At 45.0% G+C, this 104495-nt stretch carries 82 protein-coding genes, 3 pseudogenes and 1 riboswitch; of the genes and pseudogenes, 21 read left to right on the forward strand and 64 right to left on the reverse strand.

Annotated elements, in window-relative coordinates; genetic code table 11:
- From ACQ76X_RS22675 to ACQ76X_RS22710, 8 genes are all read right to left on the reverse strand, one after another.
- A partial coding sequence (locus tag ACQ76X_RS22675) for an AAA family ATPase (protein ID WP_438496026.1) occupies nt 1-750 on the reverse strand: 750 nt, incomplete at its 3' end.
- A gap of 139 nt (nt 751-889) precedes the next feature.
- Nucleotides 890-3547, reverse strand: a complete 2658-nt coding sequence (locus ACQ76X_RS22680; RefSeq protein WP_438496027.1) for an ABC transporter permease — start codon at nt 3545-3547, stop codon at nt 890-892.
- Complete coding sequence (locus ACQ76X_RS22685) at nt 3544-4230, reverse strand: ABC transporter ATP-binding protein (RefSeq protein WP_438496028.1); 687 nt, start codon at nt 4228-4230, stop codon at nt 3544-3546. Before ACQ76X_RS22685 ends, ACQ76X_RS22680 begins: the two co-directional genes overlap by 4 nt.
- Before the next feature lie 86 nt (nt 4231-4316).
- Nucleotides 4317-5576 carry an ATP-binding protein gene (locus tag ACQ76X_RS22690; protein WP_438496029.1) on the reverse strand — a complete coding sequence of 420 codons (1260 nt, stop codon included), beginning with the start codon at nt 5574-5576 and terminating at the stop codon, nt 4317-4319.
- Nucleotides 5577-5579: 3 nt separating this feature from the next.
- Nucleotides 5580-6275, reverse strand: a complete 696-nt coding sequence (locus ACQ76X_RS22695; protein ID WP_438496030.1) for a response regulator transcription factor — start codon at nt 6273-6275, stop codon at nt 5580-5582.
- A 277-nt stretch (nt 6276-6552) separates the two neighbouring features.
- Complete coding sequence (locus ACQ76X_RS22700; protein WP_438496031.1) at nt 6553-6741, reverse strand: hypothetical protein; 189 nt, start codon at nt 6739-6741, stop codon at nt 6553-6555.
- 162 nt (nt 6742-6903) lie between these two features.
- Nucleotides 6904-8325, reverse strand: a complete 1422-nt coding sequence (locus ACQ76X_RS22705) for a flotillin family protein (protein ID WP_438496032.1) — start codon at nt 8323-8325, stop codon at nt 6904-6906.
- Nucleotides 8326-8347: 22 nt separating this feature from the next.
- Entirely contained in the window at nt 8348-8848 is a 501-nt protein-coding gene (locus tag ACQ76X_RS22710) for a hypothetical protein (protein ID WP_438496033.1), read from the reverse strand.
- Between the two features lie 203 nt (nt 8849-9051).
- Nucleotides 9052-9239, reverse strand: a riboswitch (cyclic di-AMP (ydaO/yuaA leader).
- Nucleotides 9240-9556: 317 nt separating this feature from the next.
- Between ACQ76X_RS22710 and ACQ76X_RS22715 the strand changes: the two genes are divergently transcribed.
- The 3 genes from ACQ76X_RS22715 to ACQ76X_RS22725 are packed head-to-tail and all read left to right on the forward strand — an operon-like array spanning nt 9557 to nt 13248.
- A complete protein-coding gene (locus ACQ76X_RS22715; protein WP_438496034.1) occupies nt 9557-10981 on the forward strand; it encodes a spore germination protein in 1425 nt (474 codons plus the stop codon).
- Between the two features lie 36 nt (nt 10982-11017).
- Nucleotides 11018-12112, forward strand: a complete 1095-nt coding sequence (locus tag ACQ76X_RS22720) for a GerAB/ArcD/ProY family transporter (protein ID WP_438496035.1) — start codon at nt 11018-11020, stop codon at nt 12110-12112.
- Nucleotides 12113-12120: 8 nt separating this feature from the next.
- Nucleotides 12121-13248 carry a Ger(x)C family spore germination protein gene (locus ACQ76X_RS22725; protein WP_438496036.1) on the forward strand — a complete coding sequence of 376 codons (1128 nt, stop codon included), beginning with the start codon at nt 12121-12123 and terminating at the stop codon, nt 13246-13248.
- A gap of 38 nt (nt 13249-13286) precedes the next feature.
- Here ACQ76X_RS22725 and ACQ76X_RS22730 read toward each other — a convergent pair whose 3' ends face one another.
- The 14 genes and pseudogenes from ACQ76X_RS22730 to ACQ76X_RS22795 all read right to left on the reverse strand — a co-directional run bounded on the left by ACQ76X_RS22730 (nt 13287) and on the right by ACQ76X_RS22795 (nt 28874).
- Nucleotides 13287-13559 (reverse strand): hypothetical protein, encoded by a 273-nt coding sequence (locus ACQ76X_RS22730; RefSeq protein WP_438496037.1) that lies wholly within the window; start codon nt 13557-13559, stop codon nt 13287-13289.
- Between the two features lie 11 nt (nt 13560-13570).
- Nucleotides 13571-14362 carry an SPL family radical SAM protein gene (locus tag ACQ76X_RS22735; protein ID WP_438496038.1) on the reverse strand — a complete coding sequence of 264 codons (792 nt, stop codon included), beginning with the start codon at nt 14360-14362 and terminating at the stop codon, nt 13571-13573.
- Nucleotides 14363-15003: 641 nt separating this feature from the next.
- Nucleotides 15004-15810 carry a Nif3-like dinuclear metal center hexameric protein gene (locus ACQ76X_RS22740; protein WP_438496039.1) on the reverse strand — a complete coding sequence of 269 codons (807 nt, stop codon included), beginning with the start codon at nt 15808-15810 and terminating at the stop codon, nt 15004-15006.
- Between the two features lie 31 nt (nt 15811-15841).
- Nucleotides 15842-16735, reverse strand: a complete 894-nt coding sequence (locus ACQ76X_RS22745) for a carbohydrate ABC transporter permease (RefSeq protein WP_438496040.1) — start codon at nt 16733-16735, stop codon at nt 15842-15844.
- A gap of 12 nt (nt 16736-16747) precedes the next feature.
- A complete protein-coding gene (locus tag ACQ76X_RS22750) occupies nt 16748-17671 on the reverse strand; it encodes an ABC transporter permease (protein ID WP_438496041.1) in 924 nt (307 codons plus the stop codon).
- 70 nt (nt 17672-17741) lie between these two features.
- Nucleotides 17742-19280 (reverse strand): ABC transporter substrate-binding protein, encoded by a 1539-nt coding sequence (locus ACQ76X_RS22755; RefSeq protein WP_438496042.1) that lies wholly within the window; start codon nt 19278-19280, stop codon nt 17742-17744.
- 156 nt (nt 19281-19436) lie between these two features.
- Nucleotides 19437-21026: a response regulator transcription factor gene (locus ACQ76X_RS22760; protein ID WP_438496043.1), complete on the reverse strand. Its 1590-nt coding sequence runs from the start codon at nt 21024-21026 to the stop codon at nt 19437-19439.
- Between the two features lie 39 nt (nt 21027-21065).
- The gene (locus ACQ76X_RS22765; RefSeq protein WP_438496044.1) at nt 21066-22748 is read right to left on the reverse strand and encodes a sensor histidine kinase; all 1683 of its coding nucleotides are present in this window, start codon (nt 22746-22748) and stop codon (nt 21066-21068) included.
- 163 nt (nt 22749-22911) lie between these two features.
- Nucleotides 22912-23721 (reverse strand): alpha/beta hydrolase, encoded by an 810-nt coding sequence (locus tag ACQ76X_RS22770; RefSeq protein ID WP_438496045.1) that lies wholly within the window; start codon nt 23719-23721, stop codon nt 22912-22914.
- A gap of 18 nt (nt 23722-23739) precedes the next feature.
- A complete protein-coding gene (gene gtfA / locus ACQ76X_RS22775) occupies nt 23740-25209 on the reverse strand; it encodes a sucrose phosphorylase (RefSeq protein ID WP_438496046.1) in 1470 nt (489 codons plus the stop codon).
- A gap of 13 nt (nt 25210-25222) precedes the next feature.
- On the reverse strand, nt 25223-26179 hold the full coding sequence (locus ACQ76X_RS22780) for a carbohydrate kinase family protein (RefSeq protein ID WP_438496047.1): 957 nt from the start codon (nt 26177-26179) through the stop codon (nt 25223-25225).
- A 188-nt stretch (nt 26180-26367) separates the two neighbouring features.
- Nucleotides 26368-26514, reverse strand: a pseudogene (locus ACQ76X_RS22785) (ABC transporter permease); the annotation flags it as partial.
- Between the two features lie 84 nt (nt 26515-26598).
- Nucleotides 26599-27648 carry an NAD(P)-dependent alcohol dehydrogenase gene (locus ACQ76X_RS22790; RefSeq protein WP_438496048.1) on the reverse strand — a complete coding sequence of 350 codons (1050 nt, stop codon included), beginning with the start codon at nt 27646-27648 and terminating at the stop codon, nt 26599-26601.
- Nucleotides 27649-27686: 38 nt separating this feature from the next.
- On the reverse strand, nt 27687-28874 hold the full coding sequence (locus tag ACQ76X_RS22795) for an MFS transporter (protein ID WP_438496049.1): 1188 nt from the start codon (nt 28872-28874) through the stop codon (nt 27687-27689).
- Nucleotides 28875-29104: 230 nt separating this feature from the next.
- Here ACQ76X_RS22795 and ACQ76X_RS22800 point away from each other — a divergent pair, with 230 nt between their 5' ends.
- From ACQ76X_RS22800 to ACQ76X_RS22810, 3 genes and pseudogenes are all read left to right on the forward strand, one after another.
- Complete coding sequence (locus tag ACQ76X_RS22800) at nt 29105-29656, forward strand: TetR/AcrR family transcriptional regulator (protein WP_438496050.1); 552 nt, start codon at nt 29105-29107, stop codon at nt 29654-29656.
- A 111-nt stretch (nt 29657-29767) separates the two neighbouring features.
- On the forward strand, nt 29768-30529 hold the full coding sequence (locus ACQ76X_RS22805) for an aldo/keto reductase (protein ID WP_438496051.1): 762 nt from the start codon (nt 29768-29770) through the stop codon (nt 30527-30529).
- 170 nt (nt 30530-30699) lie between these two features.
- Nucleotides 30700-31534, forward strand: a pseudogene (locus tag ACQ76X_RS22810) (AraC family transcriptional regulator N-terminal domain-containing protein).
- 13 nt (nt 31535-31547) lie between these two features.
- On the opposite strand, the gene ACQ76X_RS22815 reads toward ACQ76X_RS22810, so the two are convergent.
- The 3 genes from ACQ76X_RS22815 to ACQ76X_RS22825 form a co-directional block, all read right to left on the reverse strand.
- Nucleotides 31548-32618 carry a GDSL-type esterase/lipase family protein gene (locus ACQ76X_RS22815; RefSeq protein ID WP_438496052.1) on the reverse strand — a complete coding sequence of 357 codons (1071 nt, stop codon included), beginning with the start codon at nt 32616-32618 and terminating at the stop codon, nt 31548-31550.
- Between the two features lie 159 nt (nt 32619-32777).
- On the reverse strand, nt 32778-33596 hold the full coding sequence (locus ACQ76X_RS22820) for an alpha/beta fold hydrolase (RefSeq protein ID WP_438496053.1): 819 nt from the start codon (nt 33594-33596) through the stop codon (nt 32778-32780).
- Nucleotides 33597-33737: 141 nt separating this feature from the next.
- On the reverse strand, nt 33738-34493 hold the full coding sequence (locus ACQ76X_RS22825) for an AIR synthase related protein (protein WP_438496054.1): 756 nt from the start codon (nt 34491-34493) through the stop codon (nt 33738-33740).
- Nucleotides 34494-34747: 254 nt separating this feature from the next.
- On the opposite strand from ACQ76X_RS22825, the gene ACQ76X_RS22830 reads away from it, so the two are divergent.
- Nucleotides 34748-35494 (forward strand): EcsC family protein, encoded by a 747-nt coding sequence (locus tag ACQ76X_RS22830; RefSeq protein WP_438496055.1) that lies wholly within the window; start codon nt 34748-34750, stop codon nt 35492-35494.
- Nucleotides 35495-35526: 32 nt separating this feature from the next.
- Here the strand turns inward: ACQ76X_RS22830 and ppsA are convergent, their stop codons facing one another.
- The 5 genes from ppsA to ACQ76X_RS22855 form a co-directional block, all read right to left on the reverse strand.
- Nucleotides 35527-38142 (reverse strand): phosphoenolpyruvate synthase, encoded by a 2616-nt coding sequence (ppsA, locus tag ACQ76X_RS22835; RefSeq protein WP_438496056.1) that lies wholly within the window; start codon nt 38140-38142, stop codon nt 35527-35529.
- Between the two features lie 310 nt (nt 38143-38452).
- Entirely contained in the window at nt 38453-44848 is a 6396-nt protein-coding gene (locus ACQ76X_RS22840; protein WP_438496057.1) for a GDSL-type esterase/lipase family protein, read from the reverse strand.
- A gap of 579 nt (nt 44849-45427) precedes the next feature.
- Complete coding sequence (locus tag ACQ76X_RS22845; RefSeq protein WP_438496058.1) at nt 45428-46270, reverse strand: phosphotransferase; 843 nt, start codon at nt 46268-46270, stop codon at nt 45428-45430.
- Between the two features lie 268 nt (nt 46271-46538).
- A complete protein-coding gene (locus ACQ76X_RS22850) occupies nt 46539-47003 on the reverse strand; it encodes a phage tail protein (RefSeq protein ID WP_438496059.1) in 465 nt (154 codons plus the stop codon).
- 23 nt (nt 47004-47026) lie between these two features.
- Nucleotides 47027-47506 carry a GyrI-like domain-containing protein gene (locus ACQ76X_RS22855; RefSeq protein WP_438496101.1) on the reverse strand — a complete coding sequence of 160 codons (480 nt, stop codon included), beginning with the start codon at nt 47504-47506 and terminating at the stop codon, nt 47027-47029.
- Nucleotides 47507-47615: 109 nt separating this feature from the next.
- On the opposite strand from ACQ76X_RS22855, the gene ACQ76X_RS22860 reads away from it, so the two are divergent.
- On the forward strand, nt 47616-48578 hold the full coding sequence (locus ACQ76X_RS22860) for a helix-turn-helix transcriptional regulator (RefSeq protein ID WP_438496060.1): 963 nt from the start codon (nt 47616-47618) through the stop codon (nt 48576-48578).
- A gap of 63 nt (nt 48579-48641) precedes the next feature.
- On the opposite strand, the gene arsC is transcribed toward ACQ76X_RS22860, so the two are convergent.
- A complete protein-coding gene (gene arsC, locus ACQ76X_RS22865; RefSeq protein ID WP_438496061.1) occupies nt 48642-49061 on the reverse strand; it encodes an arsenate reductase (thioredoxin) in 420 nt (139 codons plus the stop codon).
- 21 nt (nt 49062-49082) lie between these two features.
- Nucleotides 49083-50372, reverse strand: coding sequence for an arsenic transporter (locus tag ACQ76X_RS22870; protein WP_438496062.1), 1290 nt, complete (start codon nt 50370-50372; stop codon nt 49083-49085).
- Nucleotides 50373-50634: 262 nt separating this feature from the next.
- Here ACQ76X_RS22870 and ACQ76X_RS22875 point away from each other — a divergent pair, with 262 nt between their 5' ends.
- The 3 genes from ACQ76X_RS22875 to ACQ76X_RS22885 all read left to right on the forward strand — a co-directional run bounded on the left by ACQ76X_RS22875 (nt 50635) and on the right by ACQ76X_RS22885 (nt 52497).
- Complete coding sequence (locus tag ACQ76X_RS22875) at nt 50635-51084, forward strand: MarR family winged helix-turn-helix transcriptional regulator (RefSeq protein ID WP_438496063.1); 450 nt, start codon at nt 50635-50637, stop codon at nt 51082-51084.
- Between the two features lie 86 nt (nt 51085-51170).
- Nucleotides 51171-51977, forward strand: coding sequence for an arsenite methyltransferase (locus tag ACQ76X_RS22880; protein WP_438496064.1), 807 nt, complete (start codon nt 51171-51173; stop codon nt 51975-51977).
- Nucleotides 51978-51999: 22 nt separating this feature from the next.
- Nucleotides 52000-52497, forward strand: coding sequence for an arsinothricin resistance N-acetyltransferase ArsN1 family A (locus ACQ76X_RS22885; RefSeq protein WP_438496065.1), 498 nt, complete (start codon nt 52000-52002; stop codon nt 52495-52497).
- Nucleotides 52498-52619: 122 nt separating this feature from the next.
- Here the strand turns inward: ACQ76X_RS22885 and ACQ76X_RS22890 are convergent, their stop codons facing one another.
- The 3 genes from ACQ76X_RS22890 to ACQ76X_RS22900 all read right to left on the reverse strand — a co-directional run bounded on the left by ACQ76X_RS22890 (nt 52620) and on the right by ACQ76X_RS22900 (nt 54360).
- On the reverse strand, nt 52620-53051 hold the full coding sequence (locus tag ACQ76X_RS22890; protein ID WP_438496066.1) for an N-acetyltransferase: 432 nt from the start codon (nt 53049-53051) through the stop codon (nt 52620-52622).
- A 99-nt stretch (nt 53052-53150) separates the two neighbouring features.
- Nucleotides 53151-53738 carry a sugar O-acetyltransferase gene (locus tag ACQ76X_RS22895; RefSeq protein ID WP_438496067.1) on the reverse strand — a complete coding sequence of 196 codons (588 nt, stop codon included), beginning with the start codon at nt 53736-53738 and terminating at the stop codon, nt 53151-53153.
- A gap of 79 nt (nt 53739-53817) precedes the next feature.
- Entirely contained in the window at nt 53818-54360 is a 543-nt protein-coding gene (locus ACQ76X_RS22900; protein ID WP_438496068.1) for a TetR/AcrR family transcriptional regulator, read from the reverse strand.
- A gap of 159 nt (nt 54361-54519) precedes the next feature.
- Between ACQ76X_RS22900 and ACQ76X_RS22905 the strand changes: the two genes are divergently transcribed.
- On the forward strand, nt 54520-55626 hold the full coding sequence (locus ACQ76X_RS22905; RefSeq protein ID WP_438496069.1) for a hypothetical protein: 1107 nt from the start codon (nt 54520-54522) through the stop codon (nt 55624-55626).
- Between the two features lie 164 nt (nt 55627-55790).
- Here ACQ76X_RS22905 and ACQ76X_RS22910 read toward each other — a convergent pair whose 3' ends face one another.
- The 3 genes from ACQ76X_RS22910 to ACQ76X_RS22920 form a co-directional block, all read right to left on the reverse strand.
- Entirely contained in the window at nt 55791-56141 is a 351-nt protein-coding gene (locus ACQ76X_RS22910) for a VOC family protein (protein ID WP_044876958.1), read from the reverse strand.
- Nucleotides 56142-56214: 73 nt separating this feature from the next.
- Entirely contained in the window at nt 56215-56736 is a 522-nt protein-coding gene (locus tag ACQ76X_RS22915; protein ID WP_438496070.1) for an SMI1/KNR4 family protein, read from the reverse strand.
- 15 nt (nt 56737-56751) lie between these two features.
- Nucleotides 56752-57288: a DUF2262 domain-containing protein gene (locus tag ACQ76X_RS22920; RefSeq protein WP_438496071.1), complete on the reverse strand. Its 537-nt coding sequence runs from the start codon at nt 57286-57288 to the stop codon at nt 56752-56754.
- A 321-nt stretch (nt 57289-57609) separates the two neighbouring features.
- Between ACQ76X_RS22920 and ACQ76X_RS22925 the strand changes: the two genes are divergently transcribed.
- Nucleotides 57610-58785, forward strand: a complete 1176-nt coding sequence (locus ACQ76X_RS22925) for a serine hydrolase domain-containing protein (protein ID WP_438496072.1) — start codon at nt 57610-57612, stop codon at nt 58783-58785.
- Nucleotides 58786-58838: 53 nt separating this feature from the next.
- Here ACQ76X_RS22925 and ACQ76X_RS22930 read toward each other — a convergent pair whose 3' ends face one another.
- From ACQ76X_RS22930 to zwf, 6 genes are all read right to left on the reverse strand, one after another.
- Complete coding sequence (locus ACQ76X_RS22930) at nt 58839-59360, reverse strand: GNAT family N-acetyltransferase (protein ID WP_438496073.1); 522 nt, start codon at nt 59358-59360, stop codon at nt 58839-58841.
- 24 nt (nt 59361-59384) lie between these two features.
- The gene (locus tag ACQ76X_RS22935) at nt 59385-59837 is read right to left on the reverse strand and encodes a MarR family winged helix-turn-helix transcriptional regulator (RefSeq protein WP_438496074.1); all 453 of its coding nucleotides are present in this window, start codon (nt 59835-59837) and stop codon (nt 59385-59387) included.
- A gap of 161 nt (nt 59838-59998) precedes the next feature.
- Nucleotides 59999-61594: a peptide ABC transporter substrate-binding protein gene (locus ACQ76X_RS22940; protein WP_438496075.1), complete on the reverse strand. Its 1596-nt coding sequence runs from the start codon at nt 61592-61594 to the stop codon at nt 59999-60001.
- Nucleotides 61595-61787: 193 nt separating this feature from the next.
- Nucleotides 61788-63206, reverse strand: a complete 1419-nt coding sequence (gene gndA, locus ACQ76X_RS22945; protein ID WP_438496076.1) for an NADP-dependent phosphogluconate dehydrogenase — start codon at nt 63204-63206, stop codon at nt 61788-61790.
- A 35-nt stretch (nt 63207-63241) separates the two neighbouring features.
- Nucleotides 63242-63910, reverse strand: coding sequence for a fructose-6-phosphate aldolase (gene fsa, locus ACQ76X_RS22950; RefSeq protein WP_020428805.1), 669 nt, complete (start codon nt 63908-63910; stop codon nt 63242-63244).
- A 39-nt stretch (nt 63911-63949) separates the two neighbouring features.
- A complete protein-coding gene (gene zwf / locus ACQ76X_RS22955; RefSeq protein ID WP_438496077.1) occupies nt 63950-65461 on the reverse strand; it encodes a glucose-6-phosphate dehydrogenase in 1512 nt (503 codons plus the stop codon).
- A gap of 99 nt (nt 65462-65560) precedes the next feature.
- Between zwf and ACQ76X_RS22960 the strand changes: the two genes are divergently transcribed.
- Nucleotides 65561-66448 carry a LysR family transcriptional regulator gene (locus tag ACQ76X_RS22960; protein WP_076113926.1) on the forward strand — a complete coding sequence of 296 codons (888 nt, stop codon included), beginning with the start codon at nt 65561-65563 and terminating at the stop codon, nt 66446-66448.
- 18 nt (nt 66449-66466) lie between these two features.
- Here ACQ76X_RS22960 and ACQ76X_RS22965 read toward each other — a convergent pair whose 3' ends face one another.
- The gene (locus tag ACQ76X_RS22965; RefSeq protein ID WP_438496078.1) at nt 66467-67639 is read right to left on the reverse strand and encodes an MFS transporter; all 1173 of its coding nucleotides are present in this window, start codon (nt 67637-67639) and stop codon (nt 66467-66469) included.
- A gap of 436 nt (nt 67640-68075) precedes the next feature.
- Here ACQ76X_RS22965 and nrdI point away from each other — a divergent pair, with 436 nt between their 5' ends.
- The 3 genes from nrdI to nrdF are packed head-to-tail and all read left to right on the forward strand — an operon-like array spanning nt 68076 to nt 71506.
- Entirely contained in the window at nt 68076-68435 is a 360-nt protein-coding gene (gene nrdI, locus ACQ76X_RS22970; RefSeq protein WP_438496079.1) for a class Ib ribonucleoside-diphosphate reductase assembly flavoprotein NrdI, read from the forward strand.
- The gene (gene nrdE, locus ACQ76X_RS22975) at nt 68422-70506 is read left to right on the forward strand and encodes a class 1b ribonucleoside-diphosphate reductase subunit alpha (RefSeq protein WP_438496080.1); all 2085 of its coding nucleotides are present in this window, start codon (nt 68422-68424) and stop codon (nt 70504-70506) included. Before nrdI ends, nrdE begins: the two co-directional genes overlap by 14 nt.
- 40 nt (nt 70507-70546) lie before the next feature.
- Nucleotides 70547-71506 (forward strand): class 1b ribonucleoside-diphosphate reductase subunit beta, encoded by a 960-nt coding sequence (nrdF, locus tag ACQ76X_RS22980; protein ID WP_076113935.1) that lies wholly within the window; start codon nt 70547-70549, stop codon nt 71504-71506.
- Nucleotides 71507-71598: 92 nt separating this feature from the next.
- On the opposite strand, the gene ACQ76X_RS22985 is transcribed toward nrdF, so the two are convergent.
- The 6 genes from ACQ76X_RS22985 to ACQ76X_RS23010 all read right to left on the reverse strand — a co-directional run bounded on the left by ACQ76X_RS22985 (nt 71599) and on the right by ACQ76X_RS23010 (nt 79445).
- Entirely contained in the window at nt 71599-73854 is a 2256-nt protein-coding gene (locus ACQ76X_RS22985; RefSeq protein ID WP_438496081.1) for an ATP-binding cassette domain-containing protein, read from the reverse strand.
- Nucleotides 73855-74321: 467 nt separating this feature from the next.
- The gene (locus ACQ76X_RS22990) at nt 74322-75362 is read right to left on the reverse strand and encodes an NADH:flavin oxidoreductase (RefSeq protein WP_438496082.1); all 1041 of its coding nucleotides are present in this window, start codon (nt 75360-75362) and stop codon (nt 74322-74324) included.
- Nucleotides 75363-75419: 57 nt separating this feature from the next.
- Nucleotides 75420-76442 (reverse strand): NADH:flavin oxidoreductase/NADH oxidase, encoded by a 1023-nt coding sequence (locus ACQ76X_RS22995; RefSeq protein WP_438496083.1) that lies wholly within the window; start codon nt 76440-76442, stop codon nt 75420-75422.
- A gap of 124 nt (nt 76443-76566) precedes the next feature.
- Nucleotides 76567-77211, reverse strand: a complete 645-nt coding sequence (locus ACQ76X_RS23000; protein ID WP_438496084.1) for an SDR family oxidoreductase — start codon at nt 77209-77211, stop codon at nt 76567-76569.
- Nucleotides 77212-77360: 149 nt separating this feature from the next.
- Nucleotides 77361-77789 (reverse strand): MarR family winged helix-turn-helix transcriptional regulator, encoded by a 429-nt coding sequence (locus ACQ76X_RS23005; RefSeq protein WP_438496085.1) that lies wholly within the window; start codon nt 77787-77789, stop codon nt 77361-77363.
- A gap of 159 nt (nt 77790-77948) precedes the next feature.
- Nucleotides 77949-79445, reverse strand: a complete 1497-nt coding sequence (locus tag ACQ76X_RS23010) for a glycoside hydrolase family 43 protein (RefSeq protein WP_438496086.1) — start codon at nt 79443-79445, stop codon at nt 77949-77951.
- Nucleotides 79446-79793: 348 nt separating this feature from the next.
- On the opposite strand from ACQ76X_RS23010, the gene ACQ76X_RS23015 reads away from it, so the two are divergent.
- Nucleotides 79794-80567 carry a helix-turn-helix transcriptional regulator gene (locus tag ACQ76X_RS23015; protein ID WP_438496087.1) on the forward strand — a complete coding sequence of 258 codons (774 nt, stop codon included), beginning with the start codon at nt 79794-79796 and terminating at the stop codon, nt 80565-80567.
- Between the two features lie 56 nt (nt 80568-80623).
- Here the strand turns inward: ACQ76X_RS23015 and ACQ76X_RS23020 are convergent, their stop codons facing one another.
- The 11 genes and pseudogenes from ACQ76X_RS23020 to ACQ76X_RS23070 form a co-directional block, all read right to left on the reverse strand.
- Nucleotides 80624-81769, reverse strand: a complete 1146-nt coding sequence (locus ACQ76X_RS23020; RefSeq protein ID WP_438496088.1) for a hypothetical protein — start codon at nt 81767-81769, stop codon at nt 80624-80626.
- An 18-nt stretch (nt 81770-81787) separates the two neighbouring features.
- A complete protein-coding gene (locus ACQ76X_RS23025) occupies nt 81788-82996 on the reverse strand; it encodes a hypothetical protein (RefSeq protein WP_438496089.1) in 1209 nt (402 codons plus the stop codon).
- Nucleotides 82989-83852: an ABC transporter ATP-binding protein gene (locus tag ACQ76X_RS23030; RefSeq protein WP_438496090.1), complete on the reverse strand. Its 864-nt coding sequence runs from the start codon at nt 83850-83852 to the stop codon at nt 82989-82991. The genes ACQ76X_RS23025 and ACQ76X_RS23030 overlap by 8 nt, the downstream gene beginning before the upstream one ends.
- A complete protein-coding gene (locus ACQ76X_RS23035) occupies nt 83842-84510 on the reverse strand; it encodes a hypothetical protein (RefSeq protein WP_438496091.1) in 669 nt (222 codons plus the stop codon). The genes ACQ76X_RS23030 and ACQ76X_RS23035 overlap by 11 nt, the downstream gene beginning before the upstream one ends.
- 480 nt (nt 84511-84990) lie before the next feature.
- Nucleotides 84991-87357 (reverse strand): ABC transporter permease, encoded by a 2367-nt coding sequence (locus ACQ76X_RS23040; protein ID WP_438496092.1) that lies wholly within the window; start codon nt 87355-87357, stop codon nt 84991-84993.
- A gap of 2 nt (nt 87358-87359) precedes the next feature.
- Nucleotides 87360-88118: an ABC transporter ATP-binding protein gene (locus tag ACQ76X_RS23045; protein WP_038592197.1), complete on the reverse strand. Its 759-nt coding sequence runs from the start codon at nt 88116-88118 to the stop codon at nt 87360-87362.
- 133 nt (nt 88119-88251) lie between these two features.
- Nucleotides 88252-89517 carry a HAMP domain-containing sensor histidine kinase gene (locus ACQ76X_RS23050; RefSeq protein WP_438496093.1) on the reverse strand — a complete coding sequence of 422 codons (1266 nt, stop codon included), beginning with the start codon at nt 89515-89517 and terminating at the stop codon, nt 88252-88254.
- A 9-nt stretch (nt 89518-89526) separates the two neighbouring features.
- Complete coding sequence (locus ACQ76X_RS23055; RefSeq protein WP_438496094.1) at nt 89527-90201, reverse strand: response regulator transcription factor; 675 nt, start codon at nt 90199-90201, stop codon at nt 89527-89529.
- 509 nt (nt 90202-90710) lie between these two features.
- Nucleotides 90711-91586, reverse strand: a pseudogene (locus ACQ76X_RS23060) (DMT family transporter).
- A gap of 249 nt (nt 91587-91835) precedes the next feature.
- Nucleotides 91836-92957, reverse strand: a complete 1122-nt coding sequence (locus ACQ76X_RS23065; RefSeq protein WP_438496095.1) for a sensor histidine kinase — start codon at nt 92955-92957, stop codon at nt 91836-91838.
- A 1-nt stretch (nt 92958) separates the two neighbouring features.
- Nucleotides 92959-93687 (reverse strand): response regulator transcription factor, encoded by a 729-nt coding sequence (locus tag ACQ76X_RS23070; protein ID WP_438496102.1) that lies wholly within the window; start codon nt 93685-93687, stop codon nt 92959-92961.
- A gap of 192 nt (nt 93688-93879) precedes the next feature.
- Here ACQ76X_RS23070 and ACQ76X_RS23075 point away from each other — a divergent pair, with 192 nt between their 5' ends.
- The 3 genes from ACQ76X_RS23075 to ACQ76X_RS23085 are packed head-to-tail and all read left to right on the forward strand — an operon-like array spanning nt 93880 to nt 96928.
- On the forward strand, nt 93880-94755 hold the full coding sequence (locus tag ACQ76X_RS23075; RefSeq protein WP_438496096.1) for an ABC transporter ATP-binding protein: 876 nt from the start codon (nt 93880-93882) through the stop codon (nt 94753-94755).
- The gene (locus ACQ76X_RS23080; RefSeq protein ID WP_438496097.1) at nt 94752-96320 is read left to right on the forward strand and encodes a hypothetical protein; all 1569 of its coding nucleotides are present in this window, start codon (nt 94752-94754) and stop codon (nt 96318-96320) included. The genes ACQ76X_RS23075 and ACQ76X_RS23080 overlap by 4 nt, the downstream gene beginning before the upstream one ends.
- Nucleotides 96317-96928 carry a DUF4097 family beta strand repeat-containing protein gene (locus tag ACQ76X_RS23085; RefSeq protein WP_438496098.1) on the forward strand — a complete coding sequence of 204 codons (612 nt, stop codon included), beginning with the start codon at nt 96317-96319 and terminating at the stop codon, nt 96926-96928. The genes ACQ76X_RS23080 and ACQ76X_RS23085 overlap by 4 nt, the downstream gene beginning before the upstream one ends.
- Before the next feature lie 85 nt (nt 96929-97013).
- On the opposite strand, the gene ACQ76X_RS23090 is transcribed toward ACQ76X_RS23085, so the two are convergent.
- Together ACQ76X_RS23090 and ACQ76X_RS23095 are read right to left on the reverse strand one after the other, a co-directional pair.
- Nucleotides 97014-102722 carry a HAMP domain-containing protein gene (locus ACQ76X_RS23090; protein ID WP_438496099.1) on the reverse strand — a complete coding sequence of 1903 codons (5709 nt, stop codon included), beginning with the start codon at nt 102720-102722 and terminating at the stop codon, nt 97014-97016.
- A gap of 4 nt (nt 102723-102726) precedes the next feature.
- Nucleotides 102727-104370, reverse strand: a complete 1644-nt coding sequence (locus ACQ76X_RS23095) for a response regulator (protein WP_438496100.1) — start codon at nt 104368-104370, stop codon at nt 102727-102729.
- Nucleotides 104371-104495 lie beyond the last annotated feature (125 nt).

The raw sequence follows: 104495 nt of genomic DNA on the forward strand, positions 1-104495 counted from the left end.
TTCAAACCATTCTGTTGTTTGAAGAGGCTTGGCATCCAGATTATAAATTTTTGCATGTAATGTGCCTAAAACAAAAGGAGAATGAGTGGCAATAATAAATTGACTATCAAAATATCGTGCCAGCTCATTTATTTGTTCAGCCATCCGTATTTGATTGGCAGGAGAAAGTGACGTTTCCGGCTCGTCCAATAAATACAATTGCCCAGGTAGCAGATATTCCTCAAAAAACTGCATGGACGTTTCTCCATTAGAGTATTTTTCTTGTGAGAATTGAATGTCCTCCAGCTTCTTTTTAAACGCATACGTAGCTTCATATTGTGCCGCCTGAGCCTTGCTCATTCCATTGTTAATCTGCTCATTTATTATTCCCTCACGCAGCACGGAAGATTGCTGTATCTTCTTGATCTCATATAAAATATCCTCTGATTTCAGATATCGGCTTCCTTTTGGAAGTTGCCTGATTTCATGCTCGTGCTCATCATGCCCAAGCTGATAGCTACTCAAATCAAGGAATCGCTGAGCATAAATACTATGCCCATAGCTTGTCATTCTTTCGGCCCCCGAGATTCCCAGCTTGTTAGAAATAACATTGAGTAAAGTGGATTTTCCGCTCCCGTTATTGCCATACAACACAGTAATTCGATCAAACAAAAGCACCTCTCCAGCCAAGTGCTTAAATACATAATCAGGGTATATGTTGGGATTTCGATCCGTATAATCAGAAAGCTTAAAGCTTCTCAAATAAATCATTGCCGCACTCCTTCTACCTGGCTTATAGTTTGAATTCTATTTTACCAGAAAAAAGGCAATGTATTCTTGATCTATTCTGTTCCCCTACATATGAAGGCACCCCGCATGATTAAAGGGTGCCTGTTTTAAATTCATTATTTTAATTCTCACTCCGGAGAGCATCTACAATACTAATTTTATTCAACCTGTACATTGGCCCAATCGTTGCGACGATCGTCGTAATCATCGAACCTGCGAAAGCGATACCGATACTGTACCACGGGAACACCCAATCTGTATCCAAAGCACTCGCAAAGAGAAGTTGTATTCCATAATTCAGCGTCGTCCCTAGGATAATTCCGATCACGGCGGCAAATAGTCCATAAAATACGCCTTCTAAAATAATCATCTTCCTCACTTCCTTCTGGGTCATGCCGATGGCCTTGAGGGTTGCAAATTCTTTCGTACGAAGAATTAGATTCGTACTTACTGTATTTACAATGTTCAAGAAAGCAATTAGAACAATGACACCGATAAAACCGTAAAGCAAGATACTAAAAGTCTTTGCGTCGTTTTTAGCTTGAGCGACCTCCGCCACTCGATCATTGTAGTTAAAACCAGCGTCTTTCTCAGTTAATGATTTAAGATAGTCTGTTATAGGATGATTTGATATATTGGGATTAGCAAGGATAAAAATTCTAGAATAAATATTGCTACCCATAATATTGGTGTATACTTGTGGTGTCGTAATAAATGTAACAATATGGCTACTAGTATATTCCTTCGATAACAAATCTTGATTGACGATTCCGACCACTGTCACAGTTTGATATTCTTTATGACTTCCGTCAACTGTTCGAATTTTGATGTGATCTCCAACCTTAAATTGGGTTTGATCGAGAATTAGTTGTTTGCCTTCTTCTGTCATCATCTTTATTTTTTGTTGGACGATAACGCCATTCTCTTGGTTCATTTTCTCTTTGTCAATCTTCCCGGCCGTGAGTTTGGATTGCAGAGCATCCAAGCCATTGTCTCCGTAGGACACAAGGAAATTATTATCTGTCCGATACCCTTTTCCTTCGGCAACGACGTATCGATTCTTATGAAATCCATAATATTTGGGATTGATCTTATCCTTAGGGATGATTGCGTCTACTTGATTACTGTAAAACTTGTAGGCTTGTTGAACAGAATCAAGCTTAGAAACATCCCGATACACAGTATCGTCTATTCGTTTTGAAGGACCATCATAGGAAAGTGAATAAGAATACTGCGCACCTGAGAGCTGTGTTGTTCGCTGCATGAAATCAACCAAACCACTAAATACAATAAATAAAATAATACTAATAATCATGGAAAAGGCTGTAATCCGAAAACGTTTCTTGTTCCGTTGCAAATTTCTGCTGGCGAATTGCCCTACGATGCCAAACAGCTTTTTAATGAACAAAGACTTTTTGACCTTTGTGATATTTTCAACCTTCGAGCTTCCCTCATTTTTCAGCGCTTCAAGAGGATATACGCGAGCTGCTTGTTTTGCTGGTCCAATAGCGGAAAGGTATACGCTCAGCAAGCCTAATAAACCGGCAGAGATTAGAATCGGTAGGGAAATGACCATTCTCATATCATTTAAGAAACCTAACGTTAACAAGCTGATATTGTAAAACAATACCTTCATAAAAAGGGTTCCCGTGAGAATCCCGATGGGTATGCCGATCAAGCTTATCAGGGCCGCTTCTTGCATCACAATTTTTCGAATTTGGGCTGGTGTAGCTCCAATGCATCTTAACATACCGAATTGTGAAATCCGCTCCAGTACAGAAATATGAAAAATATTATAAATCATTGCAATCGTACAAATCATTATAATCGCAATGACAGCAGCGAAAGTTAAGATTAAGCTGTTATTCACACCTTCATAAATGCTTTTGCCATACAATTTAAGCAGCTCATTATTGTACTCAATTCTTACATTCTTAATAAAGTTATCCCTATCCAGTTGCATAGCGGAACCTTGTTCGACATTACTTAGCTGTAACGAGGACATCAAGGCTTCCGTCTTTTCTTTGATGTCATTCAAAGATTTCATTTTGACGTAAATAAAGTAATTTTTGTTGTTATCGATACTCTTGTTATCATCGAAAGTAATTGCAGGAAAGATGTATCCGGAAGACCAATTCACTTTGCTTGACGGCTTCATAAAGCCTACAACAGTATATTCTCTTTGGGATTGAGCTTGGAAGGCTTCGTCAAGATCCCAACCAAAATCGCCAAGTCCGTTAATCTTTTTGTCTTCACCAGTTGACGCCACCTTCCGGACTCCAAGGTTTAGCGTAATCGTTTCGCCAAGCTTTGGTTTTTTAGAAAAATAACTCAGACTCGATGGTGAAAGGATAATTTCATCCGATTTTTCCGGGTACCTGCCCGAGTCTAGCTGTGACTGAAGCATGTTCATTGCATTCGCATTATATCCCTTGACATTCAAGTACCGGTAGGGTGCGGCAAACGGATCTTCCTTCTTTTCCTTTTCTGTTGTCTCCCTAATGACAGCATATCCTTCTCTACTGATGACACCGGCACTTTTTACGGTTGCATTGTTTTTGACTTTCGGAACTGCTTCTCCTGAAATACCATTGAGAGAGACGTGGTAATCTCCGAAGTCCCGCATGGTTTGTCTGACTGACTTATCCCAATAGCTCATCCCGATTGTTCCAATGGAAGTAAACAGCGTAACCGATAAGATTATACCGAAGATTGTAAGCAGCGATCTTTTTTTCTGTCCCTTTAAATATTTTCCAGTAAGATCTGTGTAGCTTTTCAACTTTCACTCACCTCATTTGCCTGTAGAAGGACTCCGTCTTCGATTCTTACGACTCGATCTGCGATTTTAGCAATATTCAAATCGTGCGTGATCATGATTAACGTCTGATTATATTTTTTAACGGAAAACCTAAGTAAATCCATAATTTCCTTGCTGCTTTTACTATCCAGATTTCCGGTAGGTTCATCCGCCAAAATAATCGACGGTTTATTAATTAACGCACGGCCAATCGCCGTTCTTTGCTGTTGTCCGCCTGACAATTCGGATGGAAGATGATGTCTCCGCTCGGTCAGACCTAATATACCCATTAATTCCTGAACATAATTTTCATCTACCCTTTTGTTCTCCAATAACATCGGTAACTTGATATTTTCCTCTGTAGATAGGACCGGGATCAGATTGTAGGATTGAAAAATAAATCCTATTTTTCGTCTTCGGAATACAGCGAGCTCCTCTTCACTTCTGGAATAAAGATCCGCATCATCGATGATGACCTGTCCACTAGATGGGCGGTCCACTCCACCTAGAAGATGCATTAAGGTACTTTTTCCTGATCCACTGGCTCCTACGATGGCAACAAATTCTCCATGTTGAACAGAGAAATTGACACTTTTTAAAGCTTCAACCTTTGCCTCTGCACTTCCATAGGTTTTGCATAAATTAATAGTTTTTAGTATTTCCACCTGTTTACCTCCTGAGTAATGTTTCACTTTGTATGTTTGTTATTATAAAGATCGAAGCTTACAATAAAGTGAAGAGGAAGCTTACGTTATTGTAAGCTTCCTCCACTATCCCAGGTATTAAACGAAACTCTAAATTCTGTTCCTAGCCCTATCTGACTTACAACCGTGATCATACCGCCTTGCTCTTCAATAATGGACTTGGATAAGGACAAGCCAATGCCAAGACTTTGCGGCTTTGTCGTGCTTCTCCCTCTATAAAATCGTTCAAAAATGTGAGGCAAATCTTCTGGGGAAATGCCTTCTCCTTGATCTCGAATGATTACTGTCTGGAATAGTGAATTTTTTTCTAAAGTAACATCAATTCCGCCCTCTAGTGGCGTATGTTCCAGTGCATTTTTAATCAAGTTAATCAAGGCTTCTGTTAGCCATTCTTCATCCGCCCAAACATACATATCTTCTCCACCATGAATGTGAATCCTCTGCTTCCTTTGCTCGGATAACATTCGCAACGAATGTACAGCATGATCGATCATTTCTCTTACTCGAACACGTTCTATCCGGAACGTTATTGCTCCGGCTTCGACCCGTGCCAGCTTCAGTAAACTGATAATGAGCCATTCCATTCGCTCTAGTTGTTGACGGCTTCGATCCAGAAATTTCGTTCTCATTTCTCCCTTCATATGAGGATCATTCAGCAAATTCTCATTAAAAACGATGAGGGATGCTAGTGGCGTTTTGAGCTGATGCGAAATATCGGAAAGCAGGTTGCGTAGAAACATTTTCTCTTGTTGGAGTTGCCGAAGACTGTTGTGTAACCTTTCGGCCATCGCGTTAAAGTTTCGTCCTAATGCGCCAAAGTCTCCTTCATCCTTCTCCGGAAGCGGTTGATCAAACTGATGTTCAACAACTTGCTCCGCTGCAAAGGTTATGGTTCGAATCTTGTCAAATATTTTGCGGTATTCCCATCCCAATAACAGCAGAAATGGAATACTAAAAAGCAAAACTTGAGCCGCCGTTTTCATGGGTAAGGCGTTATCCGAGAGGACAGGTTGATCATTTACGGGCATATCTTCCTTATATGCATATTGAGCCAGGCTGCGTTTTCCCTCTACGATTTCATCTTCTTGTGCACCCTGAGTGATAAAGTGGATAATTTCATTTTCTAGTTGAGGAGCTTGCTTCAAAACATAACCAATCAATGCAGCATTTTGATTAACCACCGACTTATTGATCTGACTGACTTGATAACTCATATAAAAGAACATGATTCCCGCTAACATAACTTGTAATACGATCGCTTTAACAGTAATAGACTTCCACTCTGGATTACGAACGAATTCATTCATGGTTTATCTCCCTATAACATCTGCATTCCATTTATATCCGACTCCTCGAACGGTAATGATGTATCTCGGTACAGCAGGAACATCCTCGATCTTCTCTCTTAACCTTCTGATATGAACCGAAAGGGTGTTGTTATCAATGAATTCTCCTGACATATCCCACAGACTGTTAAGAATGATACTTCTGCTGCAAATTTGCTTGGGGTGAGTCATTAACATCAATAACAAACGATACTCCAGCCCCGTCAACAAAAGTTCCTGATTGTATTTAAGAACAATTCCTTCTAGAACTCGAACTTCAATATCGTCGGATATCCATCTGTTCGGTTCATCCGTGGGTTTATGATTGCGCCTTAATACGGCTTTCATTCTAGATAGAAGTTCTTTGGTACGGAGCGGTTTGGTCATATAATCATCTGCGCCCAAATCAAGTCCAGCAACAACATTTGTCTCCTCATCCAAAGCTGTCAAGAAAATGATGGGAACCTGGGATGATGCACGGATTTCCTTACACAGGTCATACCCTGAACCATCAGGTAAATTTATATCCAACAAAATTAAATCGACGTCGTCTGTCTTTAATGCCTTCCTGGCTTCTTCCAAGCTACCGGCAATAACAACGGTATATCCTTCACTCGTTAAAGTATATTCAATACCGAACACCAAATTATCATCATCTTCAACCAGTAAAATTCGATTCATTGAGCACCTCAGTTTAATTCAAGAAAGTTTTTAAAGTTAAGCTACACCATTTTTTCACTGTATCATGAAAGATATCTTTCACAAAGCTGTTTAGTGGAAAATTTATTTAAGGCAACTCTGGTTCACCCATTAAACAACGAAAAGAACTTTGGAAACGATACGATTCTTACAATATAAACGGATGGCTTTAGAAACAACACATTAGGAGTATAACGTAATAATCATTTTTTAAGCCGATCCAGAAAAGGATCGGCTTATTTTTATAGCTTACTTAAGATCAATCACGTTTGTTCTCAACAGATTTCATACGGTTTTGATCGTCAGGCACCCGGTCAGTACTGAATTCCTGCCCTGCTTCTAATTCACCATGGCCGCAAACACTTCGGGAGAAATTTGTGAACTGCCTTTTTTGCTCATCCAGCTCGTGTTTTCGCTTAAGCAGCTCCTGCGGATCCTGATTTGTCATAATGTTAACCTCCTAGGAAATCAAAATAAGTCTCCAAAAATGGAATCATGCTGTTTATTCGCACTACAGAAGTTTTCCATAATAGAGCGGTGCTTATGCAACGAATTCAAAATCCTAGCTTGTGTCAGATCACTTCTATACTAAGTTTACGAAGCTATAGAATTATTGCTCTTTCTCCCGGCCGAGCAGCCCGCTGAGAGCCTCTGTCACGTTCATACCGGTAAGCGACTGCGTCAATTCAGGAATCTGGGCCATGATTTTGGCGATATCGCCGGTAATTTTGTTCACGCCGGATGAAGCTCCATCCTGAGATATCACTGTAATCTTATCGACCTTGGCCAGCGGGGAAGCGATTTTGTCAGCCAGCTCTGGCAGAACCTTCAAGAATTCCACTATAAGTGCGGCTTGCGTGAACTGTTTGTACGCTTCGGCTTTCTTCTCCAGTGCCCCCGCTTCCGCCGCTCCGGCCAGTTGAACAATTTCCGCATTGGCTTTCCCCTTCGCCAGTTCTGCTTCCGCTGTTGCCAGCCCCCGTTTGGTCATAGTGGCCGCCTCTGCTTCCGCCTCAAGAATTTGCCGCTGCTTGGCTGCTTCCGCTCTCATGATCGTAGCCTGGTTCTCCGCCTCAGCAGGCTTGATCACCGTTGCCTCCAGCTCCTTCTGTCTCAGCTCAACTTCGATTTCCCGGACGGTCCGGTTGGCCTCCGCTTCCATCTGCGTGATCTTGACCTGTTCGGTAACCAGCGACTGCTTGATTTTGTTCTGCTGCAATTCGTACGCAAGATCCGCTTGTGCTTTTTTCACTTCTGTCTCCAGCTTAAAATCCGCCTGCTTAATGTTCAAATCCTTCTCGAACAGAGATTCCTTGGCGCGGGCGGCGGTTCCCGCTTCAATGGTGGCCTGATGCGCATTGGCTTTGGCAATGGAGGATTCTTTCTCCGCCTCGGCTTGCTTGATCTGAATGTCACGTTCCGCTTCCGCCTTGGCGATGCTGGCATCGCGGCGGATGCGCTCAATTTCCGGAACCCCCATATTGTCGATATACCCTTTGTCGTCAGTAATTTTCTTAATGGTGAAGCTGACCACCTCAAGCCCCATCTTGTCGAGGTCTTCCGAGCAGGTCTCCCGCATCTTGCTGTTGATTTCGTCAGGTGTCTTTAGAATGGATTCCACCGTTAATTGTCCGATCAAGCCGCGCAAATGGCCTTCCACCGAATGCAGGATAATCGTCTCGCGGTCTTCTTCCGGCCTGTCGATAAACTGCTCACTGGCAGTCAGAATAGCGGTAGGATCGCTTTTAATCTTAATCTGGGCTACCGCCTCCAGGTTGAGCTTGATGCCCTGCCGGGAGAACATCGCCTGCGCCGGGATGACATCGAAGCTCATCAGCATCATGGAGATGGTCTTATTGTTCTGGAAACCGGGGATGACGAAGGTCCCGCCGCCCTGAACCACTCTTTTTCCGCCGAGGCCGTACACAATCATCGCCTGATTGGGCGGAACCTTTTTATAAGCGTTCACTATACTGAACAAAGCCAGCAGGATAACAACAACAATTGCCGAGATTAAATAAAGAATAACCATTCGGTTCGACACTCCCCGTTATTTATAATTGTTCGATTTCCCTCTCGAAAAGGGTTACTACCGCCATTCCTTTATCCACCTTCAAAATAATCACCCTGTCGCCCTTGGCGAGCTGCTGGCCGGTTTCTGCCCGCACTCCAATGGAACGCATCGTTCCATGCAGCACATATTTCATTTCTCCAACAGCTCCATCCACTGCAGAAATGCTGATGTACCCGAGTTGTCCCGCCTGCTCATAATCCATTTTATTCATGCTACTGTCATACCGAGTCATCACCCGGGCCAGCACCGCATACATCAGACAGCCTAGGAGTAAGGCAATCAGCGTGCAGATCAGCACTACTGCAAGCATATTCATTCCGCTGAACCGGGTAAGCACATAACCACTGCCTCCCCAGACCGCGACAAACACCATCAGAGGGAGTATGGGCACAAAGCCCGGACCACCAGCATCGCCACCTCCCACATGCAGATGACCCGCAAGGCCATGCCCATGAAATCCGCCGCTGAGGAGAAGCAGCAATCCAACCCAGAAGCACACGATAAATACAGTAACGATAACAATCCCCCCTTTAAAGCATTTTAGATAGTGCCCAATGACTCTGATTTTCGTTGTTATAAGATTTCTAAACCCTCATACAGATCATCTTTCCTTTCTGCATGCGCAGCAAAAAGACCACAGAAGCGTCAGGGCTCTCCGTGGTCGGTTAATCGATCATGGCGCTCATCCTCTCTCTTTCGAGGCTTACGGGGTTAGCTGACGGATTCGGGCAGCGAGATTGCCCTACCTTGCCAAATCGGCTTTTCAGCACGCAGCAAGGATTCACCCCAAGTGAGCTGCAGCTATCTGAGCAAAAGCCGCATTCACCATTGGTTCCCCCGTTCCCATAATCGGAATTCAGCCATTCGAGAACAGTTATAATACATTCGGTTGTTGATTTGAATCTTACGACTGTGACCATTTAATGTAAAACGTTGCGGATGGTAAAAGAAGCTCAAAATGCCACCACTTCACGAATGAAGGCGCATTCTTTGGTGCTGCTCTTAAGCGGTCGATGATTTGCTCATTTTTGCTCCGCTTCATGTCCTAGTAAACAAAACAGAAACGTATGCTGCTCAACATCATCCGCCGTACTCATCTGCATCACACATTAAAGTTCCTGTCAGGAATATTCTGCAAATCATTCGGGAACGTTAACAGCAAAACTAATCGAAAGTTGAGCGCCTTATAATGACTAACCAAACTCAGACCTCATTTCCTTCTGTAGATCAAAATTCCGATTACATCGAAGCCGCACTGTTCCATACAAGTGACCTCAAAAAAAGAAGCTTATCCTTTCAGGGAAAGGAAGGGATGGTCTTTTATCTGGAGTCTCTCACTGACACGGAATTGATTGAACGAAACGTGATTGTTCCTTTTAGCCGTAATCAGGACAAAGACCTTCCTGAGCTTTTCACAACACTTAGTTTCAGTTTGGAAACAGAACTAAACCAAGGTATTCAGGGACTTCTTGAAGGAAGCTGTCTTTATTTTTTAGAAGGAATGTCTGAATTTTATGTCCTCTTCACTCCTGCCAAATACGAACGAAGCATTAGCGAGCCTGAGAATGAAGGGGTTATTCGGGGACCTCATAACGGTTTTATTGAACAGATGAAGGTTAACTTATACCTGATTCGGAAACAAATTGCCTCCCCAAACCTTATAGTCCGCTACTTCACACTTGGGAAATTCGCCCCCAAACAGGTAGGCTTAGTATATATGGAGAATATCGCCAACCCTGAATTGATAAAGATTGTAGAATCAAGAATAAAGAAAATTTCGCTCGATTGGATAATCTCCACTGGTTTTATTCAGGAATTAACGGAGGATAACTCCTTCTCCATATTTCCACAACTAATCAATACGGAGCGTCCGGACCATACCTCAGCTTATTTGCTGGACGGGTATGTCGCCATACTGCTGGATGGGGACCCTACAGCTCTGATTTTGCCGGCGAGCTTCTTCAGCTTTTATCAGACACCGGATGACTATAACAATCGATGGATGATCGCTTCTTTTGTCCGGTTCATCCGTCTGATCGGCTTTGTAACAGCATTTCAGTTGCCAGCGCTCTACATCGCCACCGTTTCTTTCCACTCCAATGTCCTTCCCTTGCAATTGTTCTTTTCGATTCAAGGTTTATTGACCCGGGTCCCTTTTCCTCCGCTGATTGAAGCGATGCTGCTTGAACTTATATTCGAACTGTTGCGGGAAGCAGGACTCCGTCTGCCCAGCCGTGTAGGTCAAACTATTGGGATTGTTGGGGGGTTAGTTATCGGGGATGCAATTGTTAAGGCAGGATTGGTTTCTTATTCGATGATCATTGTAGTAGCGTTGACTGCCATTGCATCTTTTCTTATCCCTTCCAACGAAATGAGTTCTGCTATCCGGTTTATGCGGTTTCCATTGATGATTGCTGCATCATTATTCGGATATATTGGGATATCATTTGGGTTAACACTCATTTTCATACATTTGTGCAAGCTAGAATCTTTTGGGCAACCCTACCTTAGACCATTAAGTCCGTTAAAATTTCAAGGCCTGAAAGATACCTTCGTTCGCTTTCCAATTTGGTCCATCCGAAAGAGTACAAGCAACCCAAAAACGGATAAATGATCATTATCCTACACAGTACTTACAGGAGTTGATACGGTGGCTCAAAAAGAAAAAATGATTACAAGGGGACAACTCTTCCTTTTTATTATTCAAGCCCAAATCGGTGTTGGAATTCTGTCTCTTCCTAACAAACTTAACGAAACTGCCAAAGGTGGAGGTGGACTTTCTGTTTTAATTGCAGGGGTTATTACCCAACTCGTCATCATTCTCCTGTGGGTCCTGCTTAAGAAATTCCCCGGACTTAACCTATTCGGGATTTGCATAAAACTTGCAGGCCCGATTATTGGCAGTCTATTGATTATTCTGTACATCGGATACTTTATACTGCTTGGCTCCAATATTATGCTTAGTGCCGTTGAGGTGCTCCGGAGATGGATGCTGCAAACTACGCCAAGATGGGCTGTACTAGCTCTTTTTTCTATCATGACTCTCTACCTCGCAAGAGAAAAACTGACAGTATTGGCTAGATTTTATACGCTGGCTTCCGTGCTTTTTATTCCACTATTTTTATTTATCATCTATGGATTAACTCAAGCCCATCTGGAAAATATGTTACCGCTATTGGAAAAAGGCTTCTGGAATATCGTAAAAGGAGCAAAGGAAACAACCATATCTATGTATGGTTTCGAATTAATGCTGATCATCTACCCGCTGTCTGAAGGTACTGATAAACAAAAATTGATAACGGTCAGTCTTTCTAACTTGTTTGTGACCCTGTTCTATTTCTTCGTGGTCTCTACCTGTCTGATGTTCTTTAACTCCGAGCAAATCAAAATGATTCCCGAACCGGTCATTTACTTAATGAAATCTCTAAGCTTTTTCATTATAGACCGTGCAGATATCTTGTTTTTGCCGATATGGGCCATAACCCTTGTATGTTCTATCGTAAGCTATTGCTATGCAGCGTCCATTGGGCTCAGTGTTTTATTGAGACGGAAAAGTCATCGGAATTTTACTCCGATTGTGAAAATCACTTCATTTATAATCGCGCTTGCGCCAGTAACTTCTGTCGGCATTCATCTACTGGATTCAGCTTCTACGTATGCTGCCTATCTCTTTATTGGTGGACTCCCGCTGGTAATGTTAATCATTTCTCTATTTATAAAGAGAAAAGGAAGTGGCCTTGTATGAGATGTCGCGTGAAAGTAGGAATGGTTGCACTGTCGGTGCTGATTATTCTTTTCCCCCTCAGCCTCACCGGATGCTGGGACCGGGAATATTTAAAGGACTTACATCTAGCCTACAGTGCGGGGTTTGATATAAGTGAAAATGGAATGATAAAGGAAACTGTGGAATTAATCATTCCACCTGATATTGAGCAAAAAGCCACTACGAGCGAAATTCATACAAGTTATGGGCATAACCTGCGTAGTGCCAGCAATGAGATGCGTAATCGAGTGAGGGGAAACATAAGATTTCTTAAAAATGGTTTTCAATTACTCGGAAAGTCAGTGGCAGAGCAAGGCCTTTACTCTAATTTGGATGTAAACTTCAGGGATCCAACCAACCCGACATCCAACGTTAGGGTAATTATTACGGAAGGAAATGCCTCCGACATTCTTGAACAAAAAATGGTTGGGGAATTAAAGATTGGCGATTTCATTACACAAAAGATTGAAAGTCTTGAGGAAATGAGTGTATTTCCAAAAGAAACGTTAGATACCGTGTTCCGATTCCTGAAGGATCCTGGGCAGGACTTTGCACTTCCCTATATAGCTATAGAAGGCAATGAGATTATAACGAAAGGATTGGCCCTTTTTAATGATCAGTATTACAGTGGGATGCTGAACCCGGATCAGTCAATATTACTAGTCCTACTGAAGGGGCAAAAGGGGAAAAATGCGCGATTCACAAAGAAAATTGTTCTGGACTATCCGGATAATATACAGGAGTACATTACCATTAATGTAGGTTTAAAAAAAGTGAAACGGAAATTCAAGGTATCGGTTTCTGCTGACGAAAGTGTTGTTGTCAATTTGGAGTTAAAACTTCAAGCCATCGTAGAAGAGTTTCCCGGAGAGCATTCGCTAAAAGAGAAAGATCTTCAAAAAATAAATCAAGCGCTTTCGGAAATTCTCACAAAGGAAGCTGAATCAGTTGTGGAAGAAGTCCAAAAGGCTAACTGTGATATCTTTGGTGTGGGGAGAAAGCTTATTGCTTATCATCACAATGTCTGGAAGGAGAAAAATTGGTCTGAGGATTATCGTAAAGTACAATTCCACCCTAAAGTGGAGGTGAAAATTGTAGATACCGGGATTCTTGAGTAGAGATGTTCCCAACAATCTAAGGTGAATATCCACTAAGCTCATGAGCTAATATTTGCCGGCGCCAGAATCCGCAGCAGTGTGCTTTTCCTTTGGCCTGAAGCACGACCTTCTGTTGTAACAGGTTCATCATCTTGAATTAGTACGCTCCATCCAGATGGTATTAATGTATTAATATCTTTCAATGGTTGTTCTTCTACCACATCGGATTTGGAAGAAGGATGGAAGTCACTGGAATTAACATTGCTACTATTACAAGCAGATAAAAGGAAAATATTAAAAAGTATTATTAGTACATAACCAATCGTTCTCATAAAGACTCCCCTTAGTCGGTTGAATTACTTGACTCGAATACAAACTTTACTCTCTCAGTTTTACCCCACTTTTCTTTGATATCTTCATAGTAAACATCCGTATTATTATAGATTATGTCTTTGTAAGTCTTAGCTAAATGAGGGTAATGATTGTCGATGAAACGTTCCAACCTTAGTGCTGGTCTAGTGTTTCGTTTTAATCTAACCTTATCTAAAAATACAGGAATGTCTTGATCTATTGCGTTAATCATTGAATCTATATCTGTAATCCCAGGTAAAATCGGAGTAATAAATACCCATACAGTAATTCCCAGTCGGTGTAACTGATTTGCTGTCTGTATATTACTCATAAGAGTATAATCATCGATTTCACTCAACTGTTGCAGGTTAGATAATCCTAAAAGTAAAGTAAATTTGTTCCCCATAGGTTTTATTACATCAATATCTCTAAAGATGAGTTTTGATCCGGCTTTAGTTGTAACCATACATTTCAAGTCTAACTTACTTAATTCAAGTAAACATTTTCTTGTTAATTGGTATTTCCGTTCTATCTCCATATAAGGATCACACTTACTACCCAAGTACACAGTATCTTCTTTATTCCATTGAATAAGTTCTTTTTGCAAAACATCTGGAATATTAACTTTAACATTCAAGTCAGTATTCCAAGTCTCATCTTCTAATTGGAAACAATAAGGACATCCAATTGTACATCCATCATACGGGTCAATAATCGGTATTGTCCCTCCATCCGGGGGATATTCATAAGTCATTGCACTATTAACAAATATTTCTTTTAGCATTTTTACCATCTCCATTCATCATCTTATAACTAGATGGTAAATTAATCCTCAAAAAAAATATAGACTTATAATTACTGATTTGCTATGATGTTGAATAAGGTCTTGAAAAAAATGACATACTTATCCATGGATCATATATGATCTATGGTTTTTTTATGTTTTCGGTTGATTTCAGCTATCGTACTTGCGACAAGGTCTCCTTCTCACTCGATAAAAACTGAAATAAAACCACACTCTTCGTCAAGAAATGCCTAATGCCCAAGCCTTCAAGGGAAGCGCGTTAATGCCTCTTTTAAAATCCTCATTCCCCGCTCAGTGTGAAGCAGCTCATATGGCTGAATGTTATCCAGTGCCGGCACCTTTCTAAAAATCCATTTCTCCGCATCGTTTTCACCCAAGTTATTAATACATAGCCTGCGCGCACAGATAGGCAGAATGCCCTGGAGTACGCATCCCGTCAAACCACCAGCCGTTTATACTCCGAAGTTCATATGAGGGTGATGCACGATTTATTTTAAAATCTCACGGAAATACTACATCTATTGATATGTTATAACGGAAGTTCCTCTGTAATAAACAGCAAAAATCGGGATGGAATTTCTCCGTCCCGATTTATATAATACAATATTAGATCACCGGAATCACAAGTATACAAAGGGTTCCCTGGTATCAACGAACGAAACCGGCAGGCCGCTCACCAGCGGCTTCAGCCATTCAGCCATATGCTTCATTCCCCACTCCTCGGACCTTTCGTGACCAATGACAATCATCGCTTTATTCATGCCAAGCATAGACGCGTCATTAACATAGGCGCATAATGTCCACTCCGTGATATCGCCGCATATCATGACATCCAGCGCTTTATCCCTCATAAGCTCCATGGGCATTTGCTCCCTGCCAAGCCCGAGACTTCCGCCTCCTACCAATATCCCTATGCGGGAGCAAACGGCATCCGGATTTCCGACAATCTGAATGACCTTCATACCAAGTCTCTGCTTCAGGAAACCGGCCAGTGCTCTAACCGTTGTCTCTTCAATCAGATACCCCCAGGAATCTTTGTCGTCAAGCTTCTTATTCTCCCATTCCAGTTCCTTGATAAGACCGTCATAAATCCGGTCCGTGTCCGCAAAATGCATATGGTCGTGAAATCTCCAGATCGCAATTCCATGCTCCTCAATTAGCCTCAGCTTGGCCAAATATACTGGATCCTCTTGAAGCCATTCCAGTTCGTCCTTTCCGGTAAAGTAGGTAGGTTCATGGGTAATAATCAGGTTCGCTCCGATGGCAATGGCCTCTTTAATGACATCCACTGTCGCCATAAATGTCGTAACAATTCCGGTTACTTCCATGCCGGCATGACCACTTGCCAATACATCACAGGTCTGCTCCAGCTTACGGCCACCGCAGCAATCCAGTAAAATCCAGTCAATAACCTCTTGAACATTCATATGTTGCAGCTCCTTTTCATTTTCTCTGCTCTTAGCCTTTTACAGCTCCGATTATAACCCCGCGGGTCAAGTATTTCTGCATAAAGGGAAGAACGAACAAGACCGGCACTATTCCCAGAACGGCCATAGCCATTCGCACTGCTGTGCTTGGCAGCTGTACAGCCTCTGCCCCAATCACGCTGCTGGCCTGGCCGGAATTCAGGAATTGAATGTTGTTCATTAATTGGATCAGCAGATTCTGAATGCCGTACAATTGCGGTTTTGACACAAAATAGAGCGCGTTGATCCAATCGTTCCAGTAGGATAGTCCCATGAACAACCCGACTGTTGCCATAACCGGCATGGACAAAGGAAGCATAATCCGAAAGAAGGTCCGCAGTTCCGAAGCACCATCTATTTGGGATGCCTCAATGATTTCCAGCGGGACGTTGTTTTTGAAATAATTTCGGACCAGCAGCACATTGAAGCCGTTGGACAGCAAATTCGGAACAATAAGCGACCAAATCGTGTTTTTGATATGGAAAAACTGAGTCCACATAATATAGGAAGGCACAATACCACCGCTGAACAGCATCGTAAAAAATACGATAAAGGCCAGTGTATTGTGATATTTGAAATCCGTACGGGACATGGGGTAAGCGAGCATACTTGTAATCAGCAGACCCATACCGGTTCCGAGTATCGTGACCAGGAAGGAAACTCCATAGGCTCTCACAAAGGTGTATGCCGAGGATTTAATATACAAGTACGCTTCAAAGCTGGTGTGTTCGGGAAAAAAACTGTATCCGTTACGGATCAAGGTCGTTTCATCAGTAAACGAAGCAATGATTATCAGAAGGAACGGCATAAAAGCAAATAGGGTCAGTAAGATCATCACAATCGCAGAGAAAATAACAAATGTTCGTTCCCCTCTGGTTTGTATCATAAGTATTTCCTCCTAGAACAGAGCGTTTTCTGAATTAACCTTCTTGACGATGGCATTTACCGTAAGCACAAGAACAAATCCGACCAGGGATTGATAGAGGCCTGCTGCTGCAGACATTCCGATATCATTTAGCTGCATCAAGGCGCGATAGACATACGTATCAATCGTTTGAGTAGTGCTGTACAGTGCGCCTGAGTTCATAGGAACCTGGTAAAAGAGACCAAAGTCCGAGTTGAAAATCCGCCCCATGGACATGAGCACCAGTACAATTACTGTCGGCTTCAAGAGCGGCAGTGTAATCATGCGGATCTGTTTCAGCTTTCCTGCACCATCAATTTTGGCTGCCTCATAAATGCTCTTGTCAATTCCTGCGATGGAAGCGAAATAGACAATAGAGCCATAGCCAGCCGTTTTCCAGATTTGGATTAGAACCAGCAGATAAGGCCAGTATTTCGCCTCTGAATACCAATTGATCTCAGGAAGACCCAGCGGGCGAAGAATGGAGTGGTTGACGAACCCGCTGTCTGCGTTAAGAAATGCAAAGACCAGTAAGGAAAGAACAACCATTGAGATCAGGTTCGGAAGAATCAGCCCTGTCATAAAAAACTTAGAGTACAGCTTGTTCAGCAGCTCCGACATCAGGATGGCAATGATAATAGAAACGACTGTCCCCAGCACTATAAAAGCCACATTGTACAGAAGGGTATTTCTTGTCATAATCCAGGCATCGCTGGTCTGAAACAAAAAGGTAAAGTTACTAAAGCCGATCCAATCGCTTTTAAATATCCCTTTAGCGTAATTGATATCCTTGAAGGCGATAAACACCCCGAACATGGGAATGTAGCTGTTGATCAGAAAGTAGAGCAAGCCCGGAGCGGCCAATAGCAATAGAGGAAGTGTTTTTTTCAGAGGCTTGGATTTACGTTTGGCAATCATCTCGGGATTCACCTCCATAACTGAAAGTAGAACCTGATTAAGATTCTACTCTCAGCAGTATTTTTGGGTTTTATTGTTTCTGCTCGGCAATCCACTTGTCCAGCTGCTCTTGCTTGCTGTTGATGATCGCTTCCGCTCCTGCGTCTTTCAGTGCGCTATTGAATTTCGGAATAATCGTATCCGGGTCAATCGATCCGCTAACCAGAGCCGGCAAGTATTGACTCACTACATTATTCACAGCGCTGACCTGGGTTTTTACTTTGCTTTGATCAAAGATAAAACCAAAATAAGGTGATCGTTCTGTATCCTTATTTTCCTTCAGCTTCAATTCCACATCCGACCAGTTAATCCCCTCAAATTGATACTGGAGAGACTCTGAACCCACTATTCCGGAGCTTAGCATCGCAGTATACGCTACCGTATTGGCATCCTTGCCTTCCGGGAATTTCACATGATGCTCATCGACCTTCAGATAATCCTCACCCTCGATTCCATACAGGATCGTATTGATCAAATCTGTATCTGAATAGAGCAAATTCAGGAACTTCACAGAGGCTTCGGGTTCCTTCGAGGTGCTGGATACCATCCAAGTCACGGAATTCACGGCACTTGTGTCGAAATAGAAAGGAGCAATCCGTTTGGTCTCCAGTGTCTTACCGGCTTGGGCACTCAATGTTTTGCCGACTTCCATGCCGCTGTAGCCCCCAATATAGGAGAAGCCGCGTCCGGAAGAAATCATCTCCATCGCTGTAATTGTCGTAGTTGCGGTATCCTTCTGCAAGTAACCTGTTTCGAACCAATCTCTCATCATCTGGATTCCGTTCTTGAAGATATCTGATTCATAGAAATTTACGACCTTGCCGTTATCTCCGATCACAACACCGACTCCGGTTGTATCCGTAAGGTAATCCACCTTGCTTGCACCCTTCATTAGATTCACAAGCCCTGTGTCCGTTGGATTTACATTGATCGGGCCGAACGGAACAACATCTGGGTACTTCTGCTTAACGGCCGCAAAGACAGCAGGCAAATCCTCTACGGTTTGGATATCAGCAGACGCAAGGCCCGCAGAGGCCAGCATATCGGCGTTGTAGATAATATTTGTTGGCAAAGCCATCCCTTTATTCACAGGAATTCCATAGATATGTCCATCCATCGTTGTAGCCTTGAGGATGTCTGAACCGAAATCTTTCTCCAGAATGGCTGTCATTTCTTTTCCGTGTTCCGGAAGAAGCTCTTCTAGCGGAGCTACCTGGCTTTTCGACACATAGTTTGAGAACTGTCCCAGCGTGGTAAAGACATCCATTTTCTCACCGCTCTGCAGAGCCAGGTTGACTTTCTGTGCATAATCAGCTGGGCCGTAAATACGAAAATCAACCTTTACACCAATCTTCTCTGTTGTGATTGCATTAATCGCTTGGTTCACCTTGCTAAGGTCATCCGGAATCCGGTTGAATGACGGCAAGGCAAACACAACTTCAGCAACTTTAGCATCTGCTGGATTCCCCGAATCTGTTGCTGTATTCGAATTGTTGCTGCAGGCCGAAAGCATGGAGCCGAATAATGCGGTTGACAACAGCAGTGTGCCTATCCCCTTTTTACTTTTCATGATGATGCCTCCTGTTCTATGTTTTCGCTTTCATTGTACTTCTTTAAAGGAATCCGGGGCTTTCAATAAGACGGTATGTTTTTTTGAAAAACCGTTCTGAAATGCAGTCTCCGCATACAAGAAACTCCGCTTTCCCAAGGAAAGCGGAGTTTCTTGTCATCGGGCAGATTTATGCCTTGAGCGATAGGCAATCGGTGTTTCTCCTGTTAGCTTTTTGAAGACCGTAGAGAAGTAAGAGATTGTATCAAATCCGGTTTCCATAGCAATATCGCCAATGTTGGCTGTACTCTCAATCAGCATCTGCTTAGCTGCATTGATCCGATGGTCGTTTAGATATTCCTTGACAGTCTGTCCCGTCTCATTTTTGAAGACCTTGGCCAGGTAATCCGCCGTCAGATACACGCTTGCAGCGACGTCTTCACGGCTGAGGTCTTGTCTGTAGTTTTCATGAATAAAGCGCTTAGCTCTATCGACCACACCTTCGGACTGCAGCACTTCTTTAATAGAATCCACTGTTTTGTCTGTAAGCGCCTGTGCCCACTTCATGAAGTCAAACACACTACTTTCGGCATGCTGGGCCAATTGCTGGATCACTTCATCTGCAAAGAGCCGATGCGCCTGAATATGCTGTCTTGAGAGAAGGGAATAGACCACTTGAAGGAAGTCCTCCCGGATGGAATGAAGTGTCGCTGAATCCAGCTTATTCAGGTTTGTCAGCATTTCCAGCTCTTTCTTCAGCCGATTCACAATCTGCACTTTCTCCTTTTGGACAAACAGCAGGGTGAACATCTCAATATCAAGGGTAAAGCGTTCCGTAGTCGTATCGTAATGGAAGGGCTCATTCTGAAAATGGACTTTCCCTCTGAAAATGAGGTTGGATTCATCCAGCAGCTCCAGCTCCGCTTTGATCTGTGAGAGTTCAGGGACAGCCTTTTTCTCACTAAAGTAACAGGTAGCCGTACACTTCAGATATTGCCTGCACATGAGAATGATATTCTCCGCACTGCTCTTCAGCCATTGCATATCAATGGTACTCTCGACAAGGATGGCATTGTAGAACACGTTATTGGTTTGATAGGCAATCATTCGGCCAGCACATACCTGACTGATAAGAATTTCGGAAATCAGGTTAGAGAGTGCGTAATGAAATATACTCTCGTTCCACTCCCTCTCGATCTGGGAGGGTGGAACACTAACGAGACACAGAATGTAGTCGGTATGGACGGACAAGGCTAATTCCCGTTTCTGCATTTCACTTTCGATCAGGTTGATTCTGGGAGAAATCGCAGCCGTCAATACATCACTCCAGAATCCTCTTTCCACCAGATCTTTATTCTTCAGCCAGGCGAGCCCCAGTTTGCTGTATTCACCCATCAACATCCTTTTCTTCAACAACTCGATGGACTTTCGAAGTGCAGCTTCCAGTTCCTGCTTATCGAGCGGCTTGACTAAATAGGAGTCGGCATTATACGAGATTGCCTTGGAAGCGAAATCGAAGCTCTCATGACAGGTTAAAAAGATAAACCCTCCTTCATACTGGCGCGCTCTGGCCCACTGGATCATATCAATCCCGGAGCCTCTTGGCATTTCGATGTCGCATATAATCAGATCGGGCTCACCGCTGTCAAACAATTGCTTTGCGTCCTGTATATTATAAGCACTCACCACTTCGGTAAGTCCCAATTCACGCCAGTTAACAATATCGAGAAGAGCCTTAACCGTTGGTATATCATCATCAATCAGCATACAACGCATATGTACCTCCTATAACAACTGCCGGTCTGCTTATTGTATTGGTATCCATAATTCCACTCTTGCCCCAGTCTCCCCTGCATTGGACAGCTTGAGCAAGTCATCGCGTTTGTAGAACAGTTGGAGTGTCTTTCGAATATTGGCAATCCCGACCTGACCCCCATCCTCCGTCATCCCTCCGATTTCCGACTTCTCCAGCCACTCGGAAGCGAATCCCCCTCCGTTATCCTCGATTACAATTTTGACGAATGGACTCCCGTCTCTATCCTCTGGCCCGACACGGATAAAAATCGAAAGCATCTCCTTGTAGAACATCGCGTGCTTGAACGCATTCTCAACGAAAGTCTGAATCATGAATTGAGGAATGGGCACCTCGCGGACTTCATCGTGGATTTCTGTCATGAAGAACACTTGATCTGGATAGCGGATTTCCTGCATCCGGATATAATTTTCGGCGTGCTTAATCTCTTCTTCCATTGAAACTTCCGCAAGTCCTCCCTTAAACATATAACGAAGATGCTCGGACAGACACTGAATCATCCGTCGGATTTCTTCGTTCTTATTCTGATAGGTCAGACTGGTGATCGTTGAGATCGCATTCAGAAAGAAGTGGGGCCGGATCTGCATTTGCAGAAATTTGATCTCCGCACGGCTGGTTTCGAGCTGTTCTTCATAGGACTGTATCTTTAGACTTCTAATTTCACTGACCATGGACTCAAACGCATGGAACAGCTTCATAAACTCTAGAGAATATGGATCACCCCGGGGAACCTGATACTCCATCTGCCCCTGCTCCACTACTTTGGCAGCCTTCACCAATTCGAGAATTGGCCTTAGCACATCCCTGGTTAAGAAACGCAGTACGAGCGGTACAATGATGACTGAAAGAATGCCTAACAAGGCGAAGCTCCACTGTATCAGCTTAAATCCCGAGAACAGGCTTCCCTTGACTACCATATTGGTGATCTGTCCAAATTCTGCAATCGGTTCGGAGATGATCAGAAAGTTACGCTGATGCGCGCTGGTTAAGCTATCCAAGTTAGTGTCGGATTCTTTTAGTACGAAATTGTTAGCGGATAAAATGATCCCCTCTGTGCTGCTCAATACATACCGATTCTGATCGTTGCCCCCTCGGTTAACCATCGATAACAGCGTGTCTGCTTTAACTAACGTTCCGAAGCTGACACCTGAGTACGTGATTGATTTGAACAAATAATACTCGCCATGGATCCGCAGGGTATGCCATCCATCCGCTTTACCTGAAGGCCCGGAACTGAACCCGTCATGATTGAGATAATCGACCAGGGCAAGTCTGTCACCCGAAGGAATCCGGCTGCTGAACTGCTCGAGCACAAGCCCACCGGGAAGAGTGACAAACATGCCATCGCTGGAATAATCGTTCGACATTTTAGCCATAAGGGAATTTTTGAGCTGTATGGCTTTGAAGTACCGGCTGGATTCATCCAAGTAGGCAAAATTCACTGCTGCATCAATATTATTATTGAACACCTCGGTTAAATCTTTGGTGAAATTGTTGAAGTTATTATGGATGTTAGCCTGATATATGGCAAGCGTATTCCGCGAACTTGTAAGGGCATTGCTTCTTACTACCTCCAGGGAGTACATATTGCTCAGAACAAGAATAGACAGCAGGATCGCAAGAATCACTGTAATCTGCACTGAAAACTTAAATACGATACTGTTTGTCCGAATCATACCCTAACTTCCTCCCTGGAATTCAGCATGCCCCTGAGCTGATCCTTTTGTGATCGGAGCCCAGGGGCATAGGTGTATTCGACTTTCAATTATATAGAATGAATTTGAATTTTTCTTAAATGCTCCGCCACTTTCCCCTTTTCTTTATATTATCAAGTTCAATCTATGCAGTTTCCTCAGCCGCCCACTTCAGTGCAGCTTCAATGTGCTTATCCCAGTAATCCCAGGTATGTGCTCCCGCACCTTCCACATAGAGATGCCCGGCCTGTTCCTGTTCAAGGAATTCATGGAACCGGCGGTTCACGTCCAGCAGGAAATCTTCAGTCCCGCAGGCCATATAAATTTCAGGCAGCTTGAGACCCTTCTTCTTCAATCCATGAACAAGGCTTTCCGGGTCTTTGTCACTGCCAAGCAATTGAGTCAGATCCCCAAAGGTGGAGATGTAGTATTTATAGCCGGCTATACCGTCATAGTAATCAGGGGCCATATTCGCAATTCTATAAGGAATCAGCGCCGAGGACAAGGCAATAATACGGCCGAATTGCTCCGCATACTTCAGACCGTTGCGGATCGCACCATAACCTCCCATGGACAAGCCACCGATGAAGGTATCCTCGCGTTTCGTTGACAACGGGAACAGCTTGCGCGTGAAATCGACCAGCTCCTCACCGATGTATTCTCCGAACCATTCGTCCCTGTTCTCATCATCCACATAAAAGTGATTCTCGCCGGCAGGCATAAAAACCGCAATCTGATATCTGTCCGACAGTTCCCTGATCCGTGAGAAATTCATCCAGTCGTTATGGCTTCCTGAAAAGCCGTGCAGAAGATAAATGGCCTTCAAAGGTTCCCCCGCCTTTACCGGTTGTCCCAGTCCTTCAGGCAGATCGACCGGCAATAGTGCATTGAAGGTCACTTCTCTGCTCAGACATTTCGAATGAAAGTTTATTTGCAGCGTAGCCAAACTAATCACTCCTTAACCAAATTCAGATTAAACCTGATACGTAGCAAACATTCCTTTTTCATCCAAATATTCGATAACAGTATGATACGTCTGCAGGTTGATGAATAACATGCAATGCTTGCCGTCCTTTTCCCACAGCAACCTGATCTCATCCGGTCCAGCATCCAGCACCTGAAACGCTCCATCGAAGGCACTGAAAGTATTACGGAAGCGGATCAGCTTCATAAGCCGTTGTACGACTTCTTGCTCCAGTCCTTGCTCTATTTCCTCCACAGAATAATTATGGCGGTTGATTTCGCGCCCTTCGCCTGTTTTTTCTACTTGCGCTACGTCATTTTTGCCGGCTAATAAGCCTACATAATACACCTGCGGAATGCCTGGTGTGAAGAATTGTATCGCCCTTGCTGCAAGATAAGCATCGTCGTCTTCGTTCAGCGCACTATAATACGTACAGCGAATCTGATGGACATCGAATCCGTCTGCAGCCTTATGCTCTTCAGATAGAATGCGGCTCAGATTTGCACCTCTCTGCACACAGAGATCTACTAGCTCCCGGCTTTCATCCGTATCGATCAGATCATCCAGATCCGGTTTGACAGGGATACCGTCGTGGCAGTCAAGCATAGTGAACTGCTTATGAGGCCGGGTCTTCAGATAGGCATATAGCTCAGTATTGGACTTGGCCGTTAGCGCCTCCAGTATCCGATAAGGCAGAATGAAATCGTATATCCAGCAGCCGTATTCCGATAACTTATATTGAATACTATAATGCGCATGAACCTCGGGTAGCAACTCAATATCCTGCGAATCCGCGATTTCTTTGATCCAGTCGAGAAAATCGTAAATTTCCGGCTCTACAAAAAAACAACTAGTGCCCAGCTTCTTGATGACATACCCAACGGCGTCGAGCCTAACAATTTTGACGTTTTGTTTCTTGAAATTCTCAAAAAATAACTGCAGTAGCTTCCGGGTAAGCGGCGAATGGATATCCAGATCTATTTGCTCAGAAGGTTCTGTTTTGCCAAAGGTCGTCCAGACCTTCTCTTCCTCATGGCTCCCGCTTATAGAAAAACTTGAATACGGCAAGGGCCTGCGCAGAAACATTTTGTCTACATCCGCTTGAACAGGCTCCCCGTCACTCCAGATTTTGTCCAGTGTTATAAATAAATCAGCAGATTCAGAAGCCCTGCCTTTCTCCAGAAAATCTTGAAAATAAGCCGATTGCCTGGAGATGTGATTGACCATCAGGTCTACCAGCACATCAAACTGTTCCCCTATGGACCGGATATCTTCCCATGTACCGAAAGCCGGCTCAATCTCAAGGTAGGTGAGCGGAGCAAATCCCCGGTCCCCGGAGGAAGGAAATGGAGGAAGGATATGAATGCCGCCGGGAAAAATATCCGTGAAATGCTTTTGAAGTATTTCTCCCAGCACCTTCAGATTTCCCCCCATGGAATCGGGATAAGTAATCAATTGGACTTTATTTTTAATAGGCATAGTATATTACCTCCTACAAATTGTAGTATTTCTGGATGACCTCAAGTTTGGGAAGATCCACTACAGCTCCCATGTGTTTCAGCTTAAAAGCACTTACGGCGAAACCCAAACTTAAGGCTTCCTGCAATGTATATCCTTTAATGGCAGCTGTATAAAAACCGGACCAGAACGAATCCCCGGCCCCCGTAGTATCGACGATATCCGTGGCTAAGGTCTCGAAAATTCTCGTCTCACTTCCATTTGAGACAATGGCCCCGTTCTCCCCTAACGTCAGAATGACCAGCTTGACGCCAAGCTTAAGAAATTTCTCCAGCTGCCGAAAAGGAGTATCTTTACCAAATAATCTCTCGGCATCATCCTCGGATGGCTTGATAATATCCACTCTAGAGATTAAGTTTTTCACATACTGTACGCCATCTTCACCCTTCTGCCAAATTCCAGAATGATAGTTGGGATCGAAGCCTATCAGCATTCTCTGTTCTCTCGCTTCTTCAATAATCCGTTCTATAGTTTGCCGGGAAGGAGTTTTGGATACGGGCCAGCAGGAAAAGTGAACTATTCTGGAAGTTTTCAAAGCTTCATCAAGAAAAGGAGTATATTCCAGATGATAGTCTGCACCGCGGTAAAAAATCGGAGTCGGAGTCGATTTACTCTTTGACACCACCACCATGCTCGTGGAATTGGGGTTCCGCTGAATGCCCTGCGTCTCCAGTCCTTCCCCGCGAAGCCGGTCCACAAGAAACCCGCCGAAGCCGTCCTCGCCAACTGCAGACACCATAATGGAGCTGATTCCAAGCTTCCTTACGTTAATCGCAATATTCGAAGGAGAACCTCCCGGGAATTTTGTATATCCAGCAGACTGAAAAGTGTCATCATACTCATTGGAGATCATGTCAACGAGCAGCTCCCCTACCGCCAGAAGGTCATTGGCTTTATTTTCAAAAATCAGCTTATCCTGAAAACCAATCATATAATTGCCCCCTTGCTTTATATAAAAGCATTTCACTATAAGTTTAGCCGGACACCCGGGACGATGGCTTCAAGAAATCAGTTCTTTTTTTACAAAAAAACGGCCTAAGCCACGTAAAAAAAGCGACTTATCTGCAGATAAGTCGCTTTCTAAACTAAACTATGATTGGACAAGCTTCCGTTGCGTCCGCTTCCCCACTGACGTCGTGCAGATAGTCCAGCAATTGCTGCGACCCAAGTTAGTGCCAGAGTAAACAATGTGAGTATGCCCGCAACCGCCAGCCATGAGAGCACTCCTGCCGATGTGCGAAAACCCATAATTAATGCAACAAGTATGTATGATAATTTACCCGTTAGGTCTTTCAAAAAAAGAAGCACACCAGTAGGCGTGCTTCTTATTGCTGCTTAGCTGTAATTATTTTATTCATTCCCCATTGTACTGATGTCGATCACAAATCGATACCGGACATCGGAGGCTAATACCCGTTCCCAGGCTTCATCAATCCGATTAGCAGAGATCACCTCAATTTCAGGGGCAATGCCGTGTTCAGCACAGAAATCAAGCATCTCCTGCGTTTCACGAATCCCGCCGATCATTGATCCGGCAAACGACCGGCGATGACCGATAAGTGACATTACATTTACCGGCAACGGTTCCGCTGGCGCCCCGACATTGACCAGCGTACCATTCAATGCCAGCAACGACAGGTAAGCATTGATATCAATTTTTGCACTCACAGTATTAATGATGAGGTCAAACGAACCGGCCAATTGCTTAAACGTTTCCTTATCACTGGTTGCATAATAGTAATCTGCACCAAGCTCCAAGCCGTCTTCTTTCTTCTTCAATGTCTGTGATAAAACAGTAACCTCTGCCCCCATAGCATGAGCAAGCTTCAGAGCCATGTGCCCAAGTCCGCCAAGTCCAACAACAGCTACCTTCTTGCCTGGTCCGGCACCCCAATGGCACAGCGGTGAATATGTCGTGATGCCGGCACAGAGTAGCGGAGCTGCAGCATCCAGCTCTATGCCATCCGGAATTCGAACCACAAACTCTTCGGTTACGACGATGTGGGTGGAATAACCGCCTTGCGTATATTGGCCATATTTGTCTAAAGCTCCATAAGTGCCCGTCATTCCATTGAGACAATACTGCTCTTCTCCCTTATGGCAATTCGTACACTCTCCGCAGGAGTCGACCATACAGCCTACCCCTACACGGTCGCCGACGGCAAACTTTGTGACTTCTGCACCAATCTGAGTGACGATTCCGGCAATCTCGTGTCCTGGAACAAGCGGATAGTTAACCGGTCCCCATTCGCCGCGGGCGGTATGAATGTCAGAGTGGCAAATCCCGGCGTACTTAATCTCAATGAGGACATCATGTGGTTGAAGTTCTCTCCGCTCTATGGTAGTCAGTTTGAACGGACCTTCCGGACTAAATGTAGCGCGTGCATTAACAGTTAACATTGTAGTACCTCCTGCAATAATAATTATTTTAATGGAATCTAAGCTGGATAATGTTCCTTATCTGAAAATTGTTTAGTAGGAGCAACCGCAAAATTTCTTAGTAAAATAGCTACCACACTCAGTAGCAATGAGAGAATTCCGACCCATACGACATATTTAGTACCCCAGCCTGATATAAATACTCCGCCTAAGGCAGCCCCAAAAGTTGTTCCTAAATTTGCGGAGGTTAAAAATAAACCATTGGCGAAATCAGGGGCCTCAGGTGCTGCAGACATTATCCAGTATTGATTGAAGTTGCCTCCGATCCCTGCTAATACCCCCCAAATTACAGTAATAATAGACATGGGTATACTGAACTGGCCAAATAGGAAAAATACAATGTAAAGAGTCCCTAGTAAGAAAGGAAAGGCTATAATTGATTTCTTCGCATATCTGGTTAGCAATTTCCCGGCGATTACATTCCCGATCATATTGGCCCCGCCGAATAGAATTAATAATAAACTGATGGAATTCGCAGACATATGCGTAACGGTATTCAGATATTCAGCTAAGTAACTATATACTCCAAATACGGCTGAGTTCAGTAAGATGACCGTTACAATGGATAGCCAGGTAACTGATTTTTTTAATACCCTTACTTGTAATCCATAAGAGAGCCTTTCTTTAACAGGCATTGAGGGTATGAATAATATTGTAGCCATAAGCACCACAGCATTAATAAAAGCAAAGAATGCCATCGCCATTTCGACAGAAACGGCAGAAGCTATAAAACTCACGATGGGTACCCCGACGACCATCCCTGCAGATACTCCAATAAAAACCTTTGAAACAGCTTTTGGAACGTCCTCCTTGCTAACCGAGGCTGCAGCCACCGAAAAAGCCATGGAACAGTAAATCGGATGAAAAAAAGCCGGGATTACGCGAGCGATTAATGCAATTGTAAAGTTTGTTGTAAATATGGATACGATGTTTCCTAGAAGAAAAACACCAAGCACAAGCAGCATGACCTTTTTCCGGTTCATTCCTGAAAACAATAAGGGCATGGTCGGGCCGGATACCGCAACAGCCAGTGCAAAACCACTTACGAGCAGACCTGCTTGAGATACACTGACATTATAGTGGTCCGCAAGGGCGGGCAAGATCCCGATCACTCCCATCTCGGTGTTGATGATTCCGAAAACTCCTGTGGTTAATATGAAGAGTAATAAAAGATTACGTTTGGCCAAGAAAACAACTCCTAACTTTAACCCATTCCTTCTTTAGCTTCCCCGTAATCGAGTGAAGTGGACAAAATGAATTTAGAATGAATAAACAACACAATTTGTTTAATCGACATTCATCTATTATTATAGAGGCGAGAAGCGTACATTCAATGGTCAAAAATTATCGATCTGTTGAGATATCAACAGATCATTTAAAATTGTTGATTATGTTAGAAATTTAGGGGGAAATAGTGATGGCAAAGCTGGACCGGAGAATTCAGAAAACACAGGAAGCTTTGAAGAATGCGGTTATTGAGCTGATGGGTGAAAAAGATTTCGATAATATCACCATTCAGGACATCGCAGACCGGGCTAATCTAAACCGGGGTACCATTTATCTGCATTATCAGGACAAATATGATTTGCTAGACAAGCTAATTGAGTCACAAATCAATGAAATAGCAGAGATGGATAAATGGGCATGTGATGAAGACTGGATGGATGCTTTTATTCCTTATTTTGAATATTTCAAGCAAAACCATTTGTTCTTCTACACCATGTTAACCAGTAAAGGGGCAGGTCCGTCCTATTTTAGAACCCGGCTTCTTGCTCACTGTATAAAAGGATTTCAAAGTGAGATTGATAAGGAGAGCGGTAAAAATAATAATTTAAAGGATGATGTAATTCTGCAGTATGCCGGAACCGCTTATGTAGGCGTAATTGAATGGTGGATCATGAATGGGATGCCCTATCCGCCGCAGGAAATGGCCAAACAAGTGGGGGCTTTATTAGAAAGAAGTCTATGACTCCTAACAACAAAAGCGAGCTATTTAATGAGATGAGTAAAAGGATTAGGCAATGATATGACATGAATGATATAACGATTCCTTTATCATCTGGAGCATAATAAGTATGTAATGGATAAGCGTTACCGATTGAGAAACTACAATTCTAAACTTACCGCTGCCTCCTATCTGAATGAAGAAGCCGTTGGCAGAGCGATCAAACGTAGCGGCATTGCAAGAGATGAGTTATTTATCACTACGAAGCTTTGGGTTCAGGATACTGGTTATGAGCGCACGAAGAAAGCGTTTGAGAATTCACTCAATAGATTGCAACTGGATTATTTGGATTTGTATTTGATTCATCAGCCGTTTGGTGATGTGTATAGCTCCTGGCGCGCGATGGAGGAATTATACCGTGAAGGAAAGGTCCGTGCAATTGGCGTAAGTAACTTTCATATGGACCGCCTAATTGATCTAATTATTCATAATGAAGTCGTTCCTGCCGTAAATCAGGTTGAAACGCATCCTTTCAATCAGCAAATCGAAAGTGAAGCATTCATGAAAGAGAACAAGGTACAAATCGAGTCATGGGCGCCTTTTGCTGAAGGAAAGAATAACCTTTTCCAGAATGAGCTATTGGTATCCATCGCTGAAAAGTATAATAAATCTGTTGCTCAGGTCGTCTTACGCTGGTTAACCCAAAGAGAGGTTGTAGTCATTCCGAAATCGGTTCGCAAAGAAAGAATGGTCGAAAATTTCAGTATCTTTGACTTCCAATTAAGCGAAGAAGATATGAATGCGATTATGGCGTTAGACACGAAAGAGAGCTTGTTCTTCTCCCACCGCGATCCTGAAATGGTCAAATGGATTGGTAACCGTAAATTAGATATCTGACAATCTTAAGATACTAAAACAAGAGCAGATTGCATAATTGCAGCTGCTCTTGTTTCGTTTGGTGGTTTTGTCTCAGTGATAGGATTGTTATCCCGCCTATTCCTGCACAACGTTATCTATAACGATTACTTTTGATCTATAATCGAGAAAAGAAAATTGGAGGAATCATCATGTCGGAGGAAATCCTTAATCAACAAAAAAAACTGGCAAAGCTCATCGAGCAATTTTCACCGAAAGATGGAGTGTTTGAGACAGCTATTCCCAATCTAGCTATAATCCGATACTCCGAAGTATCTGAACCTGCGTACAGGGTGTATAAACCTTCTTATTGCGTTATTGCTCAAGGGTTAAAAGAGGTGCTCTTGGCTCAAGAACGATTTGAATACGGATCAGCAGATTATTTGATTGCTTCCATGAATTTGCCTGTAGTCGGCCAGATCATTAGAGCTTCCTCTGAAACACCTTATCTGAGCATTAAATTAGAATTTACACATGACCAGATTTTAGAGGTTATCAACGAGGCTAACGTTCGCACGGTGCCGAATGACAATGCAAAGCGTGCCCTGTTTGTAGGTCAGATGGAGCATTCCTTAATGGATGCGACGCTAAGACTCATTGAATTGCTGAACCGGCCAGAGGACATCCCGTACCTAGCTCCACTATTTACAAAGGAAATTCTTTATACCCTTCTGAAGGGGCCTTACGGTGTTACACTAGGTCAAATAGCAATGGAAGGCAGCAATACCTATCGAATCAGAGAAGTAATTGATCACATTACTACAAATTTCAATCAATCTATGCGTGTTGAAGAGCTTGCCGAAGCGGCGAGTATTGCTCTCTGAATCTGCAGAAGCTGCTGAAGTTGCTTTCCGGGTCGGTTATGAGAGTTCTTCCCAATTCAGCCGTGAATATTCCCGTATGTTTGGTTCACCTCCAAGATCCGACGTAAAACAATTAAAGGAAATATACGACCCCGCTAAAAGTATCGTTTTCTTAGGGGACTAATGTTTTACATTTTTCACCACTTCATAAGCTCTTTGATTTGAGCAGTCAGTTTATTCGCCGCTTTACTATGAGTAGCTTGAGACGGGTGGAAGTCGGCGGCGTAGCCGTCAGCTGCCAGCTGCTCGTCAAACTTCATTGCGGTAATATTGCTGTCGGCTGTTTCCCGGCTATACCCGCTAACAGCTTGTTCGACATAAGGATACAGTCTATCCCCCATAATCCCCAGCGTACACAGAATTGAGGCATGAGGATTGTTGCATCTGACCATTTTTAGAAATTCAATATACTTCCGGGCATATTCTGCTTGCTTACTGGCTTCCTCTTTGGTATAGGAATCATCGTTCGTTCCGAGGTTAATGATAATCAGATCAGGCGCAAACTTATTGAAATCCCAGTGTACGTCTTGGGGCAGTAGTGTACCATCAAATTCCCCCTCAGACTTGCCCACTTTTTCATAGTAATCCGGGATAAGATGAGTGGTAAGCTTTTGATCGTTTTCCGTGTAGCCTGTGATGATGCCGTATCCGCTGTATGAAACCATGCTATAGTCAGCCTTAAGCTGCTGAGCTGTCAGGTAGGCATAGGTTTTTGTGACATCTTCCGTAGCCGTGGAAAAAGAATGCAGCTCGTATTCATCATCAACGCCATAGCCGCAGGTAATGGAATCGCCGATGAATTCAATTGTATGTAATTTTGGCGGGGTTGGCTTAATGCCATCCGCAGCATCGACAGCGATCTCTTGAATCCCAACTGTTGACATCGCAGCCTCTGATAGTTTAATAACCGTTACCGTTATATCCTGCACAGTATCGCTTTCAAATACAGTATACGTTTTAGTCGGTGTGTCCAGTTGATCGTCAATTACCCGTTTGCCGTTTACGCAGATGCCAATTCGAGCCAAGTTATTACCGGTTGAGGCGATAGCATCACCTTTTAATGTAATCTCCGCTTTTCTGCCATGGAATGAAAATTCCACACCGCCGCCTGAGAGAGCCAGCCACAGTACTTCGTTGTAGTAGTGGGTCCGCCCGATGATCTTCACATGTTGCTCTGTTGCTTTAAACACTTGAGTTGTTGATGACATAATGTACCTTCTTTCGCAGCTTGTATATCAGTAACAGTAACAAAGGCACTTTCTATTTTCAATAAGTTGCTCTAATTTAGATGGGGAGTAATCGCAGGGGAAAGGATATTTGTTTCTTCCATTGACAAGCTAATGTTAGTTCAACGGATTAATACACAACTAAAATCCAAACTCTGTTACTCTTTCAAGCCATTCACGCATAAGCGACTCAAATAATAGAGCCTGTTCAATCTGAAGATTATGGCCTGCTCGGTCTAGAACGGCAAAGGTTGCTCTAGGATAATTGTCTAAAATTCTAAAAGCATCTATGTAACCAACGACAGCATCTTGTCGCCCAAGAGTAAATACTGTTGGTTTATCGAAAACTAATTCATCGATATTGGTGGAAAATCCATAATTTCTTTGAATCTTGCTAAGAAAATCGTAGTCAGCGATTTTACAACCTGCCACTATCTCTTCAGAATACCTTTTCCAATTATATTCATTGAGAACGACTTGATTGGCGCTAAAATCACTTATTTGCTCTTCACTTAAGGTGTCCATAAACTCGCGATCACGATGAACAACAAAATGCTCGGGAAGTATTCTTCTTTTGTGTTCAGGAATTATTAATGGACAAATCAGTGCAGCACCACCAATACGATCTTTATGTCTATTAATTATTCCTCTTGTAATATATCCACCGTATGATTCGCCTGCTATGAGATAATCTTGGTTTGGGACAAGAGTTTCAATAAAATTTATAACTGCTTCCAGCATATCATCTGAATTACATATTTGATCGTAATCCTTTGTTTGTCCCATTCCAGGCAGGTCAAGATAGATACGACGCCAACCGGGGATGTCTTCAAATATCGGTTCCATACACCCACTCATTAACCGATGGTCTGGTGTAAAACCATGGATCATTATAATCGGTTTACCTGTACCAATTTCCTCATAATATATATTGGCATTCTTGACTTTACAATATGGCATACAGACTCCTCCAATTGAGCTATTTATAATGTGCTTGTACTAAAGAAAAATCTACATTGCTTTATCGAGCAAACCAGATATCCTCATCTATTATCTTAAATACCATTATGGGATTCCCTCACATCATTGTTACTTTCTCTATCACCTGAGGGGGAGCAAACGACCGATAATATCCATTTCGCCGCCAATTTCGGATTGGAGGCGTTCAAGCTTTTCCTCTGCCGCTGAAAAAATCACCGCCGTCGACGGGCCTCCTGAGGCATTCAGCTTTTCTGTGATCCCTGGAACTGCCTGAAAAATGCAGCCGTTCAGCTCTGCCAGAAGTCCTGCTTCATACCCGGCCCCCTTAGAGCCGACCGGATGAATCTCATGCACCTCAGGCGAGGCTACAAGTGACTGCAACTGCCGGATACTGCATACTCTTGCCTCTTGTTCCAATACTGCGCTTCCGATCAGCGGTTCCCCTAACATAACCACACAGTCTCCGGCAACCGACCGCATCAGCTTCAGCCGTTCCTCATCGGTTTCCCCGATTACGGTAATCCCTACGCCGGTCTGGCACGATTTGAAATTGTCTTCCGTGCTGCCGTTCAAATGAGCCTCCGTGAGTCCAGCTTCGTCCAGCAGCTTTTGTACCCCGCGGATAATTTCGCTCCCTGTCGGATACTTTTCCACAGCTAGGGTATCCACTACGGTAAGAATGTCCGCGCCCACGGACAGAACTTCCATAACCGCAACTCTGGCTGTATAATAGCCGACTATATCTGGCGGAGTCTGCACAGCATCCATTGGCTTGTTCCCGATACTTGCGCTGGAGTCACAGCCTATGACCAATAAGCGGCTCCCCGCTCTTCGCACTAAAGTTAAATCGCGAATTTTTTGTATTGATGGTTTCATTTATTGCAATCCCCCTGACAACTTTGTAAGCATTGAAGTTCGGATTTTTCAATCCTGTTATATTTGTGATTATGAAAATGTTCGATACTATGGCCAAAGAAACCTTTAATGGCCTTTGAGTTGAACAGTTCCTTCTTATCTATCCTGTATGTGATGCTGGACTTTAGTCGAGGTCCGCTACCTACCGCGGTCTGTTCCGAATCACGGAGATATTCGTTACAATATGGCTATGTCTTTTGGAGGAGCGATTGATCATGAATTACGAACATAAAGTACAAAGGGAAGTTGCCAACTGGGAACAAAAAATGTTCAAACCGCCGGGATGGCTGGAAAAAACATCGAAAACAATCGGCAATCGAATAAATCATTTAATTCCCCCGAAGGTGCATAACATCATTACGACCACCATACGATCAATCGTGCGTACGGCATTGTTCGGTGCGGAATATACGCCTCGCCGTCCGGTGCAGAGCACTCTAGGTCTGGAGTCTGCCGATAAGGAAGCGAAAGAGTTGTTTGCCTTATATCAAAAAATAGCGGTTGCCGAAGGCGCTGGAACGGGAGCTGGCGGCATTATGCTTAGTATGGTAGACTTTCCAGCCTTAATTGCGATCAAAATGAAATTTTTGTTCGAGCTAGCGCATGTTTACGGTTATGACACCAAGCACTTCTCCGAGCGGGTATTCATTCTCAAGGTATTTCAAATGACCTTTTCGGGGCCGGAAAACCGTGCCAGGTTGCTCTATTCCATCACGCATTGGCATATTGAAAAGGAACAGTGGGTCTCCGACGCCGAATACTCGCGGAATATGGACTGGGAGACATTTCAGATCGAGTATCGTGACGCCATTGACTTCCGGAAAATGCTGCAGATGGTGCCTGGAATCGGTGCTGTCGCAGGCGCATTGGCGAATTACACCATTCTTGAGGAGCTGCGTGAATTCGCCATGAACGCTTACCGCCTGCGCAGATTGCACGATGACTTCGAGGCTTTGGGTTGATCCTCTCTCTGTCGCCATATACATTCAAGCCATTACAATATTTCGATATACCCTTCTGTTCCATGCACGCGAATTTGTTGCCCATCTTTTATCAGTTTGGTAGCCTGCTCCACTCCGACAACTGCTGGTAAGCCATATTCACGTGCGATAACTGCACCATGGGTCATCAGTCCGCCTACTTCGGTGACTAGGCCTTTTATGGATACAAACAATGGTGTCCAGCTAGGGTCAGTAAATGAGGTGACTAATATATCTCCATCTTCTAGATCAGCATCTTCCATGGTTAAGATGACACGTGCCCGCCCCTCTATAACTCCGGAAGAAACAGCTAGACCTACAATAGCTTCGGCTGGCAGATTTTCTCGTTTGTACTCACCCGAAATGATTTCCCCGTCAGACGTGATCACACGTGGTGGAGTTAGTTTTTCATAAAATTTGTATTCGTCTTTTCGTTTGCTGATGATCTGGTAATCTAGTTTGTTTGTGCGTACGACTTCGTGAAGTTCTTCAAAAGTGAGGTGGAATATATCTTCCTTTTCATGAATGACGCCCGCTTGTACGAGTTGTCCCGCTTCTTTCAGTAGAGCCTGCTTATAAACAAAGTAGCGGTTAACCATGCCGTATTTGGGATATTCCCGGTAACCGATGAAATTTCGGATGAGGTCGATCATTCGTTTTGTTTCTTTGGCTTTTTGTTCACCATCCGGTAATTGCTTCAATCGATCTAATAATTCTTGTTCTTTTTTCAAAGCTTCCTGTCGCCCTTGCTCAAATTTCCGGTGGCTGGCATTAGGCTCAAAGTTTTTGATATTACCAAGAATTATGGGGACAAGTGTAATTGGTTTTTCACTCCAACGAGTTCTCGAAATATCGATTTCACCGGCACATCGCATTCCGTATTTGCCCAGATAAGCATAGATAGCGTCTTGAGTTTCCTGTCCACCATCAAACTTAACCAGTTCATCCAAAAAATGTTCATCTTTTACATGTTGTAAATAATCAATGACTTCCGGATAAGGACGAATCACATCTGCGACATCCAATAGCGCCAGACCCATTTCCGAAGTAATGTTGTTTGGTACAGATTGAGAAAGCGTATCTGCTGCGTTTTTTTCACCTAACCACTCGTACATTTTTTCATTGATCCATGCTGAAGCATCCATAGCAGTCATAAACACCGCCGTACTTTGTGGGTCAAATAAGATCTTCTTTAATTGGGCGATATCTTCCAGGATAAAATCAAACAAATTCGATCCTGATTTCGTTCGGATGTTTTGTTTCAACTCTTCTATCGATGTTTGACTACGCTTAATCAAATCTGAAACGATGGTCGGATCGTTTTCGATTGGTGCTTGAAACCCCGCAGACGAAATACCTTTATTGCTTTTACCAATACTCTGTTCTTTTTTATCATTTGGTAACGATTTTATAAAATCTCCTCGCTCAATTATGGTCATAACTGCGTCTTTTATGAGCGGATCGTGTTGTCCCATGGCATTTAATAAATTTTCTCTGCTATCAGGTGAAGCCAGATTAGGTGTGATATCAACAAACAACCTTCCACCAGCTTTTCGCATAGGTGCAGGAGTAATTAACAGATGAAAAGACAGTCCCAATGGTTTCATGGGATCAGTCATCATTTGTTGATGGCCGACAGATACGTAAACGTGATTCTCTTGATCATTTGCTTCAGGAATCGGGAATAAAGTAGTGATTGGCCGGCTCTGGACGATATAAAAGGTATCATGGTCCAGACACCATTCGATATCTTGTGGACAGCCAAAATAAGCTTCGATCTGTCTTCCGATCCGTGCCAGCTGTAAAATTTGTTGTTCAGTAAGTGTTTGAGCCTTTTGCTGATCGGGATCGAGCTGCCGGGTTTCAGTGCCGCCTTCTGGTAGTCCATAGATAGCCAATTGTTTGGTTGATATGATCTTATCGACGATTTCCTCTTCCTGTACTTTATAACAATCGGGAGAGACCAGACCAGAAACCAGTGCTTCTCCGAGTCCAAAACTGGCATCGATGGATAGCAGCTTCCTGTTATTGCTAATCGGATCAGCGGTGAACAATATCCCTGAAGCCTGCGGGAATACCATCCTTTGAACGATCACGGATAAATAAACTTGACTGTGATCAAATCCATTCTGCATACGGTAGATTACTGCTCGGTCCGTAAATAGCGAAGCCCAACATTTGCTGATATGCTGCAGGATGGCTTTTTTGCCGATGATATTTAAATAGGTGTCTTGTTGACCCGCAAAAGAGGCATGCGGCAAATCTTCGGCAGTCGCACTAGAACGTACTGCAAAGCCATGCTCTTCACCAAGCTGGGAGAGAAAGTGAGTTACTGCTTTCACAACATCGGAAGGAATTTCTGCTTCCATAATGAGTTGTCGAATCTTCCGGCTGATTTCACCAATTTGATCCCGATCTTCTACTTTTAGCATGGTTAACCGACTGAGCAAAGCAGAATACGTTTCGTTTTGTGCGATGGTTTTTTGATATCCCGCTGTTGTAACACAAAATCCTTCGGGTACTTTTATTCCTTCTATTTTTGATAATTCCCCTAAATGGAGCCCTTTTCCGCCAACGAGCAAAAGCTGCATATTGTCCACTTCCTGAAATCCGAGAACCATAGAACTCATTTAACATCTCTCCTAACCATTAAATTGAGAAAAAAACATTTGACAAGAGTTCACCGGCATGGTACATTTAAAATGTAAGATGAGATATTAATGTCTATACATATTATAAAAGACGCAGACTGATTATATCATCGTGTCTGTTTATATGCAATATAGAAGAACCTGATAAATTACTCAGGTTCTTTTTTGATTTCCCGCTTCCCTTAGTATCATCATTAAGTGATCACTTTTTCACTTATATCAACACAAAAAAACGGCTGCCGATCATTTAGCAGCCGTTTTTTGTGTGCATTTGTCGAGCCTGATCCAGTTACTTTTGGACCGTTACGATCATCTTCGCCGTTCTGGTCTCACCCGCCGGGTTGCGTAACACAGCCTCGTATTCATAGGTTCCCGGAGCCTTTCCGGAGATTGCTGTTACTGCTGATTGGGCGCCGGGGGTATGAACCTGCAGAGTTTGCGTGTCTACCAGAACTCCATTCTCATAGAGCTCATATTCGGTAGCATTTGTCCCCCACCACAGATTCATACTGACGCTAAAACTACCGTCTCCATCCCAGTTGTCGTTCGATAATACCGCTTGCCCCGGGGATGCATCGGTGACGGTCACAGTCAGCGGCGAACCTTTCGTCGTCCCCAGTGAATTGATTAGTTCACCGGTATAGACATACGTCCCGTTCCGCTTGCCGGTAACATCCATCTGCACGGACTGGGCGGATGGAGAGTGGTCAGCCAGAGGCACTTCTTTGATCAGCTTGCCATCCTCGTACAGCTTGAAAAGAGTCCCGTTGTTGCCCCACCAGAGATTCATCGTAATAGTGTAATCTCCGTCTCTCAGACCCGTATCGTGCCCGTTATTATCGGACAACACTGGAGTGCTTGGAGCGCTGCTCGCCAGCGGCGTCACCTGGCTGAGCCATGCGGCCCACTTACGCAGCGCGTCTGCCTGTTCAGCCGTAAATACCGTATCTCTGCTGGCATCAACCTCATTGGCGTATGCTGCGAGCAGCTGGCGCGCCATCGCACCATCACGCGCATTCGCCGATTGTTCAGCCTGCTGCAGCTTACCGGCAAGCTGTTCAGCAACCGCTCCTGCACCCGGGTCTTCCGATTCGGCTGCAAAGGTGCGTGTCAGCTCTGCCAGGCTTACGAAGGTAGCAGTAACTCCGAAGCTGAAGTCAACGCTGCTCTCCCGGCCCGCACGGTCATAGACCGCTGCAGTTACTGAATTCAAGCCTGGCTCCAGCGTATAAGCCGGGGCATTCAACATTACGCCATTCGGCTCGGCCACGCCGGAGGCCGTATCGGCAACCGTGTAAGTGATGTCTACGTGTTGATCAATAGTGTATTCCGTTTGACCCTGAATCGCGATGGCCGGAGGTGCGAGATCAATCGGCACCGAAAGCGACTGTTTGGTCTCCTTGTTGCCGTCCAGATCAACGCTCCAGTAGGTCACGGTGTGATTGCCCTCATCGCTCAGAATTAGATGCGTGCCACTCACAATTTCGCCGCCATCGACTTGGTAATAGGTCTCGTCAACTCCCGGGTCTTCATCCGTCGCGGTAAATGTTACTTTTACCGCTGAAGTATACCACCCGTTCTGCGACTCACCTTCTACTGCCGAGGTCGTATGCGGTGCTGTCGTATCCGATGGTTCCTCTTCCAGTATGACAAGGTCAGACAGCGGAATATCCAGCTCTTGCACAAGCCGTGCCACCATCTCGGATACCTTGACCGCACCGTTCATCTGAAGATGGGTATTATCCTCAGTTGTACCTACCCACATGAAAATAGATTTGGTACCCTCAGGACCAAGCTCCTGGAAATATTTCCAGCTGGCCTGATTCAGATCGATCAGTAATGCTCCGGTTTCTTGCGCCGTATCTTTCATTGCCTGCACATATTCCGGGAAGCTCTTGTTCAATACTTCTCCGGTAAAATCGCGACGGTTGACCGGCGTAACCAGAACCGGAATTCCGCCTCTCTGTACAGTGCCGTTAATGTAATCTTTCAAATACACCTTGAACTGCTCAGGTGTAAGGTAACGCTCAGGGCGGGATGGTGTGGAATCATTATGGGACCACTGCATGAACAGATAATCCCCTTCGTGAATGCCCAGCAGAATGTTGTTGAGATATCCGCCTACGAGGAAGGTTTTACTGCTTAGGCCGCTTACAGCCCGGTTATCGATACTGATCTGATCCAGATCGAAGTACCCTTTAAGCGTTTCGCCCCATCCGGCCTGAGGACGATAGCTTTCCGCATAGTTGGCTACCGTGGAATCACTTGCCAGATAAATAACCGGCTGATCGCCCGCACCGTTGCCCGGCAGACGCTCAATCTTCAGCGCGTTGATCTTTGGCGTGCTGCCTGAGAACTCAAAGTTAAAGACGCCGTCAATCAGGGCGATGTCATATGAAATTTCCTTAAATTCACCCTTCGGTACAGTTGTAACCGGCAATTTGGGCATTTGTTCTACAACAACCCCTGCGTTGGTCGATTCTTGCGAATCACCAATGGTCATTGTTACCCTGTAATTGGCCGGCTCCATTTCCACCAGGAAGGAGGTGCCGTTCACGCGGGTGAAATCCTCCTTCAGGTCATCCCCGGTTTCCCGGTTCTCATCCTGGACTAGAGCGGTATCGGCAAAGCCATAGCCATTTCCTTCCAGGTAAGCTCTTTTGGCGTCTACCTTCGTGTATCCTTCAGCAGCGTTTCCAGAGCCAAAATCAAACTTGTACTCGCTTATCTCGCCTACCAGTTGGCTTGTTAACGAATCCCTCGCGACCGTCAGCATGTTCATTGCATGGTCGACCTGGGCCTGCGTCGCTTCCGTACCGATGATCGCTTCCACAGCCGCCAAACCTTTATTCAGCACCGCTTTGGATGCTTCTGTATAAGCCGACAGATCCAATGCTTTCACCTTGTCATGAAGCGCAATCAATGCCTTCTGATCGCCGGCAACCGGCGGCAGCTTCGTCCCTTCAATCTTCACGTTATCGATCTGAGTGGTCCAGTTCAGTGTTCCTCCCCCGCCCTTTCTTGTTCCCAGGAAGCGGAGTGCCCTTGCGTTATTGGCGTAAACGCCGGGATTCATCGGAATATCCTCGATCGTCTGCGTGACAGTGGGGTCCGCCAGGCTAGTCAACGTCAAATCTATCGTCTTCTTAGCAAAATTAATATTGACATCCACATTGACCCACTGGTTTTTCAGGATGTTCGTGGCTGTGCCGCCTTCCGGAACAGCTGAGGTGCCGGTACCATAGTCTGCTGTATATGGGCCTGCAAAATAATGGATTTTCGTATCTGGACTTGTGGAGCCGGTCTTTGTTAACAGAGTAAAAATAATATTCTCGTTCGCATCCTGGAGCGACAGATGTCCTTCCGACGGGGATGCGCCCACATTGCCGGAATGCCAGTCAAAATTGACATTGACGATGTCGCCATTCACTGCATCGAACAGGCGGAACACTTTCGCCCGGTGTCCGGAACCGGAACCGCTAAGGGACAGCACCTTGTTCCCGTTCTGCTCTGCGACCGTTCCCGTCATCTGTCCGCCGATACCTGTGGCATTGACCAGCGCATATTCGGAGGCAGCAGGATCGCCCTCAAAGTTTTCCTCATAGACCTGGATCTCCGGTTCCGGCTCGGGTTCCAAAATGTCCGGGTCAATGACATACGGCGAAATGCTTAAATCCATGTCTTTCACCGCTCCCGCAACCAATGCGGCAATGACCTGCGCACCGTAGCTGCTGAAATGCGTATTATCGCCCACGCCGTTCGGGTACTTCGGAAATTCGCCCGGATTGGCGTACAGGAAGATTTTCTCCGTAGCACTCAGGCCGATCTTATCGTAATACGTAACGCTTAACTGGCTCAAATCAATCAGCGGCGCGCCCAGCTCTTCCGCTACTTCTTTGGCAGCCTTCACGTATTCCGGGAAGCTTACGTTGAATTCTTGAGTAATTGTATTAAAATCTCTGCGCCCTACCGGAGTAAGCAGCACCGGTGTTGCGCCGCGCTGTCTGGCGCCGTTCACATAACGGGCCAAATATGTTTTGTAATCCGCCGGAGATGCATACCGGTCCGGAATGCCTGCGCTGGCGTCGTTATGGCCGAAGGAAATAAAGAAGAAATCTCCCGGCTTGATCCGCTCTAGTATCGTGTCCAGACGGCCGTCAACCATAAACGATTTGCTGCTTCTGCCGCCGATCGCATCATTTTGGACCACAACGCCATTAGAAAAATAGCTTCCGAATTGCTGCCCCCAGCCTTCCTGCGGAGCCTGCATGCTACTATAAGATTGCATCGTCGAATCGCCGGCTAAATAGATCGTCGTCGCGGCTCCCGGTGATTTCTCCGGGTATTTCTCGATGATGATTTCCTGCACATCAATAGCCGTGCCGGAGAAGATAAACTCCAGCTGGCCGTCTACCAGTGCAACGTCATAAGAATAGACCCGGGGTTCTCCCGCGTTCACGCTGGTCACGGCCAGCTTCTGAACGAATTCGGATTTGACGCCTACGTTCGAGTCGCGTGCATCATCGCCCAGTTTGAACGTTACCTTGTAATTGGCATTGGGCAGGTCTACGGCGAATTTGGCGTTTTCCGGCAGAGAAACATGGTTTGCATCTACCGTAATTCCGCTTGTCTTCTCGAATCCGTAACCCGTAGCTTGTGCATAGAGTGTATCCTGCACGGCGGTTGTACCAGCCGCAGGGTCAGTACCGAAATCAAAGTGATAGACCTGCTCCGGCACTTCTTTTCCGCCGGTAAGAGCCAAATTCGCTTTAGGGAATTCCGTCGCTTCCGCCCCGAGATAAAATCCCGTGTGAGGCGGCTGGTTGTAACTTACATTCTGCCAGGCTACACCCAGCCGGTATACCGGATCTTGCATCAGCGCGGGAATCCGGTAGCTCGTCGGAATTGTCGTCGTATAGAGTCTGTATTCCGTGCTGTCTTCACTGCGCAGCAGAAGCTCCTCACGCCAATCGCCTAATATATCCGCCTGAAGCGCCGGATTTCCTTTGGTGTGGTTATTGGTCAAGCTCCCTGCTGCCCGGAAGATTTCCTTCAGCTGCTTATTCCCGTAATCCCACTTGTAAATGAGCGGAATACCTTTCGCTGTACTGTTGTTCCATTCGTGGTCGAACAGCTCCCGCTGGAGATCGCCATCCCACCAGATCGCAAAGTTTGCACTTCGCGGCACTTCATTCTGTTCATAAATGACTTCTCCGTTCGCCGCATATCCGCGTGATAAGGGATCCATTTGTCCGTTGACAATCGTGGATGCCCAGGATTCGTAACCAGGATAATTTGGATCAATATCCGCCGACATTCCGCGCCCGGTATCTTTCCCTGTATACTGGCCCCAGATAATTTCTCCTGTAGCGGCATCGCGCATCTCCAGCCCGTATTCGGCATTCGTGTGTTCATGCACGCTGACGATCTGGTAGCCGTCCCGGTTCGGATCGAGCTTGCCGGCATGCATCGCGTCGCCATGGCCGAGTCCGGTGCTGTACAGCAAGCTTCCGTCGTCGTCTATCGCGAGCGCACCATACATGATTTCATCTTTGCCGTCAGCGTCGGCATCCAGCACACTTAAATTGTGATTGCCTTGTCCCTGATATTGTGCCCCTGCCTCGTTGGTGTCAAAGGTCCAACGCTGCACCAATTTTCCGCCAATATAGTCATAAGCCGCCAGCACGGTGCGCGTATAGTAGCCGCGGGCCATGACTACGCTTGGCTTCACGCCGTCCAAGTAGGCAATACCGGCCAGGAACCGGTCTACACGGTTGCCGTATCCGTCGCCCCATGCGCTTACATCGCCTCTTGGAGGCTCATATTCTACGGTGGACACGGCTGCTCCGGTCTGTCCGTCGAACAGCGTAAGATATTCCGGGCCCGTCAGGATATACCCGCCGTCGTTACGGTAATCCTTCGTTCCGTCTCCGATCACGGTGCCTTGACCGTCTTTGGTGCCGTCCGCCGTTTTGACTACAACCTCGGCTTTGCCGTTGCCATCCAGATCATACACCATCAGTTGGGTATAATGAGCTCCGGCGCGGATATTGACACCCAGGTCGATCCGCCAGAGCTTGGTGCCATCAAGTTTAACGGCATCAATATAGACATTGCCGGTATAGCCGGCCTGGGAATTGTCCTTCGAGTTGCTCGGACTCCACAGGAAAACGATTTCAAATTCGCCGTCGCCATCCAAATCCGCCACGGAAGCATCACCGGCATAATAGGAATACGTGCCCCCGTCTTTGGTTCGGCCGTCGGCCGGTTTATCCAGCGGAATGGGTAAATAATCATTATGCCACACCGATACCGTCTCCGGCTGCATTTCTTCCTTGCCGGCAATGACGGCGGAAATCTGATATTGTGAGCTGTCTGCGCCTGTTGTGTCCACATAATTCGTGGCATCGCTGATGGGCGCCGTGTTGACTTTATATCCGTTTTTATACACATTGAAAGCGATTTCATTTGGATCCGTATTTAAATACCGCCAGCTCAAGAACACGCCGTTGTCGGCCAGAACCGCAACCAGACCGCGGTCAAGATACTCCGCCTGACGGGCGGTCTGGTTGCCCGCTGACTCTGCATATCCCGGAGATGGGGGAATCGCAAGCGAAATTACCATTAGAAATGACATAAAGAATGCAAGCACCGGTTTCTTGATGGAAATAGCTTTTATACTCATGTACTTAACTCCTCCTATTTATCTAAAATTCATTTTAGAAATCAGGGGAAAATCCGAACATGAAACCGCCATAACAGCGAAACTTCAATCTTCTTCATATCTTCAAAATGTTCTCTTTGCTCAGTCTTGTGATGATCCCCCCTTTCTTGACCGTATCTGATTTGTGCAACTTTGACTTCATTCTGACACTTCATCTCCGGTCATGTCTTTCATATTGAGCGGATCAAACCCCGCATCCAAATATGCACAAAGTGTATCAAATAATGGAATGATGTTCTTCGCAATAAAGCGCATTTTAGGCCTACATTCGACTTTTTTGCATTTATCTTGATTCTGAACTATAGGTATTTGGAAAAAGAACTTATAACATAAAAACAAAAAAAGCCGTCAATATGGCGGCTTCTGATGCACAAAAAGACTAAATATCTCGCTCCTCATACTGAAAAGGTTCTTCACACGAATAAATCTTATGGAAAAATCCGAAATACGGGATATCGTCTTCCATGCATTTTATACGATACGACAGTTCCTCATCACACTCCGGCTCTTCGCCGTTATTTCGCATTACCTCGAACGCATCTATAATATTCTCCAAGAAGTTTGCTTGAATAAACAAGGGCAATGTATCCAACATCGAATTTTGGATCTTGCTCTCAGATCTGTATCCTGCGAGGACTGTTTCAAAATAATCCTCCATAAACTTTTTACGTTTACCGGCGTCTGGTTCAGATTGTATCCAGCCCATTCCGTTTCCCCAGATACTGGCCAAGTCAAACATATACCAACAGTAACAAGAATTATCGAATCATAAACGGTTATTTGCCCGGTATCAAAATCTATCGAATAATTCCCATCGTTGTAATCAAAATGGTTCAACCCAAAAGTCTCTTTGTTCCTGTCTACCCCTTCTAAGGTATTAAGGAGCTCTACCAACTTCTCCTTAAGCGGAGATAAGGAATCCGGTATCAGTTTATCGATATATTCAGCATTGTATTTGTCAAAAAAACTATACCGGCGATGGATAGGAGTATACTCTTTCGATATTTGGTGCAGTTTCCCCAGGACTTTACCGCAATTATAATAATATTCGGTAATTGGAGCGCCTTCCCGGTACTGATAATTATTTTCTACAAGCATTTTCCCCTTGGCCTTTTTAAACAGGCTGATAAAAAAGATATGATGATTGTGGGTGATCTCTTCCAGCAGATTTCCCTTCCTGGAGCTGACTACATCCGAGACACTTCCTCCATGCTCGAATAAATACCTGATATACTCAAGTTCTCCCAGAAAGTCTTCCCGGCTCCTATCCGGTAAGAAAGCGATTCTGAGTATTTTTGCGTCGGCGCCCTCTTTCTCACAGGTGTATACGACATTCCGCCCTCCGTCATGTGCCTTAACCAGACCGGTTTCATAGCCTTCCAACCCGTATAACTCTGATATTAATGGTAGTAAATATGAATCAACGCTTTTAACAACCTCGTTATAAGTGATAATATCTCTCCTTTGGCTATAACGTATTTATAATAACTTTTGTCCAAACCCCTTCAATATATGTACAGTTTACCAGTTCCTACCGATAACAGGATGGTGAAAAACAATTATAATTGAAATATCCTTCTTCCGTAGTAGCCCGACAAAACAACTTTTTTTAAAATACAAAACCCGCGCGGGGCGCGGGTTCTTAATTACTTTAATATTCTCCTTTAATTACAAAAAACGAACCCCGAATTGTTCCAGCTAGTTTAGACTTCTGCCTGGCAAACTTAAACTTTGCTTCCAACTCCTTTGGGACCTCCATCCCCTCAGAAAGCTTAAAACCAACGGCCCGCTTCTTAGGGTCATCCACCGTATACATGACATTGATCGCAAGACCATCCTCATAAAAGACGTAGGTAAATTGGATATTTTCCACTTGAAAACGCGATGTTTCTAAAGGTTTGGCCGCAAACTCAATATCACGTTCTTCTTTCAAAATCCGGTTCACATAAGCAAGGGTTTCCTGGCTTTCGCTGGCTGGGACAACCGTAAATTCATGCTTGTACTTATTCATAAAGTAACGGGCTTCATTCGCACGTAAACCGGCAAGTGTTTCTACTACAGGTGAAGATTCTAAACCAATCGTAGACACATTTTTAAAATCAACGATATAGGACATGCCTATGCCTCCTTCTATATTCTTTATTTCCTTATAACAGGAATCCACATTTCACCAAAAACTAATCCGTTTCGCTGCCCCATCTCAACCGTTGTATTTGGCCCGCCAACATACGCAACATTTTTTGCTTCCGGCAAGGCTTGACCAAAGGCAAGGCCGGCAAGGTTATTATTCAGTTCATCAGCCGTCTTCGCTTCCCCTTTAACAACCAGGTATTCCCCCTTAGGAAATTGAATAACTCTGGCTTCTTCTGGTGCAGCTGCTTCGGTCATAACGCCAGCATAATGCATCATCTTGCTATTCACCGCTTCGTTCACGGTAAAAATGTAGTTATTTGCGGCTATGCCTTTTAAATAATCAAGCCTTCCATCTTGGCTGACGGCCTGCCAAAAATCAGACTTTTCCTTGTTTATGCCAGCATAGTCTGTGTAATCACTTGTAAGCTCCGTTCCTAAACCTATAACGGTAAAGCTGTCTTTTTCTTCTAAGGTATATTCTGCCATATTCAAAACCTGCCTTCTTGTTAAATTAATCAAATGATTTGTCTTCTTCACTTGATAAGTATATGATAGCCTTAAATCATGTCAAAAAATGATACTGTTTAGGAGTCCGATGAAAAAAGTTGAACGGATTAATATCATCATGCGGTATATCAACAACCGTGCCCACTTTACAATTTCAGAAATCATGCAGGAATTTAACATCTCCCGTTCGACAGCTATTAGAGACATCAGAGAAATTGAGGCCTTAGGGATGCCGCTTGTAGCTGAAGTTGGACGGGATGGGGGTTATTTTGTCATGCGAAACTCAGTACTTCCCGTCGTTCGCTTTACCAATAATGAGGTCAAAGCCCTTTTTATTGCCTTTATGGCCACTAGAAATCAACAACTTCCCTATCTAAAGAGTCGTCAGTCTTTATCTGAAAAATTACTGGGTCTCATCTCAGAAAACCAGCAAGAAGAGCTTTTTCTTCTAAATCAAAGCTTGCTTTTTGAAGGGACCAACCCCAACAATCCCGACCTGCTTGATCTTTCAGACCTCCCCCATCCCATGTTAGAAAAACTGATCCAAATCCTTCTTTCGGACAGCTATTTATTGATTACTATCAAAGAAGAGAAGGTAATAAAGTCTTATCCAATTTATCTCTTGCACCTTTATCGTGAAAAAAGCCTTTGGCTGATCGAAGGTTTTGACTTGAAAGAAGAAAAGAAGCGGATTTTTCCTGTCGACCATCTCACTAGTGTCATACCCTACCCGACAAAAAAAAGATTAAGTAAGAAAAAGATTTTAGAAAAGCTAAGTAAGCAGGAAGAAGTAATCAACCTGGTCTTTGAGCTTGGTCCAAAAGCGATTGCCCAGTTCAAAAAATACCATCCTTTAAAGGTTTCAATCTTCTATACGAATCCTTACCAGACCACAGCCGTTCTAAAGTCTTTTATCAATGTTAATAAGCCTGAAGAATTGACCGAAATAACAAATTGGCTACTTTTCCTCGGTGAGGATATAAAGGTTAGGGAATTGCCGGAAGAAGTCTTACAAGGTTTGCAAGAGAGATTATACTTATACTGCCCATAATTAGTATTTAGTTATCCCCTATTTCTGCACACCCGCGCCTGGCGCGGGTTTTTAATGGAATAATTATTCACCAGTTTCAGCAAATTGTTTGATGCGCTCGCCCACTTGGTCACGTACCCGCTGAAAGACAGCCCATTTTTCTTCATCTGTTCCTTGCGCTTTCGCTGGATCATCAAATCCCCAGTGCTCACGTTTCACTTTGGGAGGGGTAATTGGACATTTATCTGCGGCATCTCCACATAAAGTAATCACGAGATCGGAGTTGTTCAGCAGCTGTGGATCAATAATATCCGAGGTTTGACTTGAAATATTAATACCCACTTCGTTCATGGCTTGTACGGCCTTCGGATTTAAACCATGAGCTTCAATGCCAGCACTATATACATTCCACTCGTCACTCAGGTATTTTTTCGCCCAACCTTCGGCCATCTGGCTCCGGCAGGAATTTCCTGTACACAAAAAGTAAATGGTTTTCTTATCCATGATTTATAATCTCCTTTAGTTTTAAAATAGGATCAATGTTATATATAAGCCCAGCAGTGTGATGAAAAGCGTGGGAATCGTCAGAATTATACCTGTTTTGAAATACGTTCCCCAGGATATCTTCACACCTTTGGTCGAAAGCACATGAAGCCACAGCAAGGTAGCCAGTGAACCAATCGGTGTAATCTTCGGTCCTAAGTCAGAACCGATGACATTCGCATAAATCAGGGCTTCCTTTATTAGTCCCGAGGTATGCGTAGCCTCAATGGCCAGGGCATCAATCATAACGGTAGGCATGTTATTCATTACTGAGGAGATGATTGCGGCAATAAAGCCCATCCCCATCGTAGCTGCAAACAACCCTTGTTCCGATACAGCCTGAATGGTATTAGCCAATACATCCGTAAGGCCCGCATTTCGCAGCCCATACACGACGACATACATGCCGATGGAAAAGAACACAATCGCCCAAGGTGCGCCCTTCACCACTTCCATTGTCGGTACAGCTGGACTTCTTCTTGCCATGATCAGGAAAAATATGGCGACGATCCCGGCCACCACAGAAACAGGAATGTTCAGGAATTCACTGACAAAGTATCCCGCCAGCAGAACAGCAAGAACAACCCAGGACAGCTTGAACATCTGTTTGTCTTTAATGGCCTCTTCAGGGCTTTTCAGCTGTGAGCTGTCAAAGTTTCTTGGAATACTTTTACGGAAGAAGAGATAGAGCACGATAATGCTTGCTCCTAAGGAAAATAAGGTTGGCATTAACATCCGCCCGGCATACTCCATAAAGGTCAGTCCAAAAAAGTCAGCCGATACGATATTCACCAAATTGCTTACAACCAGCGGCAATGATGTAGTATCGGCAATGAACCCGCTGGCAATGATGAACGGAAATACTTTTTTCTCGTCAAAATGGAGTGCGCGGACCATCGCCAGCACAATCGGAGTTAAGATGAGCGCCGCACCATCATTGGCAAAAAACGCGGCTACTATTGCTCCAAGAATGGTGACATAGATGAACATCCGGGTTCCGTTCCCACGGGCAGCTCTTGCCATATGTAAGGCAGCCCATTCAAAAAAGCCAATTTTATCGAGAATCAACGAGATCAGAATGATCGCCACAAATGCCAAGGTAGCATTCCAGACAATCAGAGTAACATCAAGAACATCGTTAAAGCTGACTACCCCGACAAGCAAAGCGAGTATCGCCCCGCCGCAGGCAGACCATCCAATGGACAGATTTTTAGGCTGCCAAATGACAAAAATCAATGTGACTATAAAGATAAGGCTTGCAAGAGCTACCAAGTCTTTACCCTCCAGTAGTGTCTACACCGCACGCATCTCAGCTCTCCCTTCAAGCAAATTTGATCGGACCTCGAACATCATTATATAATTATGTGCTTATATAATCAATAACCTAAACGTTACTCGCAGCAAACAGCATTTGCACCTTGTTCATAGTAGAGAGGACTGTTTGGAATCAGGAGTAAATAGTATACCCATGAATTCACATACACTTGCATTTTACAAGTAATTGCGATATAACTAAAGTCAAGAGGTGAAAACAATGGAAACCCCACGAGAATTATTTCAAATCATGACCCGGCGTTTAGGATTACTGAATAAAGATTGCTGCAGCGTAGGCGGTTGTAATCTCTCCGCGGCCCAAAGCCATCTGCTGTATGAAATTGATCGGAGCCATAGTCCCTCCATGCAACAGATTGCTGAAACACTCGGGACCGATATTACAACCTTTAGCAGACAAGTCCAATCTTTGGTGAAAATGAAACTGGTTACAAAAACAGCTGACAAGGCAGATCGAAGAGTCTATACCCTGGCGCTTACTCCCGAAGGGAAAATGGTGGCAACAACGATTGATCATCAAATGAACGCATACCTGAATGAAGCATTTTCGAATATGAGTGAGTTTGAAGTAGAAACTTTACTGCGTTCGATTAAGCTGTTCAACGAAGCTATGGGGAAATCCAGCAATTGCTGTGCACCAGTAAAAGGGTGATTTCTCTCGACTTATACTTGTATTTTGCAAGTTAATTCAACATATAACGTGAAAACTAATCCAAACCTTTAAAGGAGTGTTCAATTATGACCCAAATGACAAACGACCAGATCCGCCAGAATGTACGGGGCCGCTACCAAAAAATCGCCGTAAAAAAGGTCGAAGCTGCCTCTTCCTGCTGCACCCCAGCCGAAAGCTGCTGTGACTCCCCTTCTGATTTTGATGCCATATCCGCTAAAATGGGCTACTCCAGTGAAGAACTGGCTGCAGCCCCCGAAGGTGCCAATTTAGGCCTTGGATGCGGCAATCCTCAAGCTATTGCTGAACTGCAGGCTGGTGAACATGTTCTGGACCTCGGGAGCGGTGGCGGATTCGATTGTTTCCTGGCCTCCCGGCAGGTAGGTGACCAAGGCCATGTAATTGGTGTGGATATGACACCTGAGATGATCAGCCGCGCAAGGGAGAACTCTATTAAAGGGAAATTTATGAACACTGAGTTTCGATTGGGTGAGATTGAGCATCTTCCCGTCTCCGACAATTCGGTAAATGTGATTATCTCCAATTGCGTTATTAATCTTTCGCCAGATAAACAACAGGTGTTCCGTGAAGCCTACCGGGTCCTTCAGCCGGGCGGTCGTCTGGCCATCTCGGACATCGTAACTACGGCGGAGCTTCCACCTGAAATTAAAAATAATCTTGATGAACACTACTCCGGTTGCATCTCCGGTGCTTCTTCCATTGCAGTTGTTGAAGCGATGCTTCAGGAAAGCGGCTTTACAGAGATCAGGATTGAGTCTAAAGACGAGTCCAGAACATTTATTAAAGACTGGGTTCCCGGTGCCAATGTTGATCAATACATTGTTTCAGCCATTATTAAAGCAGTAAAATTTTAAATTGATTTGGAGGTTATGGGATATGCGGAACATTACCGTTCGGAGGGCTACGTATGCAGATGTAGAGGATATTCTTCACATTTTCAATCAAGGCATCGAAGATCGAATTGCTACTCTTGAAGAAGAAACGAAAGATCTTCCCTTCATAAATAACTGGTTTGATGATCATCAAGGAAGATTTGCGATTATGGTCGCTGAAAATGAACAGGGCATCATTGGCTGGTCGTCTTTAAATCATTATTCTCTTCGCTGTGCATATCGTGGAGTGGCCGATTTGTCCATCTATATTCATAGGGAGTATCGAGGCCAAGGCATCGGTTCCATACTTTTGGAAGCTTTAGAAGAAGAAGCCCGAAAAAATGAGTTTTACAAAATCGTCTTATTTACCTTCCCTTTCAATGAAAATGGGCAAGGGTTGTATCGAAAAATGAAGTATCGTGAAGTCGGTGTATTTGAGAACCAAGGAATTTTAGATGGAAAGCCGACTGACGTGATGATTATGGAGAAGCTGCTTGTTTGACTTGATACGCCAAGAATGAGTCTGAATTTTGTCGATGGATGTAATCCATGGTACTAGGCATTGATCTATTCGCCAATGGGACCAAGTTCTTGTCCTGCGCAAAGGACAAGAACTTGTATCCTTTATGACACCTCCCATTCCATTAGGTATTCCTCCTGATTGGTGTTTTCATCTAAAAGAGTTTCTTTAATAGTAAAGCCGTTCTTCTTATAGAAGTGTGTTGCTGAAGTATTTTCTTTATATACTTTTAATGTAATTTTTGATTTTTGAATTTTTATGAAATTAATTAGTTCTTTTCCATAACCATTTTTTTGATAAGATGTATCAATAAAAAGTGCCGCTAAATAGTCCTCAACCATAGAAACGAACCCAACAATTTCTGCTTGATTGTAAATTACATAGGTGTCCGACATTGGAATGTATTTATCTCTCATCTCCGTTTTTTGAGAAAGCCAATATTCTTGATCGATAAAATCATGTGCTTGAATTGAGCCTCTATACCAAATATCTGTTAAAGTATCAATATCACTTTGCTTATGTAACTCTATTTTCATATTTGTTTCCCCTTTTCTTCGTTCTACAGAATAATTTGTTTATACTCAGTATACGCGAGCAAAGTCGCTAGATCGTCTGGAAAATCAATGGCTAATTACTTATCTTCTCCAAGGACGATCGGAAAATTTAATCGGTCTAATAACCTTGCACGGATTTCCTGCAGCAATGACATTAGGAGGAATATCTTTGGTCACTACGCTTCCAGCACCAACAATGCTGTTTTCGCCTATAGTCACACCCTGAGTAACTTTAACGTCTCCCCCCAGCCATACCCGATCCCCTATAGTAATTGGTTTCGAATATACTCCTTTATCCGCCCGTTCAAAGGGATCTTCCGCATGATTTGCTGCATATAACCCCACTCGTGGCCCAATAAAGACATCATTTCCGATTTTCACTTCGTTACAATCAAGAATAATCATGTCGTGATTAATATACACATCGTGGCCCATAGAGATATTGAATCCAAACTCACAACGAAAGTTAGATTCAATATATACATTCTCACCCACGTCTGAAAACAATTCTTTCAATATAGACATATCGTAGCCTCCATTTGTATTTACTTTTTGATTATATTCTCGGCACATGGTTAAAGCGCGTGACCTAACTGCTGCTACATCATCACCTGCGTCATCATACATCTCCCCAGAATTTGTAATCTGTTTGATTTTTTCGATGTCCATAACCTACTCCCTTTCGAGTTGTTTTTTGTGAATTCTGCATCCGGTATCCCAATCTCACTATTTTTATGCTTCCCAACTGTTAAATATCCATCTTCATTAATACCTCATAAAGACACTTAGATATCAACTGACGCGGCTTGTTCATACCTTCACTGATCCACACCTCCAATACACCTACTACCCCAGCGACAAGGAAAATAGCCTCCGTCTGTTTGTATTCATCAAACGGGCTCCTATCCTCCAGGATCAACTTTTTCACAAAAAACTGTTTAATCTTCTGAAATGTCGCTGCTTCTTGTTCCCTGCGTGCCAGCAGAATAAACAGCTCACGGTTAGACTCCATGTATTCCGTCAGCGTTTCCGTAAGCTTAATTAAATTCTCCATCGTATCGCAGGGAAGAGAAGCATCATATAGTTCTTCGAGTTCACGCAATAATTCATTTTCTAATTGATCCGATAAATCGCGGATATCCTTATAATGTAAGTAGAATGTGCCTCTCCCCAAATCAGCTTCCCTTGATATTTCTGCCACTGTAATCTGATTTAAGGGTTTATGTTCTAACAGCTGTAAAAAAGCTGAACGAATAGCCCGCTTCGTTTTGCTTGTCCTTCTATCCTTCATTCAATATCTCCTCAACAATTTTTTATAATCTGTTCATATTTGAACACTTCCTGCGATATTGAAGATTGAAATGTTACAACTCCATCTTTACAATAAACACATGTTCAAATAAATACAAGTGTTTATTATTATTTAGCGAAAATGAATGAGGTGCATCAAATGACAACAGATGTTCAGGAAAACACATTAAGTAAGCATATTTTCAAGAAAAGTAATATATCTATTCTTATCGTTGGTGGATACGGCACGGTTGGAACAGTGTTAAGCGAGTTGATTTCGATTCATTATCCCGAGGTACATGTCATTATTGGGGGACGACGCCTTCATAAAGCACAGTCAGCAGCACGTCTTATACCCAAAGCTGATGGAGTACGGATCGACATCCTTGATGCCGATCCGCTGGCAGATATGAAATATATGCCCGATGCTATTATCGTGTCAGTCAATGATCAGGAAGATCGATTGCTGCGAGCAGCCGTGAAGCGGGGGATTCCAATCATTGATATCACCCGCTGGATCGAACGAATTGATGATGCCCACGCTGTGGTATCCGAAGAAAAAGGCCATTCTCCCGTTGTACTTGCATCTGGCTGGATGGCAAGTGCCGCAACGATTGCCGCTTCATCCATACTGATGGGTAAGGAACCGGCGGAAAACATCGATATCGATATTCTTCTCTCCTTAAAAGACAAAAGCGGCCTAGATTCTTTCACTCATTTCGTTGACGCTCATTTACCTTTTGAAATATGGGAGCAAAGCAATGCACGCACCGTTCTCGGCTTCTCTGATCCCAAGACTGTCACCTTCAGCAGAGAACAAGTCTTCCAGTGCCGACGCATAAGCAGTCCTGAGAGTATGACCTTGGTCAGTAACGGACTTGCCAAAGGGGTGTCCATACGACTAGCCTTCGACAGCCGTTTCACAAACCGTGCATTTGCTGCATTGGTGAACTGTGGTATTTGGGCGCGCCTGTCCCTAAAGAGACGTACGTCCATACTGCATAGTAGCTTCAATACTTCAACCGCACCGCAGGAATTTATTCTGTCTATAAAAACCAATTCAAAGATACGTAGAATCCGTGTTACGGACCCGCTAGGTCAAGCACATCTTACGGCAGCCAGTACATTAACTCAACTTGAGCGAATTTTCGAATTAAATGGAAGAACCTCACCTAAACCGGGAGTCAGCTTCCCAGAAGAAGCAACTGACACCGCTTTAGATATTGCCACCATGACACTAATGGGTGTTCAATTTACAGAAATCTAAGTGTCCGCGAAATGCTCCAGCTCAAAAACCGGGTAGTACCCAAGGAAGAGCTATTCGCCAAGGTATGTGGCGACTCGTTCACTGGGGACTGAACCCAATAATAGAAATAGCGGCAGTCTTGGACGAGAAAGTAAAGTCTTAGACTGCCGCTACTTTAACGACTTTCAATCGAACGATTCAGCGATTTCATGCACGTTACCAAACGGATCAACGAAAGCAGCATATCGCCCTTGTGTAGGTTTATCATGCAAAAATTGAATTCCCTTTTCCTTCATTTCCTTATAAGTTTGCTCAACGGATACGACCTCAAACACCAAAACTGTTCTAGCCTCGTTTGAATAATCTCCAATTTCTTTGGTCTTTTCACACTTAAAGGCTATAAGCTGACAGCCGTCAAGGGCAAATACAAGCTTATTTTCTTGCTCTAACAGTGTTTGCAAACCCAGTAATTCAGAATAAAACCATCTCGCCTTTGTCATGTCATTGACGAAAATCATTATATGTCCTAGTTTCATAAGGCTATGCTGCCCCTTCCCTTTTTTGAGGATACCATTTTTTATGGTTCATGCAGAATATACCTCTATCTTTTCAAGCCTCTTCATTCATGCATTGTTCAATAAAGTCAAACAAGTCTGCCGCCTCAACAGACCGCTTTCCCCAGTCATGATAAAAATAGAGCAATTGCCCAAAGGTCCCTTCTTCTGAAGGGTCTGTGTCTACACAGAGATGATCGCCACCCCCGTTGCTGGCAATAGGGATCCACCGTGGATTCCACAGGAACGGCTTGATCTGCGAGGCAATCTCCGGTTCCATGTCATCCGGATCAAACTCTTCATTTAGAAATTCCCAATCCTCAATAATCTGTTCAAGCGGCGACAGCGTTAGATTTCGGACAAAACACTCCGAGCCTGCTTCCCAATCCTGACCATTATATATGCTGTAGAAGTCCCTCATCTCTTGGGGTAGTATAATCCCCAGCGTACTGGCAAGCCCATCAAGTTCTTCCCCGCTAGCGCCAGGCTGTAAATTCAAACTCGCTTCGTACCCCGGAGTATTCCGGCTGCCTTTTGCAATAATGCGCTGCCACAGTGTCTCTGCCTTCTCTGTCATATGCCCTCATCCTCCTTATAAACCTTGGTTTACAAAATTTTTGTGTTCATCTATGTCCATATGTATCCGATGTCCGGCAAAATAATCCGGTTTGTTCCCAAGCTCAATTGACATCTTAAACGAACCGGCACCATCTACCTGCTCAAAAACAACACTCCATAGAAACAAGCTGTTTAAAAAAGCTTCATCCGAAATAGGGACGCAAACAGTTTCCCCGTCCAGCTCCACATAGCCTTCATTGTCCGATAACTCAACAAAATCCGGGTCATCCCAAATCCATTCCTCGGCCCGCTCTTTAGCCCACTCCATCGCCTTACCGAGTTCTCCCTTGTTCATCTGAAGCCAGGCAAGCTCCTCCTCCAGCAAAGGAACGGCACTTATAGCTGCATCTTTTGCCATTTCCTTCGTTCCGATTGCCGTGGGCAGGAATATTTCAACCTCAACATCGTCTCCCCAAATCTGTACAGGCTGGAAACAGCAGCAGTATGTCTCCTTAGTCAATTCCGTTATTGACCACGATTCAACGGGTATCCGGACCACTACATCTGACATTTGTTTTTCTCCTCCATCACAATGCTGAATTCATGCTCGTCCAATGAGTATCCGCGAAATCATTGAGCTAGCCTGTCCGGTACTACATTTGGATTAATTTACTCCTTCCAATATACCCCAAATAATGCCGTGGAGACACCATATCTTATAAAACTATCCGGTGGCATAAGAGTTATATTGTATCCGTTTCGCAGGTTAACCGGATTGTGTTCCGCCGTGGCACTATACAATCTGTCCGAAAGCGCTTAATATTTTCTATAACGAATGGTTAACATCCGCTTTAGTTAAAGTGAAGTTATTCGAGAAGGAGACATAAGTGACATGCTGGAGTCAAACTTAACCAACCAATTGAAAAAAACGCTGAAAGCAAGTATCGGCAACAAGGAAATCGCAGGAGCAAACTTCATGCTGATCAAGAACGGCAATGAAGTTTTTTACCATGAAGACGGCTTGGCTGACCTCGAGTCGGGACGTCCTATTACAAGGGATTCGATTTTTCGTTTATATTCGATGACGAAGCCGATTACCGCCACTTCCGTCATGATGCTGCTCGAGCGTGGGGATATCGATTTATTCGATCCTGTTAGCCGCTATATTCCGGGCTTCCAAAACCAACAGGTCGAGAAAAACGGCGAACTGGTGCCTGTCAGCCGGGAAGTTAACATTCACGATTTGCTGAACATGTCATCGGGATTAGTATATGGCGGAACGGACAAAGCCGGACAGCAAACGGATGCATTGTTTCAAGAACTGGGCAGCCGTTTGTACAGTGAAAACGCAATGAGCACAATGGAATTTGCAAATTGCCTAGGTAAAGGCCCGCTTTCGTTCGAGCCGGGAACGTACTGGCAATACGGAACATCGGCAGACGTCCTTGGCGCGATTGTGGAAGCGGTTAGCGGCATGCGGTACGGGCAATTTTTGAAAAAGGAAATCTTCGAGCCGCTGGAAATGAAAGATACCGGTTTCTGGCTGCCTGAAGGAAAAAGAGAACGCCTTGTGAAAACCTATCAAGATGATGGTGAAGGCGGATTGAAGCTGTACGCGGAAAGCCACCTGGGCATTGGCCATCAGATGGACCTTGATCCGGCATTTGAGTCGGGCGGAGCGGGACTTGTGTCAACGATTGACGATTCCGCCAAATTCACAACAATGCTAATGAATCAAGGCAGCTTAAAGGGTGTTCGACTATTGAAGCCTAGAACAGTTAAATATTTAACCTCTGCAGCGTTAACCGATTGGCAGCAAAAAGGCTTCGATACGTGGCATACATTGCGCGGACATAGCTACGGCAATCAGATGCGCATCATGACCGACAGCGGAAAAGCCGGATTTATCGGCAGCCAGGGTGAATACGGCTGGGACGGCTGGCTGGGGGCGTACTTCACCAACAGTCCTCAAGAAGGTCTGACTATACTATTTATGATCCAGAAAAAAGATGCCGGCACGATGTCAATTACGCGCAAGCTGCGCAATATCGTGTTCAGCACCTTGTAAGGGGCAAACTGAAGGGAATCGCACCGTTAGGAGTAACTCCAGGAGCGGTTCCTTTAAGTAGCCAGTGTTTTGGTCATTATAAAATCAATTTGTTCTTCATCACCCATGTAAAAAGAGTGAGCTCCCGTTTGAACAAACCCGATTTTCTTATAAAAATCAATGGCCTTCTCATTCTTTTCCCAAACTCCTAGCCAGATCATCTTCTTGTTTTGAATCATGGCTACTTCCATTGCTCTGTCTATTAGATACTTTCCAAGCCCTTTTCTTTGGAATTTGTTTCTTATATAGATTCTCTCAATTTCGAGTGACTCATCCCCCGTTTTTTCGGATTGGGAATCATTGATATTTACCTTTAAATATCCGGCAAGTTCTTCATTTAGAAAGATGAAAAAGAATTCTGAACAAACATTGTTCAATTCCTTTTCCAACTGATTATAGTTAAATGCTTTTTCCAAATAGCTTTTCATATTTTCAGGTGAGTTCTGATGTTTAAACGTATCGTTGAATGTTTCAACGCTTATTTGCTGGAGTGTTTGTAAATCTTCATAGCTGCACTTGTTTATTATTATTGACATTCTAGGATGCTCCTTTATATAAGTTTAATATTTTCTCTTGTTGCCCTTTTTTACAAATTCCCAGTCTACTTCAATATTTTTTCTAACTCTTTGAAGAAGTTCAAAAATGGTTTCTGCTTCTCTTTCGGAAAATCCCGCTAATGCTACACTATTTGAATGGTCATTTTCTCTTTTTATAAAAGGCAGAACATTTTCCCCTTTTTCGGTTGGAAAGAGTCTATTTATCTTTTTGTTAATTTGATCGTCTCTCTTTTCAACAAAACCATGGATTTCAAGTTTTTTTATTGCCCGGGCTGCGGTTGTTCTGTCTACTTTAATCATTTCGGCTAATTTTTCTTGAATTATTCCGGGGTTTTCACAGATTCGGACAAGGTATAAGTACTGCCCTTTGGTAAGTTCAAATTCTTTAAATTCTATATTGCTTATAGAATCTAATGCCCTCGCAATCATTCCAATTTCACGTAGGATTTCTTTCATAATTACAGCTCCATCAATTTTTTTACTTGCCGATATGTTTAATAGTTTATAATATTATTATTGCATTTGCAACATAATGCTAAAATGAGAGTGTAGTTCTTCATAAAAACAGCCAGCAATCACCGACTCATTAAAAGTGGTGGATTAGCTGGCTGTTTACTTTATTTTATATATCCCCTCGTGAAGGCAATGTTTCCATCATAGTCTAGGTATACATTATGAATATTGGGTTTTTGCAGAACATCTGCAACATAATAATACAGCGGAATGATAGCCATCTGGTCGATAAGCAGCTTTTCGGCTTTGGCATAAAGCTTGATGCGTTCTTTCGGATCAAAAGTATGTTTTGCTTGAGTTACATAGCTGTCATACAACGGATCACTCCAGCCTGAATCGTTGTTCTCATTCGTGGAAGACAGTATCTCCATCATAGCCGCAGGATCATTATAGTCTGCTCCCCAGCCAGCTCTTACCACGGCAAAATTCCGGCTGACCTTGTTGCTGATTAGCTCTTCCCAGGACTGGACCTCGAGACTTGCTTTGATACCCAGATTGTTGTACCAGTCGTTAATGACGGATTCTGCGATAGTATAATGTCCAGGTCCTTCGTTAACGATGATCGAAAAGCTTGGAAACTCGTTAAGCCCTTCTTCGTTCAAGCCTTTCTGCAGCAATTCCCTGGCCAGCTTCACATTTTCTTTAAAATAAAACGTATCTGAAACTGAAGTACGAAAATTGAGATCAGTGCTACGGATAGCCGGAGGTATAAATCCGAATGCAGGTGATCCATACCGGAGAGCTTCCCGGTCGATTGCCATAGCTAAGGCTTTTCGTATATTCACGTTATTAAAGGGAGCTTGCTGCAGATTGAACTGATAATAATAAGTTGAGCCAAGAGGCATATCTACGGTACGGAAAGAAGATGCCTTAGCAAGAGTAGAATTATCCAACGTATTGAATTCCGCAACAACCCAGTCTACTTCATTATTTATGTAAGCAGCAGTAGTGTTAGCTGTTCCCGGCTTTGGCCGAAGAAATTGGACTTCTGAGAAATGAACATCAGCAGCTGCATGATATTTCGGGTTGCTAACGAGTGTCATTTTATTTTTTTCCCAGGACTGTAGTGTGAAGGGACCGTTCGTGATTATGGTATTTGCAGAGTAAGCCCATTTTTTGTTCGCCTTCACATTCCCCGCATTTACCGGCATATAAACATTCTCTGCCAACGACTGAATGAAATAGGCTGTTTTTTCGTTCAGCGTCACCTGTAGGGTATTGCTGTTCAGTGCTTTCACTCCCACTTTTGAAGAGTCCCTTAGCCTGCCTTGATTGTAATCCTTCGCATTGGAAATTGTATACATATTGAATGCTGAGTTGCTGCCGGTTTCAGGCGCTAACGCCCTTTTCCATGCGTACTCAAAATCCGCGGCCGTAATACGCTCCTTATTGCTCCACTTCGCGTCGGACCGTAGTGTAAACGTATAGGTTTTGCCGTCAGATGAGATTGTCCATGCTTTAGCGATGCCCGGTACAGCCTGACCTGTTTTATCCAGCCGAACCAATCCTTCGAACAATCCATTGACGATTGTCGATGTAATGACGTCTGAGGATATGGTAGGATCGAGTGATGCCGGTAATTTCTCGAGACCGATCCGGAGGACCTGCTTTGTTCCTGCTGGTGATGCGGCAGTCCACGAAGCCGTATTTAACCCTATAAGTAAGCTGAAAATCAATAATACACCTAATAATCTTTTCAACCATGCCCCTCCTCTTATTGTCCAAATATTTACATCGGTTATAGAATATCATAATCATTGAAATCGAGCTACTAAATGAAGAACTCAATGAAGGTTGAGCGGCCCTTTACTCCGCAATTCCTCAGATGCTAAAAAAGCCCGGGCGTATACACCCGGACTTCTTGCGAAGAAAGTTATATCTAATAATAGCTCGTTATTCGTTGTTGTTCATCCATTGAAAATGGAAGCTTCCCGGCTGATCCACCCGTTCAAAGGTATGCGCTCCAAAGTAATCTCTTTGTGCCTGCAGCAGGTTGGCCGGCAGACGTTCGGAACGGTAGCTGTCGTAGTAAGCCAGTCCGGAAGCGAAGGCCGGAATCGGAATTCCTCTTTTAACAGCAATCGCAACCACATCTCTCCACGCTTCCTGGTAGTTATGAACCACACTGCTGAAATGCTCATCCAGGAAGAGGTTTTTGAGCTCAGGGTCGCGGTCATACGCGTCCTTGATATTTTGCAGGAAGCCTGCGCGGATAATGCAGCCTCCGCGGAAGATCATCGCAATGCTGCCATAGTTCAGGTTCCAGTTATATTCATCCGAAGCCACTCTCATCTGGGCAAAGCCTTGGGCGTACGAGGCGATTTTGCTGGCATAGAGCGCTTTGCGGACCGCCGCGATGAATGCCTTGGCGTCTCCCTCATAGCTCTTGACCTCAGGTCCCTTCAGGCGCTTGCTTGCAGCCACGCGCTCTTCCTTCATGGCCGAGATGAAGCGTGCAAAGACGGATTCAGTAATGATGGACAACGGAACGCCCAGATCGAGCGCATTTTGACTCGTCCATTTGCCTGTCCCCTTTTGTCCGGCGGAATCCAGGATCACATCGACCATCGGCTTGCCTGTGTCCGGGTCTGCTTTGGCGAAGATGTCGGCTGTAATCTCAATGAGATAGCTGCTTAGCTCGCCGCGGTTCCATTCCGAGAAAATCTGATGCAGCTCATCGGTATCCAGTCCCAGAACATCCTTCAACAACTGATACGCTTCGCCAATAAGCTGCATATCGCCGTATTCGATGCCGTTATGGACCATTTTGACATAGTGACCGGCACCATCTTCTCCAATGTAAGTGGAGCAGGGATCGCCGTCTACTTTGGCTGAAATGGCGGTCAGGATTGGCTCCACCAGCTCGTAGGCATCCTTTTGTCCGCCCGGCATAATGGCGGGTCCCTTCAGCGCCCCTTCTTCACCGCCCGATACCCCTGCACCGATGAAGCGGAAGCCTTGAGCCTGAAGCTCTTTGTTCCGTCTTTGCGTATCCGGGAAAAATGCGTTCCCGCCGTCAATCAGGATATCCCCTGGCGACAAATGCGGTACCAGCTGCTGAATCGTATCATCGGTCGGCTTGCCGGCCTTGACCATAATCATGATTTTGCGCGGCAGCTCCAGTGACTGAACGAACTCTTCAATGCTGTAGGCACCTACGAAATTTTTGCCCGCTGCTTCTGCAAGCAGCTCATCGGTTTTTTCCCGGGAACGGTTGTACAAGGCCACCGAGAACCCTTTGCTCTCCATATTCAAGGCCAGATTCTTACCCATGACGGCTAAGCCGACCACACCAATCTGCTGTTTACCCATCGTCAATAAACCTCCCTATGATATGTGCTGGACAATTAGACCTGTGGCGCTTTCTTCCAGTCGGCAGCGAATTTCTCCAGTCCCTGATCGGTCAGCGGATGTTTGGAGATCTGCTCGATCACGCTGAACGGAATGGTGGCAATATGCGCACCGGCCATGGCAACGCGGGTCACATGGTCCGGATGGCGGACCGAAGCGGCTATAATCTGCGCATCCAGGTTATGAATGCGGAATAGCTCGGCAACTTTTACGATCAATTGCACTCCATCCTCCGAAATATCATCCAGACGGCCCAGGAATGGCGATACATAAGTAGCTCCTGCACGGGCAGCGAGCAGCGCTTGGTTCACTGTGAAGATCAGCGTCACGTTTGTTTTCACGCCTTTTTGAGTCAGATACCGGCAGGCTTCCAGACCTGCGAGCGTCATCGGGAGCTTGATCGTAATGTTTTTATCATAGTTATTGATCTTGATCAGCTCGTTTGCCTGTGCGATCATTTCTTCCGCAGTGACGGCATCCGGTGTCACCTCGGCGGATACGGATTCTACCTCAGGTACAGTGCGCAGAATTTCTGCAATGCGGTCTTCAAATTTCACGCCTTCTTTGGCTACCAGAGATGGATTCGTTGTGACTCCGGACAGTACACCGATTTGGTATGCTTTTTTGATGTCTTCCACATTTGCAGTATCGATAAAAAATTTCATATTCGTAAACCTCCATTTTTAGTTGAACTAATATTAGAATTAAAAATTTGAAGCATCACGTAAAGAAAGCTCGCTTACTTCTTCAATGGCAGAGTCGAGCCACCAGTGATTTCCATCCTTCGCCAGCAGCTGATTCGATTCTGCAGGTCCGAACGTACCCGCAGCGTAGGGATGTAGGGGAACCGTATTCTTGTCAAAAGCATTCAGGATTGGCTGCACCCATTTCCAGGACAGCTCCACCTCATTCCAATGCGCAAAGAATGACGGATCTCCGTGCAAAGCATCATAGATCAGGTTCTCATAAGCCTCCGGGACCTCAATAGATCTGGTATGGAAGTCAATATGCATAGCCTTGAACTTCCCCTTGTGCTGGGGATCTCTTGCCTTGAGCTGTAGCGTAATCCCCTCGTTCGGGCTGATGTCGAATACCAGAAGATTGGGGATATCATCCTCGGCGGCTGACGAATTCTGTTTGAGCGGCTCTTTGAATTCAATCACAATCCGTGTCGATTTCTCTTTCATTCTCTTCCCGGTTCGGATATAGAACGGCACACCTTTCCAGAATGGATCATCGATCGTAAGTCTGGCCGCAATAAATGTATCGTTCATCGAACCTGCCGGAATTCCCGGTTCGGAGAGATAGCCTGGAACCGGCTTGCCCTTGATGGTGCCTGCAGTGTACTGCCCACGGATTACTTTAAACTGGATATCCGCTTCTTCCAACGGTTCCAGGGCCTCCATAACTTCTTTTTTCTTGTAGCGCACCTCGTCTGCAGAGCTGTCTTTCGGCAAGCGGATCGCAAGCATCATCAGCAACTGCAGCATATGATTCTGGAACATGTCTCTCAGTGCACCCACATGATCATAATAACCCGCTCTTTCTTCCACACCCACCGTTTCCCCCGCAGTAATCTGCACGTTGGCAATGTAGCGGTTGTTCCAGAGTGCGTGAAGCACCGGATTCGTCTGCTGGAATACATCCAGCTCCTGCACCATTGGCTTGCCCAGATAATGGTCGATCCGGAAAATTTCATCCTCACTAAACGCTTCGCTCAGCTTCAGATTCAGCGCCTGCGCAGACTGCAGATCATGTCCGAAGGGCTTCTCAATCACCAGACGTTTCCAGCCTTTGGCGGCACCCAGACCACTTTCCTTAATGTTCAAGGCAATCGGCTCAAAAAACTCAGGACCGACAGATAAATAGAACATCCGGTTCGGTGAACTGCCCATGCTCTCTTCCTGCTGCTCAACCCGCTGCAGCAGTTTTAGGTAATCCTCTGTATGCCCTACATCCAGCACATTATATCGGAAGGACTTCAGGAAGCGGCGCACGGACGCAGAATCGTTCACTTCCCGCCGGGAGAAATCCCGGATGGACCGCTCCACCATAGCCTGAAAGGCTTCATCAGCAAGTTCTCTTCTGCCAAGACCAATCACAGAGAATGAATGGTGCAGCTTGTGGTCGAGAAACAGATTATACAGCGCGGGGTAGATTTTTCTTCGGGCCAAATCCCCTGTCGCTCCAAATAAAACAAATGTGGTTGCCTCCATCTCCATTCTCCTTCTGCTCTGGTTTATCTTTCCTGGTTACACTATAATACAAATACGAACCATACAAGTAATTAATATATTTCACAGGAGCTATAGACCATGTCTATGAACAATTTCGAGCTATACAAGGTTTTTTACTGGGCAGCCAAGACAGGAAGCCTGACCCAAGCCGCCAAATCCCTGTACATTACACAGCCAAGCGTCAGTCATGCGATTAAGCAACTGGAAGACAGCTTCGGCCTTACCCTCTTCACCCGGAATTCCAAGGGCGTCATGCTGACACCTGAGGGAGCCACTTTGTACTCCTATATTGAACAATCCCATATCCTTATCACCCAAGCCGAGAAGAAAATGGCCGAGCTCAAAAACCTTGACAACGGCGAACTGCGGATTGGCGGCAGTGATTCACTGTTCAAGCATTATCTGCTGCCTTTTATCGAAATCTTTCACCAGCGCTACCCTGGCATCCGGCTTCATCTGATCCACGGAACGACGCCGGAGGTCATTTCATATTTAAAAGAAGGCCTCGTCGATCTGGGCGTAGTGCGCATGCCGATCACCGATCCCCAGCTTGAGGTGCGGCAGGGACTTCAGCTGCAGGACTGCTTCATCGCAGGCAGCCACTATGCCGAGCTGAACCAGAAGGTGCTCTCTATTGAGGAGCTGCTTCAGTATCCCATTATCCTCTTCTCCCGCAGCAGCCGCGCACGTATGGCGATTACGGACTTGTTCCAAGGCTACGGATATGAGCTGAAGCCTGAATTCGAGGTTGGCAGCGTTGGCCTGCTGATCGAGTTTGCCCGCAAAGGACTCGGCATCTCGTTCGTGACCCGGGAATTCGTGTCCAAGGAGCTGGAGGAAGGTTCTCTCTTCGAGATTCAACTGGATGTTCAGCTTCCCCCTGCCCGGGTGGGCATGATGACTATGCGCAACATGCCGCTGACGACCGCGGCCAGTAAGTTCATTGAGATTACTAAGGGAGACTGAAATATAAATGCTCTTGTCCTATCGAATCTTACGCTTGTAAACTATGTTAACCATTTCAGAAGACACCAGCATGATGCTAAAAAGAATGAGCAGTATTACAGGAACCATAATCATTCCCAATTGACTTGCAAATATCCCCATCAATGATGGTATTAGCGTTGAACCCGTATAAGCACTTGCCATTGCAAGACCAATGACACTTGGGGAAGCTATTTTGCCAAAACGTTCCGGTGTTGAATGAACAATGCTTGGATAGATTGGTGCTCCGCCCAACCCCACAATAAATAGAGCACCTGCAGAAATCCAATAATGGACTGGCATAACAAGAATCAAAAGTCCAAAACAGCCCACGATCCCACCATATCTTATCAGGTTTTTACTGGATACGTTGGTCGACAGAAATCCTGATATGATTCGTCCAATGATGATTCCAATATAGAATAAGGAAGATAAAGCTGCTGCTGTGCCAGGAGAAACCTCTTTATTCCCTATAAAAAAAGATGCCATCCATAGGCCTGCAGCAGTTTCCGATCCATTGTAACAGAGCATGGTAACCATGGACATTTTCACCCCTGGGATACGTAAAGCCTCCCTGTTGCTGACAAGTTTCTTTTCGTCGCCTCCCTTTTCTATTCTCTCCTTCTCAAAGATTTTCCATAAAGACAAGGAAGCCAATAATATCACTGCTATAGTAAGCAGAAGTAAGCCTACTGTAACGTATCCTGCACGCCAGTTGTTATCACGGTTCAGCCAAAACGACATTATAATTGGACCCGTAAATGCTCCAATTCCCCAAAAACAATGCAACCAGTTCATATGCTTGGCTTTGAAATGCAGTGCTACATAGTTGCTCAATGCGGCGTCCACGGAACCTGCTCCTAAGCCCAAAGGAATAGCAAGTAGAATTAGAAATATGAAATCTGATGAAATAGAGAATCCAAGCAAAGCAATAGTCGTAGAGAGTATACTGAACAAGGTTACCTTCCCCGTACCGTATCTGTGCAACAATCTGCTGGCAAATAAACTCGATATTACCGTACAGAATGAGACTATTAACGATATATAACCTGCCATTTCCGTTGTGGCACCAATATCGTGTTGCATAATGGGCCAAGCGCTGCCTAGTAAAGCATCTGGCAATCCCAGACCCATAAATGCGAGATAAATAATCATTAGTAATAACGTAACCATCTTAGGGTTCTCCTCTGTTTGGGTATTTGTCATCTGATCCAACTTCGAATCGAAACACAAATATAATAATATTGATATTCTTTCATCAGATCTTGCTATATTTTGATTGATTATAGCAATATTCAGTCAACGAACCGTATAAAGACAGAAATAAGGTAATGGGAAGCCCCCTTACAAATGTGTCAGTTTCTTCAGAAACGGAAAAGTGCTTGCACCGCCTGAAGTTATGGGATTCCGATACTCTAGCAAAGCGCTTACTAGACGGATTTATAACGAATAAGGTGGTTTGTCAATATTGACTTTCCAACATATAGTGATTAAAATAAACAACGCACACTAAATATAGTGTTAATATGATTTTTCAGTATTTAAAACTAAGTAATTCAATCTTTACAATTTTAAGAGTAGTTTCAATATTTACAGGGGGACTGACACCATGCTAGTCGCGTACGATTCAAAAACAGGAAACGTCAAACGCTTCATCGGCAAGCTGAAGCTGCCGGCTGTGCAGATTGAGGAGCATATGACGATTGACGAACCCTATGTGCTAATTACATATACCACCGGCTTTGGACAGATTCCAGAGAAGGTGTCTGCTTTCTTGGGGAATAATTATGCCAATCTGAAAGGCATCGCTGCCAGCGGCAACAAGAACTGGGGCAAGCTGTTCGCGCACAGCGCGGACTTGATTGCAAACCAGTATAACGTGCCAGTTATCGGTAAATTTGAGTTATCGGGTACATTTGGCGATGTGGAACGAATTAAACAGGAGGTGAGCCGGGTTGCGGCATATTGAACTGAACAACATGTTAATGAAGCGGGACGAGAGCGGCTTCTTTCAACTGGACAAAGACCTTGAGGCAGTAGCCGAATTTATGCGGGATGTAGAGCGGCGGAGCCTGGTTTTTGCAAATACAAAAGCTAAGGTCGATTACATGATTGAACAGGATTTCTACGAGAACTTTTACGGGCAGTACAGCGTAGAGGAAATTGAGCAAGTCTACCAGATTGCCCATAGCTACAACTTCAGCTTCCCATCCTATATGGCAGCTTCGAAATTCTACATGGACTACGCTGTAAAAAGCAATGACCGCAAGCAATATCTGGAGCACTACCCGGACCGTGTGGCGGCAGTCGCCCTCCACCTTGGACGCGGCAACGCCGATACTGCCGGAGTGCTTGCCCGTTCGATGATGGAGCAGCGTCTGCAGCCTGCGACTCCTACCTTCCTTAATGCCGGCAAGAGCCGGCGCGGTGAGCTCGTCTCCTGTTTCCTTATCGAAATGGATGACTCGCTCAATTCCATCAACTACGTGCTCAATACCTGCATGCAGCTGTCGAAGATCGGAGGCGGTGTGGCTGTTAACCTGTCCAAGCTGCGCTCGCGCGGGGAGACGATCAAGGGTGTCGAGGATGCAGCCAAAGGCATCATGCCTGTGCTCAAGCTCATGGAGGACGGCTTCTCCTATGCTGATCAGATGGGTCAACGCAAAGGCTCCGGAGCAGCCTACTACAACATTTTTGGCTGGGATGTTCTGGAATTCCTCGACAGCAAGAAGATTAACGCCGACGAGAAAACAAGGCTCAAAACCCTGTCCATTGGGCTGATCATTCCGAACCGCTTCTATAAGCTGGCGAAGGACAATGAACCGCTGCATGTATTTGCCCCATACACTGTGTACAAGGCCTATGGCACGCATCTCGACGATATGGATCTGGATGACATGTACGATAAGCTGCTGGCCGATCCGCGTGTCAAGAAGAAGAAGGCCATGGGCGCACGGGATATGCTGACCAAAATTGCCATGATCCAGTTGGAATCCGGCTACCCTTATATCATGAACAAGAGCAACGCCAATGCGGCCCATGCCCTGAAAAATGTCGGACAGATCAAAATGTCCAACCTTTGTACCGAAATCTTCCAGCTCCAGGAGACTACTGAGATTGCTGACTACGGGCAGGAGGATACCATCCGCCGTGATGTAAGCTGTAATCTGGCTTCCCTGAATATTGTCAACGTGATGGAGCACGGCAAGATCCGCGAATCCGTGCATGAAGGCATGATCGCCCTGACTGCCGTCAGCGATATGACCAGTATCTCCAATGCACCTGGCGTAGCTAAAGCGAACAAAGAGATGCACTCTGTCGGTCTAGGCGTCATGAATCTTCATGGTTATCTCGCAAAGAACAACATCGCTTATGAAAGCGAGCAAGCCCGCGACTTTGCCCGGACCTTCTTCATGACAATGAACTTCCACTCCCTGGAGAAGAGCATGGAGATCGCTGCTGCAACCGGCCGCTCTTTCCATGGCTTCGAGGCATCAGACTACGCCACCGGCGTTTATTTTGAGCGTTACCTGACAACGGATTACCGTCCGGCTACACCAAGAGTGCAGGAGCTGTTCGGGGATATGTATATCCCGTCACCTGCAGACTGGGAACAATTGCGGGATGCAGTAATGGCCAACGGTCTGTACCATGCTTACCGCCTGGCGATTGCGCCAACAGCCAGTATCTCCTATATCCAGAATGCCACTTCGAGCGTTATGCCGATTGTGGAGCAGATTGAGACCCGGACTTATGCCAATTCAACCACGTACTATCCGATGCCGTACCTGCGGCCGGACAATGTGTTCTTCTATAAATCAGCTTACCAGATGGATCAGTTCAAGGTCATTGACCTGATCGCGGAAATTCAGCCTCATATCGACCAGGGCATCTCGACTGTGCTGCATGTCAACAGCGATGTATCCACTAGGGAACTGGCCCGCTCCTACCTGTATGCAGCGCATAAAGGACTGAAGTCGCTGTATTACACCCGGACCAAAAAGCTGTCCGTCGAGGAATGCCTCACCTGCTCGATCTAAATGGAAGGCTATTGCCGCAAAAAAAGGAGATTGCACGATTATGAGCGCTATTCAAGCCGTTAACTGGAATCGTCCCGACGACGATTTCTCATTGATGTTCTGGAATCAGAACATTATGCAATTCTGGACAGATGATGAAATTCCATTGTCCGATGATAAAATGTCCTGGCTCACGCTCAGTGAGCAGGAAAAGGACTCTTATATGAAGGTGCTGGGCGGCCTGACACTGCTGGATACGATTCAAGGCGGAGTCGGTATGCCCCAGATTATGGAGCATGTTGAAGGCCTTCAGCGCAAGGCGGTGCTGGGCTTCATGGGCATGATGGAACAGATCCACGCCAAGTCGTACAGCAGCATCTTTACCACATTAGCCTCCACAGAGGAGATAGACAGTGTATTCCGCTGGGTGGAAGAGAACCCGTACCTGCAGTTCAAGGCGGAGACCATATCACAATATTACAAAAACATAGACTCGCCTAAAGACCTGTATCTCGCCATGGCGGCCTCCGTGCTGCTGGAGAGCTACTTGTTCTACAGCGGCTTCTTCTACCCGCTGTATCTGGCCGGCCAGGGTAAAATGACCTGCAGCGGTGAGATCATCGACCTTATTTTGCGGGATGAGAGCATTCACGGGGTATATGTCGGGGTGCTGGCGCAGGAGATCTTTGACGGCCTCGCGGAAGACGAACAGCGCGACCTGCACCAGACGCTGGTGGGACTGCTCCGCCTGCTGCATGAGAATGAAGAACGTTATACGGAGCAGATCTATGCTCCCATCGGACTGGTGGACGAGGTCAAGACCTTCCTCAGATACAACGCTAACAAAGCGATGATGAATCTGGGCCATGATCCTCTGTTCGACGAGGAAGAGATCAATCCGATTGTCCAGAACGGCATCAGTACCCACACCAAGCAGCATGACTTCTTCTCGAAGAAAGGCAACGGATATATCCGGGCGCTTAACGTGGAACCGCTGAAGGATGAAGACTTTCAATTCTAACCTTATATGTTTCTAAAATACCGCCCTTTTCGAGGGCGGTATTTTTAGTTACCATCACTGTTATTTAATTCGTTAACTCTTCCGGTCATTGATTACATCAGGTATCTTCCCGTAATCGAATGCTCCGCATGGATGATCTGCGGAGGTGTACCCTCGAACACAACCTGACCGCCCTTGCTGCCTCCGTCCGGTCCCATATCGATGATCCAGTCCGCTTGGCTGATCACATCGAGGTTGTGCTCGATAACAATCACCGTATTGCCGGTATCCACGAGACGGTTTATGATCTCCAGAAGGTGATTGATATCTGACATGTGCAGGCCGGTCGTGGGCTCGTCCATCACATAGATGCTGCCCTTCTTATGCAGCTCGCTGGCCAGCTTGATGCGCTGGCATTCCCCGCCTGAAAGCGTGCTGAGCGGCTGGCCGAGTGTAATATAATCGAGCCCCACATCACTCATCGCCTGGAGCTTGCGCACAACCTCTTTTAGTTGGAAAAATGCCAATGCCTGCTCCACATTCATCTCCAGCACTTCTGCAATTGACTTGCCGTTCAGCTTGTACGCGAGCACCTCTTCTTTGAATCGTCGGCCTCCGCATACTTCGCAGGGCAGCTTCACGCTGTCGAGGAAGGCAAGGTCTGTGTACACAACACCCAGTCCCTGGCAGTTCTCACAAGCCCCCTTGGAGTTGAAGCTGAACAAGCCTTGATTCACCTTGTTCGCGGATGCAAACGCCTTGCGCACATCATCCATAATGCCTGTGTAAGTCGCGGGATTCGACCGTGTTGACACTCCTACCGCTGATTGGTCGATAACGATGGCGTCCGGATGCTGACTGAGGAATACTTCGTTAATCATCGTGCTCTTACCGGAACCGGCAACACCAGTTACTACTGTCAGCACTCCGGTTGGAATATCTGCACTCACGTTCCGCAGGTTGTGAAGTGTAGCCTCCTTGATGGACAGTTTTCCGGACGGCTGCCTGCACTCTTGCTTCAACTGGAGCGGACGTTTCAGATGTGTGCCTGTCAGCGTACCGGCTTCCAGCAGGCCTTGGAAGCTTCCTTCATACACAATGCTGCCACCATGGCTGCCGGCGTGAGGCCCTACATCGACGATATGATCCGCCACCTTGATCACATCGGGATCATGCTCGACGACAATCACAGTATTGCCCTTGTCACGCAGCTTCTGCAGAAGTTCATTTAACAGGTGAACATAACGGGGGTGCAGACCCACGCTGGGCTCATCGAAGATGTAGGTGACATCCACCAGACTGCCGCTCAGGTGCTTAACCATCTTGACGCGCTGCGACTCGCCGCCAGACAAAGTATCCGTCTCACGGTCCAGCGTTAAGTAATCAAGTCCGATATCCACCAGATGCTGCAACCGCTCCGTCAGCGACTTGACGACCGGCACGGCGACAGGATCATCAATCTCACGAATGACGCGGATGAGCTGTCCGGCCTCCATGGAGGATAGCTCCGCAATGTTGAGACCATTGATTCTGCAGCTGAGCGTGGCCTGACTGAGTCTCGCACCGTGGCAGCTGGAGCAAGGCCCCTCGGAAATATACGGAGCAACAGCTTTCTGTGTGCGCTCGGACTTCATCTTCACATCCTGCTTGATATATTTATTGGTGAACTTCTCAATGACGCCTTCCACTGTAATATTTGTTGCCTTGCCGGCGAAATCCATCTTAACTTTTCTTGCCTTGGCGTACAGCAGCTGCTCCAGTTCCTCTTCCGAATAATCGTTCAGCTTCTTGTCGAGATCAAAGTCTCCTGACTGCACGATCATGTTCCATTCCCAGCCGTTCACTGAATAGTCCGGCAGCATAATAGCCCCTTCATGGAGCGATTTTGACTTGTCCAGCGCCTTGCTCATGTCGACGCCCAGCCGACGGCCAAGTCCGTTACATTCGGGGCACATGCCTTGCGGATCATTAAACGAGAACATGTGCGCTTGTCCAACATAGGGCTGGCCTACTCGGGAGAAAAGAAGACGGAGAATGGGAGAAATATCAGTAATCGTGCCCAAGGTGGAATGGGATCCCCCACCCAGCCGCTTCTGATCCACAATAACAGCCATACTCAGGTTCTCAATCGCATCCGTATCCGGCTGCGGAACACGGGGCAGGAAATTTCTCACGAACATGCTGAAGTTCTCGTTCAGCAATCGTGTGGATTCTGCGGCGATCGTATCGAAGACGATCGATGACTTGCCGGATCCGGACACCCCGGTGAAGATCGTGATCTTCCGCTTCGGAATGCGCAAGGATACGTTCTTGAGATTGTTTTCCCTCGCACCCGAAATTACGATATACTCCTGATTTGATTCGCTCATGCCAAACATCCCTCCGGGTAGTGTCAATTTCTGTGTATATTCACATTGTACCATTCAACGTGTATAGATAGTCGGGCAGCCCGAACTTCCACCTTTGTACCCGTTAATTTAACATTGGGGGGCTGCATATTCTGTTACATGGATTGACGTACAAAAGAAAAATAAATAAAAGACCGGTATAATACCAGTCTTTTGTTTTCTATATTGAACTTGAGAATATACATTTAGGGAAAAGTGGCGGAGGGGAATTTTGGAACTGGAGGAGCGATAGCGTCCGCCTGAAAGCTTTCCGCAGGAAAGCTCGCTTCGGAAGCATGGGCAAGGTTTGGATTTCTACCGCGATTCGCGGTTAAAATCAGGAAATCCAAACCTAACAGCGGCCGGAAGTCCAAACATTCTCTCTAGTCACGGCCAATCCCAAAATAGAAGAATTATAAGTTCAATCTATATAGAGGTTTATTTACCGATCAATAAAGAGTTTTGAGTGCTTCAGGAGTAAATGGAATCAATTCATCCAATTTCCCATCCCGAATTTTACTGACCCATGCAGGGTCTACAAGCAATGCTCTACCGATAGCAACCAGATCGAATTCTTGATTTTCGAGCTTTTGAACCAATCTCTCGATACTTGCATTCTCTGCACCTTTTCCTTCAGTGAAAAGAGTCATGAAATCACCATCAAGGCCAATCGAACCCACAGTAATGGTTGGTTTGCCTGTAAGTTTTTTAACCCAACCAGCAAGATTCAAGTCAGAGCCTTCAAATTCCGGTTCCCAGAATCGCCGTGTCGAGCAATGGAAAATATCCACTCCAGCGTTAACCAAAGGTTGCAGAAATTGTTGAAGCTCGTCGGGTGTTTTCGCTAATTTGGCTGTATATTCCGTTCCTTTCCACTGTGAGATGCGCAGCACGATGGTAAAGTCGGGGCCTACGGCTTGGCGGCAAGCCTGGATAACTTCTTCCGCAAAGCGGGTACGTGCAATCATGCTGCCTCCGTAACGATCTGTACGCTCGTTAGTTTTCTCCCAAAAGAACTGGTCAATCAAATAGCCGTGAGCTCCATGGATTTCAATTCCATCAAATCCAATGCGCTTGGCTTCAGCTGCCGATTGTGCAAAAGCATCAACGATGCCACTGATTTCGGACTCGGAATAATCATTGACGTTGCCCCGTGCACCCATGTGCCAGATTTGAGGAATAATTTTGCCGCCGGCTTCATGAACTTCAGACACAACTTTTGCCCAGCCACTCAATGCTTCTTCACCATAAAAGAAAGGGACATTCTCCTGATTGGATGCATCTGCATGATCAACAACCGTGCCTTCCGTTACGATCAGACCCACATTATTTTCGGCTCTCCGGCGATAGTATGCAGCAACATCTGCTCCAGGAACCCCATTGGGAGACAGATTCCGGGTCATTGGCGCCATAACTGTCCGATTAGACAGATTAAGATTTCCTAAAGTAAAAGAACGGAGTAATGGTTGTACTGATTCGGTATTAAACATCGTAAACCTCCTAAGTTTTTTTCGTATTATACTCATTAATTTCTCGACAAATCGGGCTTAGAATCCAGTAGTATACTGTTTAGGAACTGCTGTTTCTTTTCTCAGCTTTGATGCAGCTTCTAAGGCCCAATATGGATTTCTCAGCATTCCTCTTCCGACAGCAATCAAATCGGCCTCTTCATTTCCTATGACTGCATTCGCCAAAATTGGATCATCCAATCTTCCAACAGCGATCACTGGAATATCGAGTGCTTGTTTGATATCTCTAGCGAGCGGTACTTGATAAGCTGCGTGAGTTCCTGGTCTGCCCCATGCAGCAATAGCTCCCTCGCCACCTGATGAAATATCAAACATGTCTACTCCTGCAACTTGATATTCCTTGGCAAAAGCAATGCTTTCCTGAATCCCATAACCACCTTCAACGTATTCTTTAGCTGATATACGCATGATTAGTGGCATGTCCTCCGGCATCTCGGCCTTTGCAGCCTGAATGATCTCCCGACCAAATAACGTAAGATTTTTACCATATTCATCATCCCGTTTGTTCGTTAGTGGAGAATGAAATTGATGGATCAAATAGCCATGCGCACCATGAAGTTCGATAGTATCGAATCCAGCCTGGACAGCGCGAGCTACAGCAGTGCGGAATTTCTCAACCATTTTTTTTACCTCTGCGGTGGTAAGTGCCCGGGGCTGTTTAGAATTTTCATCAAAAGCGATTGCTGACGGGGCTACTGGAACTTCAGCATCTTCCGCCTTGCGTCCAGCGTGCGCGATTTGGATTCCCACTTTGGCACCGTGACTATGACAAGCATCTACAATCCGTTTCAGAGCCGGAATCTGATCATCTGACCAAAGACCAAGATCGAAATCGGAAATGCGCCCATCGGGCTCTACATCAGTCATTTCAATTATGATTAAACCAGTTCCGCCTACAGCACGGCTAACATAGTGCATGTAATGCCAATCTGTGGCAATACCATCTTTATTGTCGACGGAGTATTGACACATTGGAGGCATCACAACACGGTTTTTCAATTCTAAACTTTTAAAAGAATATGGGCTAAACAAATCTTTCATGGATAAACGCTCCCCTTTTTGCTCTTATATATTAAAGTCATCATGCATGCGCAAGCATGTATGTACTTTCAATTAAAGTCATCATGCATGCGCAAGCATGTATGTACTTTCAGGTTATGGTTTTTCAGAACTTTTGCAATGCATCAGGAATCGGGTCGTAACCAGCAATCAGATCAAAGGCACGCTTATAGGTGTGCTTCTCTTCCAAAGCAGCCACAATGGTACGCGCTACATCTTCACGAGGGATACTGCCAACGGTGATATTCTCCGCAGCAGACACCTTTCCCGTTCCTGGTTCATTCAACAAAATTCCTGGACGTATAATCGTGTATGTCAGACTGCTGCTTTCGAGCACTTTGTCTGCATAATGCTTAGCTGCGTAATACGGTAGAATATTATGGTGCCAGTTGTCCCGGTTATTCGCCTGAATTGCACTGACCATGATGAATCTGTCAATGCCTGCTTTTTCGGCAGCTTCAATAGTTTTTCCTGCACCATCCAAATCAATCAAAAGTGTTTTATCATCACCCGTTTTTCCACCTGAACCAGCCGTAAACACAATAGCGTCACAACCCTTGGCGGCCGTTGCAATGGAGTCTACAGTCCCTTCCAAATCCGCGAGAACAGTTTCGACTCCCTGTTGTACAAATGCATCGGCTTGTTCTTTATTCCGTACCATCGCCCGGACGGTGTGATCGTTGCTTGCTTTCAACAGTTGAATAAGGTGCTGTCCGATTTGTCCATTCGATCCGACTACTAACACCTTCATAGCTATCCACTCCTTATCAGCTGAATTGAATTACAGTAACAATAAAAGCATGCGCATGCATTTAATTTACCGGAGAAAATTAATTATGTCAAGTCGTAATCCTAAACTTAACAATCCTCTCAACTCTACTAATAGGATCTCTACACTGGTCACAAAAACAATTTTTTCGTGAGATTCTCTACTTCTGAATTAAATCCCTCTCTTTTTAGTTCTGTTTGTAAGACCTGTGTAAAGGTCTGAAGTGCCCGCTGGTATTTATTCTCGCCTAACTCTGTAATTCGAGTATAAATACCACGTCGATCATCCTCGCATATATGTCTTTCTAAAGCACCACAGTTTTTAGCTTCCATTCTAACGACGAGTCTCGATGTAGCACTTTGACTTAGTCCCACAAGTTCTTGAAGTTGCTGTAGCCGTAATTTCTTTTCCCCGGAATTGGATATAAAATTTAAAACATAGAACTCCTTCAAAGATAAATTATAATTGTGCAGCAGAGCTTGTTCTAACTTTTCACTTAAATTTGAATTGATGCGAGACCAAGACAACCATACATCCAAAAGTTTGTATTCATGTTGCAAGCTTAGATCACCACCTGATTTTAAAGTCATTCGACATAGTTTGCCTTATTGTATCAATCCAAACTGAAATGGTCAAAACCCATTGATTATTCGTTCCCACACAACATTGAAAAAACCCTCGTCAGCAATAATGAGGGTTTTTCGCCAAAATGCATGTTGTTAATTAAAATACGTACATTTAAAGTCGCTAAAGTCATTGAATTCCGAACAGCTTCCATCTTGGGCATATAAGCCGATTACAACGCCGGTAAAACCTCCGGCAACCTCTGAGGAGAGGTATCTGGTTTGCGCAGAGCCCAAATCAATTTCTATGCCATCGCTTATTACCTGAAAAGAGTAAGTGTCATGATTTGAAATAATTTTTAAAATGGCTACATTTGAATTTAGGTCCGATTGTTCGTGTATGGTCTTAATGTCTCCGATGTTCAGACGCTTAACGGCTTCAATTCGCTCCCCTATTCTTCTCAAAGCGAAATCATAATGATGATGCTCATCCATATATAACGTTATTCCCGCTTCACCATCATTCACTCTAATCTCACAGGAGATTTCCGCATGGAAATCCTTTTGACGCAAGCCTATAAAGGTCGGGGAATCCGCCATATCTAATGAAATCTGTGAACCTCTTAATTTCAATTCACCATCGCCCAGCAAATAATTCTGTTTATCGGGATAACGTAAGTAACACCAATCTATATCCCAGCTTGTATTATGAAAAGTATATTGCATCTGTTCTATCTGTTTTACCGAATTGGGAATGTAGTTTGTTTCAACTTCCCCCTGAGTCGTACCATCGTCTCCCACCGTAAACCAATGATCTTCATGGAAAGTAACTGGCATCAAAAACACTTCCCGCCCCAGATGATGATGCATAACCCATCTGCCGATTTGCCGAAAGCCCAAATGAACGATCCACCAATTTCCATCGTGATCTTGAATTAAGTCTCCGTGACCTACACCCTGTATCTCATATCCCCCCAGATTCCTGTTTGTTAAAACGGGGTTATTGGGATAGGACTCAAAAGGTCCGTAAGGGGAATTGCCTCTTGCATATACAATCATGTGTCCATATTCGGTTCCGCCTTCTGCTGCCATTAGGTAATAGAGATCATTGATTTTATAGAGGTGAGGGCTTTCCAGATAACGTCCCCCTGTTCCATGCCAGATCACGCGGCTTGGTGTAAGCTTTTCACCGGTTTCGATATCTATCTCACATTGAAAGATGCTGTTCCTTCCAGTGTCATCAGTGCCGTTACTCATAAAGTAGGTTGAATTACCTTCAAAGTAAAAGGAGGGATCTATCCCCCCTTGGTCCACAAAGATGGGTTCCGACCATTCGCCGTAGATGTCATCTGTCCAAACGTAGAAATTTTGCCCGGTAGAATTATTAGTGGTGGTCATGTAAAAACGACCGTTATGATATCTAATAGTGCATGCGAAAACTCCTCCAGAACTGTCTATTTTCTCAAGATGAACTTGTGATTGCCTTGTTAAGCAATGTCCAATTTGTCTCCAGTTCACTAAATCATCGCTTTCGAACAAAGGTACGCCAGGATAATATTGAAAGGAACTGCTGACGAGATAATACTTATTATTTACTTTACAAACACTTGGATCGGGATAGAAACCTTTAATTACGGGATTGCTGTACTTCATGATTTCACCTCATAATTGAATGTTATTGATTGATTATTTCTCATATGGATAGAAATAGATTGAACTTGAGAATTACATTTAGGGAAAAGTGGCGGAGGGGAATTTTGGAACTGGAGGAGCGATAGCGTCCGCCTTTAGGTTTGGATTTCTACCGTGATTCGCGGTTAAATTCAGGAAATCCAAACCTAACAGCGGCCGGAAGTCCATACATTCTCTGTAGTCACGGCCAATCCCGAAGCAGAAGAATTTCAGTTCAATTATATACATGAAATTATAAGTTAATGACACGGCTCTATTGAATGATGTATACTGTCGTATATTTGATCTATTCTAAGAAAGGCTAATGATATGATAACAATATACTATGCTGGATATGATGCCATCCATACCGCAGATTTTGTTTATGACGTCCCTGAAGGACATAATACATGGTTGCTCCTTCTCACCAGAACACCCGCCCAATTCTGGGTTGAGGGCGAGATGAAGGAATATCCTGCTAACTGCGCGGTAGTCTTCCAACCACATCAAAAGATACTCTACCGGGCCTGCGCAGACTGCTATGGGAATGACTGGATTCATTTTGATTCAGACGAAATTCATTTGAAGGAATCAAAGTTATTACATGGAGTTCCCTTTCCCATGCCCGACCCGGAATATTTCCACCAATTGTTTCAGTTGCTTACGGCTGAACATTTCTTTTCCTGCGCTTACCGGGAGCTTTCTATGGATTACTTATTCCGAATTATCATCAATAAGCTTATTGAAGCTTCGCACAGTACGAATAATACTCCTCACTATCAAAATTTGTTGAATCTGCGCAAAGCGATATACAACAACCCGGGTCATTCTTGGGCCGTTCCGGCTATGGCCGAACATGTGCATCTCAGTTCTGGCTATTTACAGGCCATCTATAAGTCAACCTTTGGCATTTCGTGCATGGACGACGTCATTCAATGCCGAATCCGTCTTGCCAAGGAAAAGCTGCTTCATAGTCCGCATCGGATCTCCGAAATCGCCGCAATTTGCGGATACATGAATATTGAGCATTTTAGTCGGCAGTTCCGCCAAATCACAGGCTATGCACCTCGTGAATACCAAAAATTGATGGCATCAGATTCATGAAATCTTCTCGGATGGAATCGATCAAGTTGTTTTTTACTTTATGTATAATGCTCAATTTAAGAAGTAAACCTCATTTTATTAATCCATCTTGGCAAAAATAGTAGGAGCATAAATAAAACTGCAACAGTAATGGAAGGAACGGCAATGATTGTAGAAATACCTCCATAGGGTTCAAAACTTGTGTAATAGCTGTTGAACTCGGCTATCTGCATGGGCAGAAAATTGCCCACGTAATGTTTCAGAAAGAATACCTCGCTCATCTGAATGGCGTAAGATATGGCTATGGTGAATAATAACAGGGCGTAGCCAGTATAAACCTGTGTGACTAATACGCTGATCAATAAGGTAATCCCTGTCATCAGTGAGATTGCCACATATCCAATGACCAGGTTGATCAAAAACTGCTGGAAGTAATTCACCTCAACTGTTGATAAGAAAAATTGTGGACTACTTTGTATAGGCAAATCCGCTCCTTGTAAACCGTACATAAAAAAAATAGGCGTAATGTAAATCGCCACCGCCGCCAGATAGAACAATGAAGAGAGCTGGAAGGCGTTGATGATCCGTACCCTACTCAACTTCCGTTTCCCAAACCTCGTGGATTTCACCAGTCCGTCCACGCCCAAGGTCTCATCTTCGTTAAAAATGGGGATCAACAGAATGGAAATGAGAATCAGGACAATAAAAACACACTGGTTCATCCCTGAGTTAACGTTCTTCCAGCCCTCGGCATAACCCATCCGGATAGGTTCGGGGAGGGAAGCCGTTCCAAAAGTCCCGCTGCTTTTTCCTTCCCTAGAACCCACCGCTTCCTCCCCTGCACTTCTGATGATGTCTGACCTATCCTGATAGAATTGTTCTGTTGAGATATCGCGTATTCCAGTCCAGTCCGAGCCATACACTTGGACGATCATATCCAAGGCTGGCAAATCTGCAACATCCGCTGTATTCCTGTCTTCCGGCAGGCTAAGTTCTCTGTATTTTTCCAAAATTTTGTTAATCTCAACTTCATCCAATACCTCCGGTTGATAGAAATACCGGTATTCCGTCCCATCTGTTACCTCATATCTTGCCTGATTTAAATAACCTGTTTTGATGGTGTCTAAGTTGTAAAAGGTAAGTATCAGAAACAATGCCAACAAAAAACCGAATACGTTTATGTTTAGGATTTTACTTCTGTTTAATTTTGATAAATAGCTCATAATTTCACCTACCTTCCTCTACTGTAAATAATATCTTCTCATCCATATAGAGATACCGATTCGAGATAAGAGAATGTATACAGTACCCAGAAACAGGGCGACAAAAACATAAGGAAACACGGTATTACCCACAAAATATAATTTCTCTATCCCTATAAGATTATTGATAAAGTTCTGGGGAATGAAGACCATCACTTTTTCAATCAGCGCCCCCCTCCCCATCTGATAAGTATTGACGAGATAAAAATAAATCAGTGAAATTGCTAATACCAGTTTCCCTCTTTTAAAAATCACGGACAAAAACAGGATAAGATGAGTCACGACGAGGGTGGAAAAGTATCCCATGGCAATATAGAGTAACGCCTCTTGAAGCTGATTCATGGAATAAAATGTAGTCGTTCCGATTTGAACCGAAGAGTCCCAGCCGTGCAGCGTGTAGACTACAGCAACAAACAGCAGTACGATCACAATATACACAAAATAGGCTATCGTAGAAAACACACTGGCGGCGCCAAGCTTATAGCTGATCAGCTTCCTCCGGCTCTCTTTGGTGGATAAGGTCACCTTGTCAATTCCTTTGCTGCCGTTTCTGGAGAATCCCTCGCATAGGATGAAGGCCAAGAACATAAAGAAAAGGTAGATTGTATCTAATAAACCTATTTTCAGGTACTCCCAGCCGCTATCGTATTTGAATACAAATGGGGTGGATACTTTTTGCATTTTCTCTGATATGATTTCGATTTGTTCCTCTGTATAAGGAAATAGATTTTGTTCATTGGATAAATATTCGGTAAAGCTGCCCTTCCAATCCTCATAAAAACTGGCGAGCTGCTCATTGGTTAAATTTAAGCTGTTATCGAGCACACGGTACTTTTCATATGGAAAATTCAGTTCCCAGTTCAGCATATCGTGAGGAAACATCAATTTTTTGCCCAGCTTGCGGTCTGTATCCACTTCCCCCTCAATATAAGGTTTGTCCACACTGTTTTCGTAGTTCTGTTTCATTTGTAATAAATAATCTGTCGTCATCGTGCCCTCAACCGTTCGCTCCCTTAAAATATCCCAGCCCCCAATGCCGCTATGTATGGTTCCCTCATCATCCAAGACATCGATACTCCGGGCGGTTTGAACCAAAGGGATCAGAATAATTGTGAGAAAGAGTAGGCTGATAATCACTGTATTTTTATTAAATATTTTTTCCAGTTCTAATGGAATGAAATTACGCATGGCTCCCACTCCCTAAGTAGATGTAGTAATCTTCCAGCGTGGGCTCGCATACGATTGCGCCTGATTCCTTTTCTCCCAAGTAACGTACATTGACAACGTTTTCTTCCTGCCGGATCCGTACGATCAGGTGCTCCTTTTTAAAGGTGGCAAGTCGCTCTCTGTCCATCTCCTCGGTGAACACTTTTCCTTTAATCCCGGATAACATCTTTTGCACATTACCTTGCTCTTTAATTTTGCCCTGATTTAGGATGATCACATTGGTGGTGATTGCTTCGATATCCGAAATAATGTGGGTAGAAAACAAGATGATCTTGTCCTGTCCCATTTCGCTTATGATGTTTGAAAAACGGATTCGCTCATGGGGGTCAAGCCCAGCGGTGGGCTCGTCAAAAATTAATATCTTTGGATCGTTGATGATGGCTTGGGCAATGCCCACCCGCCTTTTCATCCCTCCGGAAAAGGTTTTGACCTTTTTATTGGCAACTTTCTCCAGGTTGACAAACTGTAATACCTCTGGAACTTTGTGCTTCAGTTCCTTTTTTGACAGTCCCTTCAGCGCTCCCATATATTCCAGATATTCCTTTGCCGTGAACGCGGGATACACCTCGAAATCCTGAGGGATATATCCCACAAGATTACGGTAGTCGTCGTTCATATGGAAGATATCCTTGCCGTTAAAGGTAACCTTGCCGCTGGTCTGATGGTCGATTGCCACAAGAATTCGCATCAAGGTGCTTTTCCCTGCCCCATTATCTCCCAAAAGTCCGTACACACCTTCAGGCAAAATAAAATTCAGTTCATCAATGGCCCGTTTCGTTCCAAATGTTCTTGTTACATTTTCCGCTTTAATTTCCATCGCTAATTTCCTTTCTCAACTGATATACGTCTCCTTCTGAGAGAACTTGCCAGTCCTCTCCCGCAGACGTTCTCCCTAGCAAGAGGTTGGTATATGCTCCGTCCAGCTTTTTCACTGCCCATGCCACCAGGTTTTCATCTTCAAATCCTGCTATGATACCTGATTTTTCTTCTGCATATAGAATATTTTGGATTCTCGGATCAGAAGTGCTTCCTCTGGTGCCATTGTCTGCCGGCTCGGGAAACCGATCCGAATTTTCTCTCATGTATGCATCAACAGTTTTGTAGATACCTATATAATCATCGATAGACAAAGTCGGAATTTCTATCGTTGGCCTAATTGATGACCCTGTCCTTCCTTCCTCCCGATAAGTTCTTTCATTACTTTTTCTATCTGCATCAAGTCGTTTGTCCAAGGCAATATCCTCAAAAGTCCTCTCATCATCTAGCGTTGTATCCTCTGGGGGTTCCTCATTGCCCGGATTCTCATTCTCTGTCTTTACATCCTTCGGATTATTATCTACGGTAATTAATTCCTCTGAGATGGTTTTATCATCCTGCATGCTTGCATATTCTGAGTAGCTACTTTGATTTTTGAAGTAGAGGCTTCCTCCAATCAAAATGGTTATAGTTAATACACTCATTAAGATTTTTTTCACTAAGACACCTCCGTTTTTAATATGTAACCTCATCATCTTCGCGAAATCCGACCATAGAAGAGTTGCTTGCAAGAAGCTCGCCGAACGTTCTCCGATCTACCGGAGCGATTGCAGATAAGTCATCAACATGCTCAAGGGTGACAATTGCGGTCATAATTTTTGTCAGTGAAGCAGGATAAACCTTGGCTTCCGCACTGTCTTCGTAAATGGCTTGATGTTCCTCCTATTTCTTCTTGGTACAAAGTATAGACTGAACAACTTAAAAATCTAGGTGTGTAGATCTTAAATATTTCTTAAATAAATGGTTTGTGCTTTGCGCCTTAATCGATCCTTGATTGCTTTTTTGGTCTGCCAATTCGTATTTAAAACCTGCAAAGATATTTTCACAATAGTATCGCACCGAGCGCTATATATAAAATATTACAAATAAATTAAAGCTAAAAAAGGGACGTGATTATCCACGTCCCCACCCTATCGAATTTACTCACTTACTAAAGCATATGCGGATATTTTACGGATGCGATATGTGATCAGCATCGAAGTAAAGTAAGAAACAATGACAAGTGCCACACCAAACAAAGTAATCCACGATGTCATGATAATAAAATTCGCCTTCATAATCCCCGTAGCACTCATAGCCACTGACATAAATGGATTGGTTAGGGTAATTCCAGCTGCGCTTCCGAGCAATACGCCTATCATGATAGGCAGCAGAAATCCAAGCGAGAGCTGATTCATTAGCTGGAAGGTTGTAAAACCAATTGCTTTTTGTACACCCAGTTCACGTTTCTTACGAATAACCGATGAATTAATTACAAAATACAGAACCAGAATCACGACAACTAAGGTTATAACCATCATGCCAATCCCAAGCTTCGAGACGATTGATAAGTAGGTGCCCATACCCTGTTCCAGGGTTTTATCCATGTCTACTGTTGCCGAGATTGAATCTCCATAGTCGCTTTTAAGCTTGTTTAAAACTACATCAGATTTACTATTTTTGTTCAAATAGATTTGCAGACTCTGCTGTTTAAAGTCCGGGTTAAGCTTAAGGAAGCCGTCCCGTCGTATCGACGCATTCATTCCGCCCATATTTGAACCTTGAGATAAGCCAGTGATCAGATACTCAGCCTGCTTAGCGCCGACTTTTATCGTGACACGGTCTCCGACCTTTTTATCCAGCTTGTCGGCTAAGATACCGGCAAGCACAACTTCGTTGCTATGCAGCGGATATCTGCCCTTATAGACGATATCTGTTTCTTTTGCAGAATAATCCTCCATCACATAAGCAGTTACATCATAGCTCTCTATCTTAATCTTAGCCTCATCAAGATACAGCACTTTTCTTACATTCTTCAAGTTTTTAATGTTTTCAACAAGCTTTGGTTGATCCTTATCCGAATTCAAAACAGCCATCACATTTGAAAGTTCGACTCCGGGAGTCTCTGCAAATGCCTTTGTATCAATAACGGTGTTATAAAACATCACAAGGCCAAAGGTACTGGCAAAAGATACAGCGGCAAGGATCACTGCCATCATGAAGGTGTGCTTCCTGCTTTGCAGCATGGATTTGAACCCGAGAACGACCGGCAGACTGCCTATTGACTTATGAAGCGGTAAATGGTTTTTTCTGAAGTTATGGGTTGTGATTCCGCCTCTTAAGGCTACAATCGGATTAAGCTTACGAATTCGTCCCGAGGAAATGAAGGAAACAATGATAACAATGAATAAAATTGTACATAGAATAACACTGCTGATTGCTCCATCAAAGCCTTGCACCCACATGAGCCCGGATTGATGTGCAAAAATATCAGAAAGTACTGGCGTTGTTAAATAGGATAACGATATGCCTGCTATACTGCCAACCAAGGCAATAAGCATGTACTGCATTACAATAGACCCTATAATTTGTCTGCTGGTATACCCGATCGCCTTTAAAGACCCGATTTTGGTCATGTCTTCTTCAATGCTGTTACCAATTCTAAACCGCACTACGATAAAGCATACAACTGCGATAATAATAGCGAAAGCCATGGACATTACCGATATTATATTTGCCATAGTAACACGGGTTGATTTCAACGTATCTAAATCCATGGTGGATAATGTATCCGTACTGGTTGCTGCAGCTAAAGTCGAACCAGCAAATTTTTGATTCTTTTGTATTAATTGTCCTATCCCTGTTTCAATTTCATTATTTATTTTATCAAGATCAGCAAAAACAAGTGTTGAACTATATTTGTTACCCAGCTTCTGAACAAGCTTTTCATAGGTTTCATGGGGAAGATAAGCCCCTAAACTTCCGGTATCAAAAGAACTGAAAAAGGCATCTTCTGTAAACCCTTTGATGGTAAAGGTAAAGACTGTACTTTCCAATGTGAGATCAATTTTGTCATTCAGCTTGTAACCACCGTCAATATTCAATACATACGGTACATAGATCGACATTGAATCAGGTGGTAAATGCTCTTCAACAAATTTCCATTTGGAGACTTCGCGTTTTTTATCCATATCATTGAGAATAAAACTGGTCTCACGTGTTTCACCATTATAGGGGATGGATGCCGAAGCCCATAACACATCCTCTTTGTGCATGTTTGATACATTTTTATTATTTCTGATGTATTCATCTACCTCTCCGGTATATAACTGATTTGGCAAGAGGTAGTACACATCGTTTGTCTTAAGCTCTTTGGTGACTTTTTCAAAATAACTGCCAAAATTCACAAACACTAGCGAGCCCGCATTTAGCAGCAATCCGGCAATGAGGAACAATAGCAACAGTGAAACCGTGTGTCCTTTGGTTTTTCGTATATTTGCAAAGCTGAGCATAGCTAATTTCCGCAACTTTACCACCCCATTTCAGTGAGGAAGGCCTGGAGCTTGCCGTGCCGCTCCCTGTCGCCGCTTACGTATTTGCCTAAGTTGCATATGCCATGAATAACACCGTCACGCATATATAAAATCCGGTTTCCTCTTCTTGCAGATTTCAGATCATGGGTAACCATGATGATGCTTTGCCCCTTGCTGTTAAGATCGGTCAACACATCAAGTACCACTTTACCTGCCGCGGAGTTAAGAGCGCCTGTGGGTTCGTCGGCAAAAACAACCTTTGGCTGGTTTATTAATGCACGCACAATTGCAGCACGCTGAGCTTCCCCACCGGACAATTGGGTAGGGAATTTCCGCCAAATCATTTCAGTTAATCCTACCTGCGCAAACAGATCTTTTGCTCGTGCAGCGATGGCTTTTCTGTCATTACTGACAAGCAGGCCTGCGGCAATAACATTATCCAATATACTCATATTATCGAGCAGGAACATTTGCTGAAATACAAATCCGCAATTTAATCTGCGAAAAACCGCCAGCTTATCATTGGACAGCTTTGCGATTTCCTGATCAAAGTATGTAACGGAGCCTAGCGTCGGCTTATCCATACCTGATAGGGCATACATGAGCGTAGATTTTCCCGCACCGGAAGAACCCATGATTACGGTGAAATCCCCGGATAATATCTCCAGATCAAGATTTTTAAGAATGTGCTGCTGCACGCCCCCAGTAGAAAACGATTTACTAAGCTTATCGGTTGTGATAATTACTTGACTCATTACGTGGCCCCCTATTAAAAAAGACTGTTAAAACTTACTGCCTGGAAAGCAGTTGAAGTTTTATTTACAGTCTTATCTTAGCTTATTAATTCTTAGCGGGTCTTTAGACAGTTCTTAACCAATTCTAAAATTTTCACGCGATATGTAACTTTAAGATCACCACAAAACCGCCATCTGTATTCCTGCAATTGATATCACCGGACATTTTGTCCATCAGATATTGGGAAATATACAATCCCAGTCCTGTTCCACTTTTGCCGGCTGAATTTTGGGCACGATAGAATTTATTGAATAGAAGTGGGATTTCCTCCGGAGAGACCCCGCGTCCATAGTCTTTGAATTCGATCTCCAGATATTGTCCTTTGATGTTTGCCAATACACCAATGGATGTACCCGCGTATTTATAAGAGTTGCTTATGATATTGTCAATTACCTGCAGAAGCCGAAGCATATCTACGAGCACAATGCATTCGGGGACAGGCGATATAGTAGCTCTATTATTATAGTCAACATTTTTGATTAAATCGCCCAGTAATACACTCGACTCTTCCGTTACTGTGACAGTTAGCTCCTGTAACTCTTCTAATGTTGCACTAAACATATTCGTGATCAATGTATTTATCTGGTCAGCTTTTGCATTAATCACTTCCAGCTGGCTTATGTCATCCTCAATAACAGAATTCAAAATCATAACTTCGGAGACAGCCTTAATGGAGGCAACAGGCGTTTTTATATCATGGCTAAGTGAGGCTACCAGCTCCTTTTTGCTCTGATTTGCCAGTCTTTCGTTCTCGCGCGCTTTCGCGAGTTCCTCTCTCATTAAGTCAAAGCTTTCTGCAAATGCACCGAACCCGTTGCCCTTTTCCATTTCGAGCGGCATATCCAGCTTGCCCTCTGCCACATGACGGGCAAATGCCTGCAGTTTACGAAAAGGGCGAAAAATAGATCTGTCGATATATACTGCATAGATTAAACAAAACAAAATGATAAAAATGATATTAACTCCGAAAAAAACAAGCAGCTTATCCCTGTGATGCTTCCATCGTTCACTTGTATTATTATAAAAAATTACTTTCCCCAATACCGTGTCATTGCGCGTAATATCCACAATCGTATCCCGATTATAGATAGCAGTGTCTATATTCTCACTTAATCCACGTCTTGTGGCCCCAACCAACTCCCCGTGGCTATCCAGTACAGTATATTCCAAGCTGTATTGATGACCTGGCAAGGCAGACTGATCCAGAGTGCCCCAATGTTCAACAATCGTTTGTGTAATATCATTTACAGCAACAACATCCGTTCCTGTTTCAGTTAAGCTTTGAAAAACAAAAAGAATTATACTAATGCCAAAGAATAGAATGGCTTCCGCCAAGAATGTTACCTTTTTGATGCTCATCTTCCACCCCTAATCGGTCTCAAATACATAACCGGTCCCCCAAATCGTCTTAATATAACGCGGCTCATTAGGGTTTTCTTCAATTTTTTCACGCAGTTTGCGGATATGGACATTTAAGGTTCCGTCACTAGTGATTGCGTCATTCCAGACGTTAGAGAACAACTCCTCTTTAGCGAGAGGGCGATTTTTGTTCTGGATTAAATAGGACAGCAGCTTATATTCCATAGCCTTCAATTTAATCTCGCAGCCATCATTCATCAGCTTTTCCGAGATCAGATCCATTGTAAAGCTGCCAAAGCTTAAAACATCAACATCGCCTCCATATCTTTTCAATACCGTTTTTACTTTAGCCAAAATAATACTGAGTGCATACGGCTTTTGGATATAGTCGTCTCCACCGATATTTAGTGCAAGCAGTACATCATCATCACTGGTCCGTGCACTTATAAACAATATAGGGATATTGGTGGTTATTCTCAGTTTTTTGCATATTTCAAATCCGGAGGATTGCTGCCCTAAATTAATATCCAGCAGGATCAAATCGGCCTTGTTTTGCGTGAAAAAATCAAAGCATGCCTGTTCATCTGCTACCCAATAGGTCTTCACGCCAAGCATATTAAAGTATTTACAGGTGCTTGTTGATAGCGCTTCTTCATCATCAACAATTAAACAGTCGTATTTCATGATCCATTTTCCTCCATAAATATAACTTGAATAACAGAAACTATTATACTGTTGAATGTAGCATCTTTCTATGAAAAAACCGAGCAATTTCAGGAATATCTCCTGAATTCACTCGGCGATGGGATAAGTATATTCAACTTCCACTAAATGATGAAGCAGGAATTAAAACTTGAGGGCATACCGGCAATTGTATGGGGAGAGATATCAACAGTGGCTGCAAGTACATATCAGCGAATAATCTTCTCACTTAGGACTATGAAGAAGAGCCCTGCATTTACTTATTTATAATAGGTATTTTTAGGAGAGCACAAATAAAAAAGTAGTACGCACTTTATTGATAGGTACTATCCAAAAGGATAGTCTGATGATCAGTATGACTGAATCAAAATTTAAATTACCGGTGTTAAAAGAAAATGCACCCCCTAGAATTTCATTGATAAACCAGGGGTTTATTCCAATGTCTATTCTCAAGGGTGCACTTCATACATTCGAATGGAGTTTCCTAAATACTATTTTTTCTCGTTGATAACGAATAGAACACCTGTGAGAATTAGGATAGAGCCGATCCAAAACGCTACACCTATGTTCTCTCCTAGAACAAGCCATCCAAGTAATGTTCCAACCAGGGGTTGAAAGAAGAAAAATATTCCTCCACTTGAGGCGTTAAGCATTTGTAATCCACGATTCCAAAGTAGAAATCCGCTTGCTGTTGAAACAATACCCAAATTTAACAGTCCTCCCCAAATAGTCGGGTGAGTCAGTTGGGAGATATTAATTTCGTGTAACCGTGGCAAAACGAAAGGAGTCAACACGATTAGGGCTACTAAGATGGAATAGGTGGTTACCACAATTTGTGAGTAATCACTTGGCAAACGTTTTACAAGTACAGACATGAGGGCCCATGTTAATGCGGCAATCAGCAGTGCAATACCTCCAAGTGTACTGGATAAATTCACATCACCAATTCCAACAATGAAAAGCACCCCAATTGTCGCTAATAAAACAGAGATTCCCTTTTTTAATATCAACTGTTCTTTAAGGATAAGGCGAGCAAAAATAACCATGAATGCTGGTGTTGAAGAAGTTATAATGGCGCCCATTTGTGCTGTGGATAACATGGTGCCAGTTTCCTGTGCAACAATCGAAATGGTATTACCAATAAGCCCAATAGCTACGATTAAGAAAAAATAACGTTTCTCAATTCGCCAGTTTTGTCTTGTGATGAAGCCGATAACGAGAAGTGCAACAATGGCTACTAAATATCTCATCTATACAAGTTCTAATGGAGGTATGACCGATACTACAATTTTAACAACAACGTACATACCGCCCCAGATAATGGAAGCTAAAGTTAAATATAAAGAACCTAATAAGGTGTTTTTCATCTATTATACCCTCCGTTTTTTAATTAGGTCGAAAATGCCCCTAACGGAGAGATGTAGTCACACTCACTCCACTAAGAGCAGAAGTGTGCTACTGGTACGTCGTTTTCAAATAATGGAGTCCAAAACATCATATCCCCCCCTAGTCCAATTTATCCGTTTGTCCGAAACCAGATAGTACTGTTCATGGAAGTTCCGGGTTTGATACAGCAATTTTTTTTTCATATCTTGCTCAAAATATCAACCTGATCTTCAAGCTCCAGTAGACTTTTCATGCACCCGGACAGGCAAACGGATATGAAATACGGTTCCTTTGCACAATTCGCTCTCTACAGTCAGGAAGCCCCCGTGTGCGAGGATCAGGTTTTTTACAATAGCCATGCCGAGTCCTGTTCCCAGCTTAGGGGAGCTGCCTTTTACTCCACGGTAATATTTTTGAAATAGATTGTTCAGCGTTTCTTCGTCCATACCAGTGCCATTGTCGGAAATCATGATATTCACACTTTCCTCCCCTTCCCGCCGCACAGTCACGTGAATGGCAGTTCCTTCCGGATTGTGAAGCACGGCATTCATCAGCACATTTTGCAGCGCCCGGTAGAGCACCTTCTCGTCAGCAACAAGCTCCAGCGATTCTATCTCTGCATCCAGGCTCAACAGGTAGGACACCGCTCTTGGATCGTTGCCGACATCGGCGATCAGCCGCTGCAGGAAGCCGATCAACTCCAGAGTGCCAAACTGCATGGGCAAGGAGGCATGATCCTCATTTATCTGAAAAGAGAGGTTGATGTCGCTGATCAATTCCTCCATATGCAGCCCTTTGGACTGGATTTCTTGCAGAAACGTTCGCTGTTCATCCGCGTTCCAGCTGTACTCTTCATTCAGCAGTAGAGCTGAGTATCCCGTGACATATGTTAACGGTGTTTTGAGATCATGCGAGATGCCGGCCACCCAATCTTTTTTGTTATCTTCAAGCTTACGGCGTTCGAGTTCGGACTGCTTCAGGCTGGCGGACAGCGACTCAATGTTCACAATCAATTCGCTGTACAGCCGGTAGCGGGATTTGAGCTTCCGGCTTCGTTTGAAGATGCCCTGTGCCGCAGGCGGAGGTTCGAAATTCCCGCCCGATAAGGAAGCAATCCAAGACATCATGAATCTTAACGGACTCCCGAAGTACCAGCCGAACAGTACGCTGCATCCGGTAATATTAAGTACAAATACCGCCAGAATGTACAGATCATAATACTCCTGCCCTTCCATAAGGCCCAGCAGCGGAAACAGCACATCCACGGTAATCATCATGGTAATGCCGAGTCCAAGCATCCAAGCGATTAATCCGATGGCAAAATGGACACTGAACCGTAATCCCGCTTTCATCTCAGGACCCTTTGACCGGTGGCACAAATTTATAACCGATCCCTCTCAGGTTAATGATCAGCTCAGGGGCTTTCGGATTGTCATCCAGCTTTTTTCGGATCTTGGAGATATGAATAGTGACTGTTTTCTCATCGCCATACCCGGGGCTGCCCCATACCAGTTCATAGATTTGAGATGTCGTATAGATCCGGTTCGGATTCCGGCAAAAGAAGCTGAGCAGCTCCAACTCTTTGGCTGTACATTCCACAGTCTGTCCATTCACGATCAATGCCGCGTCCGCAGGCCTCAGAATAAAATGCCCGTAATTGTATTCTTTGTCCCCGGCACCTTCCGAATTCCCGTAAGAAGAGCCTTGGGTGATGTTCTGTCTTCTGAACAAAGCTTTGATCCGGGCAACGACCTCAAGCGGATTAAAAGGCTTCGTAATGTAATCATCCCCGCCGATCCCTAGCCCGGTCAATTTATCGAAATCACTTGCGCAGGAGGTGATAAAAATAATCGGCGTATCCGTATACTTGCGGATCTCACGGCACAGCTCAAAGCCATTCACATCCCCCAGCATTACATCCAGCAGAATCAGGTTATAGGTATGATTTTTCACGAAAAACAATGCTTGTTCCCCAGTTGAGCAGCTTGTGATGTTGTGGTAGCGCTCTTTCTTCAACGTAATCTCCAGCAAAGTCAAAATCCCCAGCTCATCATCGACCAGCAAAATTTTCTCTGCGTTCATGTTGTCATTCAACAATGGTATTTCCTCCCTGAGTGCATAAGTTCTCTCTCAGTTTATCATTCCTTTTGGAATTTCTCTTGCCTGCTGTTTCCTTTTAACCGCGATTTTACTTTGTTTTTACTTTTGTGGGCTAATCTTATATTACGCCGCCAAGGAATGGTACGGCAATTGGATTGTGACGGAGGAATAGAAATGGAACTACTGATTGAACAGGTATCGAAAAGTTACGGCGCAAAGCAGGCCCTCAGCGGTATTAGCTTGAAGCTCAAACAGGGTGTGACCGGACTGCTCGGCCCAAATGGTGCCGGTAAATCCACATTAATGCGGATGCTCGCGACTATTGAGAAACCGGGTCAAGGGAGAATCAAATGGAACGGTGTGGATATTGCCAGGCAGCCGCAGGTTTTACGGAAGGAGCTGGGATATTTGCCGCAGGATTTCGGCGTGTATCCAAATCTGACCCCGCTTGAATTTCTGGAATACATAGCGGCAATGAAAGGCCTGTCCGCCAAGTCCGCCCGGTCCCGAATCAATGAGCTGCTGGAAATATTAAATCTCTCAAACGACCGGAAGCGGCTGCTCGGCGGATTCTCGGGCGGCATGAGACAGCGGGTGGGCATTGCCCAATCTCTGCTTAATGATCCGTCGCTGCTCATTGTCGACGAACCTACGGTCGGGCTGGACCCCGGAGAAAGAATCGGTTTCCGGAATTTATTGTCCAGCTTGTCAGGAGACAGAATCATTATTTTATCAACGCATATCGTGACCGACATCGAGTCCATTGCTCCCTCCATCGCCCTGATGGCGAAGGGACGGCTTGTCAAGCATGCGGCACCGGAGAACTTGATTCAAAGTGTGGAGCAGAAGGTCTGGAACTGCATCCTTCCTGCCTCCTCCCTGCCGGACATGCAGGCCAAATACACGATAAGCAGCGCCATTCAGCGCAGCGACGGCATCCATACCCGGATCGTTTCCGATCTGCGTCCCAGCGCAAATGCCACCCTGCTGCCCGCTTCACTGGAGGATGCGTACCTGTATACAGTGTCCTCGTTAGGAGTTCAGCCATGATCCAAAGCAATTTGAAAAGTCAGATGCGCAGCTATTCCTTCCTGCTCGTCATAGGAATCAGCGTGTTTGCCGGCTATGCCTGCGTACCGGATGCGGCTGCCGGGTATGAAATCTTTTATATCGGCGGAGTCAGAGGGATCTATAACTCGGCCTGGCTGGGCGGGCTTGCGGCGATGCTGTCCACAATGCTGCTTTGGCTATTCGGTTTTTTCATGCTTCGAAGCCAAATATCGGGAGATGTGCGCCTGAAGCTCGAGCCGTTAATTGCCTCCACCCCTGTCCGGAAAATCAGGTATATCGCCAGTAAGGCGGCGGCGAATTTTGTGGTACTGCTGGTAATTGGAGCTGTCTTGGTAGTGGCCTTTATGGCCATGCAGCTGCTGCGGGGAGAAGATTCCCAGCTCCGGCTGATGGATTATATAGCTCCCTTTTTTTATGTAACCTTCCCTTCCCTGTTTCTGCTCTCTTCTTTAACCGTCCTGTTTGATGTGTTTCCTGGTTTGAAGGGAGTTATGGGAAATGTACTGTTCTTCTGCCTGTGGATCGCTGTCGGTGTGGTGGCCATTGCCGCGCCAAGCGATTGGGGGGATTTGTTCGGCATCAACGGTATTCTGAAAACGATGGCTCATAGTGCAGCGGAGCATTATCCTACCCTCTCCAGTCTTGAGGAGAGCGGAAGCTTTGGATATTATCCGACACACGGCCCAATCTCCACGTTTGTGTGGGAGGGCGCAGCATGGGATCATTCGCTTGTCCTAATCCGGCTAGTCTGGATAGCCGCGGGTATAGCGGGTGTCGTCCTGTCTGCCCTGCTGTTTCGGCGTTTTGAAAACTCGGAAAGCTCATCCAAAGTTCATCCTTTACTTGCTTCGAGCAAGGAAAAAACTACATCTTTGCCGCTTGCGGGCATAGAACACAGTGTCTCGCTGAAGCTGTCTCCAGCAGTAAAAGTGAAGAGTGCAAGGTTACCCGGGCGGGTGAAAGCCGAGCTGAAGCTTATGCTGAAAGGCATGTCCCTGTGGTGGACGCTGCCCGCTATAGCGCTCATTTCGGGGCCTATGCTGATTACGTCAAACTCCATAAACACATGGCTGCCCTTTATTATGATATGGCCCCTTGCTTTATGGTCGCAGTTGGGCACGCGGGATAAACATAATTTCACCACTGAACTTATCTTGTCCAGCAGTTCGCCGCTGGCGAAGTGGTTGACAGAATGGCTCTCCGGCGTCTTCATCACCTTGCTGTTTTCTACGGGTGCAATCCTTCGCTTCATCGTGGAGGGTCAGATATCTTCCTTGTTGGCTTGGGGAACGGGTATCGTCTTCATTCCGACTTTGGCGCTAGCACTGGGCACATTAGGCGGCTCAAAAAAGCTGTTTGAGGTCATTTATTTACTCTGGTGGTATGTGGGACCACTCAATCATGTTCCCTCGCTAGACTTTTTGGAGATATCTGAAAGAAACCCTGCGCTTTATCTTATGTTGACTGTTCTTTTATTCATTGCAGGCATAACCACCCGGCTCTTGCAGACCGGTAATTTATCAATAAGAAGGAGATCCATATGACAAAATATAAAGGCAAGAAATGGTTTGTCCTCATCGAGGCAGCGTTCGTTATCCTCGTACTTGCAGGCTGCGGGGACAAAGCCGTGGAGAAAACAGCTTCTTTCGAGGGATCCAAGGTGCAGCAGATTAAAGTGGAAACTGAAGGACAATCCATTAAGGTGAGCCGTTCTAAAGATTCGGAAGTGAAGCTCCGTATGAAAACGAGCGGTGAGTTACCGGCGCTGGAGGCGGGTGTGCTTACCGTCAAAGCTAAACCGGCATCCGGATTCATCCATTTAAAGAATGCGACCGTATACCTGGAGCTGCCGGAACAAAGCTTTGAATCCATCCGTCTGACCACAGCTTCCGGCAATATTACCTTTGAAGGCCAGGGACAGACAATCTTGCTGAACGCCGATTCAGGCAATATCACCGTCAACGGCTTCACGGGGGAGATTGATGCATCTACCCAATCTGGCAAGATCAACTTAGACGTCGAGGCATCCACAGAGATTCAGACGGACGGCGGCGGCCAAAGCCTGAATGGCACGGTAGGCACGGCTAATACGGAGGCTTCCACGATGAGTGTGCATTCAGCTTCAGGTAATATAAATCTGTTTGGAAATTAGTTATATAGTGTTCTTGGGAATCATTTAGATAACAGTCTAAAAGCCCCCGTCTTTAGGACGAGGGCTTTCTTATCGAACGTATGTGTTATTGGTCTAACCATGTGCGCATCATAGATAACAACTGCGCGCTGTTGACCGGTTTGGTGATGTAATCCGAGCAGCCGGCTTCGAGGCACAGCTCCCTGTCTCCCTTCATGGCTTTCGCCGTGAGTGCAAGAATGGGCAGGTTCTTGAATTTCTCTTTCTGCCGGATAGCGCGGGTTGTTTCGTAACCGTCCATTCCCGGCATCATGATATCCATCAGCACGATTTCGATGTCCGGACTCTGTTCCAGAAGGTTAATGGCATCCTGGCCGTTCTCCGCAGGAATGACTTTCATTTGATGGCGTTCCAAAATTGACGTGAGTGCAAAAATGTTACGGATATCATCATCCACAACAAGCACTTTCTTATACTCGATCATTTCATCCGAATTATGCAGTTTAACCAGCTTTTCCTTTGAACTAGGCGGAAGGTTCTCCGCCCTGCTGTGCAGGAAGAGAGTTGTTTCATCGATCAATTGGAGATTCGATTTCACCTCTTTGAGAACCACCATTTTGACCAACTCATCCCACTCGTTCTCCTCCGCCGGCGTCAACTTCTTGCTCAGGCGGGCTACGACGGGAACTCTTTTGTTTTTGGCATTTTTATACATATCCCGGACGAACCGGATGAGATTCATATCCGGTAAACTGTTGTCCAGTACGACACAATCAAAATCTTTTGTGTTGATCTGGTTCAACGCTTTGCGCCCCGTGTCCACTGCCGTGATCTTGAGATCCTGATTGCTTAGCAGGTCGACAATTTGCTTCCGCTCTTGCTCATCATGGACGATCACCAACAGGTTTTGAGCCTTCTTGTCCGCAAACTGGTTCAAACGATCCAAAGCACTCTCCAGCTCTTCATTGGTCACCGGTTTCCGGAAGTAATTGTGAGCCCCCTTCTGCAGCAGAAGCACCTCGTCCTCGTCAACGGTCATGACGCAAATCGGAATATGCCGCACATGGATATCGTTCTTCAGCTGATCGAGCACCAGCCAACCGTTTGTATCCCCACCAAGATGCAGATCCAACGTTATGGCGATCGGATTGTACCTTTGAACGAGTTCCAGAACATCCCAGCCGCTGGCGGTAATGACAGCTTTGATTCCTTTTTTATGGAGGAGATCGAGAATAATTTCATTGAACTTCTGATCATCCTCCACAATCAGGAATACACGGTCACCCGACTCAATGTTATCTCGGTCGTCAATCAAAGTGTCTTCCGCCGCTCTGCCTAGGTTGCTTCTGCGTTTGGGCGGAGTGATATCAATCACCTCTGGTACATGTATCCTCTTGATCTCCGGTTCCGTGAATTCCGCTTCAGATGGCAGGTACAAATTAAATACGCTTCCCTTGGTCACTTCACTGTACAGAGTGATTTCTCCACCCAGCATCTCGGCAATTTCCCGGGATATTGCAAGTCCCAAGCCCGTTCCGCCATATTCCCGGTTCGTACTGCCGTCCGCCTGCTGGAAGGCTTCGAAAATGATCTGCTGTTTCTCATGAGGGATGCCGATCCCCGTATCGCTGACGGAGAAGCAAATGACCGTTTTGGCACGATTCAGCGATTCATTTTCTTGATGCCAGCCCTCACTCGCTTTCCGGATCTGAAGCATAATGTGCCCTTGTTCTGTGAACTTAAAGGCGTTCGAAAGCAAGTTTTTCAAAATTTGCTGAAGCCGCTTGAAGTCCGTCACTATGCTTGCTGGTACGCCGGGATCAATTTTGATTCGGTAGTCCAGTCTCTTAGCGTCCACCATGTGGCGGAAAGTACGGTCGAGCCCGCCTGTCAGTTCGGTCAAAGACACATCGCTGTAATCCGGCGTGATCGTGCCCGATTCAATTTTGGACAGATCGAGAATATCGTTAATAAGATTAAGTAATTCGAGTCCGGAATCCTGAATAGTTTTCGCGAACTTCACCTGAATCTCGTGAAGATTGTCTTCCGGGTTCTCAGCAAGCTGTTCTGCCAAGAGCAGCAAAGAGTTCAGAGGGGTACGGAGCTCGTGCGACATGTTGGCTAGAAATTTGGATTTGTACTTTGACGTGAGGGCAAGCTGTTCCGCTTTCTCTTCCAGATATCGTTTGGCGACCTCTACCTCATGATTTTTGCTTTCCACTTCTGCCTTTTGCAGCACAAGCAACTTTGCTTTATCCTCAAGTTCGTCGTTCGTATTCCGCAGCTCCATCTGCTGCTTTTGGAGCTCTTCGGTAAGGGACTGTGATTGGATCAGCAGCTCCTCCGTACGTTGGTTCGCCTGCATCGTGTTAATCACGATTCCGATGGATTCCGTAAGCTGATCCAAGAAGGCGATGTCGATATCACTATAAGGGCGGAAAGAAGCGAGTTCAAGAATCGCCAGTACCTGATCTTCAAATATGATTGGCAGCAATATGATGTTGAGAGGTGCAGCTTCGCCAAGAGCAGAGGATATCACGACATAGTCACCTGGCACGTTAGTGAGCAGGATCCGCTGTTTCTCGATCAGGCACTGGCCGACCAAGCCTTGCCCGGCTCTGAATTCGTTCGCCAAATGTTTGCGGCTTTGGTAAGCGTAGCTGGCAAACAGCTTCAGCACCGGTTCGCCGTTAAACGGTTCATTGATGTAGAAGACACCATGCTGCATGGACACGAGCGGAGCAAGCTCGGACAGGATCATACGGCTGACCGCATACAAATCTCTTTGTCCTTGAAGCAGCCGTGAGAATTTGGCGAGGTTGGTTTTGAGCCAGTCCTGCTCTGTATTGATCCGAGTCGTTTCCTTCAGGTTCCGAATCATTTCGTTAATGTTGTCTTTCAGCGTTGTGACTTCTCCGGATGCGGATACGTCGATGGCACGTGACAGATCACCGTTCGTCACCGCTGTGGCGACATTGGTGATCGCGCGCACCTGAGTAGTCAGCGTACTCGCCATGTAGTTAACATTGTCGGTGAGATCGCGCCAAGTACCGGCTGCGCCAGGCACGTTCGCTTGTCCACCCAGTTTCCCTTCAGCACCTACCTCCCGCGCCACGGTAGTCACCTGGTCGGCGAAGGTGGCCAGCGTCTCGATCATATTGTTGATGGTATCCGTGAGTTCGGCAATTTCGCCTTTGGCTTCAACAGTCAGTTTCTGCTTTAGGTTGCCGTTTGCAACTGCGGTCACGACCTTGGCAATCCCGCGCACCTGATCCGTCAGATTGGTCGCCATGATGTTAACGTTGTCGGTGAGGTCTTTCCAGATCCCGCCTACGCCGCGTACTTGGGCTTGTCCGCCCAGCTTGCCGTCCGTACCGACCTCCCGCGCCACCCGCGTAACCTCGGATGCGAACGAATTTAGTTGATCCACCATCGTGTTTATCGTGTTCTTCAGTTCCAATAGTTCACCTTTGACATCTACGGTGATTTTCTTGGACAGGTCCCCATTCGCAACTGCCGTCGTAACGCCGGCAATGTTGCGCATCTGAATGGTCAAGTTACTGGCCATGTAGTTAACCGTATCAGTCAAATCTTTCCATGTACCGGAAACATCCTTAACTTCCGCTTGCGCGCCGAGTTTTCCATCTGTGCCAACCTCGCGCGCTACGCGTGTAACCTCGGAGGCGAAGGTCGAGAGCTGGTCCACCATTGTGTTAATCGTATTTTTGAGTTCAAGGATTTCGCCTTTGACGTCGACGGTGATTTTCTTGGACAGGTCACCCTTTGCTACCGCCGTCGTAACGTCCGCGATGTTCCGCACCTGGTCCGTCAGATTCCGGGCCATGTTATTAACGCTTTCGGTCAAATCCTTCCAGGTCCCTCCGACCCCTTTAACCTGCGCTTGTCCGCCCAGTTTCCCGTCCGTACCTACCTCACGCGCCACCCGCGTAACCTCGGAGGAGAACATCGAGAGTTGGTCCACCATCGTATTGATGGTATTTTTGAGCTCGAGGATTTCACCTTGGACATCCGCCGTGATTTTCTTAGACAGGTCTCCGTTTGCGACGGCCGTCGTCACGACGGCGATGTTGCGCACTTGGTTGGTCAAGTTCGAAGCCATATAGTTTACACTCTCGGTCAAATCTCGCCATGTCCCTGCAACGCCTTTAACTTGGGCTTGTCCTCCCAGCATGCCCTCGGTACCAACCTCGCGCGCCACACGGGTAACCTCGGAAGCGAAGGTGGAAAGCTGCTCCACCATCGTGTTAATTGTGTTCTTAAGCTCAAGGATTTCACCTTTCGCATTAACCGTGATCTGCTTGGATAGATCCCCTTTCGCAACCGCAGTCGTCACTTCAGCAATATTGCGCACCTGATCAGTCAGCGTACCAGCCATAAAGTTAACGCTGTCAGTTAAATCCTTCCAAGTGCCGGATACTCCTTTAACGTCCGCTTGCCCGCCGAGGATTCCTTCTGTTGAAACCTCCCGCGCCACACGGGTAACCTCTGAGGCAAAGTTGCTGAGCTGGTCCACCATGATGTTGATTGTGCTTTTCAATTCGAGAATTTCGCCTTTCGCATCAACGGTAATTGTCTTCGACAAATCGCCCTTGGCAACGGCGGTGGTCACTTCCGCAATGTTACGCACCTGGTTGGTTAAGTTAGACGCCATGTAGTTAACGCTTTCCGTTAAATCCCTCCATGTGCCGGATACGCCTTTAACATCCGCCTGCCCGCCGAGTATCCCTTCCGTACCGACCTCGCGAGCCATCCGGGTAACCTCGGAAGCAAAGGTGGACAATTGATCCACCATCGTGTTGATGGTGTTCTTAAGCTCTAGGATTTCGCCTTGCACATCAGCAGTAATCTTCTTCGAAAGGTCGCCATTTGCGACCGCAGTCGTAACAACTGCGATGTTGCGCACTTGGTTAGTCAGATTGGACGCCATGTAGTTAACGCTTTCCGTTAAATCTCTCCAAGTGCCGGATACGCCTTTAACGTCCGCCTGCCCGCCGAGTTTGCCCTCTGTGCCAACCTCCCGCGCCACACGAGTAACCTCGGAGGAGAACATGGACAACTGGTCCACCATTGTGTTAATCGTATTCTTGAGTTCGAGAATCTCTCCGCGCGCATTAACCGTGATTTGCTTCGACAGATCACCGTTGGCGACGGCAGTGGTTACCGCCGCGATATTACGCACTTGATCCGTGAGGTTTGTCGCCATATAATTCACGCTGTCCGTAAGATCTTTCCAGGTGCCCGACACCCCTTTGACGTCTGCCTGGCCGCCCAAGATTCCTTCCGTACCAACCTCACGCGCAACACGAGTAACCTCGGAGGCAAAGGTGCTGAGCTGATTCACCATCATGTTAATGTTGCTTGCCGTTCTCTGGAATTCACCCGTAAGTGCTCGTCCTTCGATTTCAAGTTCCACCTTCTGGGACAGATCGCCTTTGGCTACGGCGTTAATCACCCGGACCATTTCGCTCGTCGGTTGAATCAAATCGATGACCAGACCATTTAGCGAATCGGTAATCGTTTCCCATGATCCACCCAGATTCTTCTGCACAAACCTTCTCGAAAGATTCCCTTCTTTTCCGACAACCTTGGCTACTGTCTGGACTTCAGACACCAGAGCTTCCTGAATATCCATGATCTCGTTAAACGTATCCGCTACCTTTCCAGCCATACCCGTACGGTCATAGGGCATCCTGTAGGAGAAGTTGCCTTTCTTCATCGCCATTAAGGCGTTGAGCAGTTCGCCGACGCCAATTTGATCGTCGTTCGTTTCGTTGATTTGGTCTTGCTTGCTCATATACTCAACACTGCCCCTTTTTCATCACATATTTTTGAATGACCTGTTTTATATCTTCTGATCGAACAGGCTTGGCGATAAAATCGTCCATGCCCGAGGACAAACACCGCTGCATCGTTTCCTTAGAAACGTTAGCCGTCATGGCAATGATCACAGTTTGCTTGTCTATAACTTTCGTTTTGATTTCTTGTACAGTCTCCCAGCCCTCTTTGAAGGGAATTCGGAGATCGAGGAAAAGCAGATCGTAAGGCGTTTGTTCCAAAGCTGCCAGTACCTCTGTGCAGTTCTCCGCCAAATCAGCAAAGAAGCCGAGTGCTTCCAGCATTTGTTTCATTAGCCTCCGGCTTACGTTGTCGTCTTCTCCAACCAAGACACGAATCGGAGCTGGCGTATGGCTGTGGGTTGTAGTATCCGTTTGCAGCGGCTTCCGATCTGACTTGTCCGAAGGCTGATCTGGGCTCATGAGCGTCTTGACTGCAATTGTAAAAATGAATGTTGCGCCGGGTTCATTCGACGGTTCTACCCGGATCGTGCCGCCCATTAATTCAACCAAGGATTTGCTGATCGATAATCCGAGCCCCGTGCCTCCGAACTTACGTGTAGTTGAGGCATCCAACTGGGAGAATGGCTGAAACAGTTCGTTTATCTTATCCGAAGGGATTCCGATCCCGGTATCTTTAATCATAAACTCAAGCATAAGCGAATTCTCCGTCTCCGCGAGCTTGTTTACCATTATGTATACACTGCCTTCATGCGTAAACTTTACGGCATTACCGACCAGATTATTTAACACCTGACGGAGGCGATTCATGTCCCCTTTTATACATGGCGGCAGCGAAGGATCAACCAGCACCACCACTTCCAGATTTCGTTCCCTGATTTTGGCTGTAAACAAATCAATCGTTTCAATCAGGCAGTGCTGAAGGGAGAACGTTTCCTCCTCCAATTCCATTTTTCCGGATTCAATTTTGGAAAAGTCGAGGACATGGTTGATGACAGAAAGCAGTGCATTACTGCTTGTATGGATGATCCCAGCCATCTCTGAATATTCTTCCGGCAAATCGGAGGCAAGAAGCAGATCAGACATACCTATGATCCCATTCAGTGGAGTCCGGATTTCATGGCTCATCATGGCCAGAAACTCTGATTTCACACGAGAAGCGATCTCCGCCGTTTCCTTGGCTTGGACCAGCTCCTGATTGGTTTTCTCTAACTGCCTCGTTTGTTTCCTCAACATTTCGCTTTGGAACTGAAGGGTTTTGTTAGCTTCATACATACTGACGTAACCCTCGATTTTGGATTTAAAAATTTGCGGAACGAAGGGTTTCGTCATGTAATCCATAGCGCCAACGGAATAACCTGCGAAGATATGTTCCAATTTATTGCTGATGGCTGTCATAAAGATGATGGGGACGAATTTGGTTTTCTCCCGGGTCCGGATGATGCTGGCCGTCTCTAACCCGTCCATTTCCGGCATTTGCACATCCATGACAATGACGGCAAACTCCTCTTCCAATAAACAACGCAAAGCCTCAATTCCGGAATATGCCCGAACCAGACGATAAGGTTCTCCGCTGAGAACGGCCTCAATGGCAACCAAGTTTTCCGGGTGATCGTCTACGAGCAGGATGTTGACTGCAGAATCCATGACGCCTCTCACTTCCCAACTTGTGGCTTGTTTGCGGTTATATTTCGAAAATATAGCTTATATACCCATATCTTTAAAGAATGAAACTCTTACTCGGGTATCATCGTTAGTTCTTACTGCACGTT

This window comes from Paenibacillus sp. IHBB 3054 (assembly GCF_051594305.1).
In the GTDB taxonomy this organism is placed as follows: domain Bacteria; phylum Bacillota; class Bacilli; order Paenibacillales; family Paenibacillaceae; genus Paenibacillus_AQ.

Excerpts from the sequence above, each read along its gene's own strand:
- ACQ76X_RS22690 (WP_438496029.1), bottom strand. The coding sequence starts at position 5,576 with ATGAATGAATTCGTTCGTAATCCAGAGTGGAAGTCTATTACTGTTAAA.
- ACQ76X_RS22695 (WP_438496030.1), bottom strand. The coding sequence starts at position 6,275 with ATGAATCGAATTTTACTGGTTGAAGATGATGATAATTTGGTGTTCGGT.
- ACQ76X_RS22700 (WP_438496031.1), bottom strand. The coding sequence starts at position 6,741 with ATGACAAATCAGGATCCGCAGGAGCTGCTTAAGCGAAAACACGAGCTG.
- ACQ76X_RS22705 (WP_438496032.1), bottom strand. The coding sequence starts at position 8,325 with ATGGTTATTCTTTATTTAATCTCGGCAATTGTTGTTGTTATCCTGCTG.
- ACQ76X_RS22715 (WP_438496034.1), top strand. The coding sequence starts at position 9,557 with ATGACTAACCAAACTCAGACCTCATTTCCTTCTGTAGATCAAAATTCC.
- ACQ76X_RS22730 (WP_438496037.1), bottom strand. The coding sequence starts at position 13,559 with ATGAGAACGATTGGTTATGTACTAATAATACTTTTTAATATTTTCCTT.
- ACQ76X_RS22735 (WP_438496038.1), bottom strand. The coding sequence starts at position 14,362 with ATGCTAAAAGAAATATTTGTTAATAGTGCAATGACTTATGAATATCCC.
- ACQ76X_RS22740 (WP_438496039.1), bottom strand. The coding sequence starts at position 15,810 with ATGAATGTTCAAGAGGTTATTGACTGGATTTTACTGGATTGCTGCGGT.
- ACQ76X_RS22745 (WP_438496040.1), bottom strand. The coding sequence starts at position 16,735 with ATGATACAAACCAGAGGGGAACGAACATTTGTTATTTTCTCTGCGATT.
- ACQ76X_RS22750 (WP_438496041.1), bottom strand. The coding sequence starts at position 17,671 with ATGATTGCCAAACGTAAATCCAAGCCTCTGAAAAAAACACTTCCTCTA.
- ACQ76X_RS22755 (WP_438496042.1), bottom strand. The coding sequence starts at position 19,280 with ATGAAAAGTAAAAAGGGGATAGGCACACTGCTGTTGTCAACCGCATTA.
- ACQ76X_RS22760 (WP_438496043.1), bottom strand. The coding sequence starts at position 21,026 with ATGCTGATTGATGATGATATACCAACGGTTAAGGCTCTTCTCGATATT.
- ACQ76X_RS22765 (WP_438496044.1), bottom strand. The coding sequence starts at position 22,748 with ATGATTCGGACAAACAGTATCGTATTTAAGTTTTCAGTGCAGATTACA.
- gtfA (WP_438496046.1), bottom strand. The coding sequence starts at position 25,209 with ATGCCTATTAAAAATAAAGTCCAATTGATTACTTATCCCGATTCCATG.
- ACQ76X_RS22780 (WP_438496047.1), bottom strand. The coding sequence starts at position 26,179 with ATGATTGGTTTTCAGGATAAGCTGATTTTTGAAAATAAAGCCAATGAC.
- ACQ76X_RS22790 (WP_438496048.1), bottom strand. The coding sequence starts at position 27,648 with ATGTTAACTGTTAATGCACGCGCTACATTTAGTCCGGAAGGTCCGTTC.
- ACQ76X_RS22800 (WP_438496050.1), top strand. The coding sequence starts at position 29,105 with ATGGCAAAGCTGGACCGGAGAATTCAGAAAACACAGGAAGCTTTGAAG.
- ACQ76X_RS22805 (WP_438496051.1), top strand. The coding sequence starts at position 29,768 with ATGGATAAGCGTTACCGATTGAGAAACTACAATTCTAAACTTACCGCT.
- ACQ76X_RS22815 (WP_438496052.1), bottom strand. The coding sequence starts at position 32,618 with ATGTCATCAACAACTCAAGTGTTTAAAGCAACAGAGCAACATGTGAAG.
- ACQ76X_RS22820 (WP_438496053.1), bottom strand. The coding sequence starts at position 33,596 with ATGCCATATTGTAAAGTCAAGAATGCCAATATATATTATGAGGAAATT.
- ACQ76X_RS22825 (WP_438496054.1), bottom strand. The coding sequence starts at position 34,493 with ATGAAACCATCAATACAAAAAATTCGCGATTTAACTTTAGTGCGAAGA.
- ACQ76X_RS22830 (WP_438496055.1), top strand. The coding sequence starts at position 34,748 with ATGAATTACGAACATAAAGTACAAAGGGAAGTTGCCAACTGGGAACAA.
- ppsA (WP_438496056.1), bottom strand. The coding sequence starts at position 38,142 with ATGAGTTCTATGGTTCTCGGATTTCAGGAAGTGGACAATATGCAGCTT.
- ACQ76X_RS22840 (WP_438496057.1), bottom strand. The coding sequence starts at position 44,848 with ATGAGTATAAAAGCTATTTCCATCAAGAAACCGGTGCTTGCATTCTTT.
- ACQ76X_RS22850 (WP_438496059.1), bottom strand. The coding sequence starts at position 47,003 with ATGTCCTATATCGTTGATTTTAAAAATGTGTCTACGATTGGTTTAGAA.
- ACQ76X_RS22855 (WP_438496101.1), bottom strand. The coding sequence starts at position 47,506 with ATGGCAGAATATACCTTAGAAGAAAAAGACAGCTTTACCGTTATAGGT.
- ACQ76X_RS22860 (WP_438496060.1), top strand. The coding sequence starts at position 47,616 with ATGAAAAAAGTTGAACGGATTAATATCATCATGCGGTATATCAACAAC.
- arsC (WP_438496061.1), bottom strand. The coding sequence starts at position 49,061 with ATGGATAAGAAAACCATTTACTTTTTGTGTACAGGAAATTCCTGCCGG.
- ACQ76X_RS22875 (WP_438496063.1), top strand. The coding sequence starts at position 50,635 with ATGGAAACCCCACGAGAATTATTTCAAATCATGACCCGGCGTTTAGGA.
- ACQ76X_RS22880 (WP_438496064.1), top strand. The coding sequence starts at position 51,171 with ATGACCCAAATGACAAACGACCAGATCCGCCAGAATGTACGGGGCCGC.
- ACQ76X_RS22885 (WP_438496065.1), top strand. The coding sequence starts at position 52,000 with ATGCGGAACATTACCGTTCGGAGGGCTACGTATGCAGATGTAGAGGAT.
- ACQ76X_RS22890 (WP_438496066.1), bottom strand. The coding sequence starts at position 53,051 with ATGAAAATAGAGTTACATAAGCAAAGTGATATTGATACTTTAACAGAT.
- ACQ76X_RS22895 (WP_438496067.1), bottom strand. The coding sequence starts at position 53,738 with ATGGACATCGAAAAAATCAAACAGATTACAAATTCTGGGGAGATGTAT.
- ACQ76X_RS22900 (WP_438496068.1), bottom strand. The coding sequence starts at position 54,360 with ATGAAGGATAGAAGGACAAGCAAAACGAAGCGGGCTATTCGTTCAGCT.
- ACQ76X_RS22905 (WP_438496069.1), top strand. The coding sequence starts at position 54,520 with ATGACAACAGATGTTCAGGAAAACACATTAAGTAAGCATATTTTCAAG.
- ACQ76X_RS22910 (WP_044876958.1), bottom strand. The coding sequence starts at position 56,141 with ATGAAACTAGGACATATAATGATTTTCGTCAATGACATGACAAAGGCG.
- ACQ76X_RS22915 (WP_438496070.1), bottom strand. The coding sequence starts at position 56,736 with ATGACAGAGAAGGCAGAGACACTGTGGCAGCGCATTATTGCAAAAGGC.
- ACQ76X_RS22920 (WP_438496071.1), bottom strand. The coding sequence starts at position 57,288 with ATGTCAGATGTAGTGGTCCGGATACCCGTTGAATCGTGGTCAATAACG.
- ACQ76X_RS22925 (WP_438496072.1), top strand. The coding sequence starts at position 57,610 with ATGCTGGAGTCAAACTTAACCAACCAATTGAAAAAAACGCTGAAAGCA.
- ACQ76X_RS22930 (WP_438496073.1), bottom strand. The coding sequence starts at position 59,360 with ATGTCAATAATAATAAACAAGTGCAGCTATGAAGATTTACAAACACTC.
- ACQ76X_RS22935 (WP_438496074.1), bottom strand. The coding sequence starts at position 59,837 with ATGAAAGAAATCCTACGTGAAATTGGAATGATTGCGAGGGCATTAGAT.
- gndA (WP_438496076.1), bottom strand. The coding sequence starts at position 63,206 with ATGGGTAAACAGCAGATTGGTGTGGTCGGCTTAGCCGTCATGGGTAAG.
- fsa (WP_020428805.1), bottom strand. The coding sequence starts at position 63,910 with ATGAAATTTTTTATCGATACTGCAAATGTGGAAGACATCAAAAAAGCA.
- zwf (WP_438496077.1), bottom strand. The coding sequence starts at position 65,461 with ATGGAGGCAACCACATTTGTTTTATTTGGAGCGACAGGGGATTTGGCC.
- ACQ76X_RS22960 (WP_076113926.1), top strand. The coding sequence starts at position 65,561 with ATGTCTATGAACAATTTCGAGCTATACAAGGTTTTTTACTGGGCAGCC.
- ACQ76X_RS22965 (WP_438496078.1), bottom strand. The coding sequence starts at position 67,639 with ATGGTTACGTTATTACTAATGATTATTTATCTCGCATTTATGGGTCTG.
- nrdI (WP_438496079.1), top strand. The coding sequence starts at position 68,076 with ATGCTAGTCGCGTACGATTCAAAAACAGGAAACGTCAAACGCTTCATC.
- nrdF (WP_076113935.1), top strand. The coding sequence starts at position 70,547 with ATGAGCGCTATTCAAGCCGTTAACTGGAATCGTCCCGACGACGATTTC.
- ACQ76X_RS22985 (WP_438496081.1), bottom strand. The coding sequence starts at position 73,854 with ATGAGCGAATCAAATCAGGAGTATATCGTAATTTCGGGTGCGAGGGAA.
- ACQ76X_RS22990 (WP_438496082.1), bottom strand. The coding sequence starts at position 75,362 with ATGTTTAATACCGAATCAGTACAACCATTACTCCGTTCTTTTACTTTA.
- ACQ76X_RS22995 (WP_438496083.1), bottom strand. The coding sequence starts at position 76,442 with ATGAAAGATTTGTTTAGCCCATATTCTTTTAAAAGTTTAGAATTGAAA.
- ACQ76X_RS23000 (WP_438496084.1), bottom strand. The coding sequence starts at position 77,211 with ATGAAGGTGTTAGTAGTCGGATCGAATGGACAAATCGGACAGCACCTT.
- ACQ76X_RS23010 (WP_438496086.1), bottom strand. The coding sequence starts at position 79,445 with ATGAAGTACAGCAATCCCGTAATTAAAGGTTTCTATCCCGATCCAAGT.
- ACQ76X_RS23015 (WP_438496087.1), top strand. The coding sequence starts at position 79,794 with ATGATAACAATATACTATGCTGGATATGATGCCATCCATACCGCAGAT.
- ACQ76X_RS23020 (WP_438496088.1), bottom strand. The coding sequence starts at position 81,769 with ATGAGCTATTTATCAAAATTAAACAGAAGTAAAATCCTAAACATAAAC.
- ACQ76X_RS23025 (WP_438496089.1), bottom strand. The coding sequence starts at position 82,996 with ATGCGTAATTTCATTCCATTAGAACTGGAAAAAATATTTAATAAAAAT.
- ACQ76X_RS23030 (WP_438496090.1), bottom strand. The coding sequence starts at position 83,852 with ATGGAAATTAAAGCGGAAAATGTAACAAGAACATTTGGAACGAAACGG.
- ACQ76X_RS23045 (WP_038592197.1), bottom strand. The coding sequence starts at position 88,118 with ATGAGTCAAGTAATTATCACAACCGATAAGCTTAGTAAATCGTTTTCT.
- ACQ76X_RS23050 (WP_438496093.1), bottom strand. The coding sequence starts at position 89,517 with ATGAGCATCAAAAAGGTAACATTCTTGGCGGAAGCCATTCTATTCTTT.
- ACQ76X_RS23055 (WP_438496094.1), bottom strand. The coding sequence starts at position 90,201 with ATGAAATACGACTGTTTAATTGTTGATGATGAAGAAGCGCTATCAACA.
- ACQ76X_RS23065 (WP_438496095.1), bottom strand. The coding sequence starts at position 92,957 with ATGAAAGCGGGATTACGGTTCAGTGTCCATTTTGCCATCGGATTAATC.
- ACQ76X_RS23070 (WP_438496102.1), bottom strand. The coding sequence starts at position 93,687 with ATGAACGCAGAGAAAATTTTGCTGGTCGATGATGAGCTGGGGATTTTG.
- ACQ76X_RS23075 (WP_438496096.1), top strand. The coding sequence starts at position 93,880 with ATGGAACTACTGATTGAACAGGTATCGAAAAGTTACGGCGCAAAGCAG.
- ACQ76X_RS23080 (WP_438496097.1), top strand. The coding sequence starts at position 94,752 with ATGATCCAAAGCAATTTGAAAAGTCAGATGCGCAGCTATTCCTTCCTG.
- ACQ76X_RS23085 (WP_438496098.1), top strand. The coding sequence starts at position 96,317 with ATGACAAAATATAAAGGCAAGAAATGGTTTGTCCTCATCGAGGCAGCG.
- ACQ76X_RS23090 (WP_438496099.1), bottom strand. The coding sequence starts at position 102,722 with ATGAGCAAGCAAGACCAAATCAACGAAACGAACGACGATCAAATTGGC.
- ACQ76X_RS23095 (WP_438496100.1), bottom strand. The coding sequence starts at position 104,370 with ATGGATTCTGCAGTCAACATCCTGCTCGTAGACGATCACCCGGAAAAC.